Raw genomic sequence first — 98845 nt, 5'->3', positions numbered from 1 at the left:
GTTCCAATCAACTTATTCAATAAAAAAAGTCTGCAATAAATCCTAATCAAATAGCCTTTACTTAGAGTAACCTTACTGTTGTATATTAATCTGCTTGTAGGTCAATTAATGCCGAACATTAATTGAACTGATCAATTTAAATTGTTTTTCTAAAAATTAGCTTATAATTTAACTTCTGAAATAATCATTACTAGTGTTATTGGAATCATGAAAATGATAAAACATATTAACTCATTCCATTATTAAAGAATCCGAAAAATAATAAATTCATCATTAAATAAATTTTCATTTAATGTCCGTTTTCCCTATTGACCATTTTATATTTAAACACTCTGAAAAAGTAATACTCAAATAGTATTACTTTTTAATCAGCTAGAACTCCATAATTAGCAATTTTTATGGTGTTGCCACTTTTTTATTCTTTTTTATTTTTCCAAATGGTTTAAAATACGTAATGAATGTCATGAATGCTAAACAACTTAAGTTAAATATCCCTGTTATAATAATCGAAAGCCAAGTTGACTCAAATTTATTTTGATTAAGTGCACTCGCCCCAATTCCTTCTGCGGTTTTTACTAAATACGCGAACCAATCATTTATTAAAAAGATACCAATCAGAATAATTAAGACAGTTAGAACGAGTTTTATAACAACCCAATAATGTTTTACTAATCCCCACTGCGTCCAAACAGAGAGTAAAATCCCAGTAACTAAAGTTGCAAGTGCAGGATATTTTAGTAAATTTTCATCTATGATCTGCATACTCGATAATGTATAAATAAGCTGCTCTGAGTTTTGCGCATTTTTTAAATAGAATCCTAATATTATTAAACTTAATGTACCTCCAAACCAAGCACATACTGCTAAAACATGTACACTAACTAATATATTTTTTTTTGTTAAATTTAATTTCTTTTTAGCCACTACTATGTTCCCTCCGTTTTTATTAATTTTATACTTTTCATCATAGTGGCAAGATATAAAACTACTATTATCAATTTCTTAAATAATTCTTAAATCATTTCTTAATTGAAAAATTGCTTTTTGTTTGACGACCAGAAAAAGTTACTTCCCCACTGTTTTAACATGAAAATATTTGTATTTATTTTGATGAAGTCTTGAAATTAATGTATTTTCTCATTGAATATGAAAAAGAGTCATCCAATAAGCCAATTTACTAACTCATAGGATCACCCTTTAATTTAAATTATTGAAATTTAATCTTTAAACCGATATCCCGCTCCCCATATCGTCTCAATATAATTCGGATTGGATGGGTCAACTTCTATTTTTTCTCGGATTTTACGAATGTGGACAGTTACAGTTGAAATATCTCCGACCGTTTCAAATCCCCAAATTCGATCAAATAGTAATTCTTTACTAAATACTTTATTTGGATTTGAAGCGAGAAAGGTAAGTAAGTTAAACTCCTTCGTTGTGAATATTTTTTCTTCTCCATTAACAAGAACTTTTCTAGAATCTTTTTGAATTGTAAGTCCCCTTACTTGAAGTTCTTCTTCATTAATTTGACCTTTATTTGCTAAACGTTGATACCTTGAAAGATGAGCTTTAACCCTAGCAATTAGTTCACTTGGACTAAATGGTTTCACGATAAAATCATCTGCCCCTAGACCGAATCCCCTAATTTTATCAATATCTTCTGTTTTTGCTGAAACAATTAAAATCGGGATGTCTTTACTTTCTCGGATTTTTTTACATATTTCAAATCCATTTAATTCTGGTAACATTAAATCGAGTATAATTAAATCATATTCCTTCGATAAAGCTTTTTGAAGTCCGATTTTCCCATTTGATTCTATTTCAACTTCAAAATCATTTATCTCTAAATAATCTCTTTGTAATAATGCGATACTTTGATCATCTTCAATAATTAAAACCTTTTTCATTTTGTCACCTTTTATATTCATTTCTTATTTAATGAAAGAAAAATGTTTGTATATTCACCAATTTGACTTTCTGCCCACACTTCTCCACCGTGCTCTTCAATGATTCTTTTTGCAATAGCCAACCCTAATCCTGTCCCACCTGTTGAAAGATTTCTTGAGGGATCGGCTCGGTAAAAACGATCAAAAATAAACGGAAGCGCCTCATTCGAAATCCCCTTACCGTTATCATGAAATTTTATCGTTATTTTTTCTTTGTCATCTATTAATTTTATGGTAATTTGTTTTTCATTTTTATCCATGTATTTCAAACTATTTTGAATGATATTTGTCATTACACGTTTGAATTGTTCTCGGTCTATGAGTACAATACTATTTTCTCGATCCACATTCTCATGATAAGTAATACTTACATTTATCGGTTCTAAATCAAATTTCAATTCCTCGATCCGATCGACTAAATAATCATGAATATTTACTTCTTCAAAATGAAAGGGTACTCGTTTTAAATCTAACTTCGAATAAAGGAATAGCTCATTAATCAATTGATCCATATCCAAGGTTTTCAGATAAATGGTTTCAATATACCTTTCCATTTTTTCTGGTGTGTTCGCCACGCCATCTTTAATTCCTTCAATATATCCCTTTATTGATGTAATTGGCGTTTTTAAATCATGTGAAATATTGGCAATTAATTCTTTTCGATTCTCTTCGTATTTTTTCTGTATTTCAGATGACTCTTTTAGATTTCTTCTCATTAATTCAAAGCTTATAGCTAATTGACCGAGTTCATCATTATTAAGTGGTTTAACTTCAAAATTTAAATTCCCTTCACTAATTTGTTTAGCAGCATTTGTAAGGTTTTTTACTGGTCTTAGTATAGTTCTTGAAACAAAATATGATAGCACTCCATTTGTAATTGCAAAAATTGGGACAATGATTCCGAATCGAAAAAAATAAAACGAATGAGGTGGATGATCATTAAATTTAGGAACAAAAACTTTATAGTAAAACAAACCGAGTAAAATCTCGATGAGGATAAAAGAAATGATTGGAATAACAATCATAGCAATATTAGATAAGATTAACCGTTTTCGAATCGACAAAATATATTCCAACTTTCAGGCGAGTGATGAACTATTATTTTATTTCATTTTTGATACTTATTTGTGGCATAGTATAATTCAGAAAAATTAATTGCCTATTATTAAATTCTTAAATAATTCTTAAATTTTATACTACCATTCGCCAGAAAACTATATTTAGGGAAATATAAAAAAAGTGTGACGCATTCATAAGCGTCACAATTTTCATTAAAATAATGATGTTTTCTACAGGCTACCAATAAAATTCATTTTTTCTACTTCCATCAAATCGTAAACACCATCGATTAGTTTTCGAACATCTTGTAAAGTATTTTGCAAATTAACAGATGCCCCTTTTGTACCTGTGAATTCTTCAGCTACGAAAAATGGTTGAGTTAAATAGGCTTCTAATAATTCACCACGTTTATATGTTAATTTTTCATTTTCGGGTAAAGAATCTAATCCATGTACTGCTACTAATGATCTCAACTCACGATATCGACGTAGTAATTTCTGAGCTGCTTTTTGCACTTGGTTGTGGGTTTGATCTGGTTGATTATCTTCTAAAACTGTGGATGTTGAATGAATAGGATTAATTGCAGGATATTTATGTCTGAAAGCTAAGTCTGCATCAAACTGCCATAATGTTTCTAAAGGTCCGTAAGGGAAATCTTCGTCCACCGCTTCTCCTTTTAAATCAACTAAAAATGTAGTTACATCTTCAATACCGATATCTGCTAATTTTTGTTGGAGAAGGTTTATATCACCTGTAATGACGTTTGAACGATCCGCTGCGAAAGCAAACTCAACATTTTTTCCTGCTTTTGCAATCGCTTCATAAACTTCATCAATTGAATAACATACTAAATTTACATCAGCTAAAATATCGTCAATTTCAGGATGCTCACCTTCTGGTTTTAGTAAAATCGTATAATATGAATCATTCTTTAATTTATAAAACATTTCTGCTAATACAACTAATTGACCCATGCCTGGTCTTGCAACTAACCCGACTGTACCACCTTTTACTAATGGAGCAAATAAATCAAGTGTTTTTATTCCCGTTTCAATCATCTCAATCTTCTCCCCTCTAATGATCAGTTCATCCAATGTACATTCTGCTAAAGCAGCTAATGCGACTAGTGTTCTTACTTCTGATCGACCAATTGGAATTTTTCCAGTACATAAATTTGAAACAGTTGCTGGTCGAAGTCCAACAGATTTTGCAGAAGTAGTCAAATTTGGTACTCTACGGCGTAATAATGCGACATTCAAGCGTAAATTTTCCATTTTCATCCTCCTTTAAGTTTAATTTATTCGAATTTACAGAATTATGAAAGTTTTTTACTTTATAGAGTAATTTTTTTACTTTTAAAAGTAAAAATAGAGATTATTCACTAAAAGCGCTTTATTTTTTTGAAAATAATTGGTTTTTTTAATCAGTAGAACTAAGTAGAATTTCCTATTTATATACATTAAAAAAAGAGAAGTGGATCAGTCTTCTCTTTGATGTGTTTTTAAATGCAATGATCATTCTAAAAAACCTTCATAATAATGAGCTTCTTACTATAATGCCAACATCGCTAATTAAAATGGATATTTAACTATCAGCCCAAACAAATAACATTAATTTTCATACTTTAATAAGGATTAAACTAAAAAAGGAGTTGATAAAATGAACTTTTTCCCTCAATATCGGACATTTCCAGGATTTCCAGGACAACCGGGCGGATTCCCAGGGCAACCAGGTGGATTTCCGGGACAACCGGGTGGCGGAGGTCAAGGCGGTACTCAAGGTCAACCGACTGCACCACCACCTTCATTCACTCCAACAATGTCTCATGCTACAGCATTCGCAATAGATCCAGGTGCAATTGCTGGTTGTCGATTTAGAAATACTTATGTTTGGTTGAATAATGGAGAACAATTTTGGTACTTTCCAACCTTCGTGGGCAGACATTCAGTAGCAGGCTGGAGATGGATTGGCTGGAGATGGGTTTTCTTTGGAATTGATACAAGACGAATTAGATCGTTTACATGCTTCTAAAAACTATCGCTACTTTAGCAAAAAGCCTTGTGATTAACAATCACAAGGCTTTTTTAACGAAAGACATTTCCAAATTACTAGTATATACGTTTACATGATTTCTACCATTTATTTTAGCCAAGTATAGTGCTTTGTCGGCAAAATTTATGCCTTCTACTATGTCAATAGAATCATTTGGCACTAAATTTACCAACCCAATACTAACACTTATATATGGGGAAACTAATGACTTTTCATTCGGAATCTTTAAATCTACTATTACATTTCTAATTTTTTCTGCGATTTTAACTGCTTCTACTTCACTTGTTTCTGATAAAATACCAACAAACTCTTCTCCACCATACCTTGCAGAGAAATCATCATCTCTTAATAAATTGATCGAAATGGCATTTGCTACAGTTTGTAGACATTTATCCCCTTCTAAATGCTCATAAGTATCATTAAATGTTTTAAATGAATTAATATCAATCACCATAATTGTAATCGGAGTTTGATTTGTCCTGGCCTCATTCCATTTAATTTGAAAAACTTCATCAAAATATCGTCTATTTGCTAATCCTGTTAAACCGTCAGTAATGGATAGTTTATGTAATAAATGATTCGCTTGTTGTTTTAAAATCATAATCTTTCTAATTATATAAATGCTCTAATTGGATTGTAGTTCGACTGCTAGTAGAGTTAAAACTTTATTCATTTGAGTATCTATAATAGAGCCTTTAAACTTTTTATTTTCAGTACTATTTAATAAATAAGCCCATCATTAAAGTATTACAGTACTTTCCATTTATATAAGTATCTTCTTTCATTACACCTTCGATTTCAAATCCTAAATTTTTATACAATTGAATGGCTTTAAGATTATCTTCGTTCGTAACTAATTGAATTTTTCGAGTTAGTTCATTTTGTTTAGCCCAATCAATTAATGATTGCATTACTAACTTCCCTAAACTTAATCCCCAATATTCTTTTTTAACTACAATGCCTAGCGTACCAACATGCTTTGTACGTTCCTTTTGACTGGAATTGATCGAACCGATACTTATTATTTGATCATTGATCGTAACTAATAAAATAATTGAATTTTTTTCATTGTAGGTATCTTCTAAAAATGTCTTATATTCTGCTTCATTTCTTTTAAACTCGTTGCCTCCAAATGATAAAAAGTTCGTTTCTCCACCTACGATGTTATAAAAATCTATAATTGATTTAGCATCAGTTCCTGTTGCTTTACGAACTTTTACTATTTCACCATTTTTTAATTTTAATTCAAACATTCTATTACTCCTTCACAAATTAAAAATAGCTGCATAAGCAGCCATCTTAACATTTACATTTTATTAAACTAATATTCTAAATACAGTTTATCATATACCATTTAAAAATCCATTTTATTCTCAACAATCTTTCTTTTCTCACTAGTAAGAACAACTAATAGCGCTCCACTCAGAACAATAGTCCCACCTAATATTTGTAGTAAACTCATATTTTCATGGAATAGAATGGTTGAAAATGTGATTGTCACTACTGGTTCAACCATACTTAATACTGCCCCTTTTGTCGGTCCTATTCGTTTTACACCAGCAAAAAATGTACCCATTGATATAACACTTGATATAATTGAAATTCCTAAAATTGAGATCCATCCAATAAATTTAAAATGAATGTGTATCGTGCTTGTTGATACGCCAACTAGTAAAAATGATATGCTAGCAAATAAAGATATATAAGCACTTGTTACTAATGGAGGAACATGTATCGAAACCCTTCCACCAACAATTATGTATATTGAGTAAACGATTGCTGCTGCTAATGCTAATATGATTCCAAATGGATTTATATTTTCTGCAGGAGCTCCCAACACTAGTACAATTCCAACCAACGATAGTACAATTGATAACATTATATTTTTTGTTAATTGCTCTTTATTTACTAAAAATGATAGAATCGCTACAAAAATGGGATATAAATAGAGAATTAATGCAGCTAATGAAGCAGGAATATATTTTACTGAACTAAAATAAAAACTTGATTGAAGCATATACAATACTCCACCTAGTAAAACAAACAATACTAATTGTTTTTTCGTAATTTTAACTAATTTTTTACTAACCACTAAGTAACTAAAGAACATAATTGTCGCAAATGTAAACCTTAAAAATAATAATGTATTCACACTTACATTTTGATCATAAGCATAAAGTGCAAAAATAGGCATTAATCCAAAAGCTATTGCAGATATTAAAATTAATATATAACCGAAATACAAAGCATTTTCCCCTTTCTGTACCATTTATCTGAATATTTTAATTAATAGATAACAGTTTAACATAAAACTCTATTTCAATCTCTAGCCATTTACACAGTGTACATAAAAATTATGCAGGTCAAAGTTTAAATATAAATTTTAAGGGAGTGATGAAAGTGGAATTATTGGGAATTCATCATGTTTCACTACTTACTACAAAGGCTGAAAAAAATTACGAGTTTTACACTAAGGTTTTAGGGATGAGACTTGTTAAGAAAACTGTAAATCAAGATAACACTTCAAGTTATCACTTATTTTACGGTGATGCGAAAGCAAATCCCGGGACAGAAATAACATTTTTTGATATCCCTCATCTAGGAACTACATATCCAGGTCACTCGATCGTATCTTCAACTTCATTAAGAGTTGCCACAACTGAGTCACTACATTATTGGAAGAATCGCTTTGAAGAGCTTAATATTTCACATGATGAAATAATTAAAAGAGCAAATCGAGATACACTCGCATTTCAAGATTATGAAGGTACAAGATTAATTTTAGTAGCAGATAATGGTGAAAAAGGTGTTTCACCGGGTGCTCCATGGAATAAATCAGATATCCCAATCGAACATGGAATTGTTGGCTTAGGTCCAGTGACACTTACCGTAAATGATTCGATTCCTACAAGTAAAACTTTAACGGATGTTTTAGGTTTTAGACTTGTTGGTACTTACCCTTCTACAGAAGGGAATTTTGCATGTATAGAAGTTTACGAAACCGGATTAGGTGGTGCTGGAGCAGAAGTGCACTTAGAAGTAAGACCAGACTTACCAAGAGCCAGACCAGGACGTGGTAGTGTACATCATGTAGCTTTTAGAGTACCGAACATAGAAGAATATAATAAATGGGCCGACAAATTAAATTCACTTGGGATTACGAATTCAGGAAAAGTAGAACGCTACTATTTTAAAGCACTCTATTTTAGAGAACCTAATCATATTTTATTCGAATTATCAACTGATACCCCTGGATTTGATGTAGATGAAAATATTGATACGTTAGGTGAACGGTTAGCATTGCCTCCATTTTTAGAGCCTAAACGTGCTGAAATCGAAGCAAGTTTGCGACCATTAGACTTTAATCAAAATTAAAATAGAAAAAATATGAAAAAACATAAAAGGAAATCTTATAAGTACATTAACTTATAAGACTTCCTTTTCACTTAAATAAATAAATCTAATATTAATGTAAAACCAAACGCTACAAACGAAAGAAGCGTTTCCATTACTGTCCATGTTTTGAATGTTTCTTTTACAGTTAATCCTAAGTATTCTTTTACTAACCAAAAACCTGCATCATTTACATGTGAAAACATTAATGAACCGGCACCAGTTGCAATTACAAGTAATTCTAAGTTTACACCAGTCATATGTGCCACTACTGGTGAAACAATTCCAGCAGCTGTTGTTAATGCAACCGTAGCAGAACCTGTAGCTATTCTAATTAAACCTGCTACTAAGAATGCAAGTACGATTGGTGATAATGACATTTGTTCAGCCATAGTTGCAATGGCAGTACCTACACCGCTTTCAATTAGAATTTGTTTAAATGCTCCACCTGCACCGATGATTAATATAATTGAAGCTAAAGGTGTTAAACATTCATCAGTTAATTTTTTGATTAAAGTTTTGTCCATTCCTTGGCGATACCCTAATAAATAATAAGCTGCAAAACAAGAGATTAATAGAGCAATTACAGGGCTACCGATTAAAATTAAGAATTTAGCAATTGCACTAGGTAGAGATAAGTATGGTGTAATTACCGTTAACACCATAAGTAAAACTGGAAGTAAAATGATGAAAAATGATACACCTGTACTTGGTAAAGCATTTGACTTCGTTTCAACCCGAATTAATTCTGGTTCACCAATTGGTGTTACACGTTTGTGAATCCATTTTGAAAAGATCGGACCTGCAATGATTGCAGTTGGAAAAGCAATGATTAATGAATATAGTAGGACGCGTCCTAAGTCTGCATTATAAATACCAATCGCTGTCATCGCACCGGGATGTGGTGGCACTAAGCCATGCACAATCGATAACCCGGCAAGTACTGGGATACCAATTAATAGAATATTTGAATTCGTAGATTTACGAATTGATATAACAAGAGGTAACAAGATTACTAGACCTACCTCAAAAAATACTGGAATTCCAATAATAAATCCTGAAAGCAACATTGCCCATGGTAGGTTTTTCACGCCGAATTTTTTAATAAAGAAATCAGCTACTTGCATACCTGCACCAGAATCTGACATCATTTTTCCTAAAATCGTACCTAAAGCTAAAATTCCAACAAGATGGCCGAGAACGGCGCCAACTCCTGTTTCATAAGCAGTTACAATTTTATCCATTGGTACGCCAGAAAAAATGGCTAGGAAAAGGCCTGCAACTGATAAGCTAATAAATGCATGCCATTTCCACCACGATACTCCTAAAATAACGATAACGATTGCGACTAATGTAATTCCTATCAAATATAAATCCATTATTGCACACTCTCCCTTAGTAATCGCTTACATTTTTTAAAATAAAGATAAATTACTGTGTTGAATCATTGTAGGTTACAACGTAATTTTGTTTGGCCGTATTATAGTAACCTTCACTGATTTCTAAAACATTTCCATCTTCATCACTAGAACGACGTATTCTTTTTAATGTGGTTGTGCCTTTTTCTAAATTTAAAATCTCACAAACATGATCCGGAGCAACTGCTACTGCAAATTCATCTCTGAATGACTCTAATCGAATATTATTTTCTTCTAAGAAACGATATAAGGAACTAATCTGTATGTCTTCTATTTCTTCATCCATTACATCAATTGAAATATAGTGCGTAAAGTGAATATATGGTTCATTTTCCAGTAAATAAATTCGCTCAATTTGGACATATTTATCACCAAATACAGAATAAGGAATAGAATCCACTGTTATTTCCGGCTTTTTTATACTCAGTACTTTTTTAGTAATATGATGTCCTTCCTCTACTAAAATTTCTGTAAAACGTTTCCCTTTTGAAAGTTTTGCGCTCGTTACATTCGCAATAACCTTTGTTCCTTTACCACTTTTCTTTTCTAGATACCCTTCTTGAACAAGTTCTTTTATAGCATTTCTAATCGTAATTTTACTAACACTAAACTCTTCTTCTAACTGAGGTTCAGAGGGAATATTTGTGTGAATTGGATAAACTCCATGTAAAATTCGATCCTTTATCATCTCTTTAATTTGTAAATATAATGGTCCTTTTTTACGATTCACACTCATTCCCTTACCTCTCCTTTTTTAGCGCTTAATATCATCAATTGTTCCAGCCATAGCTGATAAAATTTCTTCTTCAGTTGACATTGGAGTATCCCCAACGATCGTACATGCTAACATACCCGCTGTTTGAGCAAAATGAACCGTTTTTTCTGGTGAAAACTCAGCTAGCACACCATGTAGTATACCGCTAGTATAAGCATCTCCAGCACCAATTCGATCGTATACGGAAAATGAAGTATTCTCCGAGAAGTGAAACTCTCCATTCGTGAAAATATATCCACGTAATGAATGTGAATTGTCACTATTAATTGCTCTGTGCGTTCCAGCAACAGTTTGTATGTTATATTGTTTTGCAACTTTAGGAATAAGGTCTTTCAGTTGTGTTTCCCTAGAAGTTCCTTCTGTCTCCATTCCTAAAATATACATCGCATCCTTCTCATTCATCATGACGATATCAGCTAAAGTTAGCATTTCTTCATAATGAGGTTTTGCTTTACTATATCCTCCCTCCCATAAAGAAGGTCGGTAATTACAATCGAAACAAACTAATCCACCATTTTCTTTTACTTTTTTCGCGAGAATTTTCATTGTTTCTCTGACATCATCTGTCATCGCTAGTGTAATACCACAAAAATGGATAACATCTGCTTGTTTTGCAATTAGATCAAGATCATAATCGATATAAGATGCAGTATTAAAGCTACTTTCTAAACGATTAGTATATGTCACACGACTAGAGCGCTGTCCAAAACCATTTTCTAAAAAATACAGTCCAAGATATTTTCCGCCTCTAGTAATATAATTTCGATTAAGTCCTAATCGCTGCAAGAAAGCAACCGCAGCATCTCCTAATGGATTGTTCGGCAATTTTGTTACTAAATAGCCATCATGACCAAGCTTAGTCATCGCAGAAGCAACGTTTACACCAGTTCCCGAGAAAGAATATTGTAAGGCGTTTGCTTGTGCCAGTAGTTCATACCCTGGCACTTGCAATCGCATCATTACTTCTCCGAAAGCAACGATTTGTTTACGCATATTTTTCAACCAAACTTTTAGTGATTGCTAATAATTTTCGTACATCTTCAGGATTAGTTTTTCCAGTTTCTTCATTAATAATTGAAGAATATACGTGTGGAATAATTTTAGGTACTTTTTCTTCCAATGCAATTTCTAAAATCTCTTCAAAATTCTCTAAATCAATACCACCAGTAGGCTCTAAAGCAAAACCTTCTTCACCACATGCTTTTGCTACAGCACGGAACTCTTCTACATGTTTTAACCCTTTCATTGGGAAGTATTTTAATGCATTTCCACCCATGTCACGAACTAAGGCAATCGCAGATTTGATTGGTACAATCGCTGTTTCACTAGCAGCACTTACAGGTCCAGTAGAGATATTCACATAGCCTACTTTTCCAGTTGGAGATACTAGGGAATTGATCCAGCTATCTTTTTCACCTAAGTTAGCGCGTGTTGCACCTACTGCAGGAAATACTTGATTAATATGACTTCCTGGATAATGTTTAGCGATTTCTGCTACAACTGCTGCTTGTTTGTTATCACCAGCACCAAGTCCAATCGATACTGCTTCATCAATTGCTGCACCGTATTCTTTCATTGCTGTAACAGCTGCCTCTACAGTTGGGTAATCTTTTGATAGAACACCTACTAATACATGGCCTTCTGCAGCTTCAAAAACTTCAACTGCATTTTCAATACTATTAGCTAAAACATTTAATGCTACTCGGTTGTTATAAAAACGTTTTTCAATATTTGTCATTGTTCAGTTCCTCCTAATATTGCTCTTAGTTGTGCTTCAATTACGTAAATATCATCTGATTGTAGTGGTCGAGGATCAATATCGAAAAATCCTTGACGAACTCCGTAATCACGAGTGTAAATCGCAATATTACCATTCTTTAATTGATCATTAACATCCTTCGCTGTAGTTTTCGTTACAACAGGATCAATTTGGATTCGAGCTCTAAAAATAGCTCGTCCCGCTTCATCTTGTACAATCGTTACTTTTAAACCATCGATCGATTCTAGTGATTTTAAAACTTCTAAACTAGCTTTTTCATTTTCACTATTATCTTTTTTGACAAAATATTCATCCAAAGCTTGCAGCAGACCAAAAGTGGTTTCTTTACCAACTTTCATACTTCTACCGATACAATGTAATTGCACTTTTACCCATTCGATATATTTATCCTTACCAGCAACAATACCTGAAGTAGGTCCTTCAATCGCTTTCGAACCGCTATATATTGCTAAATCAGAGAATTTGACATATTTTTGCAAATCTTCCTCAGCAGCAGCATCTATAATGAAAGGTACATTGTTTGCTTGAGCTACTTCCCAAGCTTCTTCAACTGAAATCATATTTTTTTGAACAGCATGATGAGATTTCACATATAAAATTGCAGCAGTTTTTTCATTGATTGCATCTGCAATATGCTCAACTTTCCCCTCATTTGCATAGCCAACTTCTACTAATTTACCTCCACCAAGGAAAATCATCGTTTCAACTGGAGCACCATACTGTACGTTGTGCCCTTTTAACATAATGATTTCATTTTTTTGAATTGGTTCTTGGTGTAATCTTTCGCTTTTACGTCTGTTTCCTTCAGTTACAATGGCCGCTACCGAAAGTGCAATTCCACTTGAAGCTGAGTTAACAACAACAGCTGACTCTGATTGAAGAAGACCTGCAATATGAATTCCAGCCTTGTCAACTAAGTCCGAAATTTCAACGTAATTTTGACCACCTATTTTCATCGCTTCCATGACAGTGTCCGTTGGAGCAGAAACACCTAATATACTCATCCTACCGCTTGCATTAATTACCCTTTTCAAACCATATTTAGCATTCAACGTGTTCTCCATTAATAACCACTCCTTTTACTACGATTTTTTGTTCAGCTTTACGCTTGTCTCCTTCAGAATCTAGTAAGGTTGTCCCTTCATCTTCAACAGTAAATAAAGTGAGGTTCGCAATATCTCCTACTGAAATTCTTCCAAGTTCCGGTTTATTAAGCCACTTAGCCGCATTAACGGTAACAGCATCAATAATTTCCTTTAGTGAATATCCTAAATATAAAAATTTTGATAAAACATGTGACATACTATAAACTGGTCCATTCAATCGATTTTTCCGATAAATATCCGTACTAATCGTATCGAATTTAATTCCATGTTCTTTAGCTTGCAAAGCCGTTTTGAACGAAAAACTTGCATTGCCGTGCCCAACATCTAAATGAACACCTCGATTAATTGCATCTAGAAAATTTGGAAGAGGTCTTCCCATTTCATCAAATAAATTATTTGCTTTCCCATTTAAGTAGTGAGTAATAATATCTTTATTTTCAAGTAGGTTTAGAACATCATTAATATCTGGAGGTCCTGAACCTATATGAACCATAAGTGGTAAATCTGTTTCGTTAGAAAACTTACGCGCTATTTTTAAAGGCTCGACACCATTTTCACCTACTACACTTTTGCTAATCCTTGCCTTCAGTCCGATAATAAAATCTTTATGCTCTGCAATAGTATTTTTGAGTTGATCCTCATCTAACCAAGACAAATCAGATAACTCATCAATTCGTTTTAAGCCAATTCGCGAAATATTTAAAAATGCGAAAACATTTGTTTTTGACTTTTTACAGCTACTTACCAATTCGGACAAATTATCAGCACCAGTGCTACCCGCATCCACAATTGTCGTAACACCTGTTTTATAACCGATCTCGTCGACATCATCACCATATGGCTCAAATTCTGCATATGCATGGACATGCATATCAATCCAACCACTAGAAACAAATACATTATGCTTGTAATCTACTATTTTCTCACCATTACCGGTTCCTGCAGCTACAATGCCTATAATCTTTTTATTTTCTACTATGATATCTACTGAACTTCCGTCTATCATTTTTACATTCTGTAGTACGAAATGATTCTTCATTTCCCCTCATCCTTTTTTAGTAAACTAACTAAATTGATTATTGTATTCGTTTACATCTATCGTGTTTATTATTCCAATGTAGAATAACATCTAATTTTACGTTAGTCAATATAACGTTATAATGTTTAAATATTTTTTTATCCTATTTCTTAAAACCGATCACGAATAAAATACGTCAGATGGCTCTATTCGTTACTTTCATCCTGCTTATTATTTGCGATTAAAAATTTTTATTATACAAAAAAAGCTTGTAAACATGGAGGAAACTCCAATTGATTACAAGCTAAAGCGAAGTGAACTTACCGTATATGTTTTCATAAGCAGTAAATATGATCATTTTAGTATACAATTAATTCTTTCTTAAATACTTTTTGTAATTTTGTGTTTTCAAACCCAATCTTTTCATAAAAAATAAGTGTCTCTAATCTAGTTTCATTTGTCCGTACTCTTATTTCTTTAAATCCCGATAATTTAGACCATTCTTCGCATCTATCCACTAGAATCTTACCAATTTTTTGACCTCTATATGTACTGTCAACAATCAAACCACCAATTTCAACATATGGTGGAGACTCAATCAAATATCGTCCGTGAGCATGAATCCATCCAATAAGTTGACCTTCAATTTCTGCTACAATGACAACATGATCATTCTGACCTAATATTTTATTTAATCTTTCAAGGACTTGATCTTTTTCAACATTGTAACCTAATTGACTTGATAATCTAGCAATTTCTGAACTATCATTTGTTGAGGCAATTCTATATTTAATATCCATACTACACCTCGCATTTAAACTTGTATTTATAAATTGTTTTTTATTTAATACTTGTACTTCTTAAACAAAGGAATGTGTTTTCAAATAATTATATATTAATTAAGAACATAAACAGTCTATTTTAAATGTATTTTTAAATATCTTAAGTAACGATCGTGCCATCTAGGAAAAAAAATCGAATTTTGGCCGTTTTTTTATTCAATATACGCATGCTTTAGATGAAGTATATTTCTTCACAATTAAATATTTTTGGCCAATATCATTGATTATGTAGACCAAATCTTAAAACTAACGACTTTTAGTACTATATACAGAAAAAGCCCCCGATTTCCATAATTGATAAATATAGTCCCTAACTTCATGTTCCTCTAAAATTTGAGCATCCTTTTGAAATTTACCTTCCAAATACATATAATCTAAATTTTGTTCCGTTCTCCCTTCTTTCATTTGCATGATTATATCGTCCTAGTCCTTTTAAAAGCTCTTGTTTCTCTGACTCCAATTTTTTCTTCCTTTTGTTAAAAATGTGAATAGTATAGATCTAGCTAATTCCTATTAAAAAGCTTACTAATGCTGCTATAAAATAATATAAATTCTTCATCTATATCTCCTTTGTATTAGCGTGATTTGGACGTATTTTTATTAATAATACATATGTAAAAAGTCTTTGTAACTTGGGGGAATTTGCACTTTTTTAATTAGAACCCAGACAATCCTGATTGATCTAAGCTCTTATTTTGTTCATCAAGAATATCAACAATCTAACACATCTTAAATCAAAAAACCTATCCAATCGGATAGGTTCAAAATCTAATTGATTCCTAAAGATTTCTTAATGGAATCAATTGTTTTTCCATTATACTCTTTAACACCAGTAGGAGTATCTAATACATAATCATTCTCTTTTAAATAATTTGGTTCAAGTAACTTGAAATCCAATGAGTCAACTTTACCATCAAAATTAATATCAGCATTACGGTTATTCGAACTCCAATTTTGTTCGAGTAGTATTACATCATAAATATCAATTACATTATCTTTATTAAGATCCCCAGCATTTTCTCTTACAGTAGGATAAGAAATACTTTCACCAATAAAAATATCACGATCCTTTCTACCAATTTCCATAGGTGTGTAAGTAGTAAAATGACCTGGAATATCTATGATGACTGTATATAATTGTTCAGTAATTGGAAGTTTGCTGAATACTATGTTTCCATTCTTTTGAATTTCACCAGTATAGTATTGACCTTTAGAGTCTTTTACTTTTGCTTGTGCACCGATAGTTGTGTAATCAATTGCAAAGTTAAAACTGCCATTTGCATTTAACAATCCTGCTGCGTTGATTTTTGCAGTAGCATCTGAATAAGCTGAGTAGCTTGGTAAATAGCCAACTTGAGTATACGGGTTTACTGTTTTACCATTTAGATCTTTATACGAAGATGAAGTGATATAGAAAAAAGAAGTATTAACGTTTACAAAAGTATCTCGGTTCGTATCTACTATCATATCAAACAATGGCGTATCGCCAGTTATACCATCTCCTGGTGCCTTTATATTAATTGTATTTGATTTGCTGGTAGTTCCTGTTGAAGTAACTGTAAATTGAGTATCATCAGATAAAGCCTTATTTTTATTAAATACGACTGAGTTAAAAAATCTTGATGTGTAATCTAATTTAAGTGTTAAATCTTTTGCATTTTGCAAACCGTGAGCATAGTAAGTATAAGTTAATTGATCACCCATTGTAAAAGATTCTTTATTTGGTTTGGCGTAAATATATTGTGCCCCTGGTTTCATATAGTAAACGACTTTAGCTGTCGTTGAATTACCAGCTCTGTCCGCTGCTACAAATTGGAGCATACTGACTGCATTTGGAGAATCCACAGATATTTCTTTCGTAAATTTCCCATTTGAATCAGTGGCAATACCAAAGGCTGGAGAGTTAGGTCCATACCAAACTTTATTTGTCTCTTGCGTTACATTCATACCGGAATTTTCCATTTCCGTTGCTTCATTATCGTTAACACTTCCAGATAATATTACTGTCTTTTGGCCAGGTGCTAATTCAACAAATGGAAGATCACCTTTAGGTAATGCGTTAGTGTCATCTAGTGTAAAAGTTGGACGATTATTATCGATATACACTTGGTCTATCTTTGTATACTGCTTTCCGTCTAAATTTGTACCAATAACTTTCATTTTGTATAATCCTTGTGTTGCTTGAATCGATGTATAGCCAACTGGTTTCTTAGCATTACCTGTAAATGGAAAATAGCGACCAGTAAAGGCTTTTTGAATATAGAGATCCTTATCGACTCCTGCACTTGAAACATTAATTGTCCCGATTACTCCTAGATCTTTATTAGTTTTTGGATCTACTAAAATAAAATCTAATGTTTTCATTGGTGAATTTAATTTAAAATCTAAATCAGACGCCTTAACGCTATATGGTGCATTATCACGAGTTGCAGAGATGCTTGGCGAATGAACTTTAAAATATTCAAAGCCTTCTTCTACTAAACGGAAGCCAAATGGAATTTGATAATGATCGTCTGGATCTTTTTCGTTCACAACATGAATATAGCCCTCATATGTTCCTTTGCTAGCAGTTGTTGGGATTGTAAGTGTTGCAGGAATCATCTCCTGGCTATTCTTTTTCATTTTAAGATCTTTAGGTACTGTTACACTTACCCCGTTTGACTTAGGATCCAAAGATCCACGTGTACCGATATTATATTCTACCGAAATATTATATTTTTGCATTTTATCAGTATGATTTGTGATTAATATATTTGTAGTTTTTGAAATAGCATTATTATCTACTGGAATAAAACCAAAACTAAGCCCACCAGTTTGCTCATCAATATTTAATTTCTCATTATTTTTAATAAATGGCGTTGTATCTTGAACTCCTAGTTCGATACGTGAATAAATCGCTTCATAAGGATCTACTCTTCCTGCCCCAACTTCAAACACGCTGTATTTACTTCTTAACGCATCCGCTGTATTCATCAAGACGGTTTTAATATCAGCAGGAGTATAATCCGGATGTGCTTGTAATAATAATGCAGCTATACCAGTAACATGAGGAGTTGCCATCGACGTACCAGACATGCGCATATATGCTGAAGAATAATCTGTTGAATTATTTTTGTTATTGATATATGCAGGAACAGTCGATAATACATCTACACCTGGTGCTGTAACTTCGGGTTTAATATCATATAAAGTTCCTGATGGCCCTCTAGAACTAAAGCTAGCTAAATCATCACCAGGAATTACATCTTCACCAATATTACCTAATGTAACTGATGGTGTACCATTACTAAATAAATCGCTAACTGCTAAGCCATCTTTATTTGTCATTGAAAATACCGGGATATTATCATTGCTTTCTCCCAAATAATACGGGATCTGTCCCTCAGTGGCATTATTGTTGTAGATAATTACCCCTACAGCTCCTTTTTGCTTTGCATAGTTCATTTTATCAACAAGTGCATACGTACCACGAGCAACAAATGCAATCTTACCTTGAACATTTTTTCCTGTGTAATCTGTTGGACCACCTTCTCCAACATTTACAATATCAAATGTTTTTCCAGACAAATTAGTAAAATCATCCGTCCATTTTTTCGTCATTAATTGCAGAGTACTATCCGTACCTTGACCGTTTACTAAAAATTTACTTGCGAATGTAGTAACTTTAGTAGGAACAGAACTCGCACCTACTGTTAATGCAAGTGCTGCTGCACCTGGAGAGCCTAGTGTGTACATACTATCTCCAGAATTTCCTGCTGCAACGACAGCCGTAACACCATTTAAAACTGCATTATCAATTGCTAAGCTAGTCGCTTCTAACGGATCGTTTAATGAGGCTCCTAACGAAAGGTTAATTACATTCATTCCATCGGCAACCGAACGGTCAATACCTGCAATTACGGCAGAATTTGAACCTGAGCCATAAGGACCCAATACGCGGTATACATATAAGTCTGAATCAGGCGCTACTCCGGTTACTTTATAGTCAGAATTATTTTTCCCCCGACCAGAAATCGTTCCGGAAACATGCGTTCCGTGATCAGTATAATATGAGCTCCCATTAACAAATTCAGCTTTTTTAGAAGCTTTCCATTGATCGTATGTTGCTTCCATTGGGTCATTATCATTATCTACGAAATCATAACCACCTTTGTATGCATCTTTTAAATCGGGATGGTTATAATCAATACCCGTATCGATTACACCAATCTTAATATTTTTACCTGTAAAACCTTCCTCATGCAATTTATCGATCTTTAAAAATGGTAAACTATCAACCTTTGTTTGGTCCTTTTCTACTGATTCAACAGGTGGCTTAATTTGTATTATTGAATCACTATAAACAGCTTTAACTGTATCCAAGTCTAGTAAATCCTTAATTTGATTTGCTGGAAGTGTCAATGAAACACCGTTAAACGCATTCTGATATGTATATTTAATTTGAATTTCTTCATTACTTTCTTTCTCTTTATTTCCTAATTTTTCTTGTAATTCTTGTTTAAAGTGAGCATGAGACTTAGTTACATTTTCCTTCGCCTTTTCTAATGAAATTGACTCCCCTTCTACAGCCTTCTCTAACTGAGCTACTTTAGCTGGAAGTTCTTTAAATTCAACAATTACAGAAACAACTTTATCACTTGATAAGTCAATATCATCTGATAATTGCAGGCCTGTTTTTGAATCAGCAAGATCTAACTGATTCAAAGCCTCCCTTTGTTCTGGTGTTAGTGATTGAAGAATGCTTTCTGCTTCACTTGAGTTCGCATATGCCGGCTTTTTGCTAATCATAGTCGATCCCAAAATTGTACTGCTAGCTAAAACAAGTACAGATGTTGTTTGAAAAAATTTACTACTTAATCCCTTCATTTAATAACCTCCAACTTTTTTTCTAAAATGAAAGATTCTAAAATAAGAAATAAAATATATTATTTTTCAGAAAAATCACTCAACTTAAATTATAGCTAGAGTTTTTCATGAAAAGTATTGGGGGAATTTTCATTAATGTAGGAATTAATAAAATAAATTAAATGTCGATATTAGTAAAAATTTAGCAAAAAGATTAGGTATTATATTTATCTACATGTAGATTTGTGTAATTTAATGTAAAATCTCATTTAAAAAACTTGGGGGAAATTCACTAATTATGCCTTATATAATTGTTCTAACTAAATTTTAAATTAAAATTTTTTAACTATTAGTACAATATAAAAGAGTTCAGGGCAAGGGCGGAAGTGAGTGGCATCTTAAATACATTGCCATCAATTGTTTTAATAAGGAAACAACAATATTTCGATTTAGCTGTTAATAATATAAAAACAAAAAAAGAGTTTCTCAAATGTAAAATTTGAGACAACTCTTTTTCATTATAAATTTTTTTCACCAATATTTTTCCATCAAAGCCTTTGACCATTCTGCTTGTTTGACCTCCCCTTTAGGAAGGAATTCTTTCATAATTGGTTTAATATCAATGATTGGCGTACCATCGATTGCATCTAACCCTTTAACTGTAAGAATGCGGCCACTGTGTTTTAAAAGTTCTACTGATGTTAGGCCTAATTTATTTGGTCTGTTTTTACCTCTTTGAGCAAAAATTCCAACCTTTGGGTAGTGAATATTATTTCTAGGATGTCTAGCATTGTATTGAATCATATCATCAGTCACTTTATCGAAATAAAAAATTATCTCTAAATGTGAAAAATCACTTATTCCACTTAATGCTTCTTCATTAAAATCCTCTACTAACTCAATTTCAGAGATAATTGAACCCCAGTGATCGTCTTCAATTTCTTTTCTTGAATTTTTAACAAACGCTATTGGATTAATGGTAAATGTCATCAATTCATCTCCTAACTTATTGTATCCAGTCTATATTATACTGAATTTTTCGTTAATATTTTATAAAAAAAAGTATGCAATCTATCCACATACTTTTTCATGAATCGGTTTTAACTTCTACCTTTCATTTTTAATGGTGCATTGATCATCATTGGAAATGTTAATAATTGAAGCACTATTCCTACTAATCCAATTAAAGTAAATAAATTGATCGGCTTAATATTAAAAATCAAAGAATAAAAGTCTGAACTGATTCCATTTATTGATAAAAAAGTCATTAAAATACTAACTAAAACTAGTGTCAGTAGAAAATAGAGTATCCCCAATCTTCTAACTAATACAGCAATAAAAGAAGAAAGTCCTAGTATAATAAAACCAACCATTAGGTCGACCCAATAATACGTAAAGAAATGATAATCTAATGAAACTAATTCTGCAGGATGGTAAAAGCGAAAACTATTTATTCCCTTGTCTAATAATATTTTCATAATGTAATAAATTATATTTAAGTAAGTAATACTTGTAATAACCATTAAGACTGACATTACATTATAAGATTTTAGAAACTGTCTTCTTGTACTACCTAATCCAATTGCAACTTGGAAAGGAATGACCAATCCTGCAACCGCGAATGTACTAATCCCCCCATAAATCGGTCCAAACAAAGCTGCACCACTTTGTAAAGGGATTTTAAAAATTATACTAACGAATACATAAACAACTGATAATAACAAAGTAATTAAAGAAAATATTTTAAAATACCATTTCAATTCATCAAAAACTAGTTCATAAGTACCTCTTATCGAGTTCATCTTTTCACCTCTTTATTTTTTGTTTTATTTATTAAATAGTCTTGTAGAGTTGCTTTTTCAATTTTAAGATTGTGATCTTCAGCGATTTTTTTCCATTCATTTGTAAATAATTCATCGATCATTACTTTTTTAGTCGAGCTGATTTTTGAGGATTCAAGTATAGAAATATTTTTCGTAACATGTTCTATTGAATCTATATTGCCAGAAAGAATAATACCTTTCTCCCGCATAACTTCCATTTGTTTATGAAATAGTACTTTTCCATCATTTACTACAACGATCGTTTCGCATAATGGTTGAATTTCTTCGATATGATGTGTTGAGAGTAATATGAGTCTTGGATTTTCTTCATAGCTTTCCATTAATGCATCATAAAATAGTTTTCGTTTCACTGCATCTAGCCCATTAGTTGGCTCATCGAGAACTGTTATTTTTGCGTTGCTAGCTAATCCTAAAATGATTTGCACTGCCGTTTTCATTCCTTTTGAAAACTTAGTGATTTTTTTATTCTTAGGTAATTCAAAAACTTGCACTAAATGTTCAGCAAATTCTTGATCCCATTCAGGATGAAAGTACCTTCCGTATTTTAATAAATCATCTATTCTCCAATTATGACCAAATGGATGATTTTCTTGGATATAACAAATATTCTCAAGTACATTTAAATTATTATAAGGTTCTTCTCCTAAGACTTTTATTGAACCTTCGTTTGGTTTATAATGACCAGCAACTAAACTCATCAAAGTTGTTTTTCCTGTACCATTTCTTCCCCATAATGCAATAATACTCGGTTCTGTTTCAAATAAATTGAAATCCGTTAAAACTGGTGTATGCTTATAGCCATATGTTAAATTTTTAATTTCGATCAATTTATACCCTCCTATTTAGAGTCGTTTTTTCTCTTTATTAATTCAATTACCATTTCTTCATTTAAATGAATTCTCTCAGCTTCTTTAAGTAAAGGTGCAACATAATCTTCATAAAACTGCTGTTTTCGCTCTAAAAGTAACTTTTCTTTTGCTCCTGTAGAAACAAACATACCTACACCTCTTTGTTTAAAAATTATTTCCTTATCAACTAATGCTTGAAGACCTTTCCTTGCAGTTGCAGGATTAATATTAAAAAAGCGAGATAATTCATTTGTTGAAGGCACTTGTTCACCCTCTTTAATTCTTCCGTCTATAATTTCGTCCATAATCATCACCGCAATTTGTTGAAATATTGGTTGTGATTCATCTAATATCGGTTTCATTAGCACCTTCCTTTCTTGTTAGTTATTTAGTTAGTTACTCATGTAACTAACCATACTACTCTTTAAATCATATGTAAAGTGTTTGATTTAAGTACGCCTATTTTTTAGGAAATAAAAAAAAGCTTAATGCGATTATGCAATAAGCTTATGTTTATATAATATGTGTTTATTATTTTTCAATAATTTTACCAGCTATACAATATTTACCTTCTAAATAGATTGGAGATTGGCCTGATTGTACTATGGTCACGGATTTTATATATTGACTAGTATAGCTACTCGTATTACCTGGTAACACGGTAATTATATGACAAATATTGGTATTTACTTCGATTGTTATAGATCCAGTACTGCTTTCGCTATTATAGACTGAAATCGTTGCTAAAGCAGTTAAATTTCCACCTAAGCTCCACAGTTCAACTGGTTTTTCAAGATTATCTTGAATCAAAATATTACCACATAGATCAATTGGAATACATGGATCACATTTTGTTGGAGTTGGTATTGGTGTTGGTGGGGTAGGTGGTGTTGGCGGAGGTACAGGTGGTAAAGGTATTGGGGAGGAAACTGGTAATGTAATACTAGGTAAGTTTGGTACATCTGGTCTTTTTTGTTTCAATTTTTATCCCTCACTTTATATAATAAAAACTATGTACTTAAAAAACTAGAAAGTCATATTTTTAGTATATAAATCTTAAAAAAGAAAGTGACCACTATTAAACTGTCTCATATAAATTGTAGTCACTTTTAAAATTATTATAATTAGCCTACTCTAACAATGGAAATTGTCGCAGCGGTCGTACCAGCTGCTAACGATACTGTAGCCGCTAAAGTAGCAGACACCATTACTTGTATCGTATCACCTGCATTTATATTAAAAATCACTTGATTACTGACTAAACTTAATCCAACCGCAGCAGAAATATTTGTACCTGCAACTCCAGCCCCATTTCGAAATAACTGAAAAGTCGTTAATAAAGATAATGTAGGATACACTTGATAAGTTATTAAATATCTACCACTTGTATTAATCGTAAAAATGGTAGCTGTTGGGTTGTTCACTGTTATATCTGCTGATAAATTTTGCGCGTTCGGAAACGGTATCGGTGATGGCCCTATAAGTGTAATCGCAATTGTTGCTCCAGAGGTATTTGCTGCCGAGCCAGAAGTATTAAAACTTGAACCGGTTGAGCCTGTTGCCCCTGTCGTACCGGTTGTTCCTGTTGGGCCTCTATCTCCGACTCCGGTTACCCCGGTTGCTCCTGTCGGCCCTGTTGAGCCGGTTGCTCCCGTTGAGCCAGTTCCAGTTGTTCCCGTTACTCCAGTTACTCCCGTCGCTCCCGTTGCTCCCGTTGTTCCTGTTGGACCTGTTATTCCGGTTGCTCCTGTCGTTCCCGTTATTCCGGTTGGCCCCGTTGATCCTGTTATTCCAGTTGTTCCGGTTGGGCCTGTTATTCCTGTTATTCCGGTTGTTCCGGTTGGGCCAATTGCTCCTGTCGTTCCGGTTATTCCCGTTATTCCGGTTATTCCGGTTGCTCCGGTTGGGCCTGTTATTCCGGTTGGGCCGGTTACTCCCGTCGTTCCCGTTATTCCTGTTGGGCCGGTTATTCCGGTTGAGCCGGTTGGGCCTGTCGCTCCCGTTATTCCGGTTGGGCCAGTTGATCCTGTTATTCCCGTTATCCCGGTTGGCCCCGTTGATCCTGTTATTCCCGTTATCCCGGTTGGCCCCGTTGACCCTGTTACTCCCGTTGATCCAGTTATTCCGGTTGGGCCGGTTACCCCGGTTGGGCCCGTAACCCCTGTTTCTCCTGTTGCTCCGGTTGCCCCAGTTAATCCAGTTAATCCAGTTACTCCGGTTGGGCCGGTTGCTCCTGTTGCTCCAGTTAATCCAGTTACTCCGTTTTCTCCTGTTATTCCGGTTGCTCCTGTAACTCCCGTTATTCCAGTTGGGCCGGTTACTCCCGTCGTTCCTGTTGAGCCGGTTGCTCCTGTAGTTCCCGTTATTCCGGTTGGGCCCGTCGTTCCGGTTATTCCGGTTGGCCCCGTTGCTCCTGTTATTCCAGTTGTTCCGGTTGATCCCGTTACTCCTGTTGCCCCAGTAATTCCCTTCGCTCCAGTAGGGCCTGTTTCTCCTGTTGTTCCCGTTATCCCAGTTACTCCTGTTGGACCAACTTTTTTAATCCCATTACAAGAAAAACTATTACAACAGCTACATTTATTCGAATTGGTACTAATCCACTTACGAAAGGAATTTTATTACCATTCTCATCTTTATTATTCATAAATGAATACATTATCGTTCCTCATCTCATTACATAGGGCTGTTCAAAAAATTATTACGAACAATACTACTTAAATAAAATGAACTATTACATTGAATATCTGACCGTTATACAAAACTCACCTTCTACTGTCCCTGTTAAACCTGTTGTATCAATTTGAATTTCATCAAATAGCCTTTCTGAGAAAGCTACACTACTTTGCGGTGGGACAGTAAGGGTATCAATTACATTTCCTCCTCTTAAAAAATTAACAACGATATTATCTGTTCCTGTATCATTTTTAACATATCCTGTTGCGGAAATAATTGGAGCAATATTATTTGTAAAGATTGTGATAATACCGGGTGTATTCACTTGCCATGTTATGCAAACTTTATCTTGAAAAATATTTTTAGTTGAGCAACAACTTAAACCATTACACATTTGCTTTCACCCTCATTTTCTTCAATTAAACAGAATAACGTGTTGTAATACAAAACTCACCTTGAAATAATATACCTGCTCCGATTGGAATAACGGCTTGTATTACATCAAATCTTCTAATTGTAAATGCCAAACTAGAACCTAATGTTACAACCTCAGAATTAATCGTGCCTCCAGCAGAGTTTAAAAATAAAATCTGTATTGGTGTTGCAACAGAACCTACCTCATACTTCACAAAACCAGTTCCTATAATATTTTGGTTAAAATTATTTTGAAAAAGTGGTATTGTAACGGTTGTTGTATCTCCTACTGCTTGCCATGGTGTACATACCTGATCTTGAACAAAAATCTTTTCAGGACAGCAAGTTAATGTTGATGTTGAACAATTACATGGAGATGCCATTTATAGTTACTTCCTTTCTTTCAATAAAATGAATCATTATCATATTGTAATCAACGTGTCATGAACATACTTGTACATTTGTCATAAAAAAAAAGAATCTATCACTCATAACTCGTGATAGATTTATCATTTTAAAAATTGAATAAGAAATGAATGTTATATGAAAAATTACAAAATAAACGATAAAAAGAAAATTCTTATTACAAACTTGGAGATACTTTGTATATAACTTAGTTACTAAATGTTTCATCAAACGCTGAATTCTAGTATAATAGATAAGATGTAAAAATTTGTTTATGATCTTTGATTTAGAAAGGACTTTTTAATAGATGGCAAATAAAGAATTAATCAATCAAGTTGCTAAACGCCGTATTTTTGGGATCATCTCTCACCCTGATGCTGGTAAAACAACTTTAACTGAAAAATTACTACTTCATGGTGGAGCTATTCGTGAAGCTGGTACTGTAAAAGCTCAAAAAAATTCAAAATATGCAAAATCTGACTGGATGGAAATCGAAAAACAACGTGGAATTTCTGTAACTTCCTCTGTTATGCAGTTTGAATACGATGAAAAAATGGTATCAATTATGGATACTCCTGGTCATAATGATTTTGGTGAAGATACATATCGTGTACTAACTTCTGTTGACTCTGCAGTCATGGTAATTGATGCTGCAAAAGGTATTGAGGCACAAACTAAGAAACTTTTCCAAGTTTGTCGTTTACGTGGTATTCCTATTTTTACCTTTATGAATAAATTAGACCGCCAAGCTAAAGATCCATTAGAATTAATGGAAGAATTAGAAGAAGTTCTAGGTATGCCTTCTGTTGCAGTTACTTGGCCAATCGGTAGTGGAATGCAATTTGAAGGTGTTTATGATCGATTAGAAAATGAAGTTCATCTTTTCCGTAAGGATGAGGTTATTAAACTTGGTCAAGATGGCGTTCATGGTCCTGAGTTAGAAGCACATTTAGAGCCTTCAAATTTAGAAAATTTACGTGATGAAGTTGATCTTTTAGAAGGTGCAGGAAATGAATTCAATTTAGACTTAGTTCGAGCTGGGGAACTTACTCCTGTTTTCTTCGGTACAGCATTAGTTGATTTTGGTGTAACACCATTTTTAAATCATTTCTTAGATATGTCACCTGCACCAGGACCTCGTAAAACAATTAATGGTGAAGTTAATCCAAGTGATGAAGTATTTAGTGGTTTTATATTTAAGATTCAAGCTAATATGAATCCTGCTCACCGTGATCGTATTGCATTTCTACGAATTTGTTCTGGCGTATTTGAACGAGGAATGAACGTCATGCTTTCTCGTACAGGAAAACAAATTAAATTAAGTCAATCAACTCAATTGATGGCTAATGACCGTGAAACGATTGACCGAGCATATGCTGGTGACGTAATTGGTATTTACGATTCAGGTACTTATCAAATAGGAGATACAATCACATCTAGCAAACAAAAATTATTCTTTGAGCCATTACCAACTTTCCCACCTGAGTTATTCTTACGAGTTAGCCCAGTTAACTCATTAAAATCTAAGCACTTCCATAAAGGTGTTGAGCAATTAGCTCAAGAAGGTGCAATTCAAGTTTATAAAAATGAATTTAATGAGGTCATTTTAGGTGCTGTAGGTCAACTTCAATTTGAAGTATTTGAATACCGCCTAAAAAATGAATATGGATCTGATATCCGTAAAGACCATGTTGATTTCAATATTGCTCGATGGGTTAAAACAGATGACGTAAAAGGACTTAAGAAATATCAAGATATGCGTAACATGCTAGTATTTGACCGTTTCGAACGTCCATTATTCTTATTTGCAAATGAATTTACGTTCAATCGTTTTAAAGAACGTCATGAGGAATTAGAATTAGTTGAAGCGCTTGATGTGAATAATGAAATACAAGTTGATTAATAAAAAAGTGGATGCTAGAAGGCATCCACTTTTTTTGCGCAATAAATGGTAATTTAATTTTATCGAACATGTTTCCTGTTTTCATGCAGAGCTCACAATTTGGTTTTATCATTTCATCTTATTAAAATTAAACTCATCATTTCCCTTATTATCAAAATCTTTAAATCCTTAATAAAAAAAGCCGAACCTACTATTATTTGGATAGTAAGTCGGCATTTTTCTATTAAATCTATTATTCTATTAAATTACATGTTTTTCTGTATCAACATTAGCTTCTTTGTTTCTTGAAAATAAATTTGCCAATGCTTCTGGCAACGCAATCATTGCTGGTAAAAAGATTGGTAATAATATAAAGCAAAGGACTACCAGACCAGTTATTACCGCTATTGCTAATTCAAACAATAAAAGGATTCCAGATGGCATAAGTGTAGCAAATGTACCTCCAAGTATGATTACCGCTGAGATAATTACTCCACCAGTGTGCTTAGATGCTAATACGATTGCCTCTTTCGGTGACAAATGAGTATATTCCTTAAATCTCATCATTAGGAAAATACTATAATCCACTCCTAAAGCTACTATAATTATGAAAGAGAAGAACGGAACAAAAGAAGATATTCCTTCATATCCTAGCAAATCTATGAAAATATAATTGATCATAAACATAGCACAGTAGTATGCTCCTAAAAGTGATGCAGTGATAAATACCGGTGTCCAGAATGATTTTATCACTAGGAATAATACAAGTAATACCCCAATTATAACAATTGTTGTTGTTTTATTTAGGTCACTACTCAAAATATTATTCATATCATTTGTTGTTGCACTCGGACCTGAAACACCTGACTTTGCATTTGAAAGTTCTGTGCCTTTAAGTCCACTTTTAACAGCTGAATTTATTTTATTGATCGTATTTAAAGATTCTTTTGAATATGGATCATTCTCCAAAACAATAGTTAGCTTTGTAATCTTTTTATCTTTTGACATAAACATGTCTATTGATTTTTTAAAGTTCTCGTCAGTCAATGCTTCTTTTGGAATAAAGAAAGTTTTGTTAGAATTATACTGAGTTAAGAAATCATTTGTCTTTCCTAATCCGTCAGATATTTTCTGTAACCCACCGTTTACATCTGATAGTTTTTCCCCGAAAGTACTAAATCCATTGATGCCAGTTACTAGCTGTTGCTGACCTGATTTCATTTGACCAAGTCCATCTGATACTTTATTCATATTTGTGACAATTTTTCCGATTCCAGATGATGCATCACTTAAGCCACTTTCAAGTTTTTTCAAACCATCAGCCATTTGAGTTAAGCCATTACTCATACTAGAAAGATTACTGTTTGCTGTAGCAAAACCTGCAGTTACAGCATTATAATTATCATTTAATGCTTTGATTCCTTCTGGTGTAATTTGATTTAATGAAGCAACTGTTTGATCAATTGTTTGCTTTAATGATTGGTAATTTACATCATCTTTTGAATTCGCATAACTACTACCAAGTGCTGTCACCATTGATTGCATTTGAGATATTGCACCTTTTAGACCAAGCAGTGCTTGTGCTGATTCTTGGTAATGACTTCCTAATTCTTTATAACCCGATTGCATTTTCTCATAATTTTTTGCTAATAATGATACACCACTACTCATTTTTCTTAGATTCATTTCGATTGTTGCTATACCACTAGAGATTGTTTGAGAATTACTAGAACCATCGCCAATCCCTGCTTGAATTTGTTTTAATCCACCACTTAAAGCTGTCACACCATTTTGTAGTTCCGTTGTTCCATCTACCATTTGGTTAACCTTTGAGAAATCCGCTGATCCTAGTTTATCTTGGGCTAAACTTAATCCGTCATGTATTTCGTTAACTCCATCTTTTGTTTTTGAAATACCATCAGTCACTGTACCCATTTGGCTATCAACATAAAAACTATCAATTTGTTTGCTTTCAGGTTGTGTTACAGAAGATACTTGCTTAACACCCTTTATCTTCTTAAGTCTTTCAGTAACATTATCAATTACTGCAAGTGATTGATTATTATCAAGCGCTTTGTTGTTTTCAATAACGACTGTTGCAGGCATTGCCTGACCTTTACCAAAATGATCTGAAACGATATTAAATCCTTTTGATGAAGGATATTTATTTCCCAGTTCTCCAATTGTATCGAAGTTTAGCTTTTCTTGATGGAAATATACCATTGGAGATAAAATCAATAATATGACTACAATTGTTATTATCGGTTTCTTGACCGCAAAAGCTGACGAACCTCCAAAAAACTTGTTTTCCTTGTGTCCACCAACATTCTTAGATGGCCAGAAAAGTTTTTTTCCTAATACTTTCATAATAAATGGTGTTAACGTTAAAATTTCTAGTAATAATATGCATACACCTATTACAACTACTACACCTGATTTATAAATTGGAGATTCTGCGAATACAAGTGCAAGAAACGCAATAAACACAGTTAAAATACTATAGGCAATTGTTTTACCAGCCGTTTTATATGTGTTTACAATTGATTCATCAACTGAATATCCAAGTGAAAGTTCCTCTTTGAAACGATTAAAAAGGAGAATGTTGTAATCTGTTCCAATCCCAAAAAGAATCAGTATTAGCAGCATTTGAGTAAGACTAGTAATTGGAAATCCAGCTTTATCGATTAACTGGGCAGCTATTCCCATTGAACATAGATAAGAAAATGCAACCGCAATCAATGATACAAATGGTGTAACAATCGATCTAAACGCAAGAACAAGTACTACTAAAATAAAAATTACTGTCAATGCAGCACTTTTTTCAACTCCAGCTTGTGAAGCTTTTAAATAATCATTGTTGATAAAATCTTCACCACTTAGATAATATTTAACAGGTACTTTACTTAGTTTTTTATCTAATTGTTTCTTAATATCATCTATTTCTCTTCCGTTTTTATCTAACTTATAACTCACCATTAGTGTGGTACCATCTTTTGATACTAATGAACTTTTTGCATTTGGAATACTAAAAGGATCAATGATTTCCGAAATTCTAAGTTCTTTACTACTATCACGTATTCCTTTAACAACATCACCGATTTTTTCCATTTCGTCATTCGAAATTTTATTTTTATCATAAAATACAATCAGATTATTCGTTCCTTTTGCAGTATCCATTTTTTTGAGGATATGATCTGCCATAACAGAAGGTGAATCACTATTCGCTCCTTCCTGCCCCTTATTCCGCAGAATTGCATTTATGTCAGGCTGAAGAACTGTTAACAATACTGTTGCAATTAACCAAATTGAAAAAATGATCCAACGACCCTTTATGATTTTGTTCACACGGTCCCCTCCTTCATTAATTTATTTCTCTTTTTTTTCTTTTTCTTCATCAAGAAAGTACAATACATCAAAGAATTCATAATTATCCATGCCATCTGTCTCCATCTTTTTCTTAACAGCTGTAACTAATAATTTCATTCCGTTCTCTACAATCTCTTGTTCGTCTGAGTCTAGAAGATTTAATGCACTATTTAAGGACTTATTTGCAATTTCAGTAATGCTATCATGTATTTCTTCTGCAATATTTTCAGGTAAAGAAATCTCCACGAAACGTTTATCTTTTGGATTGGGTGTTTTCAATAAAAGGCCTTTTGTAGTCAGACGCTCAACGATATCAGATACAGTACTTTGCGTCATTTTAAGATTTTTAGAAAGTTGTTTAATACTCATTGTTTTATGAGCATACACTTCGCCAATAACTCTTGCTTGTGGAATTGTAACCCCATGTTCCTCCGAATGCTTTTGAAGGCTTTTCATTAAAAATCGTTGTAAAAAATCGATTGATTCACGAATAAATTCTGGTCGTTCTACCATTTAATCCCTCCAACAATATACTTCTAAATAAAATACATCTTATACGATGTATCGCACAAGATTTATATTATTTGTCCTAACTGCATTTGTCAATTTAAATACATATAAAAGTCTGTATTCATAAAAAACATTCCATCTAATCTTAAGATTCGTATATTTAGGTAAATTAGCCAATAAAAAAAGCAGTTGAGTATTTCAACTACTTTTAAAATTTTTTATGCTTTTTTCGAGTTATATTGAAGCGTCGTTTTTTGCTTTGGTTCCTTTATCGATAAATACACGGCTACTACTATTAGAATACTTCCTATGAAGAAAGAAGGACTAATTTCTTCATTTAATAAAAAATATCCAAATATCGTACCAATTAATGGTTGTAAAAAGAAAAATAATGATCCTGTGGAAGTATCAATAAATTCAAATCCTTTGTTCCAAAGATAAAAGGCACCTGCTGTTGAGATTGTACCTAAAAATATGACACCCATCCAAATCCAACCATTAGATGGTAAGTGAGTTATGTGTTTATTTTGTTCAATAATCGTAAATGGTAATGTAAAAATTACGCCAAATACAGTCGCCCAAGTTGTTACGGTTAATGATGAATATTTACTAGTCTGGACTTTACTTAGAACTGTATATAATGCCCAAGTAATTGCTGCACCTACTAGTATGAGATTTCCAAAATATGCACCTAAATTTGATCCACCTTTTGGTAATCCTATTACAACGATTACTCCAATTGTTGCTAAAATTAACGATACAATTTTTCGGCTATTAATTTTTTCTTTTAAAATAAAAAATGCAAATAATGATATTAATGCAGGAGAAGCTGAAGTAATTAATGAGCCCATTGCTGCGCCTGAAAGCTTTGTACCAACAAATTGAAAACCAATTGAGCCAGTATATCCGACTAAAGCAATAACTGCGAGAGGAACCAAATCTTTTTTATTAATTTTCCAGCTTTTTTGAAAAAGACTGATTACCCCTAATGTTAATAAAGCTAAAAGAAATCTCATTTCTAATAATAACCAAGGTGAAATACTATCTAATACTACTTTACTGACAACATAAGTCATACCCCAAATACTTGCGGCCAACGATAAATACAATGCTCCTTTAAAGAAATTCACTTTAATCCCATCTCCTACCTTTTATTCCAATCATTTTTCGAAAGTCCAAACATAAATTCAGTTACATATTGGCCTTTAAAAAAAGAATTTTCTATTATTTTCATTTCTTGAAATCCTAATTTTTTTAGTAATTTAATTGAAGAAGAATTTTGTTCTACAGCTATTGCGTTTATTTTTTCTTTATTTAATTCATTAAATAAATAATGAAGCATCCCTTGTAATGCTTCAAATGCAAATCCCTTATTCTGGTACATTGGCTCTAATGTAAAGCCTACTTCGACTTGATTTTTAGGATTTGATAAAGTGTGTACTCCAATATCCCCTATTAGTTGGCCATCCATTTTATTTTCAATCGCTACTTGAACCCATGAATCGGGAATATTCATTTGACCTGACTTTTGCTTTTCGATAAAATTAGTCGCTTGTTCGTATGTATAATTTTCCCAGCCTTGATAAATCGCCACATCTGGATTAGAACGATATTTATAAAAGTTGCTAACATCTTCATCTTTAAACCTTCTAAGTTTTAATCGACTGGTCTCTATTTCAAAAAATTCTAGTTCGCTCATATTCCACCTCTAAAAATTCTCATTATATTTTAATTGTACATTCTATTATACTTAGAAATTTCAAAATAAACTAACTTTTTACACTTTACTTTTTTAATTGATCTATGGTAATTATTATAATTCGTTGTATAATTCTTTTTTTATTGGAATAAAACTTCTGCATATTGAATATTTCATTTTTGTTTTCGTACAATTATAAAACAAAACCCATCATTTAAACTCAAAAAATATAGTTGACACTTCTAACTGTAAATAATAAAATTACAGTATACTCATTTAAATTGAGTAAGGAAGCCAAAACTAATTTGTTTTATTAGATAATACATTATAACTTGTTTTTTATCTCAACTGTAATTTTTTTTATTACATTTTAAATATAAGGAGTGTGTAAAAGAATGGTGAATCTATATGTAACGCCAAGTTGTACATCCTGTCGTAAAGCAAAAGCTTGGCTAGAGGAACATGATATTGATTATAGTGTGAAAAATATTATGAATGAATCACTTACACTTGAGGAGATTAAATCTATTCTTCGCATGACAGAAACTGGTACTGAAGAGATTATATCAAATAAATCAAAAACGTTTCAGGAATTAAATATAAATATTGAATCGCTCCCACTTAATGAATTATATAAATTAATCATAAATAATCCCAAAATGTTGCGTATGCCAATAATCCTAGACGAAAAAAGATTACAGGTTGGTTATAATGAAGATGAAATTCGTAGTTTTCTTCCACGTAAGCTACGAACATTCTCATACATTAAATCACAAAAAGTAGCTAATTAATAATTTATATTAATTATTAAAATGTCAGTTTTCTAAAACATTCTATTGAAGTACTAAATATAGTCACGAAATATATAAAGAAATTAACGATTTTAGGAGGCAGACCATGAATAGTGATTTCACTCTTGCCATTCATAGTTTAACTTATCTTGCGCTGCAGCCGGATCGGATGTCTACAAGTGATGCAATATCAGAGAGTGCCTGTGTCCATCCAGTTCGTATTCGTAAAGTGCTTAGTTTGTTAAAAAAGCATGGATTTATAAAATCGAAGGAAGGATCTGGTGGTGGATTTATTTTCGCGGTAGATTTAAATGAAGTTAATCTATGGGACATTTATATAATCACCTCTGAGGGGGCACTGCAGCCTAAGTGCCCTGAATCAAATGAAAAGTGTGTTGTTGGGGCAAATATGCAAAATGTTCTTTTTACTATTTTCTTAGGTGCAGAAAAACATCTTGGAGGATATTTAAAGCAATATACTATTAAGGACATTATCGATCATATCAAAAGTGATAAGTAAGCAGCAAATAAAGTGAAGGCTAAGCCTTCTTTTATCCAAAATGTAACAAAAAAAATTACAGTTAGTTTTAAGGGCTGTAATGATCACAAGTTTTTTAACTAGTAACTCTAAATAAGAAGGTGGAAAAAAAATGAACTTAAATAATGATTCTATTTTAAAAATAGGTGACTGGGTTAAGGGTATATCATTGCATGGAGAATTAGTAATAGGGTATGTTGAATCACTTACTATTATTGATGAAGTAATAAAGGTAAATGTCATAACTTCAGATAATAAAACGACTGTTGGAAAGACCATTCAAATGCTAAATAGAAACGTAAAGAAAATGCCTGATTCGAAAGTGACAAATAAAGAACAGATTCACTTTCTAATTGACTTGGCCCTCTCAACAGGAGATGAGGATTGGTTTAATGAGCTATCTTCACAGTTAAACTCAATGAGGCAACTTGTTAATAGCGTAAAATAAAGCTTATAAAACAGTAGTAAAAAAGAGTTTCTAAAGGTTGTCTATTTAGACAGCCTTTTTTAGTTCAAAAATCTTAACATTTAAATTTAACAAAGCCCTTCTGATAAGACACCCCTTCTTCCCCTTCACTCGAACGATAAACAAGACGTTCATCTTTAAAATTAATCATCATGAATCCTGCGAGTTAAGTTTGAAACATAAAAAAACTGATCAAATCAATGACCAGTTTCAAATCATATTAATATTGAGTTAATTTATTCAGTGGTGTTTGAATAATTAGTGGTTTTTTTGCAGGATCTAACCATTTTAAAATGGATACTACATTTGTTTTAGATGTAGCCGTGCAGCCTGCAGTATATCCTGAAGTTCCAGCTATGTGAAAAAAGATTGCACTACCTTTTCCTGGGGTTCTCGCAGTATTATAGTTAATAACAAATCCATAATCATATTGAGAAATATTCATCTTTTCGGCAGTTTTCCATCTACCGTTATTTTCTGATGCCAATTGCCAAGTATTATATAATTTACTAGTTGAATCATCTACAAATACATCATTTGAAGTAATTTTACGGTATGTCATTTTCGTACCTGGATTTGAATATCTACCGAATGCTGTTGTAATTGTATATTTCCCTTCAGGTGTTTCATAATCACCTTCATGCTTACTACTAATCATGCCGTTTTTACCGATCACACCTGAATATGTATGTAATTTTTTCCAACTAGTACCGCTTTTTTCAAACGTTTCAATTAAAACATTTCTTGTACTTTCATTTTCTGCTGACACAATGATTAATTGCTTTGAAGTACCTAAAGTTTTCATTTTATTTACGGTCGTGGCAGAAACTGTTGTTGGGGCTTTTTTAATATATTTACTTGAAACCCATCCAGTTTTTGTTCCACTTTTTATTTTATACCAAGATCCGCTTGTGCTTGTGATCGTAACTTTCGCACCCTTTTTAAGTGTCCCAATTACTTTATAACTAGTACTAGGGCCGCTTCTTACATTTAAAACTGATGCAGTTACTGTACCGCTTATCGTCGCAGCTTCCACGGTCTTAATTGAACTCGGAGTAGTATTTCCATAGAATAAACCTCCAGTTAAAATTGATAGTGCTAAAGTTGTTTTGCAAATACTTTTAATCATTAAATCAGCTCCATTGTAAAGTAAATCTATATTCGAGCTTTTATTATACATAACTAACCTTACATAATAAGGACATTTTTATTACAATTCAATTAGTTTTATAACATTTATCTTAAAATTGTAGAAATTATTAAAATCTTTTCGATACTATTTAAATTATAATCAAAAATGACAAAAAAAGAAGCCAATTTTAATTTTGGCTTCTTTTTTATTTATTAATGTCCTACCATCATTGAAGATTTTGACTCGTCAAGATCTGCTTTTGACGCATCTACATCTTGCACTTTTGGTTTACGTAAAATAATTGCTAATAACGCTCCTACTAATGCGATACCTGCTGCTAGTAAGAATGTATCACCAAATGCAGAAATCATTGCATTTAATGGGTTCGTTGTTTTTGCCATATAATCCTTAGTACTAGAAGTTAAAAATCCAGCCATACCTGCTACTGCAAATGATACCATTACTTGCTGCGCAGCTGCAGTTAAAGGCGTTACACGACTGACTAAATGTCTTGGTGCAGATTGTAATACGTGTGTATTAATCGGCATCATGGATAATCCCATTCCAGCACCCATCATAGCAAGTGTTAACATAATAAATGTATTTGATGAGTCAACTGTAATTTTAGAGAAAATGAATAGTGCAGATGTGATAATTGTTAAACCAACTAACGCCATCGGTCTAGCTCCAACTTTATCATACATTTTACCACCAATTGGCATCATTAAAGCAGATGCTAATGCTTGAGGTAACATAATTAAGCCTGTTTCAAATGCTCCATATTGTTTAACTGTTTGTAAAAATAATGGAACAATTAGGAACGAACCGAATAAAGCAATTTGCATAATCCATGTAATTAAAATACTTCTAACAAAATCAGACGATTTAAATACACGTAATTCAAGTAAAGGTTGTTTTAGGCGAAGCTCAACAAAGATGAAAAGTACTAATGCAACACCACCAACAATTAAACCTGTTAATGTTCCTTTTGAAGTCCAACTTATTGAACTTTGACTAACTCCGTAAGCTAACATTGAAAAAGCGATTGGAGCAATAATTATTCCTAATCCGTCTAAAGCAGGTACTGATTTAGATTCAAAATTAGGTAAGAATTTAGCTCCAATTAATAAAGCAATAATACCGATTGGTAAATTAATTAGAAAAATCCAATGCCAAGTAGAATACTCTACGAACCATCCTGAGATAACCGGCCCTAATGCAGGTGCAAGTAACATCGGAATTCCAAGCATCCCCATAATTGAACCGATTTTTTCTGGAGGAGCTAATCTAAAGATAATTGCCATACCGATTGGCGCAACCATTCCTCCACCAATTCCTTGTATTACTCGAAATAAAATTAACTGTTCAGGTGATTGTGCTACAGAACAAAGAACTGAACCGATTGTAAAAAACAAAACCGTTAATAAGAAAATTTTCTTAGCTCCAAAACGATCAGACATCCAGCCTGCAAGTGGTATAACGGCTGATAATGCCAATGTATATCCTGTAATCGTCCACTGCATTTTTGTTAAATCAGATTTAAAATATTCGGTAATTCCAGGTAATGCTACGTTTACTACCGTACTATCTAAAATAACCATGATCATACCTACGATTACTGCCATCATTGGACCAATAATCGTTTTTATGCTAAACGGCGTGTCAGCCGAGTTTTGCTGATTATTCATATATTATCCCCATTTCTTCTATCTATTTTTGTTAAGCTGTATTGAAGTTCGTTCAAATTTTCCATTCTATTTATTAGTGCAAAAAACCATATTATGATAAAAGCTAAATTTGAACAGAAAGTCTATCATACAAAAAAACAATTAAAATGTAAATAGTAATTGTCCTTAATCCGAAAACAGTACTCACAATAAGTACAGTATATGTTAATTATATGTCCATTTCAAGTTTAATTTTTAATTATTTTTATTGATTTTTTGTAAACTTAAATTGTAGCTTCAGTCAGAAAGTTTAAATTAAATAAATAAAAAATAGCCCTTATGATTTTATTCACTGGGCTATTTTTTAATCACATAATTTTAATTATTTATTTTTAACATATTTCATCATTAGAGAAGCAATTGTATGTTGCTCCTGTTCATCCGCAACATTCCAAAGGTCTTTTAAAATTTGTTCTTCTGCATTTTTTGGTTCTACTTCATTTGCTAAGTAATTTCCTAAGCGATATGCCATTTCAGAAATAGCACCTTCACCTACACCTTTGTCACCTGTTGCATCTAAACGATCACCTAAAAAATCTTTCCATTGATCCCAGTTATCTAAAATTGACATCGTTTTTCACCTCATAATAATAGTAGTTGAAGATTACATAAATACTATTTACTTTTTTTGAAGTATTTATGTATGAATTATTATCCGGGTAATATTGTCAGAAAATTAAAATAAAAAGAGCTAATCATTTTGCATAATTAGCTCTTTTAATCATATTATTTTTTATTTTCGTTCATAAAAAATATCGCTAAAGTACCAGGTCCTGCATGAGCACCTATAGCAGAACCGATTGAATTAATGACAAACTCCTTACATCCAAAAGTCTCTGCCATCGCATTTTTAATTTCAATTGCTTTGTCTAGATCGTCACCGTGAGAAATACCAATTAATTGAGTTGATAAATTTGTCCCTCGAGATTCCATAATTTCAAGAATTCTTTTTATCAATTTTTTAGAACCTCTAATTTTTTCAAGTGGAATTAGCTTTCCATCTTCAACATGTAAGATCGGTTTAATATTTAATAAATTGCCTACAAAACCAGCCACTTTACTTAAGCGACCTCCACGTACCAAATATTGTAGGTCATCAACTGTAAAGATATGTTCAATATGACCGATGCTATGTTTTATATTTTTAACAATTTCTTCTTTTGTAGCTCCGTTCATTGCAAGCTTTGCAGCATTAACAGCAATTAGCCCTTGTCCGATTGATGCACTTTTTGTATCAAATATCTCTAAATCAAAATCAGGAAATTCCTCGTCAAACTCATTTTTTACCATTACTGCTGATTGATATGTACCTGAAAGTTCAGAAGAAAACGCAATATAGATACAAGGTGTGCTTTCCTTTGCGTATTTAACGAATGTATTATAAATATACTCATACGACGGAAGAGACGTTTTAAATACTTTTCCATTACGCATTTCATTAAATAAAGTCTTTGAATCCAATGTTAAACCATCAAAATATTCTTTTTCATCTTCTGAATAAACTCGTAGTGGAATGACATCAATATTATATTGTTCAATGATCTCCTTCGGTAAATCAGCCGCACTATCCGTAATTATTTTTAAATTCATCTAATCATACCTCTGTTTCAATAAATTGGTTTATTCTATTTAAACTGATAAATTCTATTTTCTCACAAAATGCTTTTACAGAAAAATAAAATGTTTTAATATAATTTTAATAATAATATTTGCTATTAACAAATATATACCTTCTTTTTTTTTGTATTCTTCACAAAAAATTTAAAGTTTACCATTCATATTGTTTATTTGGATAATAGCCATATCGATATTCTGAATGACTTTTTTCTTCTTCTTCTCTTCTCATATTAATTAGTGCATATACAATTAAAATCGCTCCGAAAACTTGAACCCAACTACCCACAAGTAGTAGATGTTCTCCTAAAATAATATTATCATGTAATAATGCAGCATTACCGGCTCCATCAATTAATGCACCTAAAGCAATTAATTCATTTCCATAAGCTTCAATTTTTGCTAGTTGTGTTCCCTCTTCAAATGTTCCATGTGTTTCTATTTGGGCACCAATTGCTTGAATAATACTTCCAATTGCATTTAATTTATGACCTTCTTCCTCAAGGCCTTCACGTTCTAATGTTGTCGCAATTGTATTTGTAATATTACCAGATGCTTGAATCCAAGAACCAAGCATAATGGTTAATTCATATTCTTTTTTTTCCTTTTTATACAATTTTTCTCTTCCGACCGCTTGAATAGAGTTTCCAAATGCTTCAATTGCATTACCTTTAGCAAATAAATCTCTTCCAAAATCTTCACTAATGATTTTTTTACTTGAAACACCAACAGCTGAAGTTAAAGTTCCAAGTATTAAAAAATATCCACCTATTAAAACTAAATCCCCACCTGAATCGTTCATTTTGGCACCACCTATTGGAGCATATAAATTAGTTTATTCAACTTTAAATTTAATTGACAATTAATATTGTTTTGATTAATATAATAACAATTAATATTTCGAAATCTAAAAGCTATGAAGAGAAAAGTAGTAAAGCTAAAATTATTTACAGAGAGCTCCTGGTTGCTGAAAAAGGAATAATAATAAACTTTATGAAAAAAGACTTGGAGCTTCGTATGGAACTAAAGTTCACTTTAGGGATGGTACGCCGGGTTCTCCCGTTATAGAGATAGGGTATAAGCATTCTTGCCGTACCTAAATAAGGTTGGTATGGTAACATATCAATAAACTGGGGTGGTACCACGAAGTTAACAAACTCTCGTCCTCAAGATGATTAAATCTTGGGGGTGGGAGTTTTTTATTTGCAATTAGTAAGTTAAATAAAAATAATTTCGAGGTGATAGCATGCATTGGGCATATAAAATCGCAAATGAATTAATAGAAAAACATCCAAATAAAGAAACTTATGTATGTGCATCTGGCATAAGCCCATCCGGGTCGGTTCATATTGGAAATTTTCGTGAAATCATTACAACTTATTTTGTTGTGAAAGCTCTAAATAATTTAGGTAAGAAAACAAGATTTATCTTTTCTTGGGATGATTTTGATCGTTTTAGGAAGGTACCGACTAATATTGATCCAACTTATCAACATTTTATAGGTAAAGCTTATTCAAATATCCCTGACCCATTTGGCTGTCACTCAACATTCGCTGAACACTTTGAAAAGGAATTTGAAAATTCCTTATCTAAACTAGGAATTGATGTTGAGTTTATTTATCAGAGTAAAGAATACAAATCTGGTAGATATAATGAGGACATTATACATGCTATTGAAAAAAGAAAAGAAATTTATGATATTTTAATGAAGTTCAAAACTAGTGTTCCAAACGAACAAGAACGTAATGATTTTTACCCTATTACTCTGTACTGTGAAAATTGCGAAAAAGATGATCCTTCAATTACTCAATATAATAATGAAAGCAAAATTTTAGATTATACATGTCGTTGTGGATTTTCAAATCAATTATCTGTAGAAATTGCAAACAATATTAAATTAAATTGGAAAATTGATTGGGCTATGAGGTGGATGAAAGAAGACGTTGTATTTGAACCTGGTGGAAGAGATCATTCATCTCAAACCGGTAGTTACAATGTTTCAAAAGAAATAGCTAAAGCCATATTTGACTATGATGCACCTCATTATACACCTTATGAGTTTATTGGAATAAAAGGTCAAAATCAAAAAATGTCTAGCTCCTCTGGTAATTTAATAACCCCTGCTGAGTTACTGCAAATCTATTTACCAGAAGTGATTCTGTTTATGTTTGCTAAATATAAACCAACAGCAGCTTTTAATATAGGTTTAGATGAAGATGCGATTAAAAACTATTCAGAATTTGAACGATATCAATCAAATTATATTGATCAATCTTTACACGATTTAAATATTTGCCAATCGGTTGAATTTGCACATATCGGCAAAATTGATAAAAAATATCCAAAGTTTAATCATGTTGCTAGCATTCTGCCTCTCGTTAATTACAATGTAGATCTATTAAAAGAAATATTTATTAATAATGGAGAAACTTACTCCTCCATTGAAATAGAGAAAATTAGTCAGTTGGCTGAATTTTGGATTAAAAAATACAATCCACAAAAAAATATAATGATAAACAAAAAACAAGCTATTGAATTTTATCACTCTTTAACTGAAGAACAGCAATATTGGTTGAAAAATTTATGTGACTATCTTTTAAATAACAAGCACCAAGATCAATCTGAATTAATGAAAGAATTATATTCGATTTGTTATCATGACGATAAAAAAATAATGAAAGCAAATCAAAAAACTTTTTTCTCAATGATCTATCAACTTGTTTTAAATAGAACAAGTGGGCCACCTATTCCATTGTTGTTTCAAGTAGTGAATAAAAATCAGCTAATCAATTTATTAAACTTCAACGAAATTTAATATAAGGGAATTAAAATAAAAATGGACTCAGATCTATAAAATCTGAGTCCCATTTAATTAATTTTTATTGAATACGATTTTTAAATGCTTCTTCTGTCACAATATAATCTTCTTCTCGATCTTCATGTTTACGGTCTTCAGGTGCGACTAGTGATCCTTTTGGATGAGTAGGTTCATGACCTTTTTTCTTATGATTAAAGTTTTTACCTCTTGCCATTATAAAATCCTCCTTAGTTAAATCATCATTAATAATATGAGTATTTGGACTTTAACTTATAGATGGTAGATTATTACAAGGCGAATTTTATTAAGCTGATTTTGATGTTATGATAATGAAAAAGACTTAATTAACAGTTGAGGTAGAAGATGAAAAAAGAATTTGCAATCAGTATTTCAAATCAAATTAAAAATTGGATGGTTTCGAATAATTCTTTATTTAATATTGAAGAAATACCAACAACTTTCAATACATTACAAAATTTTCAACAATGGACAAACGGTAAACCGATTGTTTCAGCATTTCATTTAAGTAAAGTCGAGGAAGAAAGCTATTATTTACTTTTAATCGACTGGCATCGAAATGAAAATTTTTATTTAGTCATATATGTTGAAAATAAATCTACAACCGCTGCAGAAATAAGAGAAATTCGTGAGCAAGATGGACAGTTTTCTTTAGTTTGGAAATATAATCCTTTGAAACGGGACGGTAAAAATGCTGAACGAAAAGCTTATTTCAAACAAGTATTTGGTTCACTTCAAGTAGACATACCAATTCCGAATACACCTATCGAAGTTGAACGATTTTTTAATGATATCTACAAATTATGCAGAAACCGTCAAACAGCAGACAGGATTATAGATCTATATGATTTATAAATTATAAATGAGCACTCTAACAAAAGAAACACCTTCTATAAACTAGAAGGTGTTTCACCGTTCAAATCTTCGTAACAAATAACACAATTTTTCCCGTTTTGTTTTCCTGCATACATAGCCTTATAAGCGTGATTAATACTTAAATATTTTTTATTAAAATTTTTCTCATATATGTACTCTAAACATTAACAGAGTTTTGAAATCTTGCACCCTTTTTTAATAATAAAGGAGTGATTATAAAACCGATAATCATACCTGCCAAGTGACCAGTTAAACTTGTCGACGGGATAATTAATGAAGATAGTAAACCAATTCCTAAAAATGTTATGACAAACTTACGATCATCTGAAAAGAGCATCTCTTTTCTAAATATAGTAATAAATAAATACATTCCTAAAAAAGCATAGCCTACACCGGATGCCCCTGTTTCAACTGTATTAGGCGAATAGTTAAAATTAATAATAAGCCCTGTAAGAATAACCGATAATAAATAAAATAATAAAAATTTAACTGAACCTAATGCTCTTTCTAATGGTCTACCTAATATAATCATAAAGGTCATATTCATAAAAAAATGAGCGTAGCTTCCGTGCATGAATGCATAAGTAAAAAGTCTCCATATTTCACCTTGTTTTACTAATTCGTGCTCATAACCACCTAAATTAATGATATTTTCAATCGTATACCCACCTAAAAATGTCGTAATGATCGCTAATATAGTACATAAACCAACCATAATCGTTGTGATTGGATATTTCCTAATAAACGTTTTGAAGTCTTCTGTCACCAAAAACATCAATCTTCATCCCTTCTTGGAGCTATTATCAAGTTGTTATTTATTTTTCTACTTACTTAATTCGACATTTTTTATGAAAATTCCTATTTTCAAATTAAAAAATCATACAAAAATTTAGAGGTAGAAATAAAAGTAGCCGTCATAATGGATTATTAATTCTTTGTCTATGTATCCACCTTACTCTCATTTTAAGTCCTATTCATTTGTTAATATCAAAGGATAGTATTTTTGAATGATTTTTAATGGGGTAAAAGTATTAATATATTTTGCACTTGTAAAAACAGCTACGAATTGATTTTTTGGTGAAATAATGATGAATTGGCCTCCATAACCCATAGCAAAATAAATCGTTGAATCAAAATCCTTTAACTCATTATTTTCAAGGACCCACCAATGATAGGCATATGAACCAACATGCGGATATGTATGGTACTTCGCTTTTGTTGATTTTCCAATCCACTCACTTGAAATAATTTGTCTATAATTCCATTTTCCTTTTTGCATCATTAAAATCCCAAGCTTTAGTAGATCATCTGTCGTTAAACTTAAGCCAAATCCACCGATATTAATTCCTTTTGAATCTTCATGCCAAATAAACTCTTTTATGCCTAACGGATCAAATAACATTCGTTTTGCAAAAGTAGATAGTTTTTCGTCCGTTACCATCTGAATAATTGCACTTAGTACTTGTGATGCTCCAGAATCATAAATCATTTTTTCACCTGGTTTATTAACCATTTCTTTTTCTAGTACATATTGGATCCAGTCTTTACTATTAATCATTGGGAATGGACGTCCCCCCCATTCTCCCCACTCTTGCCAATCATATCCAGGTGTCATTGTGAGCAAATGTTCGATCGTAATGTCTTGTTTTTTCATTTCAATATTCGGAAAAAATTTAGAAATTGGTACATCAACACTTTCTATAAATCCTTTATCAATTACAATTCCTATTAACATCGATAAAACACTTTTCGTAACCGAATTAATTTTGAATAGTTTTGTTTCGCTTTTTGAATTTTTATAAAATTTATATTTAGTTTCTCCATTTTGATAAATAAGGCAAGTTGAAATGCGTTCTTTATTTAATTCATTTTCGAATTTTACATAGTTCATAGAATTTGTTTTCAAATCATTTCTCCTTTCAAGATGCTTTAGTAAGTTCCTTCTATATTAAATCAAAAAATGTATATTTTTCATTCGTTCAAATCATTTTCAAAAATTTGTCCCCTTAAAACAAAATCGAGCTGCCATAGCAACTCTAAAATGATTTATTTAACATCTTATCTATTTTTTAAAATTATCTTTAATCAAAACAAGTTTCTTTATTAGGATTTTGATAATATTCGAACATTAATTCTAATTGAGAAGGAGTATTTCGATTGATAGAAAGGTCTGGTAAATGCTCTTTATCAAAGAAATCAATATCACTTGTTTCTGTTCCAATTGAGGGATTACCACCAACAATTTCACATTGAATAAATAATTTGTAGTAGTGATATGAATGAGGTGGATGGTCATGCTTTGTCATGTCTAAAACTGCTAGTAGTTTCTTCACTTTAACTTCATAGCCTGATTCTTCAAAAATTTCTTTTACTACATTTTCTGAAGCTGATAATCCAACGTCACAAAAACCACCTGGTAAAGACCATTTATTTTCTAGCTTTTCTTTTACTAATAATAGTTTACCGTTTTTAAAAACGACACCTCTAACATCAAGCTTAGGTGTGGGATACCCCCGTTCATTGCGAAACAATCCTTCGATTTCCTCAATTTGTAATTCTGAATAATGATTTAAAATATCAGCACTTATGTGTCTTAGTTCTTCATACCTTTCTTTATCAAATACATCTTTCGTAAAGGTCAATCCTGCTTGAGAAATTGCTTGGATTCTCTGTGCCCATTCTAGCCATTTTATACTCATAGGAATCCACATCCTTTTCTACTTCTAGGTAGTTTTACAAACAATTTTTATACTTTGTCCTAACTTTAGTTTACGCATAATTGCTTCTCGTTGACTTACTAAATGCCTATATAAAAAAAGAAAGCTCTAAAACCTTAGAGCTTTCGGACTGTTGACAAACGCTCGCTTTCTTCGTTGCTTCGCCTGTCTGCGGTGTGCTCATTACCGCCTAAGGGTAACTCCTCTCCTCACCAGGCTTCGCGCCTCGAAAGACAAGCGCTTGCAATCAGTCTGAAAATCAAATCTTTGTACTTTGTCTATATTTAAATGATCGAATCTTCCATCGTTAAAACAACGGGACAGTGGTCACTTCCCATAATGTGGGAGTGAATTTCTGAATTTATTAGCTCATTTTGAAGCCTATTTGAAATAATAAAATAATCAATACGCCATCCAATATTTCGTTCACGGACCTTTGCCATATAAGACCACCAACTATATGAACCTTCTTTAGTTGGATTTAAAAATCGAAAGCTGTCAGTAAAGCCACTTTCTAATAATGCTGTCATTTTACCACGTTCTTCTTTTGTAAAGCCAGAATTCGTACGATTTGATTTTGGATTAGCTAAATCGATTTCATTATGTGCGACATTTAAATCCCCACATAAAATGACAGGTTTATGATCATCGAGCTTATTTAAATAGTGTTTAAAATCATCTTCCCATTTTAATCTTATTGGTAATCTAGCTAAATCTCGCTGAGAATTAGGCGTATAAACATTTACCATATAAAATTTTTCGAATTCTAAGGTTAATACCCTACCTTCTTGATCTTCTTCTTTACCGTTAAATCCAAAACTTACATTTAATGGTTTATGTTTCGAAAAAATTGCAGTACCTGAATAACCCTTTCTTACTGCAGAATGCCAAAATTGATAATAACCGTCTAATTCCAAAGTTATTTGATCTTCTTGGCACTTCGTTTCTTGTATACAAAATAGATCCGCTTTTTGTTCATTAAAATAATCTAAAAATCCCTTTTGCACACATGCTCTTATTCCGTTTACATTCCAAGATATTAATTTCATATTTTTTTCTCCAATTTACGTTTAGGTTTCGGTTTTACTAAAGATGAACGATAATCGAACTGATGAATTTGCCCATGGTAAATTGAAGTTTTTTCATATAACTCTTCAAATGATGAGATTTCATATTCCTTCGTTAAATGAAGAAATATTTTAGCACAAGACTCCGCATCCGCTAGTGCATGGTGATGATGTTCTAATAAAATACCGAATTGCCTTGATAAAGTATCTAATGAATAACGAGATTGCTTTGGCAATACCTTCTTAGCAAGCTGCAGTGAACATAATAAATTATTTAAAGCTGAAGGTATACCATATCTTGTTAAATTATCTTTTAATGCATAACCATCAAATGCTAGATTATGTGCTACTAATGTTTTACCCTCAATTTTATCTTTAATCGTTTCATAAAATTCTGGGAAAAGAGGTGCATCTTGTACATCTCTTGGCCTAATTCCGTGCACAGAAATATTCATCGAATAAAATTCTTCTTCAGGATTAATTAGTGAGTAAACTTGGTCAACAATTACTCCTTCTTCAACAAATACAAAACCGGCAGCACAAATGCTATGTCGATTGTAATTTGCCGTTTCAAAATCGAACGCTACAAATGATTTCATATTCTATTACTTCCTCTATTTATATGATAAATCTATTATAATCTTTTTTATAAAAAGATGCATTTTTATAATAACGTAAAAAGTTCACATTTTCGCCATAATTTATTGTACAATAATAAGATTAATAGTTTATTAGTTAGCAAGAATCAAAGGATGTTGAAAATGAATTTTGTAAAATTGATTGTTCAAATAAGCTTTCTTTACTTATTATTTTTTATTGGAAATATCATTCAGCAGCAATTTCATCTAATTATACCGGGAAGTATTATTGGTATGCTGTTATTATTTTGTTTACTATTTATACCATTCTTTAACGAAAAATGGATTCGAAATGGGAGTAATTTTTTAAGTAAGCACTTAACGCTTTTGTTTATTCCAGCTACTGTTGGAATAATGAATTATTCTTCAATTTTAAATTTTCACGGTTTAATTTCTATTATAATAGTATTAGTTAGTACAGCAGTAGTATTTACTATTACTGCAAGTATTAGTTCGTATCTTACTTCGAGAGCCCATAAAAAACAAACAAATGATTTAGTAATTGGGAGGGATACGAATGAAGGACATTAAAAGTTTACTATTTATCCTCTTAACTATTTTGTGTTATATTCTTGCTAAAAAAATGTACGCTAAATTCACTTACTCGCTAATGATTCCAATTGTTACCTCTACTACAGTTATTATCATCATTCTTGTAAATCTTCACATTACTTATGAATCGTATATGCTTGGAGGGAAATGGATTAATTTACTTTTAGGACCTGCAGTTGTTTCTTTTGCCTATCCATTATACGAACATCGGGCAACATTAAAGAATCATTGTATATCAATATTAGTTAGTGTAATGGCTGGAACAATTGTCGGTCTACTTTCAGGTGTATACTTATCACTATGGCTCGGATTAAAAAAAATCATCCTGCTTTCTTTAGCAGCAAAATCAGTTACAACCCCTTTAGCTATGGGAATCACCTCAATGATTGGTGGTATTCCGTCTTTAACGGTAGTATATGTAATGATTGCCGGTATTTCAGGATCAATGTTTGGTCCTGCTATTCTATCAAAACTTAAAATAGACCACCCTGTTGCGATTGGTGCTTCGTATGGAATCTCATCACATGGAGTAGGTACAGCAAAAGCTGCAGAATATGGTAAAATTGAACAAGCAATAAGTTCAATAGCAATGACGCTTAGTGCGATATTTGCCTCTATTCTTATTCCATTTTTAATAAGAGTAATTTTAAAATAAAACTTCCCACAAGGTACATATTTTCCTTGTGGGAGGTTTTATTTAAAATGATTTTCACAGTTCTGTATAATTAAATGCAAAAAAAGTGTCTCAAAAGTATGATAACTTATGAGACACCTTATTCAATATTTTTTTAATTTACCAAGGTCTTCCACAACATCCGCCATGCCATCCCCAAGGTCGATAATAACCCCACGGTCTTCCCCATCCCCATGGACCAAATGCCGCTGCACCAAACAAAAATGGAAAGAAGAACGGGAAAAACCTTTCATCTTCTTGTTGCGGTACTCCTGAATATGGATAATATGGTTGCTCAATTTGCTGACGATAATCATACATTAAAAATCACCTCCATACTATCTAATGTACGGAGAATTGCTCATTTAGGAGCAAGGTCATGTATATAGGCAATAGTACAAATTCTGAAGCGAAGAGTACTGTCACTCTACTTCCTTATCTTAAATCATTTTGTACATTTCATATTGAGCTATTTTTTCTTTCTTAAATTCTAGTTTATGAAAGAAACCTTCTAGGCTATTGTTATTTGGGATTGATGTTGAGAAAGATTTTAAATTTAGTTCACTAGCAGCAAATTGTAATAAGGTAGTTGCTATTTTTCGGTTACGGTAAACTTTATCAATTATTAGGACACTTATTCTACCATTTTCATTAACTGCTAAAGCACCAACATTTTCATTATCAACTCTAGCTAGAAAGTAACTAAAATTAGTTAGTTTTTCTAAATAATCAATGTCATTTTGCCAGTTTATATGATAGTCCCATTTGGTAATTGTTTCTTTGAAATTATTAAATTCAACTTTATTGATTTCTGTACTAGATTCTAATTGTATTTGTTGTAAACTTGTTAAATCTGATTTAGAAAAATAAGAAAGGTCATAAATCTTTTCGTATCCAAGTTTCTTATAAAAATTAATTGCTCGATCATTTCCAACAATTACTTCTAGGAATAGTTGTTTACATCCGTTTTTCTCTGCTTCTTCTTTGTGCAGTTCAAATAATTTTTGGCTAACACCTAAACCCCTATAATCTGGACTAATAGCTAAGGTTCCACATCGCATTGTTTTAATCGTTTCATACATTTTAATACCGCCTAAAATCACACCTACCGCTTCATTTTCATAAATCGCTACGAAAGAATGCTCAGGTTTATTACCTTCTGGACCAAAAAATAAATTTACAAACTGTTCCTTAGAATAATTGAATTTAACGATATAATCTGAAAAACCGATTGAAAATGCTTGATAAGCTAATTCAACGTCTACTTCGCTACATCTAAAATAATTTATTTTTTCTAGCTCAATATTCTTCTTCAAATTTGTTTCCATCTAAACACGTCCTTTTTTATTTAGAAATGATGAGTTCATTTTCATTTTGTTGAATTTGATCATAGTTAAAAGCAATTTTTTTCTTAAATAGTAAGTAACTAGTTACGCATAAAATCATAATGATAAGACTACCATGAAACAACCAAACAAGATGTGGCATTGATAAAAATGATAATAATGGTGATGCAGCTACAAAACCGATTGTAAAACCGACCCGATTTAACAAATTTGCAACTCCGAAGATTCTACCTCTTATGGAATTATCGGTTTTTTGAATCATTGTTGAAAAATAAGTGCCAGCTGCATTATCAAAAAATCCTGTAAAAAATGCGAAGAAAAATACTACCCATAAAATTTGATTCGATAAAAATAAAATGAAGCCGATTGATGTTAAAACTGAAGTTCCGTAATACATAAATAGGTAATGTTTTTTTAACCAAGAGACCTTAGGAATTAACCAAGTCGAAAGGATTCCTCCAATCCCCCAAGTTCCCCAAATAAGTCCTTGGTAAAATGTTGCATGTTCTGTGCTAATTTTTTCTGCTAATATTGGTACTCCGACATTATGAGAGCTTGCTGAGAATGTTTGAAATAGAAATACAATGAATACATATACTAATAGCGGTTTGATTAGCACATAAGTTTTTACTTCTTTTAAATCATTAAATAAGTGTTTCCATTGATTGTTTACACTTTTTTTAACCGTATTTTCCCATTTATAAAAGATTAGAACAAATGCGGATAAGAAATAAGAAAGGGCATCTATTCCGATGATTACACGATAATCTACAATCGTTGATAAGAATGCTGATCCTAAAAATCCAATAACCATACTAATTGCTGCAAGGCGTGAAATAAAAGCATTTATTTTTAATATATTTTCTTCACCAAATATTTGTGGTAAATCCGCACTAAAGCTAACTGAAAAAAAGCTTCCTAAAGCGCCAATGATAAATGCTACAATCGCAAACATTAAAGGTGAAGGGAAAATACATAAGATAAGTATACTTATTCCTCTAGTAATATCGCTGAATATCATTAGCTTTCTTCGATTATATCGATCCGCAATTACACCAGAAAATAAACTTGTTAATATCCCTCCACAAACACGAAGTGCTAAAACTGCAGCCAGCCATGATGTACTTTTCGTCATCGAGTAGATCACTGCATTCATTACAACCAATTCCATCAAACTACCTATATCCGAGAACGCCTTTGTATATAAAAAATAGACTTTCTTTCCCATTATAATCCCTTCATTCCACCAAAATTAAAAAATTACACACTTATTAATACATAGACAAACAAATAATTCTAATTTGGACAAAATTCATCGTGATTCCTCCTTCCGAATTAAAACTGACTATTAAGTTTATTTTATTCTATGATTAATGTATGTTGTTTGCTTTATTTTTAACATAAAAAAATTTCTGAATTTTAAATTTAGGTAGGAAAGATTTCACCTTCTCTACCTAAATGTTAATTTTGAATGACTATATAAGACATAATCATTTCTTCTGCAGCTTTAAATTGTGCTTTGTAAATTTCATCTTCTTCCACAACTGAATAATGTAAGCAAATGCCATCGATATTAGCCCAAAACAAACTAGAAATAATATCAGGATCGATTGTTTTCTTAAATTCACCAGATGCTATTCCTTGTTTAATAATTTCACTTAAAAATAAACGGTATTGATCTTTGTACCTTTCAATCATAATGGCTTGTAGATTTTCATGCCTAGCTGAATTAATCCAAAACTCCATATGGACTCTAATCATATTTCGCCATTTTTCTGTTAAAGAAATTTCGCTATACATTTGAAATAACTCTTTTAACTTATCTTTTGATGAACTAATATTTTGAAATCGTTGATTAATTTTTTCAAAAGTTTGGACTGTTCTTTCTTGCATTAAAGTTAAATAAAGCTCTTCCTTACTTTTAAAATAATTATAAATTAGTCCTTTACTCGTTTTGGAATATGCAACAATATCATCCATTGTTGTCGTATGATATCCTTTTTCTCCAAAACATTTTAATGCACTTTCAAGAAGACTCTCTCTTTTGCGTTCTTTGTAATCATCTGAGACTTTTGGCATTGAACACATTCCTTTACTCAATAAATATAATTAAACTGACTGATTAGTTTAGTTTATCAACTAAATTTTGGAATTTCAATAGAATATTCCAAATAATCACGCGATTTTTCGAATTCATAAGCTCTTTTTAAAGTAATTAAATGATATTAGATACCTATATCATGATAATTACTCTACTTAGTTTTTGTTTTTGGAAAGTCGTGGTAAACGAAAGAACAAAGCAACATATTTAAGAACTTTTGCTAAAATCATATGCATGTGAGATGACAGAAACTTTGCTAGTTTATATAGAAAAGTGACTAAAGTCGTTAAACTTTAGTCACTTTATCAAGTCAAAATTAGTTTTGTTCAAGTTTTGCTTGAACAGAAGCTAACTTACCTTCCATTGTACTCTTCTTATCGCGACGATCATCAATTCGAATAGTCGTTGCAACTCTTGAAATTCCATTTTCAAATGGTACCTCATGCATTTCTTGTACAACTTTTAATAATAACGGTAATTCGCCTTCAATAATTGTATTCATTGGTGTAAGAAGATATTTTATTTCACCATTATACTTTTCTAAAACTTTATGTATATTTGCTACATACGCACTTACACTAGGTGTTTCTGTGCCAATTGGTACGATTGAAACGTCAATAATTGCCATTTTTTGTATTCTCCTTTGTTATCAATTTGTTACTTGTCTATCCTAACATGTTTGTGATAATAAAGAAAACTCGACGATTGGCGAGCTTTAAGGCGAAGACAGAGGCGTATTTGCACTTATACTTAATTCATAAAATTTGCAACTACGTCGATTCCCCTTCATAGCTGCAAATTTATAATTTCTTAATGTGAAATGAAAAATTTAACTTTTCATCTCCTGGCAAGCCTAAGACAACTAAAACCCATTCTACATCAAAAAATTAATATCCCTTTTCAATCTTCACTATATTTCTTAGTTTCTCGTTATTTTCTAATGTTGAAAGTGTATTGACAAAACACTTAACACCATCATTTGGTAAAGTAACTGCCGAAATATGTGGAGTTATTTTTACATTAGGCATTTTCCATAATTCCGAATCGACTGGAAGTGGTTCAACAGCAAAAACATCTAAAATAGCTTTTCTAATATACCCATTATTCAAAGCTTCCTTTAAAGAGTCCTCACATACAGTTGCTCCTCTACCAACATTAATAAAACCTACATTATTTAAATGTTTAAAAGTATTCATATCTAATATATTTTTAGTTTCATTCGTAGACGGAAGAACACTAATAATCCAATCTGCATGATCTAAAATTGTAGATGCATCTTGGAACGGAACTATTTTTTCAAAATATTGTTTTTGACTACCACTCATAGAAACTCCATATACTTTCATTCCTAAACTTGATAAAACCTTACCAATATGTCCCCCAATTTCTCCTGTACCATAAATAACAACTTTTTGATCTTCTAAAGATTTTGGAATATGAAATTCCCACTTATTTTCATTCTGTAAATTTGAAAATTGTTCATGTAATTGTGAATCTTGGAGTATGTAACTTAAACAATATTGACTCATTTTTGGACCAAAAACATCAATCGTTCGCGTTAAAAGTACATCACTTTTCCATTTAATTTTCATGAAACTATCTACGCCCGCTGCTAATGAATGGACCCACTTTATGTTTCCAAATTCAAAATTTGGTGTTGGACGAAAACCAACAAATGTATCAGCCCACTCATAATCCTCTTTTGTTACTTCATCTTCAGGTAAAAAACGAAACTCTTTTGATAGATTATGTGATTCAATTAGATCTTTAAGCTTATGATGAATTCGGCTAGTCACTAAAATTTTTTGAATTTCCATTGTCCTTCACTCCTTTTTTGTCTTAAATAAATTTTAGCATAATATTCCGAAAAGAATGAAAAGAAAACACTTCGAATAATAAGATAGGAGTCAAGACCCTTTTGCTCCAATCTATTAGGATTTTGGGGGTATCTCTACAAAACTTTTCTTTTTTAGATGTCCTAATGGACCTTTCAATTCATAATGATCTGGTTTTTATCAACTTTTTAACTGATATAGAAAGAATTAGGGCATATTCACTAGATTTCCATATATAATAATCTACTATTGTACACTAATTAGGTCATAATACCCTATCTGGTATGGGTAATTTTTAATCTTATTTGCGATTCTAAGGGATTTAATTGCAGTTTTGATGATTTTAATTGCTGTTCTGTCATTTTTATTTGCGATTCTCAAAATCTATTTGCAGTTAGTCCTTATTTTGCAACTTTTCATCTTTTATTTGCACAGTTGTACTCCTTATTTGCGGTTCACTTAGATTTATTTGCAGATCAGACTAAAATACCAAATCTACTTTTACATAAAAAAAGAGGTTCCCTAAAAAAGTCGGGACAACCTCATCTGTTAATATCTTCCTTATAATACTTTACTTAAGAAACTTTTCGTGCGCTCGTGTTTTGGGAAATCAAATATTTGCACTGGACTGTTTTCTTCTACTATGTAACCTTGATCCATAAAGATTACACGATCACCAACTTCACGAGCAAAGCCCATTTCGTGTGTTACAATGACCATCGTCATTCCTTCTTTAGCAAGTTGCTTCATGACCTCTAAAACTTCACCGACCATTTCGGGATCTAGAGCGGACGTAGGTTCGTCGAATAACATAATTTTTGGTTCCATTGCAAGTGCTCTTGCGATCGCAACACGTTGTTTTTGTCCACCAGATAGTGAGTCAGGATATACATTTGCTTTATCTGAAAGCCCGACTTTTTTTAATAGTTCAAGTGCTTTCGTTTTAGCAAAATCATTCGCTCGATTTCTTACTTTTTTAGGTGCTAGCGTAATATTTTCCAAAACTGTTAAATGTGGAAATAGATTAAAATGTTGGAATACCATGCCTACTTCAGTACGAATTTTATTTATATTTGTTTTTTTATCTGTAAGATCGACGTCTTCGATAAAAACTTTACCCGCTGTTATTGTTTCTAACATATTTAAACATCGAAGGAAGGTTGATTTACCAGAACCAGAAGGACCGATTACAACGCACACTTCACGTGGTTGAATTGTAATGTTGATATCTTTTAATACTTCTAGCGAGCCAAATGATTTTTTTAATTTTTCTACTTTAATCATCCTATAGTCAACCTTCTTTCAATGCGATTTAAAACAAAGCTTAATGTTAAAGTTAAGACTAAATAAATTACAGCAGCAGATATATACGGCTCCCACACTTTATAATATTGCCCCTGCATTGCTCTACTCCAATACATAAGTTCAGGTGCAGCAATAATAGCTGCAATTGAAGATTCCTTAATTAAGACAATAAATTCATTTCCAAGTGGAGGGATCATACGTTTTACAGCTTGAGGTAAAATAACATGTTTCATAGCTTGTACATGCGTCATTCCTAAGGAACGAGAAGCCTCCATTTGCCCCTTATCAATTGATTGAATCCCAGCACGAAAGATTTCAGCAATATATGCTGCTGCATTTAATGATAGTGCAATGATTGCAGCCGCTATTGCGTTTGTCTCTCCTATAAAATACGGAACTACCCCAAAGTGAATTAATAAGATTTGTACAAATAACGGTGTTCCTCTAAAGAAATTGACATACCAAACAAAAGGAAGTGCTAACCATTTATTTGATTGCATTTTACCTAGTCCAATAAATAATCCAATTATTGTACCTAAGAATATTCCTGCTAAAGATAAGCCAATTGTTAATCCAGTTCCTTTAAGGAAAAACGGTATGTATTCTTTTACAATTTCAAAATTAAATCCCATTTCTTTTCCCCCATTTAGATAAAATTGCGTAACACAAATGACTGTTACGCAATTTTTAATTTCCTATTTATTTTCTTCCGCTTTTAATGTTTCAAGATCTGGCTCTGAACCAAAATGCTCTTTATAAATTTTTTCATACGTACCATTGTTTACTACTTCTTTAATTGCTTTATCAAGTTTACCTTTTAATTTACTTCCATCTTGAAGTAATAGGCCGTAGTATTCAGGTTCAAAGCTATTTTTATCATCAATAACAACTAGCTTTTTATCTGGATTATTTTTTGCATACGCTTCAAGAACACCATTATCCGCAACTACTGCATCAGCTCCTCCACTAAGTAGCTCTAAAATTGCTAAATTGTTATTTTCAAATTTTTTAAGATTTTTATTGTTTTTACCAAACATTTTTTCAACAGCTTCTTGTCCTGTAGTACCATTTTGCACTGCTACAACTTTACCCTTTAAATCAGCAGCTGATTTAATACTACTACCTTCTGGAACTAGAATTTTATTAATCGAAAGAAAATAAGGAGTTGTAAAATCATAGGTTTTCTCACGATCTGCATTGATCGAAATAGAAGACATACCAATATCAGCAGTTTTACCACCAATTTCAGCAAATAATGGGTCCCATCCTGTATTCACAATTTTGATTTTTAACCCAGCTTCTTCCGCAACTGCGTTTGTAAAATCAACATCAAACCCTACTATTTTACCGTTATCAAGATATTCAAATGGCGCATAGGCAGCATCAGTAACAACTCGTAATGGTTTGTCTGCTGTTCCGCTTGTTTTCGCATCCTTACCACAACCCGATAAAATTAGAGCTGTCGTCACAGCAAATGCAAACGATAGTTTTTTAACCTTTTTCATTTTAATACCCCCATTTATTTTTGATTTATGTAAGTAAATTTCTGATTAGATTAAATATATTGAATATTTTATATATTTAGATTTTTAATTATTATATCTATTCTTGTTTAAATATGCAATACTATGTCATTTTTTGCCAATTTCCTCCATTAAGCAGATTAATTGAAAGGATTATTAAAATAAGATTTTATATTATTAATGTATTTATAGATAACTATATTTCATTCAAAAAAATTCTAGTCAAAATCTTTTTAGTAAAAATAAAAAACCGGAAACATTCACTTAGTTTCCGGCTCTCTTACAGCTTTATTTAATTAAAATTGATAACTCTGAATATCCCTTGTTCGTTTTATGAACTTCAATTACTGCAGGCATTGCATCCTTTACATCTTGCACATGAGAAATAACGCCAATTAAACGACCAGATTTTTGAAGCTGAATAAGTGTATCAATTGCCTTTGATAATAATTCATCATCTAGTGATCCAAATCCCTCATCTATAAACAACGTATCAATTGATACGCCACCTTTATGTGCTTGAATAATATCTGCCATACCTAGTGCTAAACAAAGTGATGCATTAAACTGTTCTCCACCAGATAATGTTTTTACATCCCTAGCCAGACCTGTATAGGAATCATAAACTTCCAATCCTAAACCACTTTGTTTCCTTCCTTTTTCAACTGCATCTTTTCGTTGCAATTGAAATTGGCCATTTGATAAATGATCAAGTCGGATATTTGCCGATTCAATAATTTGTTCAAAGTAATCCAATAAGACATATCGCTCAAACGATATCATTTTATCATTATCGCCTTTTGTAACTTTATATAAATCCGTTATACCTGCTAATTTTTGTTCAGTTTTTACAAAATCCTCTTGATGGATTTGTAGATCAATTTTCAATTGACTTAATCGCTTATTTAATTCTTGAATACGAATCATCTCATTAACGATAGCATCTAAATGCTGAGTAATTTCTTGTACCTTCATTTTAAGTTCACTTACATCAATTTTTTCCATGGATAGAACTTGTTCTTCAAGCAACTCTTTTTCAGTATTTAATCTTTGAAGATTCTCTTCAAACATTGATAAATCATTTCGATATTGATCAATCATCTGAATATAATCAATTGCATTTATAAAATCAGATTCTCCATTAAACTCGTATTCAGTTATTTTTTCATGATAAAGAACCGTTGTTGTTCGAATCTCTTCATTTAATTTTAAAACTTCTTTCTCAAGATGAGTGCGAGTGGTCTCTTTAACCGTCTTCTGTTCAGTTAGGATTCTATATTCTTCTTCAATTTTTGAAATTTTAGCTTTTAATATTGCCATATTTTTTTCAATTTCATTTTTTTCCAATTGCCATTTCTCAAGAGTTCTTAAAGATTCAGGTAATTTTGATTCAATTTGTACAATCTGAATTTTTAATTCATTTAATTCATTCGTAAACTTATTCATTGCCTCAGTCTTCTCAGTAACTTTTACGGTTAAATCTCTAATTAATTGTTCTTTTGTTTTTATTACATTATTAATCTTTTCAAAAACAGCTTTTTTCTCAGTCAGATTTTTTAAGTTTGATTCATTCTCATTAAACTCATTAGCAAGAGCTTTAAGACCTTCATTTGTGAAATCAAATTGACCATGCTCTTCAAAAAATGATTGTTCATCAATTTTTAATGAGTTTTCTTTACTTTTAATTTCCCCCTGAATTGTTGCTAGTTCAGTCTGGAATTGATTTACTTGCATTTTCAATTCTTCTGCTTCTTCTTCATTGACAGTCCCATTAAATTTAGCAAGTGATGGGTGATGAGTACTTCCACAAACTGGACATTGCTCTTGATCCTTTAAATCCTTTGCTAAAAAAGCGGCTTTTTGCTGGTGCATTTCACCTTCAATTTTGTCCAATTCATTTTTAAGCTTAATATGGTCTAAATTTTTTGTTTGATATTCATTTCGTTTTTGCTCTAATTCTTTTTTTGCAAAAAAGATTCGTTTAGCAAACCCACCTTTTAGTGAGATTTCCTTATTTAATAAGGAGAGTTTTGCCCATTGATCATGAACACCTTCTAAAACATTTAGTTGCTGTTTTAATTGATTTAATTCTTCGTTCTCTTTCTTTAAACCATCTTGTAATGTCTTTTCTTCATTTTCGAATAATAGAATCTGTTTTGACTTATTATGAAATGCTACCTTATGATTTTGAAATTGATCGACATCTTCCTTTATCGCTAATAAATTACTCAATTGACTTTCTAAGCTACCTAATTTTTTTTGCTCTTCAGGCAATGTAGCGACTTCCGCAGAGATTTTTTCAATTTTAATGAGTGTTTCTTTTAAACTGTCTATTTCGAATAATAATTTATCGTTCGTTACTTGAAGTGAATTTTTTAATTTCTCAAGTTCAGTTTTTATTGGCAATACTTTTTCAGCATTTGTAGCTAATTTTATTTTTACTTTTTTATCTTCTATTTCTAACTCTTGACCTTTTAACATTGTTAATAATTCAATGACTTCATTTAATCGATCAATATTTTTATTATGGACTTCTGCTGAAAATAGCTTTTGCTGACTAACTTCTAATTGTGATTTTTGTATTTTCTCATTTTCTTCAAGTCTTTTTAAATCATCAAATATACTTAATATATGTTCAGTCAATATTTCATTAACAATATGAAGATTTATTTGAGATTCGTCGGCAATTTGAATTCCTTTTTCGCTTAATAATTTTTCAATCACCTCTAATTTAATAACGATTTTCTGCTTTAAATTAGTAAATTTACTTTCCATGCTTTTTCTAGCTAAATTGAGAGTTTCAGTTACTTTTTCAAATAGTTCAGTTCTGAAAATTTTTCGCAAAATTTCTTCCTTTTCTTTAGTATCCGAAACTAATAATTTTCTAAATTCACCTTGAGGAAGTAATACGATTTGTTTGAATTGATCTGCATTAATCCCTAATAATTCTTCTACTTTTTTATTGACGATTGAAGTTTTATTAAATTCCTGACAATAAGGTACTTTTTCCTCATTCTCAATTTTATAAAACTCGATTTTATCGCCGGTAATACCTTTATTTTGTTTCTTTTGATGACCTTTTTGTCTAAAAATATTATAATGGTTTCCTTTTAATTCAAATGTCAATTCAACACTAGTATATAGATCATCATCAGCAAAATGACTTCGAAGCAATGTTTGGTCATTCCTATTTTCACCGCTCGCTTCTCCAAAAAGAGCAAAACAAATCCCATCAAATATTGTTGTTTTACCTGCACCGGTTGGACCAGTTATTGCAAATAGTCCTTTTTCGTTTAGTCGCCTAAAGTCAACATGTACCTTATCCTTGTAAGGTCCAAATGCATGAAGTACTACTTTTAATGGCTTCAATTCTATTCCTCCCTTACAAAAATTTCATGAATAATCTCTTTCATATATTGTTCATCTTCAATTTTCAAATCTTCATTTTTCATTTCTTTATAAAAAGATTGAAACAACTCAAGTTGGTTTTTTGATTGTTTTTCCACTAAACTCAGTTGATTTGTTTTATCTATTTGTAATGTCGTTCGCTTTCGACTAACATGCATTGCATTTGGATAAACTGTTCTGATTTGCTCCATCGGATGTACTACCATATGCTCATCTGTTAATTTTACAAATACATAATCATCATTTACAGAATGCTGTCTGATTTCCTCAATCGTTCCTTCGATCGATCTTAAATCTCGTTTTGGATGAAAATCTTTCTTAACTACTGATAGCTCACCGTCAGCTTTTAATTCAATAATTAAGCAGCCTTTTTTATGATTTTCTTCAGAAAGGGAGTACTTTAAAGGTGATCCAGAATATCGAATTGATTGATTTCCTACAAAATGTGCCCGATGTAAGTGCCCTAGTGCTGTATAGTTAAAATGTTTGAAATTATGATGTGATACGTATTCAGCTCCACCAATAGAGAGTGTTCGTTCACCTTCTGTCTCTTCATCTGAAGGCTCACCATTATTTGTTACGAATGCATGTCCAACAAATACATTACGTACTGATGAGTCTAGTTCTTCATCTCTTATTTTATTTATGATTGCTTTCATAGCTTCATCATGTGAATGAATATCATCGTTTTGTAAAATATAACGTACAATACTTGGTTCGGCATATGGAATTAAATAAAAATGAACTTCACCATCATCATCTTCCAAAATAACTTTCTTAAATGGGGTTTGAAATTTCCCTACTAAATATAAGCCTTCTTTTTCCATAAAACGACTACCAAATTCAATTCGTTCAGCGCTATCATGATTTCCAGCAATCGCAAGAATGGGCGTATTACATTCAATTACAATTTTATGGAATACTTCATTTAATAGTTCAATCGCCTCAGTTGGCGATATACTTTTATCATATAAATCGCCTGCTATAACAACAGCATCTGGCTTCTCTTCTTTAATTATAGAAATGAATTCATCTAATATAAATCGTTGGTCTTCTGTCATATGTACACCATGTACAATTTTACCAAGGTGCCAATCTGCTGTATGAATAAACTTCATTAAATACACCTCATCATTTTATTTACTTTCATTATTACAAATTTATAGAACAACTTTTCTATCTTATATTTTACATCAACATACGAACGTTTGTATGCTTTTTAATCACATTAATTCTAAAAATGCATTATTAAGTTAAAATAATTGAAATACTAATTAATATGATTCAAAATAAACTTATCATAGCTTTAGGAGGCAATTATGGAAAAAATAGAAGATGTAAAAAAATACGAGGAAATAATTAAAAGTGAAAAGCCAATCGTGGTGAAGTTTTATGCAACTTGGTGTCCTGATTGTACACGTTTAGATGCTTTTATCGGAGACGTAATTGAAGAGCACCCATCATTTACTTGGTACACAATGGATCGCGATGAATTTCCAGAAATCGCTAGTGAACAACAAGTAATGGGAATTCCGAGTTTGCTTGTATTTAAAGATGGCGAAAAAATTGGACACTTACATAGCGCAAATGCAAAAACTCCAGAATCAGTTGAAGAATTTTTATCAACTTTTGAATAACATCAAGTTAGTTAAATCTTGATGAGGCTGGGATTATCCCTAAAATTTAAATGAAATTAATTAAACCACAAGGTAATTGAACCTTGTGGTTTTTGTATACATTATTACTCTGCAGTTCTTTTTTCCTGGCTACTTGTCTAAAACATTTATAGGTAATTTGGACTTGATTGATATCATATACATCTCATGAGGTGAATATTTGTGCTTAATTTCATTGAAGATGTTGATGTTGTTCGATTTCCAGAGGCTCTAACCGGAAACAAAAAGAACCCCTATATTATTCGATTATAGGTGTTTCTTTTTCACATTCAATTAAAGCTGTTTTCTTTCATGTAAATTAATAAATACATTTTTACAAATACTGTACCATGCATATCCTACTAACCAGCCAGCAATAATATCTGAGAAATGATGTACATGGAGATAAATTCTGCTCATTGATATTAAAAATATCATTAAAAGAACGATAAATTGAATCATTTTTTTGTGTTTCATCATTTCAGGTTGAATGACAATTAAAATAAATCCTAATGTTAGAAAGAAGGAAGTTGCCATAACCGCATGACCACTTGGGAAACTAAATCCACTTTCCACATAGTACATTGAACTTGGTCGTGGTCTTTCATATAGATTTTTTAAAAAGGAAACAACCACTCTAGCTGTCAATAATGTAATAAGTAACGATATACCAGTCCAAATGCGCTTACGTATAATTGAATAAACTAAAACAATGACTGCAAATGTTAAATACATTTTTGAAGAACCAAAATCTCTTAAAAAATAACAAAATGAATCTAGTACATCTGTTCGAATGAATTCAAAGAATTTAAAAGCTGAATTGTCCAAACTCCGAATCATGTTTGAATCATAGATCAGTCCTAAAATAACAAATAGAAAAATAGAAGTAAAAATTAGTATCCAATTATTTTTTTTCATATAGTCCTCCACTATAAATTCCAGTTAGTGCATCTTAATTGCTTGTACTTTGGATACACAAAGAAAAACGACGAGAGCTCCCGTCGCCACTTTCATGACTATTCTTCTTCCTCATCAATTTCATCAATCATACATTTTTCCAGTAAGTACTCAAAAGTAATATCCGCTAGTTCCTCAATTTCCTCTTCCTCAGGAACATAACCCCGTTGAATGAGCTGTTGATAGAAAAATTCTGCTATTTCTTCCGTATCAATAACTACCTCAATTTCTTTCACTAGCATCACCCCTTACTAGTTAATATGTGAAAAATGAGAAAATATGAAAAAAACCTTACCAAGCACAAAAAAATATTAATATGTAACCTTTAGCATAATACAACATTGACAAGCATATATTCAATTAAAACATGTTAAAGGAGCGAGATTCCAATGATAAAAATGGACAAGCTAGCTAATTTAAAAGAAATTATGGTTAATGATGAACTGTTTGAAGAAGCTGTTGAAAAACTGACGACAATTGCATTTTTTATTTTAATAGGGATAGGCATACCTTTTATGATTCATATAATTCTACAATTATTGTAGAATATCCTCTCTCTCAATTTGTTTTCTTTTCTGAGAATTTATTTAAATTTTTAAGCACTAGATCCATCACAATTTTATATTCTTCGTCTTGGAAGATTGAATATAAAACAGCGTAATCATTATATATATCTAATAATCCATCAATTATTTCTTGTTTTGTTGTTTTATTTCTGTTTTTATTAAAATCATTCATTGAGCGAAGTTTTTCTAAGTCTAATTTTGTAATGCCATTTTTATCATTTCTTAGTTTTTTTAGGATTGCATTTGCAGTTTGTGCTGATGCAATTAAGGTTAAATCTGTTTCATCGGCTTCTAACCATTCTCCATCAGTAATACGCGCTAATTCATAAATTGTATCTTCCCACGCGTCATTTTTATATCGCCAAACCTCTGTACGGTACCCCACAATTCGAAATATTTCTTTTTCATAGCCATTGACTTGAACAAGATCCCCGAAAGAAAATGAATAATTTACTTCTATCCATTCTTTTTCAAGTTTTTTCCCATCATATTCGTTGAGAAGCTGAAGAGTATTCTCAACATAAAGTCCGTCATGATTATTGACTTCATAAACAAAAACGCCGTCCATCAGTTTAATATTTATTAACTTTCTATTTTTATTGGCTATTGAGACAAAAATACCACTCAAGTAAGTTTTACGTGAGTGGTTTATCAGATGTCTTTATTTTTATATCCTCATTTTTTATTTTTAAAGTTAATTTTAGTAATGCTTCTGCTGCAAGTTTTGCATTTAACGTTCCAATTTCTTCATATTTAAACTTTTCCATGAAGAAACACCCCTCTATAGACTATTCATATGTCTAGTCTATAGTTCACTGTGGTAGGATTGTAATCGATCAAACTGGCTATTAGAAAAACATATAAGGCATAAAAAAACAACTCTTCTGATTTTAAAGAGTTGTTTCAGTGCGAAGACAAAGGGCTAAAAATTTATTTATTTACAGATGCAAACAATTTAAAGCTATCCTCAATACGATGGTTAAGGTTCGTATGTGCTGCTCTTAAAGATTGAAAAGTATGTTCATTTAATGATGACCATACTCGCTCTCTTTCCTTTAAACTCTCTATGTAGTATTTTCCAGCCTGTTCATATTGCTCTTCTAACCTTTCAACTAACTCAACTGAGGCTTTGAACGGAGTAGATATTAACTCTGTAAAGTTATTTACCGTTTCTTCAAATAGATTAAGAGTTGATTGAACTTCTGAAGATTCATCTATTTTTGCTATTTTAATTCTTGATGTATTTGCATTTATATAATTATTAAAGTACTTTATTTCATTGAATAAACCATTTACTGCATTACGATATTCCTCATTAAATTTCCTTGTTTCTTTTAACACTTTTATAAACGAATCTAACTTTTGTTCTCTACTGACTCTTAGGTATGTCAAACTACTTTCGTATTGATCCCAGAGCGTATTAAAAAAAGGATCCATAAAATATTTTTCTACTTTCTCGTCTTTAATTTTTTGAACTTCCGCCTTTGGTTTTGAAGCTTTCTGTGTCGTCAAACTTCTTCCTCCTCTTTTGGATTCAAATTTTTCTCTATTTTATCCTCTCTTTGTAATGGAGGAATGTAGAGCTCAAGAAAACTAGTGTACATTTTGAAAAATTGATCAAGCATTGATTGATAAAGTTCGAGTTGTCTTGCGTTACTTGTTAAGTATGCCTTCCCAGCTTCTGTAATTGAATAACAGCGCTTAGCAGGCCCGCTTCCTTTCGTATCCCATTCTGATTGTACAAGATTTTCTTTCTCTAGTTGTCTTAATAATCGATATAAATTTCCTTGGTCAAGTGTTTGAAATCCGAATGCGTGGAGTTTTTGAATTAAATCATAGCCATGAAGTGTCATCCGACTAAGGAGTAGAAGAATAAAAGGCATAATAAAGTTTTTTGATGGAGTAATATTTTTATCTTTATCATTGTTCATTGGTAACACCTCAATAAAAAATCTAATAGGTGTATTTTACACATATATGAATATAGCGTCAATACAGTAAATATAATTTATTGTAAATTTTCAAAAAACTTCAAACATAGCGTTTAATCGTTAAATATTTTAGAAAAAAAATACAAAGGAGTGATAAAGTTGTGCGTTATAAAAACCGAAAGTATCAAACTGTATTATGACCGGTTAGGTACTGGAGAACCCCTCGTATTAATTCATGGTCTTGGAGAAGTAAAAGAAAGCTGGTTTAAACAATATGAACTAGCGAATGAGTTTGATTTAATTATTCCTGATTTGCGTGGCCATGGAGAAAATGATTTAACTGAAGGCATCTCAATTAAAAATTTCGCAAATGATGTACTTGATTTAATGGATCAGTTAGGAATTGAAAGCGCTCATATATTAGGCTTATCTATGGGTGGGGCTGTTGCACAAGAGATGTACCGCCAAGCACCTGAAAGATGTCGCTCTTTAATCCTAGTTAGTACTTTTCACTATGCTCCAAGATTACTAGGATTATGGTTTATTCATTACAAAGAGTTTCGTTCAAAAATTTTCACACCACAACAGTTAAAAGAGATGACAGCAAGATCATGCCTTTTTTCATGGGAGAAAGAGACTTTACAACAATTTAAACAATATTATCGGCCAAATCCAGAAGGATACGACAGGTCAATGAGAGCCTGTTTTAAGGTTGATAATAGAGAATTGTTACCAAATATTAAGGTACCAACTCTTATTATTGGTGGTCAATTTGATCCGATTACGCCAGTATGGCTCCAATTAGTAATGCATAAAAGTATTCCAAATTCAAAATTAGTTATTTTCAAAAATACTGGCCATGTAACCAAAATGGAAGCTGCGGAAAAATTTAATCATACGATTCGCTCTTTTATAAATATATGAACCCGTTAAGGTTTAAAATTAATTTCTAACAAAATAGATCAACCTATTTTCAGCTTGCTGATATAGTTTTTATAAATACTTAAAAAATAAGCTTTATCAACGTATTGCATCTAAGTGTACTATTCTAAAAAAAGCCTCCATATAGTTTAACAAAAACGGGAGGGTACGAATATGTACGAGAATTGGCTAGATACATTAACATCTAATGATTTATTTCTGACCTTTCTATCAATATTAATTGGTGCGATCGGTGGTTATGCCAATATATTATTAGCTAATGAGGGCTATATTAGAAGTTATCGGTTTAAAGATTCTGATGGTAGAGAAAGATATTCACTTGGATCTAAGCGTGAAATAATTCTTGGAGCTATGGCAGGTTGTATATCTTACCTTATTGCTGTACTAACGACAGATGATCAAACTCCTGTATCTATTATCATTTATGCTTTTATTTGTGGAGTTAGCGGCGGTGCTTATTTAGAAAAATTGGTTGATAAAAACGTTAATAACAAAATCATTGATTTTAGTTCAACGCTTGAAGCAATGGAGAAAGAGAAAAATGAGAACAAAAAGGCAAGTGCCCCCTCTAATAACAAGGGAGATATGCATCAAACAGATACTGGTGTTGTCGATGGAATAGAACTAAATAATGAAGATGACAGTACTAATGATGTAACCAATAAAGAAGTTGATTTTCATTACAATATTTTAATGAAAAGGTTAAAATGTGCAAGAAGTACCAAGGAAGCTGAAAAATATTTTAATGAATTAGTTCGATTGATCAATAACAGATAAATATTTAAAATCACTACAAAAAAAGTTCAGTTCTATCTTTTCGAAGATGGTAAACTGAACTTTTTATTTTAACTTTAAGATTCTAAAAAACCGAACATGGTTGTTTAACGTGAGATTTCTCGTTTCATAGAATGATAATTGATTCATTAGATCCATTCTATTTTAATAGTGGCAATTTCCTTACTTCGAGTAGTATCATGACTTGAATCCATATTACTACTAAACCATATTTTATTAATAAATGATTTTAAAAATTGATTACACACTTCAGGATCGATTGCTTCTAAATCGTCTAGCGTTTCAATGATCTTCTCAATTTTTTGACGATCATCGTTTTTGTTACTTAAATTCTCTATTTGAGTCTGATAGAGTTCAATTTGCTCGTTCATTTGATTCATTTGGCCGATTAGTTCATTTTTTAGTTCTTCATATTCTTTTTTAGTAATTTCTCCATCCATTCTCATTTCTCTAACGTTATTTTGTCTTTTTTTAATTTTTTCCTTTTGTTTGATTAATGAGACGAGTTCAGTCGATAATCTTTGTTCTAGTTCGATTGTTTTCTGAGAATCTAGCATTTTTAGCGCGTTCTCTAACTCTGATTTTTTTTCTTTAATACTTTTTAAAACAAATTCTTCAACTAATTGATATTTATAGCCGCGATCTTTACATTGATTGTTTGATATTTTATATGAACATGATTTTATAAAATCAATTTTTGAATTATCTTTTTGAATATATCGCTTCCGCCCACAGCAAGTGCAGTATATTAAATTTTGTAACCTACGTACCTCTTTTCGGTTTTGAAAATAAACATTTTTATTATTTTCTAATATGGTTTGGACGGCAAAGAATTGCTCCTTTGTTATGATAGCCTCATGTGCATTTTCAATAAAAACTTCATCAATTATTTTATTATGAATACGTCTTTTAGCCTGTATGGCACCATAATATACAGGATTCGTACGTAATTGGCTAATATGTGATGTAGTAAGGATTTTACCTTGCCTACTCCTCCAATTTAACCTATTTAATTGCCGTGCTATTTCATTTACTGAAACTCGTTCTAACGATTTATCGAATATTAGTCGAATGATCTTCGCTTCATCTTCAATGATTTCTAATTTTTTTTCCGAATTTTTACGATACCCAAGTGGGGTCTTATTACTCATTACCCATTTACCTTGCTCCGCTGCTGCTAATCTCCCTCTTGATAACCGCTTTTTTATCTGCTTATATTCAAAATTAGCCAATACTGCCTGAAATGAAAATAACATTTCATTTGTTTCCTGGGATAAATCAATTTTTCCTTGTGGGGTTAATATTTTAATATCGTTTAAGATTAATACTTGCTTGATTTGTTCCGCATGTGCATTATCACGTGAAAGACGATCTATATCCATAATTATTAAATAATCAAATTCATGTATTTTCTTCAGTAATAAATTTAATTGTTCACGCTCTGTATTTACACCACTCGAAATTTCCTGATAAATGATATATTTTAAATTATGCTGATTGGCTAGCTTAATCAAAGCATTTTTATGATTAAGTAGAACTTCATCTACATCTTTTTGTTCTTCATTTCTTGAGAGTCTGAGATATATAGCTGCTAACATGTAATCACCTTAGCATTATGCATTTTACGTAAATGATGAATTCCCAATAAAAATAGAAAGTTTATATTTGTTATCTTACCGACAGTACCATATAACGTAATCACGACAATATCATCTACGTTATATTTTGGTTGTTTTTTCTTTGTCATACTTCTTACCTCCTTCTCCATACGTCGTGACTAATTCGTTTTTACTGTATACTATGCAACCAATAGATAATTGTCTGTCATTTTCATAGTAAATAAAAAAAGGGATTAGCCTATTTTGTAGGTAAGAAATTAATAGCTAGTTTCAAAAATGGTAGAATCAATAAATTAATGGGATATTTTGAAAAGGTGGCAATTAAAAAAAAGATGCAACTTAGTTAAACTAAGCCACATCTTATTGATCTTCTAAATATAAGTTCCATGCTTCATCAAAAACGCTCATCGATTGATGGAAAGTTCCATCAAACTCTAAATACGAGCTAATTTCGTCATAGCTTGAAGAATGTTTTGGAAATGAGTGATCATTAAAAAGATGATCTGCTAATATTCCAATTTCATTAGGTATTTTATAGTTTCTATGCTTCATCATATAATGGTAAAATGACTTTCTCATGATTCTCCCTCAATTATTATATATTTTATCTCTTTTTCTAAAAATATTATTACTTTTTGAATATGCGTTTTTCAATAACAGAGTTATTTTATATTTTAAAAATACTCGTTCTATGACGAGAAGTCAAAATAATTTCTTTTTAATAATCTCGGCTGCTTCATTAATTCATCAAATGTGACTGAAACTGGAAGTAATTTTGTTGAAATGAGAAATAACTGATCTTCTATCGATTTGACCATATCTTCCTTTTGATAGGTAAATTTACATTGATCACAATGAAATGATGGTACTCCTGTAATTGTGATTGCTCGGGAACCATCCGGTAATTCCCAATGTACTACTGCTTCTGTTTCCTGTACATTCTCCTCACCACACCAATCACATTTTAAAGTATTATTCATCTTTGTTTACACTTCCATCCAATTTTTGAATTTGTGATTGAAACTTTTTCTCTTTAAGTTCATCCCTTTTTTCTCGTTTATTTTTTAATGAACTATGTGTTGGATCTGTTTGATATTGTTCTCTCTTTTTCATTCTTTCTAAATCTGAAGGAATAAGACTTTGCACCTGATCATTCATGATACTAGCAATACCAACCTTAGCTGCCTTATTTAAATAATCAGGGTAAACTAATGAAAAATACTCTTCTGCCGTATCCTCTTTATAGTTTTCAGGCTCTGGATAAGATGTGATGACACCTTCAAAATTTCTTAGTACGGTTTTTTTACTACTTTGTGAGACGATATAGTTTGGTTGAAGTGAGATTTTACCTCCCCCTCCTGGTGCATCTACTACAAATGTAGGTACTGCATAACCAGAAGTATGCCCACGTAATCCCTCAATAATCTCCAACCCTTTTGAAACTGGTGCTCTAAAATGACCAATTCCTTCTGATAAATCACACTGATAAATATAATATGGTCTGACTCTTATTTTTACTAAGTCATGCATTAACTTTTTCATAATCGGTACACTGTCATTAATCCCTGTTAAAATAACTGATTGGTTCCCAACTGGAACGCCAGCATTTGCAAGCATTTCACATGCTTTTTTTGCTTCTTCGGTTACTTCAATGCTCGTATTGAAATGAGTGTTTAACCATACTGGATGGTATTTTTTTAATATTTCACATAAGTTTTCAGTAATTCTTTGCGGGAATACTACGGGTGCTCTAGTGCCAATTCTAATAATTTCCACATGATCAATTGCTCTTAAATTTTTTAAAATATATTCCAAAATATTGTCATTAATTAATAATCCGTCTCCACCTGAAATAAGTACGTCCCTTACTTCTTCATTTTCACGTATATAGGCGATTGCTTCATCTAATTGTTTTTTCGGTACTCCCATACCAATTTGACCTGAAAATCGACGTCTTGTACAGTAGCGACAATACATTGAACATTGATTTGTAACTAAAAAAAGTACTCGATCTGGATATCGATGAGTTAAGCCAGGAACTGGACTATCATCATCCTCTCCTAGTGGATCTTCCGAATCATATTTTGTTTTATTTAATTCTTTACTAATTGGTACAGATTGCATTCTAATGGGACAGCGTGGATCGGTTGGATTCATTAATGAAGCATAGTATGGAGTAATATTTAATGGAATTGTTTTAGTTGATATTCTTACCCCTTCTTCTTCATCTTTCGTTAAATCAATCACTTGTTTCAAGTCATCCAATGTTCTGACTGTATTTGTTAATTGCCATAACCAATCATTCCATTGTTCATCCGTAACATCTTTCCATAGAGGAATATCTTTCCAATGTCTTTGAGGTTTATAAAGCTGATTTTTCATTTATGGTCCTCCTTGTTTAATAGGACAATTTAAATTTACTAAATTAAGTAAAAGTTTCTAGTTATATACCTACTTCTTTATATGCACTTAATAAAAAGTTGGTGAAAAGAGTAAAACTTAAAAAACAGTATGAAATCTGTGTAAAATGAAATAAACCGACTAACTAATCGTTAGTCGGTATCTGTGGCTGACGCTCAATAGTTTTTATAAAGTTACAAAAGACGCACCGATGATAATTAATAAAATAAACAATACAACGATTAACGCAAATCCTCCGCCGCATCCCCAGCCACAACCGTGGCCTCCGCCGTAGTAAGGTGAATATCCCTTCATATAGATTGCCTCCTTCACTTAACTTTTAGAAATCACAATAAAGTATATGTAAGGTTCACAATCCTTGTTACATAGGCATTTAACTATATTTCGTGCAAAATTAAATCGATTTTTGGATCTATACATGACCTAATAGTACTAAACTTATAGTCCTATGAATGAGTAATCAATTTTTCGTAAAATCGACTTTAAGAAATAAAAAAAGTCTTGAGAAAAATTCTCTCAAGACTCTAAAACTTAATAAATAAATGATAATATATATGTCCAAATACAAACAAATGCTAGTAATCCAAAACTATATTTTAAAGTCATCTTTGTTAATTTTGATTCATTACCTGTTTCACCTACTGCAGCTGTTGCGATTGCGATTGACTGAGGTGAAACTAGTTTTGCTATTACCCCACCTGCAGTATTTGCTGATACTAATAACGAAGGATTTGTACCTAAAATATTACCTGCTGAAACTTGAATTGGAGCAAATAAAGTATTGTTATTTACGACAGAACCAGTCATAAATACCCCAATCCATCCTAAAATTGGAGATAAGAATGGAAATGCATCCCCAGTGTGTGCAACTGCTTGACTTAAAGCACTTGTTAATCCTCCATAAGTCATCAATTTTGCAATACTAACAATTGCACAAATCATTATGATCGGTATCCAAAATTCTGAGATTGTTTTTTTAAGTAGAGCTAAACCCTTCCTTACATTGATTGATTTAGAAGAGAAAATTGTAACTAATCCTGCTAATAATATTGCAGTACCTGTTGCTCCGATTAGATCAATGCTGACATTTATCGTAGAACCTGGAACAACGAATTTTATTACGGTAGCAGCTAGTGCTCCTCCATCAGCGAATAAACCTTTAAATGATTTTAAGCTCCAAATTAATACGAAAATTGTTAGTAAATAAAATGGTGACCATGCTTTAATCACATCAGACATTGAATAAGATTCAGTTTTAAACTCTTTTCCATTTAGTAAGAAAATATTTTTAGGTTGCCATTTTTTAAGAAATAATGCTAAAACACCCATTGTTAATAATGAAGGAATAATATCTGCTAACTCTGGACCTAAAAAGATTGTCATAATTGCTTGAGAAACTGTATAAGTAATAGACGTTACTAAAATTGCAGGTAAAATTTCTTTAATTCCTTTAAATCCATCGATTAACCAAATTAATAGAAATGGAATCGTAAAATTAATAATTGGTAATGTTAGTGCAGTCATGATTGAAACTTTCATTGAAGTTACACCGTGTAATCCAAATGTATCTATAATTCCTACTGGTATTCCAATTGCTCCAAACGCACCAGATGCACCATTCGCAATTAAACATAGCATAGCTGCTTGTAATGGTTTAAACCCGACTGAAACTAATAATACCGCACAAATAGCAATCGGTACTCCAAAACCTGCTGCTCCTTCAAGAAATGCGTTAAAACAAAATCCAATCAATAAAAACTGGATCCGTTGATCACTCGAAATACCAACTATACTGCTACGTAAAATATCAAACTTTCCAGATTCTACTGTTATTTTGTATAACCACACAGCCATTACAATGATATAACCAATTGGCCATAATCCTTGAATGGTTCCTTGAGTAACACTTCCGATTGATTCACCAATTGGTAATTTAAAGATAGTTAGTACGATTATAAACGTAATTCCAAGGTTTAATAACGCTGCATAAATACCTTTCATTTTTAATACTGTTAAGCATAAAAGAAATAAAAGAATCGGTACAGCTGCTACTAGTGCTGAAATTGCAAGATTATCAAATGGATTAAAACTATCTACTAACATTTAGTTTACTCCCTTGTTTAGGTTCTTAGATTTTACATTCAAAATCTAGCATCCAACCTAATTATTTATTAAATTACTTCACAAACATTATTTTTTAATATTGCCATATAAAATAATTAATATTATTTCAAATAAGCTGTATAACATGTGAATTATTTCACATATAGTTACAAAAAAATAAAGAATTTTGCTAATTACTTTATTTTCACTTGTGAATAATTTAACAAACTTAATTTTATACTAAGAATTATTTCATAACAATCAACTATTATTTCCATTTATGGAAATATACAGTATATCTCTATTTTCCTTTTTTGTTATGTATTTTCAAAATATTAGAGGGGAAATATATACTAAAATACATAAATAGACTAAAAACAATAGAAGGAGTAATAGATTCATGTCAAAATTCTTGCGAATATGCCTTCTTTCTTTTCTTGTATTCTTTTTGACCAGTTGTCAAATTAAACCTTCAGATCATGGACAAAGCCAATCAAATCCACTAAGTGAGCAAAAAATGAGTTTTAAAAATAAACTTTTAAAAAACTCATTATTTTTCCTTGTTATAGGAGTTGATTCGCGGGGCGAAAAAAACTCACGTTCAGATAGTATTGCAGTAGTTCAATATAATGTTGAAGACCGAACTCTAAAAGTTGCCTCAATATTAAGGGATTCATATGTTAAAATTAGGGGTTATAAGTACGGTTACGGAAAAATTAATCAGGCCTATTATTTAGGTGGAGAAAAATTACTAAAAGAAACAATTTATCATAATCTCGGTATTCCAATTGACCATACGGTTATAATCGACTTTAAAGGTTTTGTTGGGATTGTAGATACACTTGTTCCAGAAGGTATAACAGTTAATGTTAGTCAATCAATAATTAATGATATGAACTTAAAAATGAAACCTGGAAAAAATAGATTACACGGTGAACAGCTCTTAAAATACGTACGTTTTAGACATGATCATGATAATGATTTTGGAAGAGTTCAACGCCAGCAAGAAGTATTGTTAAAAGTCGTAAGTGCCGTTAAAGAAAAGTTAAATACGTTTGGTGGGATCGCTAGAGTACCTCTTTTATTAGACGAAACAACAAAATATGTTTCAACTGACTTAAAATTAGATGAAATACTTTCACTTGCTTCCATTGCATTTTCTCAACCAATTGAAAAAATTGATTGCTTAAGTATTCCTGTAGATGCTGGCTTTACAAACGAAACTGTTGAACATTCAGGAGCAGTACTAAAATTAAACTTTTCTAAGAACAGACAAACAATTAAGCAATTTTTTAAAGCTCCTGCCCCAGTAATAAATAGTAAAAATAGTAATGGTAATAAAAAGTTGAAAAATAAATGATATATTGAACTTCACAAAAAAGAGAAGGGTGTATTCCTTCTCTTTTTTGTTTATTTTTATCTTATTCTGATTTTTGCACTTTCATTGATTAAAAGAAATCACTTTATAAGTATCAGATGAGTACTCCAAGATTGTTATACTAGCGTTTTTTATTTCTAATTCAATATTAAATTCCTCAGAAAACTTTTTTACTATATTACGAATCGTATTTCCATGAGTGACAATTAATACATTCTCATCGTTTTTATTATTTTCGATAATTAGTTCATTTAGCCCTTTTTCAATTCGATCCCATAGTTCGGTGTAACTCTCGGCATGATGGTATGGATCAGATTCTTTTATAAAGTTTGTAATATCTTCTAGCGACCGATTTCTTAATAGTTCTCTAAAGGAACTATAACCGTGATCATTTGCAACTTTACCTAGGGCAACTGCTGAGAATTCTCCTTCAAAACTACCAAAAAAGGACTCTCGGAAGGCTTTTGTTTTTCTAATTACAGGAATTTCGTAACTGTTTTGCTGTAAAATTAGTTCAGCCGTTTCAACAGTTCGACCAGAATCGCTAGTATATACACGGTCAAACTGGATATCTGATAATCTATTGCCACATTCAATGGCTACTAGTTTTCCTTCTTCTGTTAACGGACTGTCGGCCCATCCTTGCATTCTTTTATAACGATTTAAATAAGTTTCACCATGTCTAATTAAATATAAATGAATTCTATTCTTCATCTAATCACCCGCAATGTGAATTTTAAAATTCCTTATTTGTATTTGCCAAAACCTTACCTAAATAAATTCCACTAGCCGCCGCTTGGGACAACGAGTGGGTAACTCCAGAGCAATCTCCAATTACAAATAATCCTTCTATACTCGTTTGAAAGTTTGAATTGGTTTCTATAATCGGTGAATAAAACTTTCCATCCATTCCGTAAAGAAGTGTATCCTCATCAATTGTCTCTCCAATAAATTCTTCCAATTGATTCAAAAATCCTTGTAAAATAGTCAAATATAATTGAGGAACTTCATTTTTAAGGTCACCGCAATCGGCATCTAATGTTGGCTTTATACTGTTTTTTTCCATTTTGACATTAGTTGTAGGCTCACCGTTTAGTAAATCACCTAACCGTTGAACGACGATACGATCTAAGCCATTATTTATTTTGCCTATAATTTTATTAGCGTAAAGATTTGCTTCTGTCAGTGATGGAAAATATTTAGGTGTGAATAAAGTAAAATTTAAATTCGTTGTTCCTGATTCTTTTTCCTTAAAATTTTGTCCATCAGGCATAACTAATCCTTCTTGAAACTTTCGAACGATTCTACCTTTTGGATTCATACAATATGTAGTTGAAATCAATTCATCATATTCAAAAGCGAGTTTCGTTTCGAATGTATCTTGTAAAATTGAACGAAGCTGTTGTTCTTTCATTTCAATTCTAATTCCTAAATCTAAACGAGTTCTACCTTGTTTAATTCCTAGGGAAGTAATCTGATCATTTAACCATTCTGTTCCGGATCTGCCTGTTGCAAATACTACATTTTTAGATTCGAATTTTCCTAAGTTAGTATCCAAATAGAATAGATTATTCTCCTTTTTAATAGTTTGAATATCAACTTCAAAGCGAATATCAATTCTACTAGATAATTCATTATATAGTCGTTCGAATATTTCTGTTGAAAGACGTGTACCGAGATGTCTAACTTCAGTCGTTAACATATGTAAATTGCAATCCCTGGCTTTTTTCGCCAAATTTTCATTTACAGTCGAATATTTATCTACAGAACTGCCCCCAAAAAGACATAATAGATCGTCAACCTCTCTCATTAATTGTTCAAGATTTTCTCTGCCTACCTTTTGAGCTAATTCACCCCCAAAATCACATGAATAGTTAAATTTCCCTTCAGATTTACCAAGTCCTGCAAAGCCATAATATTTACCACAAACATCGCAATTGCATATTTCACCTTTATCTATAGCACATGACCTTTCCTCTAAAGACTTTCCTTTTTCAAGAATTAAAACTTTTTGATTTGATTGTAATAATGTATATGCTAAAAAAATGCTACTTACACCTGAACCGATAATTGTAATATCATACATCTTTTTTCACCTTCTTGATTTTTTCACTTATTCTAATTGTACAATAGTTACTATACTTAAGTGAAATCCCCAAATTATAAATGGTAGATATTATCTTTAGTAAAAAAAACACGCCTTATTTGGCGTGTTTCAGTGTGTAGACAAAGTTCTATAAACTTGGTTTTCAGACTGATTACAAGCGTTTGGCGGGCAGTCTGAAACATGCCTTCTTATTTGGCGTGTTCAAGAATTTTTATTCTTATCCTTATCTTTAAATTCTAAAATGGCGATCACAAACATACCAAAGCTAATCATTAGTGATAAAACTTCGAAAGTAATAATAAAACCGCCTCCTTACTTTTAAGCCTTCCCGGAACCAAGTTTGTCCTATACATTCAACTATGTTTTTTATTTTAATTTTTGAAAAACTCTCTTTAAATAAAGAGATTAACATGAAGGTTCTTCAATGCTGCAGTTAATCCAATTTCTTCCACAAACCTTTTTAGGTCTATATTTTGTTAATAATTGGAATAATAGTTTCGACAGGAGGAATACAAATGGATCATTTCGAAGCATTTTTGAATAGTAAGAATTGGATTGATAATGATTTAGATGCAAGATATATAAATATAAACCACCCTTATGCAATCTTAATTTCTGGAGAAGAAGGACAAATTACTTTAAGAGGAAACACCGGTATTGATAACGGTCATAACGGAGAAGAAATCTTCTCTTTTACATCATTAAAAGAGCTTCAAGAGTGGTTTGAAGATAATATTGGGGAATGAATTAATTGTATTTAATAAATAATCCTACTCATGCCAAAATCTAAAAATATTGGCTGAGTTTTTTTATTTTATTGCATTGTAAAACCCTCAAAAAAATTCAATTAATCTAGTCGATTGTAAAAATTAATTTTTATGAATACATAAAGGATATTGAAGCATTTGCAACGAATAATTTTCTTTGGAGGTGTTTGATATGAGCAATAAAAATAATGAATTGAATTGTAATAAAGAAGATTTGTATCTTGAAGTAATCAACGAAATGAAAGGAATACAAATTCATTTATTAGAAGAGATCACTCGGTTAAATAGCGAAGTTAATTTTCTGATATCGGTTGTTCTACCAAATATAGATAGAGATAATTTAAATAATGATCAATTGGCCATGTTCGGAGAGATCGTATTGAATAAAAGAAGTTAAATACTTAGTAAGTATTACGTAAAATTCTATCAGATAAAAAATTGAAAAGTCTCTGAAGCAATCAAATTATGTTACGCAAATTACTTCTCTTTACCTCACTTTTACCACTTAGATTGATTGTTAGATTGATGAACCTGAATCCTAAGGTTTAGAAACATTTAAAGTAATGTTGATTATTTCAATGTAAACTTATCCCTGTATGTAATTCATCAAAATTCCAAACAATTTGCGTTTTACTCTTCAATCTTTTTAGAAAAAACTTTACCGTTATTCAATTGACACCAGTCCAAATCTGTAGTGTCACTGTATTTTGAGTTAAATTCATCTATAGAAAGGAAAACTTCAATATTTCCTTTTTCAAGCTCTAAAAGAAGTGTATATGGAGTTAATCCGTAAACATTAGAAACAGCAATTAATTCACCTATATGTATTTTTTCTGAAAAATCAATTTTATCATCCATTTCAATCTCTCCTTACCCTTTAGAATTGATCATCATAAATACTTTTATATACTGCCCTTAATACAAATAAATCCTCAAAATTTTGTGGATTTTAATTTAAATTAACCATCAGTACGAGAACAATCTTCAATTTGAAAAATGAATTTAAAATAGTAAAATGACTCAAGTATTTTTCTTGAGTCATTTTATTGTTGGCTTTACTTACTGAAATAATTTATTAATGTATTATTTTTTATTTGTTTATGTTTTATTAATTATTATTCTTATTTAAAAAACTCCCAATTTGTGATTTATATCACAAATTTGGATCGATATATTTGGTATTCTTTTTTTAGAAAAACAACACAACAAAACTTTATGGAGGTATTAAAATGAATCAACCATTTAATGAGTTCTCTAAAATTAGTGAGATTGTTACGGAATTCCCAAAGGCAAGTGATCTATTTAAAACATATCGAATTGATTTTTGCTGTGGTGGAAATAGACCTCTAATTGAAGCGATTGAAGAAAAAAAACTTTCAAAAGATGAAATTCTATCGAAACTAAATAAAATGTATCAAGAAAAAAAATTATTAAACGAAGTAGTAATTGATTTTAAAGAAGCTTCTAGTATTGATTTAATCGAACATATCGTGAATAAACATCATCGTTTTTTAAATGAGGAATTACCTCTATTAAGTCCATATGTAACTAAAGTAATGCGAGTTCACGGAGAAACTCAACCTCATTTAGTAAGATTACACAAGTTGTTCTTTGATTTAAAAACAGAATTAGAGGAACATACATGGAAGGAAGAAACAACAGATTTTAAATTGATTTTAGAATATGAACAAAACCCAACTGACGAAAATTACATGAAATTAAATAATGTCGTTGGCGAATTAGAAAATGAGCACAGTTCTGCTGGGGATATTTTAAAAGAATTACGTGAAATTACAAATGACTATACCCCACCAGTAGAAGCTTGTGGTACTTATCGTCTTGTTTATCAAAGACTTGAAGCTCTAGAGGCTGATACATTCCAACATATCCATTTAGAAAATAATATATTGTTTAAAAGAGCAATTGTTAGGAATTAAATAGACCTAGTTTATATATTTATAGGAGCATGACAAGTCATGCTCCTTCAAAGTGTTGAAATATAAAATGGTCAATAAGGAAAACGGACATTAAATAAACATTTATTTAAAATGAAATTATCATTTTTTGGAAGATCTCTTAATGGTTTTAAATGCTAATCTGTTTGAGCAATTTCATGATTCCAATAACACTACTAATGATTTTTTTCAGAAGTTAAAAATATATGAGCTAAATTTTAGAAAAACAAATTCAATTGATTAGTTTAATGAAAGTTCGATATTAATTGACCTACAAGTTGATTAATATACGGGTAGGTTGCTATAAGTAAAGGCTATTTGATTAGGATTTATTGCAGACTTTTTTTGATGGATAAGTTGATTGGAATGAAAGGATGCTCGACTCCTATGGGNNATTGACAAGGTTGTTTTTCAACAGCGTGAAGGAGCATGACAAGTCATGCTCCTTCTTTAGTTAACTTCCGATTGCAATTCTTCTATTTTTACGACTAAAAAGCCTTCTGAATCAATCGTAACTAATTTCTTTTTTCTTAATTGATTTATAGTACGATTTACTGTCTCTCTTGATGAACCGATCATATTAGCAAGTTCGCGATTCGTAAAATGAGTTGTTATTTTATATTGATTTTTATCTAAAGATACCCCATTCGATTTACATAGTCGTAGTAATAACATGATTACTTGATCATATGTATTATGAAGTGTTTGTTCAACTAATCTAGCTTGTAGATCGATAATTTTTTCTCCAAGAAACTTTAACAACTTTATACATAGTACAGGATATTTAATCAGAATTTGCTCAAATTCAGCGACTGGTGTGATTATTAACTCTGCTGTTTTAAGCACCTCAGCATGTGCTGGGAAGGTTCCTTTTCGAAATAAACCAACATGTGGAAACATCTCACCAGTTCGTGGTACCGAAACAATTTGTTCTCTACCCGACAGATCAGTTATATGTATTTTTATTTTTCCGGAGTGTATAAAAAACACGCGATCAAGTTTGTCACCTTGCAAAAAGACAAATGATTTCGCTTTATATAATCTCATATGTGAAATATCCACTATCGATTGAAGCTCTTCATCCGAAAGATCTTTAAACAGTGGTACTCTTTTAAAATGATTAAAAATCACATCTGACATTCAAGATACTCCTCTATAAAAAATTCCTTCTACTTCGTTAAATACAAGTATTTACCTATCGCCTTTATATAATTTTAAAAAAAAGACCCCTGTACTAGGAGTCTTCATTTTATTATATTTATTCACCAGGAAAAACTGGAATAAATTTAAATTCATTTACATTAAATAAACCTTTAGTAGTTAGTTTGATACTCGGAATAACAGGTAGTGCTAGAAATGATAATGTTAAGAAAGCGTTAAATGTATTGTTTGGTCTAATTTGAAGTAATGATTTTTCAATTTGGTGTAAACCTGCTTCGACTTCTTCAGCAGATTTATTACTCATTAAACCGCCAATCGGTAATGGTAATTTGGCAATAACTTTTCCAGATGATACGACTACTATTCCACCGTTCATTTCTTCTATTGTTTTAATTGCAAGATACATATCATTATCATTCATACCGGCAACGATTAATTGGTGTGAATCATGAGCAATGGTTGTAGCGATTGCTCCATCAATTAAATTTAAACCTTTAACAATTCCTAGACCAATCTCCTTTTCAGAATGATAGCGATCTATTACTGCTATTTTACATAAGTTTTCGGCGACACTTGGTATAAAATGAGTATATTCACTTGATAATTTTTCAATTAAATGGTTTGTTACGATACTATTCGGATTAATTTCAATTATATTTGCAAGCGTTTTTGATTCTGTTTTTAATTCAAGATCTTCAATTTTTAGATCTCCTAAGCTTACTTTTGAATCAATCGAAATTGACTCTTCATTTTTAATTAGTTTACTAATTTGTTTGTTTTTAACGATAAACTCATTTTTACACCAAACTTCCGTAACTTCTACTAATTCTAAGTCGTTTAAAAATACAAAGCTTGCTTCATAGCCAGGAGCAATTGCACCTTTTTGTTTTAAACCATAGCATGTTGCTGGATTTAATGTTGCCATTGAATAGGCAGTTACTGGTTCAATTCCGTATTTGATTGCTGTACGTATACAAAAATCAATCGAACCTTCTTTCATAATATCGTCTAAATGTTTATCATCTGTGCAATACATAATTCGCTGTGCATTTCGATCATTTACTGCGGGTAATAAATCCTCTAGATTTCTTGCAGCGGACCCTTCTCTAAATGCAACATATAACCCTGCTCTCAGTCTTTCCATTACTTCCTGGACATTTGTACATTCATGATCAGTTGAAATACCTGCATACGAATATGTGTTTATTTCATTTTTAGTTAATCCAGCTAAATGACCATCGATCGGCTTTTGATAAGCGTGAGCTAATTTTAATTTATCGATCATTTGTTTTTCCATCGACATGACTGCAGGATAATCCATTACTTCAGCTAAGCCAAGTACTCTTGGATGAGTCATAAAAGGCTCTAGATGTTCTGCATAAAGTATGGCTCCCCCACGCTCTAATGAAGTTGCAGGTACACAGGATGGTAACATAATTCTAACGTCTAACGGAATATTTTCTGATGCGTCTAACATCATTTTTATTCCATCTACCCCTGCAACATTTGCGATTTCATGAGGATCGGTAATAACAGTAGTTATACCACGTGGTAGCACAGTTCTAGCATATTCACTAGGTAATACCATCGATGATTCGATATGAACATGGGAATCAATAAAGCCAGGTGATATATATTTACCTTCTGCATCTATTACTACATTAGCTTCATAATCACCTATTCCAACTATTATTCCATTTGTAATTGCAATCGAATCTTCTATTATTTCTTTCGTAAAAACATTTATTATTTTCCCATTTATGATTAAAAAATCAGCCTTTTCAGCTTTTGTTGACGTTTTCATTTCATGTAGATTCATGTTTGTTTCCTCCTAAATATTTAGGAGAGAATATGCTATGTCATATCTCTCGTAGTCAAACTATATCGGCAGCTTGGTAGAAACTTTTGGACCGGTTATTTCCAAAATTATACGAGCGTATTAAGAATCACTTTATTTTTTAGTGACACAGACGAAAAAACAAGTTTTAGGAAGTTGTCTTCATACTGAATCATTTAATTTAAAATGAATAAACTTAATTAGCTAATATTTAATTGTAAAAAACTATATTGATAGTATTCTATAAAATTTTGAGTCTAAAAAGCAATAACTTTTTTAAGTGTTTTAAATATAAAATAATTCATAATTTTCTCGTTAATGAATACTATTTTAAATGGGATCGTAGGATGGTAATCATAGGAGGTATGTAGTTTGAAGAAAGTGGTAGAAAAAAAACGAATAAACCCGAATATTTTTAATCATTTTTCATCCTATTCAAAAAAAGAGGACAATTTGTTGCCCGTTAATTATAATCGATTTGATTCGTTCCAAAAGCTAATAAAAAATAATTCACCAATAATTTATAAACAGGACAATATAATAAAGCAAAATTTAGCTTTTATAAGACTCGTTAATGTTTTACCTAAAAAAATAAGTTTAGACATATATGTTAATCGTACTAAATTTATTTCGAATTTAACTTATAAAGAATCAACTCACTATTTAACTTTACCTTCAGGGGTACACTTTGTTGAGATTTTTAAAACGAATGATCTATCAAAATCAATTCATTCTGAACAAATAAATTTACTTGCTGAGCAAAATTATACGATTGCTATTGGTCATAACTTAGACCAAATCTCTCTGTTTTCATATATGGATAATCATTCCTTGCCTCAAGGAGAAACTAAAATCCGCTTTATTAATTTATCCCCTAACTCACCAAATCTAGATTTTGCAGTAAAAGCTGGTGAAGGTGACGTTGTTTTCCCAAATGTTCCATACCAAAAAGCCTCAGAATATCTGCCTATATCGCCTATGACAGTTAATTTGGAAATACGATTAACAGGTACGAAAATGATCGTATTTCCTCTCTATAAATCAAAGTTTAAAGAAAATATAGTATATGATTTAATTTCAGTTGGGTGTGTTGAAGAGGATCCAAGATTTGAAGTAATTAAATTATTTTAGAATTATTTTTACTGATAAGGAATTAACGGCAGGAGATAGGTAGCTCTGGTTGATAAAAAACAGGATTGTCAAAATTAAAATGTACCCTTTGTAAAGGACATTGAAAAAAAGTCTATGCAGTTTTAAGAAGATGATTTCTGTATTGAACAGGGGTCATTTTCTTTAGTTTCCATTGATATCTATAGTGGTTGTAATACTTCATGTAATAGGTAATTTCTTTTTTGAGCTCATCTAAACTTTGACATGACTTAATAGAGGCTTCATCTTTAAAATGACCAAAGAATGATTCCTGTGGAGCGTTATCCCAACAGTTTCCACGTCTAGACATTGATTGAATTAAACCTAGCTTCTTCACGTGTTTTTGGAAGTCTGGGTGTGTATAATGTGTTCCTTGATCTGAGTGAATAATTGCACCCTTCACTTTCCTAAAATTACGATTCCTTTTTAACTTTCGAAGTGTATCTGTAGCTAGCTCCATTGTCATTCGTTCTGAAACATGGTAAGCCATTATTTCATTTGTTGAACTATCTAGGATTGTTGATAAATATGCCTTTTTGCCCTTACCATAGTGTAGATAGGTTATATCTGTTAGAAGAGCTTTCCCAGGTACACCTTGTTTGAATTGACGATTTAATCGGTTTGGCACAACCCTGTGTTCTTTAGTAGCCTTCATCATTCGTTGATAGGGATTTGCCTTTCTAATTGGGCAAACTATACCGTATTTTTTCATAATTCTATTATACGTTTCAAATTGTAGACAATCTTAAATTGACCCGCCAATGTATTCTTGATTTGACGTGCCCCTTTCTTATAACGTTTAAAGCGAAAAGCCTTTAAGATGTGTTCCTTTACAATTTCGTCTTTTTCATCTTGTTGCTTTCGTCGTTCTTTTGACTTAATAGAAAAGTAATTATAATAACCACTTCTTGATACGCCAGCTATCTTACAAAGGTAAGTAACCATATGTTTCAATTCATACTTTTCAATTATGGAACGCATTAGAGTATATTATTGGCAAGGAGAAATAACTACTACTTCATCCTCCCTTCTAAGAAACGAATCTTTTTTAGTAGTTCATTTTCAGCTTTAAGTAGATTAATCTCTGCTTCTAAGCGAGCATTCTTCTCCTCCAAAGTTAGTTCTCTTTCCAGATTTCTTCCTGAATTAATAGATCGCGTGTCACGAAGACCAAGTTCACCGTTCTCTTTAAAGGCAGTACGCCATCTGTTACCAGCAGCTTTAACTCGTTTTATTCCAATCACTTCAATATCAAACCCACACTCTTCAAATATTTGTCTCGGTAATTTTCCTTTCTTATTTTCCGAAATAAAAATATGCTTGAACTCATCGGTGTAAGTGATCCCTTTCGAACTAACTGACTTTACGTGTTGATTTTTGGAAAGTAGATTAATTTCTTTATCTGTAAATATTTTATCGCTCATCTAATATTTCCCCGATCCCGTTTTTTCTAATTATAAACAAAAGTACCCTATAGAGTAGACTTTTTTTAAGTGTCTATTCTATAGGGTACATTTTAAATTAGACAATCCTGTTTTTTTATTTACTCACTAATCTAACAACACTCATACTATTGACCTACTTTGTAAGCTTAAATTCACACGAAAAATCTTTAGTTATTACCTAATAAAAAAGAACGACCTATAATAGTCGTTCTAAAGTTATTTTTTTAATAAATCATTTTATTTTTTTGGTCTGCTTATTTTTATAGTAAGAAAAACAATAAGTACTAGTGACACCGTAATAATAATAGCATTAAACCAAATTTTCGTTTGAAACCACCGAGGTTTTTGAGACTCTAGGATAGGCGAGACAATCATTTGTCCTTTTAATTTCCCTAACGCTAAATTTTCTTTTTGAATATACTGTTTGAAGTTCTCAATATCATACTTTGGTGCTTCTACATGTTCGTTTCCATAAAGCAACTTGTATGGCCCAGTACCCTGGTCCTCAAATATAATCTTATCCAAAAAATATTCGACCTTTATTCCCTTTATATTCAGTGGTGGATTGTCATCGTTATTAATTTTTATTGTAAAATATGGCTGTGTAATTGGGGTTACTGCTGTGATCGTTGTATTGTTAATTTGAACGTTTTTAAAATTAATATGATAAATCTCGTTTTTACCATCAACTTGAATTTCATTATCCTTCGGGTCATATACAGAATATGCACGAGTAAAATTATTATCAACGTCAAACGTTATTGTCTTGATTTTAAGTCTATTTTTATTCTGGATCGTAATATCCGTCAGCTTAGAATCCTCTTTAATATTAAATGTGGGCTTACTAGTTTTCTTATAATCATTCCATTTAATATCGTAAGTTTTATGAACTAAATGTAGCTGTTTAAAAATTAGATTTTCAACATTATCTAGCACTTTTACTCGATAAAAACTATATTTATGGACAGTGCCAAAATTAATCATTTTATTTTCTAATCGATCAGTCCGGTATAGGTCATTTTTCTTAATATACTCCCACTGATTACCATCATAACTTCCATAAACTTCTACATGCTTTAAAAAATCTATATTCGGTAAATCGATCAGTAGCGTATCTCCTTGAATATCCTCATTTTCTTTTATTGGTGTGATACGAAAATCCAAGATCGTATTTTGATCTTTCTTTGCCGTATTCACTAAGGTTGAAGAATAGACTATGTTTTGCTCTTGTGATTCTTTATAGCCACTTTCTATATAAAATGGAACAAACTGCCCCTTGCTGTTTACAATTCTTAGGTCATTTAAATTCTCATCTGCCCCAGCATATACTTCTTCATCCAAAAAAAATGCTTGGTATTTACTATTATCTGGTAAATCAATTGACTTAGAAAAATGCCAATCCTTACTTTTATCCTTTGCATGGATAACTGTAAAGACCGGTAACATATAAACCAAGGAAGAAATACTAGCAATTATACTAATTTTTCGAATCAACTTGACCATGTTGCTCCTCCAGTCTCAATGAAACTCTTTGATAAATAAATGACACGCCAATAAGCACAATTCCGAAACTGAAATATGCGATGATCTTACTTCCCGAAGATAGAAAAGATAAATCAAAAAAGATTAACTTTCCTGTTGATACAAGAGTTAGTCCTAGACCTAATCTTCTAATATACATATATCGCTTACGGAAGCCATACAAAATATAAGAAATTGCTAGCAATAAATATAATAAACTGATTGCTAATCCCACCTTATTTAATTGAAGCTGTATATTTATGAAGACTGTAAGGATTCCTATTAAGTAGATTCCTAAAATTAAAGGATACAATTCACTACTTTTAAATTGTCTACGAATATATGCAATTAAGAAGTCACGACTGCTGAAAAACACGAAAATATTAACACCAATCAATATAACTAAGGCAATATATTCGACAAATGTATTTTTTGAAAAATCTTCCTTCAATGCCGGGAATTGAATCGTTACATAAATACAAATTAAATACCCAATCACGTATAGAAATAAACAATAATACTTCACAATAGAGTCATAAAGGACTTTAATTTTAGTTAGAATATATGCAAATACAATCGTAATAAATGCTTGCAGTAACCCATGATAAAAAGAATAATGTGTAAATTGATCGGATACATTATTGCTATATACATTGTCAATCTCATACATTAAATAAAACCATATATTAACTAGCGTAAAATATTTAAACCAAGTAATTATTTTTAACTCGATTGGTCGAGAGAAAAGTGGTACATCACTTCGATTTTGTCGTATCGCATAAAATAAAGTAAGAATCGACATACCAATTATAATCGCACTATATTTAAAATCAAAATAATCATTGGTATTATCTAGGAACACATTCATACCGATATCAATAACAAAAAATGATCCAATACAAAGAAGGAAAATGCCCCAACCAGCTCTAGTTAGTTGCTTGAATTTATAAATGCTTCCATAAACGCTTAACAGAATCCCCTCAATAAGCCATCCTATAGATAACCACTGGATTCCAAACTGGAACGGAATCATTAAGATCGCAAATGTTAGTGATGTCGCATAAAATAACAACATCGTTTGTTTTTCTTTTTTCAAGACTTTCTCGATGATTTTTCCCAATCCAATATACACAAGACTAAAAATAAGTGCTAATATGCCTCTTAAGTCCTTTAATCCCGCTTTGTCAAATAAGAAGTATAATAAACCGCAACTAGTTACTGTGTTTAAAGACAATAATACAACGTCAAGTCTAGTTAGCTTTGATTTGTATTTAAATGGATACAGTAAAGTGATACCGAGATACATTAAGAATGTAATGATTGAGTATAATATGCTAATCGATTCATTATTAGCTAACCAAATTAATGCAGCTAAAGAAGGTGTGTTAAATAAAAAACTAATGTAATTTACAATCGTCCAACGTTTTCTGAATGAAACTAACAATATGCAAAGATTTAATAGGAATAGATAACCCATCGCTGTGTATACAGCATTTCCGTGGAGGCCGAAAGCCCACATATATGAAAATAATGGAAGATAACCTCCTACTAGTCCGAGTGAACAAATAGTCCTTGAATGATATCTTAATGATAACAGTACTGCGGTTAAGGAAACTAAAATAGATAAAGACAATCCTACATAAATGTCAATTATATGTAATAAAAAATAACTATAAAAAATCGATCCATACAAGACCGAAATTCCTCCTCCTAAAAGTCCTAGGGCAAACGTCTGTTTTTGCTTTCGGAAAAACACTTCACCACCTGCCAGCATTACTGCCCCAAGCAGGAAAAATATACTCCCTTTCATATAGCCGTTAAACCAAGTGGAATATGAATATTTAAATGCAGCCCCTACACCTAATATAATTAGAAGAATTCCAAGTTTATTGATCCAATTCAAACCGATTTTCATCTCGATTTGATTTTGTTTTATTCGTTTCTGAATAATTTCTTCGTTTACTTCTTCTGAAGAAAATTGGTCTAAACCATTTTTGACATTTCCGATTAAGGTTTTCTCTTCTTCTGCTCTTTGTTCACGATGCAATATAATTTTTCGATCTAATTCTGAGGAAATTTGCTTAAGCTTCGCTCTAAATTCATCTTTTTCTACCTCTAATTCAATGGAAGCCCTTTCAAATAGACGCCTGATTTTTTGTTTTGCATCGAATTCAAAGGCATCTAAGCGGTTATTATGTTCTTTTATTCTTCCTTCAAAATAAGTTTCTAATTTCTTCCGAGATACTTTAATAATATTGAGTTTCTCATCAAGGATTTGCTCCATCAATGAATTTCGTAATTTAACATTCTCTTCTGATATTTGATCATACTTTTCCTGTAATTGAGACAATTGAAGCTTAAACTCTTCGTAATAATTACGTAAAGTTTGATTTTCATGAATCAAATCATTTGATTCATACTGCTCAATTAAGGTCTGATACTCCTTCATCAACTCGTTCTGACTATCTTTCAAGAAAATTAGCCTATCTTTAAAATCATCCATCATTTCCTCTCCCTTGTTTTCGAAGATTATATAAATTATAAAAAGAATACAAAATATTACTTTTTAAATAACACTTCCGGTATATACTATTTCACTTTTAGTATCGTGATAACACTTAAATACTGTTAAAACCAAAATAATTGAGATAACAACTTTAGATGATGTTTCATTGATCAAATACCATGGCCTCTATTGACTGTTTGCTAATTCGGAAAGGCGATTCATTACATCTTCTTGATCAAACGAACTATACCATCGATAGTCTGAATCATCTAAAATACGATAATGTTGACTAATTACATTTTGTTGAACACGATAAATGCCTTTTTTCTCAACTTCATGCCAAAACAGTTTCCCTCCAAGTGTTTTAAATTTTGGAGTATACATTTCATCGTGTGCCAGTGTTTCAATAACCTCAAACGGTTCATCACCAAAAAAATTCTTTAAAATCATACTATCCTTGAACAAAGCACAGACAGCAACTGTATTTGTCCATCCTAATGATGTTCGTTCTTTTTCAATTTGAACGAGAGTTTTTTTGGAAATTCCTAGAACAGTTGCCATTTTTTCTTGCGAATACCCTTTTTCTAGACGAATCAATCTTACATTTTTTGAGATGAGTTCGATTAGTTTATCTTTATTCATATTAATCACTTCCTAATGAAAAGATTTAAAGCGATGATGTGTTTTAGTTCAAAAAATTACTCCCACTAACTTTTAGTGTAATATTACACTTTATGAAACAGTTTGCAAATAAATGAGTTGATTTATTTTTGTAAATTTTTAAGAATACAGTCTTAAACATCATGAGTAGTTTTTTAAGAAAAGGACCTTCTTTTTCGAAGATCCTTTAAAGATAATTATCTAGCGTTTCTTTACTTTTTAATGTTCGAATTATACTTTCCTTATTCACCAAAACCCTTATCAGATTCAACAATAGGTTAAGTTAATTATACAGTTTATATCGACTTCTGTAATTTGGGGGAATTTTACCTTTTCCATAGGATTTCAAATTATCCTCGTAAACAACCTAACAATATACAACTCCATAATACAAAATAAAAAAACTCGGACTTATTATCCGAGTTTTTTTATGCCTCTTTTGGCAACGTTATGTAAAATGCTGTCCATTCGTCATCAGAAAAACATTTAATTTTCCCATCATGTTTTTCAATGATTTGTTTACATACAAATAAGCCAATTCCAGTACCATGATTTTTTGTCGTAACAAATGGTTCAAAAATTGTCCGTATGCTTTCTTCACTAATTTTAGGTCCATTATTTCTTATTTGAATTTCAATCTTATCTTCTAAATCTGAAACTTGATAATGAATCGTTTTTTGCCCGTCGTTTTCAGCCAATGCATCGATTGAATTCATTAATATATTAAGTAAAACTTGACGAAGTTCATTTCTGAAACCTGGTATGTATATTTTTTGAGATATTCCTTCTTGTAAAATGACATTCGAATTTACAATACTCGGATATAAGAATTCTGTGATTTCTTTAAATAAATCATTAATTAAAAAGGATTCCACCCTTTGGTCATGATCCTTTTTCGAAACATGAAGAAATTGATCAATTCTAAAATTTAATTGATGCAATTCATGATCTATGATGTCTAAATACTTTAATTGAGGATGATCTCCTTTAAGTAATTTTACAAATCCAATAATTGAAGTTAGTGGATTTCTAAATTCATGAACAAAACTAGCAGACATTTGTCCTAGGATTGTAAGCCTCTCTTTGTGAGTCTCGTCAATGAACTGTTTTTTTTCTTCTATATCTTGTGTAATGAGATAAGAATACTCTTTAACTGTAAAATAAATAAACTGGTCAAAAACGTAGTTAATTTTATTAATGAGCGGCTGAAGTAGACTAATACTTTCTTCAAATTCGGACAAATGTTTAAAAAGTTCACTTCTAGCTATATTTGAATTATACACAAAATCTCCGATGTTAGCACTTGCTTTAGCTCGTTCAAGGGCTATTTTATGTGCCAACTCTTTGACTTGATCCTCATTTATTTTGCCCTCAATAAATAATAATGTAAAGTCAATCAATTTAGTTCCATTAATGATAATCTCGGTTTTAAATGGATCATTATCGCTAATTACCGCTTGAGCGACCCAATTCTTTGTTAATGTAGGCATACTTTCCTGTATGAAAGTGCTATACCTACTCTCTATTGACATATCAATAAGGAACACCTCCAATAAAAAATCTATTAATTAAATAGTAACAAATTTTTAAATATTCGTTAAGTAAAAAAATAAAAATTTGTCGAATTTATTACGACAAAGTAATATTTTTTACAATATTCTGTTAAAATGTAAATTAAATTATGAATATTTCTTTTATTTCATTCAGCACTTGACTTTTACGATTATCATTAGTTCTAGTAATAATAAAACTAAAAGTATACAAAAATGTCAATAATATGGTGTGTAGAATAGAATAAAGTTAGATACAATTAAATTTATAAACTGAAGGTAGGTATTTCGATGGCAGGAAATAAAGTTGAAGATTATTTAATTAAAGGTATCTATGGCGAAAAGCAAATAAAAGTTGAAGAACGAAATATTTTTTTAGGAACAATTCGCGAACGAATTGAAATTGCGTTAACTACAAGTCAAGTCATGGCAAACTCAATTTATCCAATCGTTGAAAAATCAATCAAAATGAAAAATGTTACTTTATTATTAAATGGTACACTACCTTATAATACAATTTCAAAATATCTTTTAATGGCAAAGAAAAAAAATATTCCCTTTTCACTAGTCAATAATTTACCCGTCCCTACTCCAATCGGGCTTGTCGTTACGCATAATGACGCAATTGATAAAAATGAAATATTTATTAAAGATGAGCTTTACAAATCTACTAATTTTTAATTAATTCGGTATGTGAAATTTTTAATGATGTGGATAAAAGCGCAGCTCAATTGTTATGACAATTTAAGTTGCGCTTTCTTCTTCAAGTTCAGGTTTTTTAAGAAGTTCCCGTGTTAATTCAATTGATTTTATATAATGTCCGTCTAACTTAAGGACTTTAAATGAACAGTTATCATATTTAATCGAATCTCCTTCTTGCACATCAAAATTTTCAGTTAAAATCCATCCACCAATTGTATCAACATCTGTATCATCAATGTCTAAGCTAAAAACATCATTAATTTCACTAATTAAAACTTTACCTGCAATGATGAATTTATTTTCGCTTACTTTACTTATATCCTCTTTCTCATCAACATCAAACTCATCTCGAATTTCCCCAACAATTTCTTCTAAAATATCTTCAACTGTTACTAAGCCCGATGTACCTCCGTATTCATCAACTAATATCGACATATGTATATGTTCTCTTTGCATTTTAACAAGTAAATCATGAACTGATATTGATTCAATAACTTGAATGATTGGTCTAATATATTGTTCGAGTGTTTTTACCTCTGCTTCCCCTTTATGAAGAACAAAATCAGTAAAAACATCTTTAAAATTTATTAAACCAACGACATGGTCCTTATCTCCATCTACAACAGGAAAACGCGTATATTTTTCTGTACTCATAAAGTGAATATTCTCATGAAAGGCTTCACGTAAGTCAATTGCAACCATTTCCGTTCGAGGAACCATTATTTCTTTTGCTACTCGCATATTGAAATCAAATATATTGTTCACATACTTAAATTCAGATTGATTTATTTCGCCACTTTTATAGCTTTCAGAAAGTAGAATTCTTAATTCCTCCTCTGAATGAGCAACTTCATGTTCTGAAGCAGGAGGAAGTCCAAATATTTTTAAGACCATCCTTGCTGAATTATTAAACAACCAAATGAACGGATAAGTAATTTTGTAAAAAAGAATCAAAGCTGGAGAAAACGTTAATGTAATCTGTTCAGCCTTTTGAATAGCGATTGTTTTAGGTGCTAATTCACCAACTACCACATGAATAAATGTAATAATTCCAAAGGCTAGTAAAAAAGAAATCGTGCCGCTTACTGCAGTAGGTAAATGCAAATCGTCAAGTAATGGATGCAATAATTCATCTACAGCTGGTTCACCTAACCAACCTAAACCTAAACTCGTAACAGTTATACCTAGTTGACAGGCTGAAAGATATTCATCGAGATGTGTTATTACTCTTTTTACAGCTCTTGCTTTTTTATTCCCCTCGCCAATTAACTGATCAATTCTAGAACTTCTAATTTTTACGATTGCAAATTCTGATGCAACAAAAAAGGCAGTAAATGCAATTAATACAACAACTAATAATAACTTAGTACCAATTCCAAACAATTGAGTCATCCCTCCAATTGGAAGTGAAGGCCATCTTCATAATTAATATTTTTATATTAGGCTTATCTTAGTATATTCAGTTAAATAATTTGTTATCAAAATTTTTTTATTTAGGCATTCTTAAATCAGGACGAAATGATTATAGAAAAGCTTTTGCATTTCGTGTTTTAAACTCAATACACCTTCTCTCTTATTACCATTCTTTACCTTATTTCTATTTTCCTTCTCCAATCAGTGTCTTGCATTATATGCTATTTATCTACTTTATATTCTAAAATCAGTAGAATATTTTGCTAAAAACACCGTAAAAAACCGATTTTCGATAAAAATCAATACAAAAGTAATTAAGTTTACATTTTCAGTCATTTTGAAAGTTTAGAACCTATTTATTCGAAGTATTTTAAGAACTTTTGCCGAGTCAACACTAGTTTTGTCAACCTCAAAGGAATGTGCAGTTTAATAAAGAATTTTTAATATATAAATTATTTGGAGGAGGAATAGCGTATGTATACAACTTCTCAAGTGGCAGAACAACTGCAATTAACAAATAAAAAAGTATTATTTTTTTTAAAAAAAGGAAATTTAAAAGTAGAGAAAACTCATAACGGATATTTATTTACCGAGGATCAAATCGAACAAATTAAAGAAATTTATGAAGCTTCGATGCAAACGATTGAACCAAAACAAAATGACACTGATCATATTGACATTATAAAAGAATTAACTCAAAAATTAATTAAACTTGAAGAAAAAGTTGAAACAAAAGCAAATGAAGTCGTTTCAGTACAAATTTTGGAACATCGCTGTGAAATTGAAGATTTAAAGAAAGTAGTTGTTAAACTAGAAAATGAAGTAGAACAATTAAATGAACAAGTGACCTTATTAAAAGCGGATTTAGAGGATCAGAAAAAGATTATTACATTTAAACCGAAAAAACGATTTGCAATTTTATCGATATTCCGAGTTTAAAAATCTAACGACATGTTTAAATGTTGAACTGAACATTAGAACAATGCCAAGCGAAGTAATGAAGAATGCAATGGTTTGGCGTGCATTTAAAAACGTAGAAGAAAATTCTTCTACGTTTTTTTACATACTAAAATGAATGTTGGTCAAAAATAAATTTGTATGAAAGGAGGAATTTCCATGCAAAAAAATGCGCGACAATATACTCAGGATGCAACTACTGAACTTAAACACGCAATTGAATGTCTTCAATCTGCATTAGAAACCGTTGAAAAACCCCAAAACCATGAAAGAATCGAACAAGCACTTCAAGCTTGTCAAACAGCTTATAATCAAACGAATCAGGCAGCAGGTATTCTTGAACAAGAATAGTATGCAAATTGAAAAACTCAGGTTATTCCTGAGTTTTTCGTAATTACTTATCATAATACATTAATATTTCTTTAAATTCATTTGAATATTTTAATAACTTAATAGCATGCTTTATATCCAACAAAAATGGTACAGCAATAATATCATCACTTATTTCAAAATATTCATCAATCGGTAAAATTTTAAATCCTGCACTTCTAGCAAACATATATAGTCTTTTATTTATTGTACCAATATACCAATCAGCGTTAGAATGATTGGCATGATCATAACACGCAAGTAAAATTTGTTTAAAAAATCCTTTCCCTCTATTTTCCCTTGTTATTAATAATTTACCAATTTCATAGATTTTTTCATTTTGAATATATTTAATATATTTGTTTTCGGAAAAATTATAATAATATTTATTTTTATCCTCATTTTCAATATTATATTTACTAAACTCGAGGGTACCAATTAACTTTTTATCCGAATTACAAATTCCATAACGAGTAACTTCATTACTTCTTACTAAGAAAGGTATTTCGTTTTCTTCACAAAAATCTCCCCAAAGCTCGTTAAATAAATTATTCTCTTCTTTTGTATGAATAACACGAAACACTCTCACTCACCCCTAAAATTCCTATATAAATATTCTTATCTTACGTCTATAAAACAACGTTTATACCAAATTTTAATATTGTTTCTTTAATTCTATTTAGTTATTTTGTTAATAAATATTTAATTGGCCTGTTTATATATGGCTCTATTGTATGGTAAAATTTAGCTTTTGGCAACGCTTACATAACTAATTATGTATAATTTGTGAAATCAAAATTATCTCATAATTAGTTTTCTAGTATAGATTAATACGATATTGTGAGTTTTCAACCGAAATATTATTTCGAAATTTATAATATAAACAATGTATCAAAATGTCAAAAAACATCTTCAAATTAAAAAATTATGCCCTATGCCATCGATTGGTAAAGGGCACATAAATTTTGTTTGGTTGACTTACTAAACTTAGTTTCAATTGCAATGGTACTGTAAAGTTCATTTTTGATTATTTAAGTTCATCAAATGTTCTATTTATGATCTCTACTAACTCTCTTTCGCCTATTAGTTCATATAAATCCTCGCCCTTTTTCTTAGGATAAAACTGAATATAAGTACCACAACCCGCTTCAAGAACTTTACGATGAACATTACTACCCGGATATAAACAAATCACTTCGTTAATCGGTTTTCGCACATATGTCATTTTTCCATTAACACGTTCAACATACTTAAGTCCCCAGTATTTATACATTTGTTCCATTGCCTTTGTATTCCCTACTGGTTGATAAATATTAAACATTGGACTATATTTAATTTCAAAAATGATCGAAGCAACGTATTCTTTATTTTTTTTTCGATAAAAATCTAATCTTATATCCGGTTTTTTCGACTCTTCACCACTAAAAAAATTTGTTCCTTTTAACAGTGATACTTGTGGACTTCCCTCGATAATTTCGTTATAAACTAAATTAATTATCCAACTTTTATTTTCAAGAGACACAAATGCTCCATCCATTAACTCATCGTCTTTTATATGCATTAAAATCTGTTCAGCTAATGGTTCGGAATCATTTTTAAATTTTAACTTTAAGAAAATATCACATAACGAGAAAAAGACAAAGTATTCATAAAGTAAAAAAGTTGGCTTATAAACTGGTAAAAGCATTTGTTTTTTTCCATATTCTTTTACCTTTTTATCAAACAGGCTTAAGGAATGAATAAAATTTAAAAATACTTTCGATGGACTAGTTGGATATTTTGAAGTATCAGTATCCGTCACTATACGAAAAATTCCAATTGTATATTCTCTAAAATAGACTTCATAAAGTTTCTCCAAAGAATTTGTAATGCGTTCTTTTTCTGAAACACTTTTAGTTAATTTTTCTAATTCTAGCTCTTTTAACATTTTTGATTGTCTATATTTAGCTTTTTCTCGATCAGTAATTGAGCCATTCCCAACTACATTTTGCATCATTTTTTCTATATCCTTCACTTGAAAATCGATTTGATCCATTTTATTTTTGTCTTTTACTAATTCATATTTTACAAAGGTTAATAATGTTTCAATTGTAAGTAAAAATTTACGAACTTTATGTTTAGCATATTTTATCTCATCGATATAATTTTCTTCCTGAACAACTGGTTGCATTGTTAAATTAGTTGCATTTGAAATGGCTGGATGCAATAAAGTCCATCTAATTGTATTAAAATCTAATTTTTTGACCTGCCTTTTTAATTCATATTCCTTTTTTTGTTTCCGCTTCAATTTACTTATAAACTGCTGAATTGCAACTAATAGTCTCTCTTCATTTGACTCGATAAATCGAATAATTGGCCAAAAATACATAGTTCCATTTTGAGTAAATGAAGCGGAAGATTTTTTAAAGTATTGTGAGTCATTCATTATCCCATTTATTTGTTGATTTAATGTTGAATGCATCCACTCTAATTGATCATAATCTAAATTTTTCGGTACTATTTTTATCATTCCATAAAATTGTTGTTCTTGATAAATAATACAAAATTCATAATATCCGCATCTCCAAGGATAAGCATTCTCGGTTTTACCATGTTCATATATTAATATTTTTCTTTTTTCAGATGTAAAAATAAACTGCTGATCATCCAGGTTTTCTTGTTGAAAATGATAAAGATTATTCCAAACGAATGTAATTTTACCGTCAAACTCACCATCGACTTGAAATAAAAATCTTTTTAATTCCTGTATTTCATAGGCAAATAAGTAAGCCTCTTTTGGGTTCATTGTAAGTGCATCAAGAGATATTTTTTCCTCTTTCCCCCTAGTTCCGACAAGAATTGCAATCGTAAATGGGAGATAAAGTGGCTCAAAAATTTCTGGACTATTATTAGTTGACATATCCATCAATCTCCAGCTGCTTTCTTTTCTTTTTCAATTCTTTAATCGAATACTCAAAGTCAGAAATTAATCTACCTAAATTAGATTTCATAACCATATTTAGTAGTCCTTCCTGCTCGTTCCCTTCACCTGTACCAATTAATTCTTCTAAATTAGCAAATAATCCCCTAACTTTAGTTAATACGCGTTGCTTAACAAAGAGATCGATCGCTTCTTTTCGTTCGAATTGAATATGGGAAGGAAGAGTAGGTATGTTAGCTAAATAATTCGATAAATCTTTAATCATACGTGGAGAGATTATTCGCTCACTTAGTGACTGTTCAACTATTTTATTAAACTCATCAAAAAACTTTAATTCATCACTTGAAAGCTCAGATGCACTTAAAGTTTTCTTTGTCCAATTACTATAGTTTTCTGCATTAATATATATTTGTGGTACAGTTTCATAAATATTTTCATT

99 protein-coding genes, 1 pseudogene, 1 riboswitch and 1 other annotated feature (1 of these 102 running past the window's edge) are annotated in these 98845 nt (G+C 31.3%); of the genes and pseudogenes, 22 read left to right on the top strand and 78 right to left on the bottom strand.

The genetic code is table 11. From position 1 onward, the window contains the following. Positions 1-396: 396 nt before the first annotated feature. From ABEY15_RS14855 to ABEY15_RS14840, 4 genes are all read right to left on the bottom strand, one after another. Positions 397-924 (bottom strand): hypothetical protein, encoded by a 528-nt coding sequence (locus tag ABEY15_RS14855; protein ID WP_429890945.1) that lies wholly within the window; start codon positions 922-924, stop codon positions 397-399. A 293-nt stretch (positions 925-1217) separates the two neighbouring features. Beyond that, positions 1218-1907: a response regulator transcription factor gene (locus ABEY15_RS14850; RefSeq protein WP_429890944.1), complete on the bottom strand. Its 690-nt coding sequence runs from the start codon at positions 1905-1907 to the stop codon at positions 1218-1220. 17 nt (positions 1908-1924) lie between these two features. Beyond that, the gene (locus ABEY15_RS14845; protein WP_429890943.1) at positions 1925-3010 is read right to left on the bottom strand and encodes a sensor histidine kinase; all 1086 of its coding nucleotides are present in this window, start codon (positions 3008-3010) and stop codon (positions 1925-1927) included. A gap of 225 nt (positions 3011-3235) precedes the next feature. Beyond that, positions 3236-4279 (bottom strand): hypothetical protein, encoded by a 1044-nt coding sequence (locus tag ABEY15_RS14840; RefSeq protein ID WP_429890942.1) that lies wholly within the window; start codon positions 4277-4279, stop codon positions 3236-3238. 385 nt (positions 4280-4664) lie between these two features. On the opposite strand from ABEY15_RS14840, the gene ABEY15_RS14835 reads away from it, so the two are divergent. Further along, positions 4665-5036, top strand: a complete 372-nt coding sequence (locus tag ABEY15_RS14835) for a collagen-like protein (protein WP_429890941.1) — start codon at positions 4665-4667, stop codon at positions 5034-5036. A 40-nt stretch (positions 5037-5076) separates the two neighbouring features. Here ABEY15_RS14835 and ABEY15_RS14830 read toward each other — a convergent pair whose 3' ends face one another. The 3 genes from ABEY15_RS14830 to ABEY15_RS14820 all read right to left on the bottom strand — a co-directional run bounded on the left by ABEY15_RS14830 (position 5077) and on the right by ABEY15_RS14820 (position 7302). Then, positions 5077-5658 (bottom strand): GGDEF domain-containing protein, encoded by a 582-nt coding sequence (locus tag ABEY15_RS14830; RefSeq protein WP_429890940.1) that lies wholly within the window; start codon positions 5656-5658, stop codon positions 5077-5079. 115 nt (positions 5659-5773) lie between these two features. Further along, positions 5774-6310: a GNAT family N-acetyltransferase gene (locus tag ABEY15_RS14825; protein ID WP_429890939.1), complete on the bottom strand. Its 537-nt coding sequence runs from the start codon at positions 6308-6310 to the stop codon at positions 5774-5776. Positions 6311-6411: 101 nt separating this feature from the next. Further along, on the bottom strand, positions 6412-7302 hold the full coding sequence (locus ABEY15_RS14820; RefSeq protein WP_429890938.1) for a DMT family transporter: 891 nt from the start codon (positions 7300-7302) through the stop codon (positions 6412-6414). Between the two features lie 155 nt (positions 7303-7457). On the opposite strand from ABEY15_RS14820, the gene ABEY15_RS14815 reads away from it, so the two are divergent. Further along, positions 7458-8432: a ring-cleaving dioxygenase gene (locus ABEY15_RS14815; protein ID WP_429890937.1), complete on the top strand. Its 975-nt coding sequence runs from the start codon at positions 7458-7460 to the stop codon at positions 8430-8432. A gap of 71 nt (positions 8433-8503) precedes the next feature. Here the strand turns inward: ABEY15_RS14815 and ABEY15_RS14810 are convergent, their stop codons facing one another. The 17 genes from ABEY15_RS14810 to ABEY15_RS14730 form a co-directional block, all read right to left on the bottom strand. Next, positions 8504-9829, bottom strand: a complete 1326-nt coding sequence (locus ABEY15_RS14810; protein WP_429890936.1) for a gluconate:H+ symporter — start codon at positions 9827-9829, stop codon at positions 8504-8506. Between the two features lie 52 nt (positions 9830-9881). Further along, positions 9882-10604: a GntR family transcriptional regulator gene (locus ABEY15_RS14805; RefSeq protein ID WP_429890935.1), complete on the bottom strand. Its 723-nt coding sequence runs from the start codon at positions 10602-10604 to the stop codon at positions 9882-9884. Between the two features lie 18 nt (positions 10605-10622). Next, the gene (locus ABEY15_RS14800; protein ID WP_429890934.1) at positions 10623-11636 is read right to left on the bottom strand and encodes a sugar kinase; all 1014 of its coding nucleotides are present in this window, start codon (positions 11634-11636) and stop codon (positions 10623-10625) included. Beyond that, complete coding sequence (dagF, locus tag ABEY15_RS14795) at positions 11629-12381, bottom strand: 2-dehydro-3-deoxy-phosphogluconate aldolase (protein WP_129690969.1); 753 nt, start codon at positions 12379-12381, stop codon at positions 11629-11631. The genes ABEY15_RS14800 and dagF overlap by 8 nt, the downstream gene beginning before the upstream one ends. Then, positions 12378-13487 (bottom strand): DgaE family pyridoxal phosphate-dependent ammonia lyase, encoded by a 1110-nt coding sequence (locus tag ABEY15_RS14790; RefSeq protein WP_429890933.1) that lies wholly within the window; start codon positions 13485-13487, stop codon positions 12378-12380. The genes dagF and ABEY15_RS14790 overlap by 4 nt, the downstream gene beginning before the upstream one ends. Further along, a complete protein-coding gene (locus tag ABEY15_RS14785) occupies positions 13465-14568 on the bottom strand; it encodes an amidohydrolase/deacetylase family metallohydrolase (protein ID WP_429890932.1) in 1104 nt (367 codons plus the stop codon). Before ABEY15_RS14785 ends, ABEY15_RS14790 begins: the two co-directional genes overlap by 23 nt. A gap of 338 nt (positions 14569-14906) precedes the next feature. Beyond that, the gene (locus ABEY15_RS14780; RefSeq protein ID WP_429890931.1) at positions 14907-15347 is read right to left on the bottom strand and encodes a GNAT family N-acetyltransferase; all 441 of its coding nucleotides are present in this window, start codon (positions 15345-15347) and stop codon (positions 14907-14909) included. Between the two features lie 288 nt (positions 15348-15635). Continuing rightward, positions 15636-15800, bottom strand: coding sequence for a hypothetical protein (locus tag ABEY15_RS14775; RefSeq protein ID WP_429890930.1), 165 nt, complete (start codon positions 15798-15800; stop codon positions 15636-15638). 357 nt (positions 15801-16157) lie between these two features. Further along, positions 16158-20255, bottom strand: coding sequence for a S8 family serine peptidase (locus ABEY15_RS14770; RefSeq protein WP_429890929.1), 4098 nt, complete (start codon positions 20253-20255; stop codon positions 16158-16160). Positions 20256-20765: 510 nt separating this feature from the next. Next, positions 20766-21224, bottom strand: coding sequence for a tRNA (N6-threonylcarbamoyladenosine(37)-N6)-methyltransferase TrmO (gene tsaA, locus ABEY15_RS14765; protein WP_429890928.1), 459 nt, complete (start codon positions 21222-21224; stop codon positions 20766-20768). A gap of 110 nt (positions 21225-21334) precedes the next feature. Continuing rightward, a complete protein-coding gene (locus ABEY15_RS14760; RefSeq protein ID WP_429890927.1) occupies positions 21335-22036 on the bottom strand; it encodes a hypothetical protein in 702 nt (233 codons plus the stop codon). Continuing rightward, positions 22033-22905, bottom strand: coding sequence for an ATP-binding cassette domain-containing protein (locus ABEY15_RS14755; RefSeq protein WP_429890926.1), 873 nt, complete (start codon positions 22903-22905; stop codon positions 22033-22035). The genes ABEY15_RS14760 and ABEY15_RS14755 overlap by 4 nt, the downstream gene beginning before the upstream one ends. 11 nt (positions 22906-22916) lie before the next feature. Further along, positions 22917-23288, bottom strand: coding sequence for a GntR family transcriptional regulator (locus tag ABEY15_RS14750; RefSeq protein WP_429890925.1), 372 nt, complete (start codon positions 23286-23288; stop codon positions 22917-22919). A 169-nt stretch (positions 23289-23457) separates the two neighbouring features. Then, positions 23458-23907 (bottom strand): S-Ena type endospore appendage, encoded by a 450-nt coding sequence (locus tag ABEY15_RS14745; protein ID WP_429890923.1) that lies wholly within the window; start codon positions 23905-23907, stop codon positions 23458-23460. A 143-nt stretch (positions 23908-24050) separates the two neighbouring features. After that, entirely contained in the window at positions 24051-25391 is a 1341-nt protein-coding gene (locus tag ABEY15_RS14740) for a BclA C-terminal domain-containing protein (protein ID WP_429890949.1), read from the bottom strand. A 266-nt stretch (positions 25392-25657) separates the two neighbouring features. Further along, the gene (locus ABEY15_RS14735) at positions 25658-25993 is read right to left on the bottom strand and encodes a DUF3992 domain-containing protein (RefSeq protein WP_429890921.1); all 336 of its coding nucleotides are present in this window, start codon (positions 25991-25993) and stop codon (positions 25658-25660) included. A 25-nt stretch (positions 25994-26018) separates the two neighbouring features. Continuing rightward, positions 26019-26396: a DUF3992 domain-containing protein gene (locus ABEY15_RS14730; protein WP_429890919.1), complete on the bottom strand. Its 378-nt coding sequence runs from the start codon at positions 26394-26396 to the stop codon at positions 26019-26021. A gap of 329 nt (positions 26397-26725) precedes the next feature. Here ABEY15_RS14730 and ABEY15_RS14725 point away from each other — a divergent pair, with 329 nt between their 5' ends. Then, positions 26726-28321 carry a peptide chain release factor 3 gene (locus ABEY15_RS14725; protein ID WP_429890917.1) on the top strand — a complete coding sequence of 532 codons (1596 nt, stop codon included), beginning with the start codon at positions 26726-26728 and terminating at the stop codon, positions 28319-28321. A 240-nt stretch (positions 28322-28561) separates the two neighbouring features. Here ABEY15_RS14725 and ABEY15_RS14720 read toward each other — a convergent pair whose 3' ends face one another. From ABEY15_RS14720 to ABEY15_RS14705, 4 genes are all read right to left on the bottom strand, one after another. Next, on the bottom strand, positions 28562-31645 hold the full coding sequence (locus ABEY15_RS14720) for an MMPL family transporter (RefSeq protein ID WP_429890916.1): 3084 nt from the start codon (positions 31643-31645) through the stop codon (positions 28562-28564). A gap of 21 nt (positions 31646-31666) precedes the next feature. Next, positions 31667-32179, bottom strand: coding sequence for a MarR family winged helix-turn-helix transcriptional regulator (locus tag ABEY15_RS14715; protein WP_429890914.1), 513 nt, complete (start codon positions 32177-32179; stop codon positions 31667-31669). Positions 32180-32394: 215 nt separating this feature from the next. After that, positions 32395-33306: a DMT family transporter gene (locus ABEY15_RS14710; RefSeq protein ID WP_429890912.1), complete on the bottom strand. Its 912-nt coding sequence runs from the start codon at positions 33304-33306 to the stop codon at positions 32395-32397. Positions 33307-33320: 14 nt separating this feature from the next. Further along, complete coding sequence (locus tag ABEY15_RS14705; protein WP_429890910.1) at positions 33321-33875, bottom strand: GNAT family N-acetyltransferase; 555 nt, start codon at positions 33873-33875, stop codon at positions 33321-33323. 395 nt (positions 33876-34270) lie between these two features. Here ABEY15_RS14705 and spxA point away from each other — a divergent pair, with 395 nt between their 5' ends. From spxA to ABEY15_RS14690, 3 genes are all read left to right on the top strand, one after another. Beyond that, complete coding sequence (spxA, locus tag ABEY15_RS14700) at positions 34271-34666, top strand: transcriptional regulator SpxA (protein ID WP_429890909.1); 396 nt, start codon at positions 34271-34273, stop codon at positions 34664-34666. 106 nt (positions 34667-34772) lie between these two features. Further along, positions 34773-35186, top strand: a complete 414-nt coding sequence (locus ABEY15_RS14695) for an RrF2 family transcriptional regulator (protein ID WP_429890908.1) — start codon at positions 34773-34775, stop codon at positions 35184-35186. A gap of 130 nt (positions 35187-35316) precedes the next feature. Then, complete coding sequence (locus ABEY15_RS14690) at positions 35317-35652, top strand: IDEAL domain-containing protein (protein ID WP_429890906.1); 336 nt, start codon at positions 35317-35319, stop codon at positions 35650-35652. A 238-nt stretch (positions 35653-35890) separates the two neighbouring features. On the opposite strand, the gene ABEY15_RS14685 is transcribed toward ABEY15_RS14690, so the two are convergent. From ABEY15_RS14685 to ABEY15_RS14665, 5 genes are all read right to left on the bottom strand, one after another. Then, positions 35891-36799, bottom strand: coding sequence for an SH3 domain-containing protein (locus ABEY15_RS14685; protein ID WP_429890905.1), 909 nt, complete (start codon positions 36797-36799; stop codon positions 35891-35893). Positions 36800-37014: 215 nt separating this feature from the next. Continuing rightward, on the bottom strand, positions 37015-38490 hold the full coding sequence (locus tag ABEY15_RS14680; protein ID WP_429890904.1) for an MDR family MFS transporter: 1476 nt from the start codon (positions 38488-38490) through the stop codon (positions 37015-37017). A gap of 361 nt (positions 38491-38851) precedes the next feature. After that, positions 38852-39100 (bottom strand): DUF3243 domain-containing protein, encoded by a 249-nt coding sequence (locus tag ABEY15_RS14675; protein ID WP_429890902.1) that lies wholly within the window; start codon positions 39098-39100, stop codon positions 38852-38854. Between the two features lie 155 nt (positions 39101-39255). Further along, positions 39256-40119: a DegV family protein gene (locus ABEY15_RS14670; protein WP_429890900.1), complete on the bottom strand. Its 864-nt coding sequence runs from the start codon at positions 40117-40119 to the stop codon at positions 39256-39258. A 178-nt stretch (positions 40120-40297) separates the two neighbouring features. Beyond that, a complete protein-coding gene (locus ABEY15_RS14665) occupies positions 40298-40945 on the bottom strand; it encodes a DUF6944 family repetitive protein (RefSeq protein WP_429890898.1) in 648 nt (215 codons plus the stop codon). Positions 40946-41050: 105 nt separating this feature from the next. Next, positions 41051-41314, top strand: a binding site (T-box leader). A 75-nt stretch (positions 41315-41389) separates the two neighbouring features. Between ABEY15_RS14665 and lysS the strand changes: the two genes are divergently transcribed. Beyond that, entirely contained in the window at positions 41390-42958 is a 1569-nt protein-coding gene (lysS, locus tag ABEY15_RS14660) for a lysine--tRNA ligase (RefSeq protein WP_429890896.1), read from the top strand. Positions 42959-43022: 64 nt separating this feature from the next. On the opposite strand, the gene ABEY15_RS14655 is transcribed toward lysS, so the two are convergent. Next, positions 43023-43175 (bottom strand): hypothetical protein, encoded by a 153-nt coding sequence (locus ABEY15_RS14655; RefSeq protein ID WP_429890894.1) that lies wholly within the window; start codon positions 43173-43175, stop codon positions 43023-43025. Positions 43176-43324: 149 nt separating this feature from the next. Between ABEY15_RS14655 and ABEY15_RS14650 the strand changes: the two genes are divergently transcribed. Next, positions 43325-43834 carry a hypothetical protein gene (locus ABEY15_RS14650; RefSeq protein WP_429890892.1) on the top strand — a complete coding sequence of 170 codons (510 nt, stop codon included), beginning with the start codon at positions 43325-43327 and terminating at the stop codon, positions 43832-43834. 178 nt (positions 43835-44012) lie between these two features. On the opposite strand, the gene ABEY15_RS14645 is transcribed toward ABEY15_RS14650, so the two are convergent. From ABEY15_RS14645 to ABEY15_RS14625, 5 genes are all read right to left on the bottom strand, one after another. After that, positions 44013-44630, bottom strand: coding sequence for a rhomboid family intramembrane serine protease (locus tag ABEY15_RS14645; protein ID WP_429890891.1), 618 nt, complete (start codon positions 44628-44630; stop codon positions 44013-44015). 195 nt (positions 44631-44825) lie between these two features. Then, positions 44826-45761 carry a serine hydrolase domain-containing protein gene (locus ABEY15_RS14640; protein WP_429890889.1) on the bottom strand — a complete coding sequence of 312 codons (936 nt, stop codon included), beginning with the start codon at positions 45759-45761 and terminating at the stop codon, positions 44826-44828. A gap of 175 nt (positions 45762-45936) precedes the next feature. Further along, positions 45937-46554 (bottom strand): NUDIX hydrolase, encoded by a 618-nt coding sequence (locus ABEY15_RS14635; RefSeq protein ID WP_429890887.1) that lies wholly within the window; start codon positions 46552-46554, stop codon positions 45937-45939. A gap of 302 nt (positions 46555-46856) precedes the next feature. Further along, entirely contained in the window at positions 46857-47621 is a 765-nt protein-coding gene (locus ABEY15_RS14630) for an exodeoxyribonuclease III (RefSeq protein ID WP_429890886.1), read from the bottom strand. Then, on the bottom strand, positions 47618-48238 hold the full coding sequence (locus ABEY15_RS14625; RefSeq protein ID WP_429890884.1) for a 3'-5' exonuclease: 621 nt from the start codon (positions 48236-48238) through the stop codon (positions 47618-47620). Before ABEY15_RS14625 ends, ABEY15_RS14630 begins: the two co-directional genes overlap by 4 nt. 162 nt (positions 48239-48400) lie before the next feature. Between ABEY15_RS14625 and ABEY15_RS14620 the strand changes: the two genes are divergently transcribed. Then, positions 48401-48808 (top strand): CidA/LrgA family protein, encoded by a 408-nt coding sequence (locus tag ABEY15_RS14620; protein WP_429890883.1) that lies wholly within the window; start codon positions 48401-48403, stop codon positions 48806-48808. Then, positions 48795-49484 (top strand): LrgB family protein, encoded by a 690-nt coding sequence (locus ABEY15_RS14615; RefSeq protein ID WP_429890882.1) that lies wholly within the window; start codon positions 48795-48797, stop codon positions 49482-49484. Before ABEY15_RS14620 ends, ABEY15_RS14615 begins: the two co-directional genes overlap by 14 nt. A 138-nt stretch (positions 49485-49622) precedes the next feature. On the opposite strand, the gene ABEY15_RS14610 is transcribed toward ABEY15_RS14615, so the two are convergent. From ABEY15_RS14610 to ABEY15_RS14560, 11 genes are all read right to left on the bottom strand, one after another. Beyond that, positions 49623-49823 carry a hypothetical protein gene (locus tag ABEY15_RS14610; protein WP_429890881.1) on the bottom strand — a complete coding sequence of 67 codons (201 nt, stop codon included), beginning with the start codon at positions 49821-49823 and terminating at the stop codon, positions 49623-49625. A gap of 119 nt (positions 49824-49942) precedes the next feature. Continuing rightward, entirely contained in the window at positions 49943-50830 is an 888-nt protein-coding gene (locus ABEY15_RS14605; RefSeq protein ID WP_429890880.1) for a GNAT family N-acetyltransferase, read from the bottom strand. Positions 50831-50846: 16 nt separating this feature from the next. Continuing rightward, positions 50847-52076 (bottom strand): MFS transporter, encoded by a 1230-nt coding sequence (locus ABEY15_RS14600; RefSeq protein ID WP_429890879.1) that lies wholly within the window; start codon positions 52074-52076, stop codon positions 50847-50849. Between the two features lie 233 nt (positions 52077-52309). Then, the gene (locus ABEY15_RS14595) at positions 52310-52927 is read right to left on the bottom strand and encodes a TetR/AcrR family transcriptional regulator (protein WP_165347072.1); all 618 of its coding nucleotides are present in this window, start codon (positions 52925-52927) and stop codon (positions 52310-52312) included. Between the two features lie 338 nt (positions 52928-53265). After that, positions 53266-53577, bottom strand: a complete 312-nt coding sequence (locus tag ABEY15_RS14590; RefSeq protein ID WP_429890878.1) for an MTH1187 family thiamine-binding protein — start codon at positions 53575-53577, stop codon at positions 53266-53268. Between the two features lie 259 nt (positions 53578-53836). Further along, the gene (locus ABEY15_RS14585; protein WP_429890876.1) at positions 53837-54766 is read right to left on the bottom strand and encodes a D-2-hydroxyacid dehydrogenase; all 930 of its coding nucleotides are present in this window, start codon (positions 54764-54766) and stop codon (positions 53837-53839) included. A gap of 579 nt (positions 54767-55345) precedes the next feature. Continuing rightward, a complete protein-coding gene (locus ABEY15_RS14580) occupies positions 55346-56068 on the bottom strand; it encodes an amino acid ABC transporter ATP-binding protein (protein ID WP_098428921.1) in 723 nt (240 codons plus the stop codon). Then, positions 56065-56721, bottom strand: coding sequence for an amino acid ABC transporter permease (locus ABEY15_RS14575; protein ID WP_429890875.1), 657 nt, complete (start codon positions 56719-56721; stop codon positions 56065-56067). The genes ABEY15_RS14580 and ABEY15_RS14575 overlap by 4 nt, the downstream gene beginning before the upstream one ends. 63 nt (positions 56722-56784) lie before the next feature. Continuing rightward, complete coding sequence (locus tag ABEY15_RS14570) at positions 56785-57594, bottom strand: basic amino acid ABC transporter substrate-binding protein (protein ID WP_429890874.1); 810 nt, start codon at positions 57592-57594, stop codon at positions 56785-56787. A gap of 306 nt (positions 57595-57900) precedes the next feature. Continuing rightward, on the bottom strand, positions 57901-60981 hold the full coding sequence (locus ABEY15_RS14565) for an AAA family ATPase (RefSeq protein WP_429890873.1): 3081 nt from the start codon (positions 60979-60981) through the stop codon (positions 57901-57903). 2 nt (positions 60982-60983) lie between these two features. Beyond that, positions 60984-62138 carry an exonuclease SbcCD subunit D gene (locus ABEY15_RS14560; RefSeq protein ID WP_429890872.1) on the bottom strand — a complete coding sequence of 385 codons (1155 nt, stop codon included), beginning with the start codon at positions 62136-62138 and terminating at the stop codon, positions 60984-60986. A gap of 201 nt (positions 62139-62339) precedes the next feature. On the opposite strand from ABEY15_RS14560, the gene ABEY15_RS14555 reads away from it, so the two are divergent. Then, a complete protein-coding gene (locus ABEY15_RS14555) occupies positions 62340-62657 on the top strand; it encodes a thioredoxin family protein (RefSeq protein WP_429890871.1) in 318 nt (105 codons plus the stop codon). A 312-nt stretch (positions 62658-62969) separates the two neighbouring features. On the opposite strand, the gene ABEY15_RS14550 is transcribed toward ABEY15_RS14555, so the two are convergent. Both ABEY15_RS14550 and ABEY15_RS14545 read right to left on the bottom strand, forming a co-directional pair. Then, complete coding sequence (locus tag ABEY15_RS14550) at positions 62970-63593, bottom strand: phosphatase PAP2 family protein (protein ID WP_429890869.1); 624 nt, start codon at positions 63591-63593, stop codon at positions 62970-62972. 98 nt (positions 63594-63691) lie between these two features. After that, complete coding sequence (locus tag ABEY15_RS14545) at positions 63692-63868, bottom strand: YozD family protein (protein ID WP_069032035.1); 177 nt, start codon at positions 63866-63868, stop codon at positions 63692-63694. A gap of 153 nt (positions 63869-64021) precedes the next feature. Here ABEY15_RS14545 and ABEY15_RS14540 point away from each other — a divergent pair, with 153 nt between their 5' ends. Beyond that, positions 64022-64177, top strand: coding sequence for a hypothetical protein (locus tag ABEY15_RS14540; protein WP_175403429.1), 156 nt, complete (start codon positions 64022-64024; stop codon positions 64175-64177). A gap of 13 nt (positions 64178-64190) precedes the next feature. Here ABEY15_RS14540 and ABEY15_RS14535 read toward each other — a convergent pair whose 3' ends face one another. The 4 genes from ABEY15_RS14535 to phaQ all read right to left on the bottom strand — a co-directional run bounded on the left by ABEY15_RS14535 (position 64191) and on the right by phaQ (position 66129). Beyond that, positions 64191-64766, bottom strand: a complete 576-nt coding sequence (locus ABEY15_RS14535; protein WP_069032034.1) for a hypothetical protein — start codon at positions 64764-64766, stop codon at positions 64191-64193. A gap of 67 nt (positions 64767-64833) precedes the next feature. Beyond that, positions 64834-64965 (bottom strand): hypothetical protein, encoded by a 132-nt coding sequence (locus ABEY15_RS14530; protein WP_429890867.1) that lies wholly within the window; start codon positions 64963-64965, stop codon positions 64834-64836. 163 nt (positions 64966-65128) lie between these two features. Further along, a complete protein-coding gene (locus tag ABEY15_RS14525; RefSeq protein ID WP_429890865.1) occupies positions 65129-65710 on the bottom strand; it encodes a hypothetical protein in 582 nt (193 codons plus the stop codon). Further along, positions 65707-66129: a poly-beta-hydroxybutyrate-responsive repressor gene (phaQ, locus tag ABEY15_RS14520; RefSeq protein WP_429890864.1), complete on the bottom strand. Its 423-nt coding sequence runs from the start codon at positions 66127-66129 to the stop codon at positions 65707-65709. Before phaQ ends, ABEY15_RS14525 begins: the two co-directional genes overlap by 4 nt. 159 nt (positions 66130-66288) lie before the next feature. On the opposite strand from phaQ, the gene ABEY15_RS14515 reads away from it, so the two are divergent. Further along, positions 66289-67053, top strand: coding sequence for an alpha/beta fold hydrolase (locus ABEY15_RS14515; RefSeq protein ID WP_429890862.1), 765 nt, complete (start codon positions 66289-66291; stop codon positions 67051-67053). Positions 67054-67224: 171 nt separating this feature from the next. Next, positions 67225-67848: a hypothetical protein gene (locus tag ABEY15_RS14510; RefSeq protein WP_429890861.1), complete on the top strand. Its 624-nt coding sequence runs from the start codon at positions 67225-67227 to the stop codon at positions 67846-67848. A gap of 146 nt (positions 67849-67994) precedes the next feature. Here the strand turns inward: ABEY15_RS14510 and ABEY15_RS14505 are convergent, their stop codons facing one another. The 7 genes from ABEY15_RS14505 to ABEY15_RS14475 all read right to left on the bottom strand — a co-directional run bounded on the left by ABEY15_RS14505 (position 67995) and on the right by ABEY15_RS14475 (position 74009). Further along, positions 67995-69464 carry a recombinase family protein gene (locus ABEY15_RS14505; RefSeq protein ID WP_429890859.1) on the bottom strand — a complete coding sequence of 490 codons (1470 nt, stop codon included), beginning with the start codon at positions 69462-69464 and terminating at the stop codon, positions 67995-67997. Next, positions 69458-69613 (bottom strand): hypothetical protein, encoded by a 156-nt coding sequence (locus ABEY15_RS14500; RefSeq protein WP_335473798.1) that lies wholly within the window; start codon positions 69611-69613, stop codon positions 69458-69460. The genes ABEY15_RS14505 and ABEY15_RS14500 overlap by 7 nt, the downstream gene beginning before the upstream one ends. A gap of 232 nt (positions 69614-69845) precedes the next feature. Then, positions 69846-70064 carry a YozE family protein gene (locus ABEY15_RS14495; RefSeq protein ID WP_025671848.1) on the bottom strand — a complete coding sequence of 73 codons (219 nt, stop codon included), beginning with the start codon at positions 70062-70064 and terminating at the stop codon, positions 69846-69848. Between the two features lie 110 nt (positions 70065-70174). Then, complete coding sequence (locus ABEY15_RS14490) at positions 70175-70465, bottom strand: YokU family protein (protein ID WP_429890858.1); 291 nt, start codon at positions 70463-70465, stop codon at positions 70175-70177. After that, positions 70458-71867, bottom strand: a complete 1410-nt coding sequence (gene ablA / locus ABEY15_RS14485; RefSeq protein ID WP_429890857.1) for a lysine 2,3-aminomutase — start codon at positions 71865-71867, stop codon at positions 70458-70460. The genes ABEY15_RS14490 and ablA overlap by 8 nt, the downstream gene beginning before the upstream one ends. Before the next feature lie 204 nt (positions 71868-72071). Beyond that, the gene (locus ABEY15_RS14480; RefSeq protein ID WP_429890856.1) at positions 72072-72200 is read right to left on the bottom strand and encodes a YjcZ family sporulation protein; all 129 of its coding nucleotides are present in this window, start codon (positions 72198-72200) and stop codon (positions 72072-72074) included. Between the two features lie 237 nt (positions 72201-72437). Continuing rightward, positions 72438-74009, bottom strand: coding sequence for an L-lactate permease (locus tag ABEY15_RS14475; RefSeq protein WP_429890854.1), 1572 nt, complete (start codon positions 74007-74009; stop codon positions 72438-72440). A 400-nt stretch (positions 74010-74409) separates the two neighbouring features. On the opposite strand from ABEY15_RS14475, the gene ABEY15_RS14470 reads away from it, so the two are divergent. Next, positions 74410-75369, top strand: coding sequence for an LCP family protein (locus tag ABEY15_RS14470; protein WP_429890853.1), 960 nt, complete (start codon positions 74410-74412; stop codon positions 75367-75369). Positions 75370-75450: 81 nt separating this feature from the next. Here the strand turns inward: ABEY15_RS14470 and ABEY15_RS14465 are convergent, their stop codons facing one another. The 3 genes from ABEY15_RS14465 to ABEY15_RS14455 form a co-directional block, all read right to left on the bottom strand. Then, positions 75451-76101 (bottom strand): histidine phosphatase family protein, encoded by a 651-nt coding sequence (locus ABEY15_RS14465; RefSeq protein WP_429890851.1) that lies wholly within the window; start codon positions 76099-76101, stop codon positions 75451-75453. A 22-nt stretch (positions 76102-76123) separates the two neighbouring features. Further along, positions 76124-77473, bottom strand: a complete 1350-nt coding sequence (locus tag ABEY15_RS14460) for an NAD(P)/FAD-dependent oxidoreductase (RefSeq protein ID WP_429890850.1) — start codon at positions 77471-77473, stop codon at positions 76124-76126. Between the two features lie 222 nt (positions 77474-77695). After that, complete coding sequence (locus ABEY15_RS14455) at positions 77696-77791, bottom strand: putative holin-like toxin (RefSeq protein WP_429890948.1); 96 nt, start codon at positions 77789-77791, stop codon at positions 77696-77698. A gap of 218 nt (positions 77792-78009) precedes the next feature. On the opposite strand from ABEY15_RS14455, the gene ABEY15_RS14450 reads away from it, so the two are divergent. Both ABEY15_RS14450 and ABEY15_RS14445 read left to right on the top strand, forming a co-directional pair. Beyond that, positions 78010-78240 (top strand): hypothetical protein, encoded by a 231-nt coding sequence (locus ABEY15_RS14450; protein WP_429890849.1) that lies wholly within the window; start codon positions 78010-78012, stop codon positions 78238-78240. Between the two features lie 193 nt (positions 78241-78433). Continuing rightward, positions 78434-78658 carry a hypothetical protein gene (locus ABEY15_RS14445; RefSeq protein ID WP_429890848.1) on the top strand — a complete coding sequence of 75 codons (225 nt, stop codon included), beginning with the start codon at positions 78434-78436 and terminating at the stop codon, positions 78656-78658. Between the two features lie 233 nt (positions 78659-78891). Here ABEY15_RS14445 and ABEY15_RS14440 read toward each other — a convergent pair whose 3' ends face one another. Next, positions 78892-79119 carry a hypothetical protein gene (locus ABEY15_RS14440; protein WP_429890846.1) on the bottom strand — a complete coding sequence of 76 codons (228 nt, stop codon included), beginning with the start codon at positions 79117-79119 and terminating at the stop codon, positions 78892-78894. Positions 79120-79490: 371 nt separating this feature from the next. On the opposite strand from ABEY15_RS14440, the gene ric reads away from it, so the two are divergent. Continuing rightward, complete coding sequence (gene ric / locus ABEY15_RS14435) at positions 79491-80198, top strand: iron-sulfur cluster repair di-iron protein (RefSeq protein ID WP_429890844.1); 708 nt, start codon at positions 79491-79493, stop codon at positions 80196-80198. Positions 80199-80666: 468 nt separating this feature from the next. On the opposite strand, the gene ABEY15_RS14430 is transcribed toward ric, so the two are convergent. Both ABEY15_RS14430 and ade read right to left on the bottom strand, forming a co-directional pair. Further along, entirely contained in the window at positions 80667-81356 is a 690-nt protein-coding gene (locus tag ABEY15_RS14430) for a Crp/Fnr family transcriptional regulator (RefSeq protein WP_429890842.1), read from the bottom strand. Positions 81357-81474: 118 nt separating this feature from the next. After that, positions 81475-83196 carry an adenine deaminase gene (ade, locus tag ABEY15_RS14425; RefSeq protein ID WP_429890841.1) on the bottom strand — a complete coding sequence of 574 codons (1722 nt, stop codon included), beginning with the start codon at positions 83194-83196 and terminating at the stop codon, positions 81475-81477. 32 nt (positions 83197-83228) lie between these two features. Then, a riboswitch (purine riboswitch) is annotated at positions 83229-83331 on the bottom strand. 264 nt (positions 83332-83595) lie between these two features. Between ade and ABEY15_RS14420 the strand changes: the two genes are divergently transcribed. Continuing rightward, positions 83596-84345, top strand: a complete 750-nt coding sequence (locus ABEY15_RS14420) for a DUF4397 domain-containing protein (RefSeq protein ID WP_429890947.1) — start codon at positions 83596-83598, stop codon at positions 84343-84345. A 112-nt stretch (positions 84346-84457) separates the two neighbouring features. On the opposite strand, the pseudogene ABEY15_RS14415 reads toward ABEY15_RS14420, so the two are convergent. The 5 genes and pseudogenes from ABEY15_RS14415 to ABEY15_RS14395 all read right to left on the bottom strand — a co-directional run bounded on the left by ABEY15_RS14415 (position 84458) and on the right by ABEY15_RS14395 (position 92027). Then, a pseudogene (locus ABEY15_RS14415) lies at positions 84458-85787 on the bottom strand (IS3 family transposase). A gap of 258 nt (positions 85788-86045) precedes the next feature. Continuing rightward, a complete protein-coding gene (locus ABEY15_RS14410) occupies positions 86046-87311 on the bottom strand; it encodes a hypothetical protein (protein WP_429890840.1) in 1266 nt (421 codons plus the stop codon). Further along, the gene (locus ABEY15_RS14405; RefSeq protein WP_429890839.1) at positions 87286-89832 is read right to left on the bottom strand and encodes a DUF2339 domain-containing protein; all 2547 of its coding nucleotides are present in this window, start codon (positions 89830-89832) and stop codon (positions 87286-87288) included. Before ABEY15_RS14405 ends, ABEY15_RS14410 begins: the two co-directional genes overlap by 26 nt. A 189-nt stretch (positions 89833-90021) precedes the next feature. Then, entirely contained in the window at positions 90022-90477 is a 456-nt protein-coding gene (locus ABEY15_RS14400) for a helix-turn-helix domain-containing protein (RefSeq protein WP_429890838.1), read from the bottom strand. 446 nt (positions 90478-90923) lie between these two features. Beyond that, positions 90924-92027, bottom strand: coding sequence for a histidine kinase N-terminal domain-containing protein (locus ABEY15_RS14395; protein WP_429890837.1), 1104 nt, complete (start codon positions 92025-92027; stop codon positions 90924-90926). A gap of 309 nt (positions 92028-92336) precedes the next feature. Between ABEY15_RS14395 and ABEY15_RS14390 the strand changes: the two genes are divergently transcribed. Then, the gene (locus ABEY15_RS14390) at positions 92337-92726 is read left to right on the top strand and encodes a YueI family protein (RefSeq protein WP_429890836.1); all 390 of its coding nucleotides are present in this window, start codon (positions 92337-92339) and stop codon (positions 92724-92726) included. A 63-nt stretch (positions 92727-92789) separates the two neighbouring features. On the opposite strand, the gene ABEY15_RS14385 is transcribed toward ABEY15_RS14390, so the two are convergent. Next, positions 92790-94130 (bottom strand): hemolysin family protein, encoded by a 1341-nt coding sequence (locus ABEY15_RS14385; protein WP_429890835.1) that lies wholly within the window; start codon positions 94128-94130, stop codon positions 92790-92792. Positions 94131-94634: 504 nt separating this feature from the next. On the opposite strand from ABEY15_RS14385, the gene ABEY15_RS14380 reads away from it, so the two are divergent. Both ABEY15_RS14380 and ABEY15_RS14375 read left to right on the top strand, forming a co-directional pair. Further along, on the top strand, positions 94635-95099 hold the full coding sequence (locus tag ABEY15_RS14380) for a MerR family transcriptional regulator (protein WP_429890834.1): 465 nt from the start codon (positions 94635-94637) through the stop codon (positions 95097-95099). A 177-nt stretch (positions 95100-95276) separates the two neighbouring features. Next, positions 95277-95468: a hypothetical protein gene (locus tag ABEY15_RS14375; protein WP_056466342.1), complete on the top strand. Its 192-nt coding sequence runs from the start codon at positions 95277-95279 to the stop codon at positions 95466-95468. Between the two features lie 43 nt (positions 95469-95511). Here the strand turns inward: ABEY15_RS14375 and ABEY15_RS14370 are convergent, their stop codons facing one another. The 3 genes from ABEY15_RS14370 to ABEY15_RS14360 all read right to left on the bottom strand — a co-directional run. Then, entirely contained in the window at positions 95512-96069 is a 558-nt protein-coding gene (locus ABEY15_RS14370) for a hypothetical protein (RefSeq protein ID WP_429890833.1), read from the bottom strand. Positions 96070-96513: 444 nt separating this feature from the next. Continuing rightward, entirely contained in the window at positions 96514-98385 is a 1872-nt protein-coding gene (locus ABEY15_RS14365) for a hypothetical protein (protein ID WP_429890831.1), read from the bottom strand. Then, positions 98375-98845: the final stretch of a hypothetical protein gene (locus tag ABEY15_RS14360; RefSeq protein ID WP_429890830.1), read on the bottom strand. 1443 nt of this gene lie beyond the right edge of the window; only the last 471 of its 1914 coding nucleotides appear in the window; its start codon lies beyond the right edge, outside the window; the stop codon is at positions 98375-98377. Before ABEY15_RS14360 ends, ABEY15_RS14365 begins: the two co-directional genes overlap by 11 nt.

The organism is Gottfriedia acidiceleris (genome assembly GCF_050457485.1).
In the GTDB taxonomy this organism is placed as follows: Bacteria; Bacillota; Bacilli; order Bacillales; family Bacillaceae_G; genus Gottfriedia; species Gottfriedia acidiceleris_D.
Note: the sequence above shows the minus strand (reverse complement) of the source record. Positions and strands in the feature narration are given on the sequence as shown.

Excerpts from the sequence above, each read along its gene's own strand:
- ABEY15_RS14490 (WP_429890858.1), bottom strand. The coding sequence starts at position 70,465 with ATGAATAATACTTTAAAATGTGATTGGTGTGGTGAGGAGAATGTACAG.
- ABEY15_RS14625 (WP_429890884.1), bottom strand. The coding sequence starts at position 48,238 with ATGAAATCATTTGTAGCGTTCGATTTTGAAACGGCAAATTACAATCGA.
- ABEY15_RS14430 (WP_429890842.1), bottom strand. The coding sequence starts at position 81,356 with ATGTCAGATGTGATTTTTAATCATTTTAAAAGAGTACCACTGTTTAAA.
- ABEY15_RS14375 (WP_056466342.1), top strand. The coding sequence starts at position 95,277 with ATGCAAAAAAATGCGCGACAATATACTCAGGATGCAACTACTGAACTT.
- ABEY15_RS14450 (WP_429890849.1), top strand. The coding sequence starts at position 78,010 with ATGGATCATTTCGAAGCATTTTTGAATAGTAAGAATTGGATTGATAAT.
- ABEY15_RS14405 (WP_429890839.1), bottom strand. The coding sequence starts at position 89,832 with ATGGATGATTTTAAAGATAGGCTAATTTTCTTGAAAGATAGTCAGAAC.
- ABEY15_RS14715 (WP_429890914.1), bottom strand. The coding sequence starts at position 32,179 with ATGGTAGAACGACCAGAATTTATTCGTGAATCAATCGATTTTTTACAA.
- ABEY15_RS14680 (WP_429890904.1), bottom strand. The coding sequence starts at position 38,490 with ATGAATAATCAGCAAAACTCGGCTGACACGCCGTTTAGCATAAAAACG.
- ABEY15_RS14650 (WP_429890892.1), top strand. The coding sequence starts at position 43,325 with ATGAAAAAAGAATTTGCAATCAGTATTTCAAATCAAATTAAAAATTGG.
- lysS (WP_429890896.1), top strand. The coding sequence starts at position 41,390 with ATGCATTGGGCATATAAAATCGCAAATGAATTAATAGAAAAACATCCA.
- ABEY15_RS14645 (WP_429890891.1), bottom strand. The coding sequence starts at position 44,630 with ATGTTTTTGGTGACAGAAGACTTCAAAACGTTTATTAGGAAATATCCA.
- ABEY15_RS14460 (WP_429890850.1), bottom strand. The coding sequence starts at position 77,473 with ATGTATGATATTACAATTATCGGTTCAGGTGTAAGTAGCATTTTTTTA.
- ABEY15_RS14785 (WP_429890932.1), bottom strand. The coding sequence starts at position 14,568 with ATGAAGAATCATTTCGTACTACAGAATGTAAAAATGATAGACGGAAGT.
- ABEY15_RS14830 (WP_429890940.1), bottom strand. The coding sequence starts at position 5,658 with ATGATTTTAAAACAACAAGCGAATCATTTATTACATAAACTATCCATT.
- ABEY15_RS14725 (WP_429890917.1), top strand. The coding sequence starts at position 26,726 with ATGGCAAATAAAGAATTAATCAATCAAGTTGCTAAACGCCGTATTTTT.
- ABEY15_RS14825 (WP_429890939.1), bottom strand. The coding sequence starts at position 6,310 with ATGTTTGAATTAAAATTAAAAAATGGTGAAATAGTAAAAGTTCGTAAA.
- ABEY15_RS14540 (WP_175403429.1), top strand. The coding sequence starts at position 64,022 with ATGATAAAAATGGACAAGCTAGCTAATTTAAAAGAAATTATGGTTAAT.
- ABEY15_RS14440 (WP_429890846.1), bottom strand. The coding sequence starts at position 79,119 with ATGGATGATAAAATTGATTTTTCAGAAAAAATACATATAGGTGAATTA.
- ABEY15_RS14470 (WP_429890853.1), top strand. The coding sequence starts at position 74,410 with ATGTCAAAATTCTTGCGAATATGCCTTCTTTCTTTTCTTGTATTCTTT.
- ABEY15_RS14495 (WP_025671848.1), bottom strand. The coding sequence starts at position 70,064 with ATGAGAAAGTCATTTTACCATTATATGATGAAGCATAGAAACTATAAA.
- ABEY15_RS14615 (WP_429890882.1), top strand. The coding sequence starts at position 48,795 with ATGAAGGACATTAAAAGTTTACTATTTATCCTCTTAACTATTTTGTGT.
- ABEY15_RS14630 (WP_429890886.1), bottom strand. The coding sequence starts at position 47,621 with ATGAAATTAATATCTTGGAATGTAAACGGAATAAGAGCATGTGTGCAA.
- ABEY15_RS14840 (WP_429890942.1), bottom strand. The coding sequence starts at position 4,279 with ATGGAAAATTTACGCTTGAATGTCGCATTATTACGCCGTAGAGTACCA.
- ABEY15_RS14850 (WP_429890944.1), bottom strand. The coding sequence starts at position 1,907 with ATGAAAAAGGTTTTAATTATTGAAGATGATCAAAGTATCGCATTATTA.
- ABEY15_RS14605 (WP_429890880.1), bottom strand. The coding sequence starts at position 50,830 with ATGGAAACAAATTTGAAGAAGAATATTGAGCTAGAAAAAATAAATTAT.
- ABEY15_RS14505 (WP_429890859.1), bottom strand. The coding sequence starts at position 69,464 with ATGTTAGCAGCTATATATCTCAGACTCTCAAGAAATGAAGAACAAAAA.
- spxA (WP_429890909.1), top strand. The coding sequence starts at position 34,271 with ATGGTGAATCTATATGTAACGCCAAGTTGTACATCCTGTCGTAAAGCA.
- ABEY15_RS14380 (WP_429890834.1), top strand. The coding sequence starts at position 94,635 with ATGTATACAACTTCTCAAGTGGCAGAACAACTGCAATTAACAAATAAA.
- ABEY15_RS14465 (WP_429890851.1), bottom strand. The coding sequence starts at position 76,101 with ATGAAGAATAGAATTCATTTATATTTAATTAGACATGGTGAAACTTAT.
- ABEY15_RS14595 (WP_165347072.1), bottom strand. The coding sequence starts at position 52,927 with ATGCCAAAAGTCTCAGATGATTACAAAGAACGCAAAAGAGAGAGTCTT.
- ABEY15_RS14635 (WP_429890887.1), bottom strand. The coding sequence starts at position 46,554 with ATGAGTATAAAATGGCTAGAATGGGCACAGAGAATCCAAGCAATTTCT.
- ric (WP_429890844.1), top strand. The coding sequence starts at position 79,491 with ATGAATCAACCATTTAATGAGTTCTCTAAAATTAGTGAGATTGTTACG.
- ABEY15_RS14675 (WP_429890902.1), bottom strand. The coding sequence starts at position 39,100 with ATGTCAATTTTAGATAACTGGGATCAATGGAAAGATTTTTTAGGTGAT.
- ABEY15_RS14500 (WP_335473798.1), bottom strand. The coding sequence starts at position 69,613 with ATGACAAAGAAAAAACAACCAAAATATAACGTAGATGATATTGTCGTG.
- ABEY15_RS14805 (WP_429890935.1), bottom strand. The coding sequence starts at position 10,604 with ATGAGTGTGAATCGTAAAAAAGGACCATTATATTTACAAATTAAAGAG.
- ABEY15_RS14395 (WP_429890837.1), bottom strand. The coding sequence starts at position 92,027 with ATGTCAATAGAGAGTAGGTATAGCACTTTCATACAGGAAAGTATGCCT.
- ABEY15_RS14555 (WP_429890871.1), top strand. The coding sequence starts at position 62,340 with ATGGAAAAAATAGAAGATGTAAAAAAATACGAGGAAATAATTAAAAGT.
- dagF (WP_129690969.1), bottom strand. The coding sequence starts at position 12,381 with ATGACAAATATTGAAAAACGTTTTTATAACAACCGAGTAGCATTAAAT.
- ABEY15_RS14620 (WP_429890883.1), top strand. The coding sequence starts at position 48,401 with ATGAATTTTGTAAAATTGATTGTTCAAATAAGCTTTCTTTACTTATTA.
- ABEY15_RS14575 (WP_429890875.1), bottom strand. The coding sequence starts at position 56,721 with ATGGGATTTAATTTTGAAATTGTAAAAGAATACATACCGTTTTTCCTT.
- ABEY15_RS14570 (WP_429890874.1), bottom strand. The coding sequence starts at position 57,594 with ATGAAAAAGGTTAAAAAACTATCGTTTGCATTTGCTGTGACGACAGCT.
- ABEY15_RS14775 (WP_429890930.1), bottom strand. The coding sequence starts at position 15,800 with ATGCAAATGAAAGAAGGGAGAACGGAACAAAATTTAGATTATATGTAT.
- ABEY15_RS14580 (WP_098428921.1), bottom strand. The coding sequence starts at position 56,068 with ATGATTAAAGTAGAAAAATTAAAAAAATCATTTGGCTCGCTAGAAGTA.
- ABEY15_RS14480 (WP_429890856.1), bottom strand. The coding sequence starts at position 72,200 with ATGAAGGGATATTCACCTTACTACGGCGGAGGCCACGGTTGTGGCTGG.
- ABEY15_RS14690 (WP_429890906.1), top strand. The coding sequence starts at position 35,317 with ATGAACTTAAATAATGATTCTATTTTAAAAATAGGTGACTGGGTTAAG.
- ABEY15_RS14510 (WP_429890861.1), top strand. The coding sequence starts at position 67,225 with ATGTACGAGAATTGGCTAGATACATTAACATCTAATGATTTATTTCTG.
- ABEY15_RS14365 (WP_429890831.1), bottom strand. The coding sequence starts at position 98,385 with ATGTCAACTAATAATAGTCCAGAAATTTTTGAGCCACTTTATCTCCCA.
- ABEY15_RS14600 (WP_429890879.1), bottom strand. The coding sequence starts at position 52,076 with ATGGGAAAGAAAGTCTATTTTTTATATACAAAGGCGTTCTCGGATATA.
- ABEY15_RS14560 (WP_429890872.1), bottom strand. The coding sequence starts at position 62,138 with ATGAAGTTTATTCATACAGCAGATTGGCACCTTGGTAAAATTGTACAT.
- ABEY15_RS14655 (WP_429890894.1), bottom strand. The coding sequence starts at position 43,175 with ATGGCAAGAGGTAAAAACTTTAATCATAAGAAAAAAGGTCATGAACCT.
- ABEY15_RS14400 (WP_429890838.1), bottom strand. The coding sequence starts at position 90,477 with ATGAATAAAGATAAACTAATCGAACTCATCTCAAAAAATGTAAGATTG.
- ABEY15_RS14770 (WP_429890929.1), bottom strand. The coding sequence starts at position 20,255 with ATGAAGGGATTAAGTAGTAAATTTTTTCAAACAACATCTGTACTTGTT.
- ABEY15_RS14810 (WP_429890936.1), bottom strand. The coding sequence starts at position 9,829 with ATGGATTTATATTTGATAGGAATTACATTAGTCGCAATCGTTATCGTT.
- ABEY15_RS14790 (WP_429890933.1), bottom strand. The coding sequence starts at position 13,487 with ATGGAGAACACGTTGAATGCTAAATATGGTTTGAAAAGGGTAATTAAT.
- ablA (WP_429890857.1), bottom strand. The coding sequence starts at position 71,867 with ATGAAAAATCAGCTTTATAAACCTCAAAGACATTGGAAAGATATTCCT.
- ade (WP_429890841.1), bottom strand. The coding sequence starts at position 83,196 with ATGAATCTACATGAAATGAAAACGTCAACAAAAGCTGAAAAGGCTGAT.
- ABEY15_RS14750 (WP_429890925.1), bottom strand. The coding sequence starts at position 23,288 with ATGAAACCGATATTAGATGAATCACAACCAATATTTCAACAAATTGCG.
- ABEY15_RS14800 (WP_429890934.1), bottom strand. The coding sequence starts at position 11,636 with ATGCGTAAACAAATCGTTGCTTTCGGAGAAGTAATGATGCGATTGCAA.
- ABEY15_RS14735 (WP_429890921.1), bottom strand. The coding sequence starts at position 25,993 with ATGTGTAATGGTTTAAGTTGTTGCTCAACTAAAAATATTTTTCAAGAT.
- ABEY15_RS14410 (WP_429890840.1), bottom strand. The coding sequence starts at position 87,311 with ATGGTCAAGTTGATTCGAAAAATTAGTATAATTGCTAGTATTTCTTCC.
- ABEY15_RS14445 (WP_429890848.1), top strand. The coding sequence starts at position 78,434 with ATGAGCAATAAAAATAATGAATTGAATTGTAATAAAGAAGATTTGTAT.
- ABEY15_RS14760 (WP_429890927.1), bottom strand. The coding sequence starts at position 22,036 with ATGAACTCGATAAGAGGTACTTATGAACTAGTTTTTGATGAATTGAAA.
- ABEY15_RS14685 (WP_429890905.1), bottom strand. The coding sequence starts at position 36,799 with ATGATTAAAAGTATTTGCAAAACAACTTTAGCACTATCAATTTTAACT.
- ABEY15_RS14530 (WP_429890867.1), bottom strand. The coding sequence starts at position 64,965 with ATGGAAAAGTTTAAATATGAAGAAATTGGAACGTTAAATGCAAAACTT.
- ABEY15_RS14475 (WP_429890854.1), bottom strand. The coding sequence starts at position 74,009 with ATGTTAGTAGATAGTTTTAATCCATTTGATAATCTTGCAATTTCAGCA.
- ABEY15_RS14835 (WP_429890941.1), top strand. The coding sequence starts at position 4,665 with ATGAACTTTTTCCCTCAATATCGGACATTTCCAGGATTTCCAGGACAA.
- ABEY15_RS14730 (WP_429890919.1), bottom strand. The coding sequence starts at position 26,396 with ATGGCATCTCCATGTAATTGTTCAACATCAACATTAACTTGCTGTCCT.
- ABEY15_RS14585 (WP_429890876.1), bottom strand. The coding sequence starts at position 54,766 with ATGGAAATTCAAAAAATTTTAGTGACTAGCCGAATTCATCATAAGCTT.
- ABEY15_RS14705 (WP_429890910.1), bottom strand. The coding sequence starts at position 33,875 with ATGAGCGAACTAGAATTTTTTGAAATAGAGACCAGTCGATTAAAACTT.
- ABEY15_RS14535 (WP_069032034.1), bottom strand. The coding sequence starts at position 64,766 with ATGGACGGCGTTTTTGTTTATGAAGTCAATAATCATGACGGACTTTAT.
- ABEY15_RS14610 (WP_429890881.1), bottom strand. The coding sequence starts at position 49,823 with ATGTATGATTATCGTCAGCAAATTGAGCAACCATATTATCCATATTCA.
- ABEY15_RS14695 (WP_429890908.1), top strand. The coding sequence starts at position 34,773 with ATGAATAGTGATTTCACTCTTGCCATTCATAGTTTAACTTATCTTGCG.
- phaQ (WP_429890864.1), bottom strand. The coding sequence starts at position 66,129 with ATGAACAATGATAAAGATAAAAATATTACTCCATCAAAAAACTTTATT.
- ABEY15_RS14550 (WP_429890869.1), bottom strand. The coding sequence starts at position 63,593 with ATGAAAAAAAATAATTGGATACTAATTTTTACTTCTATTTTTCTATTT.
- ABEY15_RS14390 (WP_429890836.1), top strand. The coding sequence starts at position 92,337 with ATGGCAGGAAATAAAGTTGAAGATTATTTAATTAAAGGTATCTATGGC.
- ABEY15_RS14670 (WP_429890900.1), bottom strand. The coding sequence starts at position 40,119 with ATGAATTTAAAAATAATTACGGATAGTGCGGCTGATTTACCGAAGGAG.
- ABEY15_RS14780 (WP_429890931.1), bottom strand. The coding sequence starts at position 15,347 with ATGGATATTAAATATAGAATTGCCTCAACAAATGATAGTTCAGAAATT.
- ABEY15_RS14590 (WP_429890878.1), bottom strand. The coding sequence starts at position 53,577 with ATGGCAATTATTGACGTTTCAATCGTACCAATTGGCACAGAAACACCT.
- ABEY15_RS14665 (WP_429890898.1), bottom strand. The coding sequence starts at position 40,945 with ATGAACGATTCAGGTGGGGATTTAGTTTTAATAGGTGGATATTTTTTA.
- tsaA (WP_429890928.1), bottom strand. The coding sequence starts at position 21,224 with ATGACATTTACCATTAATCCAATAGCGTTTGTTAAAAATTCAAGAAAA.